At 70.1% G+C, this 115343-nt stretch carries 96 protein-coding genes and 3 pseudogenes (1 of these 99 running past the window's edge); 54 read left to right on the plus strand and 45 right to left on the minus strand.

The window, feature by feature from the left end:
* Positions 1-191: 191 nt before the first annotated feature.
* Positions 192-1010 (minus strand): SAM-dependent methyltransferase, encoded by an 819-nt coding sequence (locus tag ACFQV6_RS27225; RefSeq protein WP_378030438.1) that lies wholly within the window; start codon positions 1008-1010, stop codon positions 192-194.
* A 248-nt stretch (positions 1011-1258) separates the two neighbouring features.
* On the opposite strand from ACFQV6_RS27225, the gene ACFQV6_RS27230 reads away from it, so the two are divergent.
* The gene (locus ACFQV6_RS27230) at positions 1259-1612 is read left to right on the plus strand and encodes a helix-turn-helix domain-containing protein (RefSeq protein ID WP_378030439.1); all 354 of its coding nucleotides are present in this window, start codon (positions 1259-1261) and stop codon (positions 1610-1612) included.
* Here ACFQV6_RS27230 and ACFQV6_RS27235 read toward each other — a convergent pair whose 3' ends face one another.
* From ACFQV6_RS27235 to ACFQV6_RS27245, 3 genes are all read right to left on the minus strand, one after another.
* Positions 1613-2227 carry a ClpP family protease gene (locus ACFQV6_RS27235; RefSeq protein WP_378030440.1) on the minus strand — a complete coding sequence of 205 codons (615 nt, stop codon included), beginning with the start codon at positions 2225-2227 and terminating at the stop codon, positions 1613-1615.
* On the minus strand, positions 2224-2850 hold the full coding sequence (locus ACFQV6_RS27240; protein ID WP_378030441.1) for a ClpP family protease: 627 nt from the start codon (positions 2848-2850) through the stop codon (positions 2224-2226). Before ACFQV6_RS27240 ends, ACFQV6_RS27235 begins: the two co-directional genes overlap by 4 nt.
* A gap of 132 nt (positions 2851-2982) precedes the next feature.
* On the minus strand, positions 2983-3624 hold the full coding sequence (locus tag ACFQV6_RS27245) for an AAA family ATPase (protein WP_378030442.1): 642 nt from the start codon (positions 3622-3624) through the stop codon (positions 2983-2985).
* 180 nt (positions 3625-3804) lie between these two features.
* On the opposite strand from ACFQV6_RS27245, the gene uidA reads away from it, so the two are divergent.
* Both uidA and ACFQV6_RS27255 read left to right on the plus strand, forming a co-directional pair.
* Positions 3805-5580, plus strand: coding sequence for a beta-glucuronidase (gene uidA / locus ACFQV6_RS27250; protein WP_378030443.1), 1776 nt, complete (start codon positions 3805-3807; stop codon positions 5578-5580).
* A gap of 4 nt (positions 5581-5584) precedes the next feature.
* Complete coding sequence (locus tag ACFQV6_RS27255; RefSeq protein WP_378030444.1) at positions 5585-6970, plus strand: glycoside-pentoside-hexuronide (GPH):cation symporter; 1386 nt, start codon at positions 5585-5587, stop codon at positions 6968-6970.
* 48 nt (positions 6971-7018) lie between these two features.
* Here the strand turns inward: ACFQV6_RS27255 and uxaC are convergent, their stop codons facing one another.
* Positions 7019-8455: a glucuronate isomerase gene (gene uxaC, locus ACFQV6_RS27260; protein ID WP_378030445.1), complete on the minus strand. Its 1437-nt coding sequence runs from the start codon at positions 8453-8455 to the stop codon at positions 7019-7021.
* 98 nt (positions 8456-8553) lie between these two features.
* Here uxaC and ACFQV6_RS27265 point away from each other — a divergent pair, with 98 nt between their 5' ends.
* The gene (locus tag ACFQV6_RS27265; RefSeq protein WP_378030446.1) at positions 8554-9801 is read left to right on the plus strand and encodes a lactate racemase domain-containing protein; all 1248 of its coding nucleotides are present in this window, start codon (positions 8554-8556) and stop codon (positions 9799-9801) included.
* Here the strand turns inward: ACFQV6_RS27265 and ACFQV6_RS27270 are convergent.
* Entirely contained in the window at positions 9702-10802 is a 1101-nt protein-coding gene (locus tag ACFQV6_RS27270) for a LacI family DNA-binding transcriptional regulator (protein ID WP_378030447.1), read from the minus strand. The genes ACFQV6_RS27265 and ACFQV6_RS27270 overlap by 100 nt on opposite strands.
* Before the next feature lie 104 nt (positions 10803-10906).
* On the opposite strand from ACFQV6_RS27270, the gene larE reads away from it, so the two are divergent.
* From larE to larC, 3 genes are read left to right on the plus strand one after another with little or no spacing between them, the layout of a single operon-like run.
* On the plus strand, positions 10907-11728 hold the full coding sequence (gene larE, locus ACFQV6_RS27275) for an ATP-dependent sacrificial sulfur transferase LarE (RefSeq protein WP_378030448.1): 822 nt from the start codon (positions 10907-10909) through the stop codon (positions 11726-11728).
* On the plus strand, positions 11721-12401 hold the full coding sequence (larB, locus tag ACFQV6_RS27280) for a nickel pincer cofactor biosynthesis protein LarB (RefSeq protein ID WP_378030449.1): 681 nt from the start codon (positions 11721-11723) through the stop codon (positions 12399-12401). The genes larE and larB overlap by 8 nt, the downstream gene beginning before the upstream one ends.
* Positions 12398-13648: a nickel pincer cofactor biosynthesis protein LarC gene (gene larC, locus ACFQV6_RS27285; RefSeq protein ID WP_378030450.1), complete on the plus strand. Its 1251-nt coding sequence runs from the start codon at positions 12398-12400 to the stop codon at positions 13646-13648. Before larB ends, larC begins: the two co-directional genes overlap by 4 nt.
* A gap of 38 nt (positions 13649-13686) precedes the next feature.
* On the opposite strand, the gene ygiD is transcribed toward larC, so the two are convergent.
* Together ygiD and ACFQV6_RS27295 are read right to left on the minus strand one after the other, a co-directional pair.
* A complete protein-coding gene (ygiD, locus tag ACFQV6_RS27290) occupies positions 13687-14568 on the minus strand; it encodes a 4,5-DOPA dioxygenase extradiol (RefSeq protein ID WP_378030451.1) in 882 nt (293 codons plus the stop codon).
* A gap of 326 nt (positions 14569-14894) precedes the next feature.
* Complete coding sequence (locus ACFQV6_RS27295; RefSeq protein ID WP_378030452.1) at positions 14895-17033, minus strand: beta-glucosidase; 2139 nt, start codon at positions 17031-17033, stop codon at positions 14895-14897.
* 259 nt (positions 17034-17292) lie between these two features.
* Here ACFQV6_RS27295 and ACFQV6_RS27300 point away from each other — a divergent pair, with 259 nt between their 5' ends.
* Together ACFQV6_RS27300 and ACFQV6_RS27305 are read left to right on the plus strand one after the other, a co-directional pair.
* Positions 17293-18630, plus strand: a complete 1338-nt coding sequence (locus ACFQV6_RS27300) for a mannitol dehydrogenase family protein (protein ID WP_378030453.1) — start codon at positions 17293-17295, stop codon at positions 18628-18630.
* Positions 18631-18734: 104 nt separating this feature from the next.
* A complete protein-coding gene (locus ACFQV6_RS27305) occupies positions 18735-19661 on the plus strand; it encodes an NADP-dependent oxidoreductase (protein ID WP_378030454.1) in 927 nt (308 codons plus the stop codon).
* A gap of 27 nt (positions 19662-19688) precedes the next feature.
* On the opposite strand, the gene ACFQV6_RS27310 is transcribed toward ACFQV6_RS27305, so the two are convergent.
* Entirely contained in the window at positions 19689-20645 is a 957-nt protein-coding gene (locus ACFQV6_RS27310) for a diguanylate cyclase domain-containing protein (RefSeq protein ID WP_378030455.1), read from the minus strand.
* A 317-nt stretch (positions 20646-20962) separates the two neighbouring features.
* Between ACFQV6_RS27310 and ACFQV6_RS27315 the strand changes: the two genes are divergently transcribed.
* The gene (locus ACFQV6_RS27315) at positions 20963-21169 is read left to right on the plus strand and encodes a DUF397 domain-containing protein (RefSeq protein WP_378030456.1); all 207 of its coding nucleotides are present in this window, start codon (positions 20963-20965) and stop codon (positions 21167-21169) included.
* 54 nt (positions 21170-21223) lie between these two features.
* Here ACFQV6_RS27315 and ACFQV6_RS27320 read toward each other — a convergent pair whose 3' ends face one another.
* Positions 21224-22054: a helix-turn-helix domain-containing protein gene (locus tag ACFQV6_RS27320; RefSeq protein ID WP_378030457.1), complete on the minus strand. Its 831-nt coding sequence runs from the start codon at positions 22052-22054 to the stop codon at positions 21224-21226.
* Between the two features lie 431 nt (positions 22055-22485).
* Between ACFQV6_RS27320 and ACFQV6_RS27325 the strand changes: the two genes are divergently transcribed.
* Positions 22486-22857 (plus strand): DUF732 domain-containing protein, encoded by a 372-nt coding sequence (locus tag ACFQV6_RS27325; RefSeq protein WP_378030458.1) that lies wholly within the window; start codon positions 22486-22488, stop codon positions 22855-22857.
* Here ACFQV6_RS27325 and ACFQV6_RS27330 read toward each other — a convergent pair whose 3' ends face one another.
* Positions 22858-23931, minus strand: coding sequence for a DUF418 domain-containing protein (locus tag ACFQV6_RS27330; RefSeq protein ID WP_378030459.1), 1074 nt, complete (start codon positions 23929-23931; stop codon positions 22858-22860). It lies immediately after the preceding gene.
* Positions 23932-24077: 146 nt separating this feature from the next.
* Here ACFQV6_RS27330 and ACFQV6_RS27335 point away from each other — a divergent pair, with 146 nt between their 5' ends.
* Positions 24078-25223, plus strand: a complete 1146-nt coding sequence (locus ACFQV6_RS27335) for a sensor histidine kinase (protein ID WP_378030460.1) — start codon at positions 24078-24080, stop codon at positions 25221-25223.
* Positions 25220-25876 carry a response regulator gene (locus ACFQV6_RS27340; RefSeq protein ID WP_378030461.1) on the plus strand — a complete coding sequence of 219 codons (657 nt, stop codon included), beginning with the start codon at positions 25220-25222 and terminating at the stop codon, positions 25874-25876. Before ACFQV6_RS27335 ends, ACFQV6_RS27340 begins: the two co-directional genes overlap by 4 nt.
* A gap of 67 nt (positions 25877-25943) precedes the next feature.
* On the opposite strand, the gene ACFQV6_RS27345 is transcribed toward ACFQV6_RS27340, so the two are convergent.
* Together ACFQV6_RS27345 and ACFQV6_RS27350 are read right to left on the minus strand one after the other, a co-directional pair.
* On the minus strand, positions 25944-26141 hold the full coding sequence (locus tag ACFQV6_RS27345; RefSeq protein WP_378030462.1) for a hypothetical protein: 198 nt from the start codon (positions 26139-26141) through the stop codon (positions 25944-25946).
* Positions 26142-26218: 77 nt separating this feature from the next.
* On the minus strand, positions 26219-29584 hold the full coding sequence (locus ACFQV6_RS27350) for a TIR domain-containing protein (protein WP_378030463.1): 3366 nt from the start codon (positions 29582-29584) through the stop codon (positions 26219-26221).
* Positions 29585-29831: 247 nt separating this feature from the next.
* Between ACFQV6_RS27350 and ACFQV6_RS27355 the strand changes: the two genes are divergently transcribed.
* Both ACFQV6_RS27355 and ACFQV6_RS27360 read left to right on the plus strand, forming a co-directional pair.
* A complete protein-coding gene (locus tag ACFQV6_RS27355) occupies positions 29832-30572 on the plus strand; it encodes an esterase family protein (protein WP_378030464.1) in 741 nt (246 codons plus the stop codon).
* Between the two features lie 392 nt (positions 30573-30964).
* A complete protein-coding gene (locus tag ACFQV6_RS27360) occupies positions 30965-32416 on the plus strand; it encodes an endo-1,4-beta-xylanase (RefSeq protein ID WP_378030465.1) in 1452 nt (483 codons plus the stop codon).
* 138 nt (positions 32417-32554) lie between these two features.
* Here the strand turns inward: ACFQV6_RS27360 and ACFQV6_RS27365 are convergent, their stop codons facing one another.
* Positions 32555-33223 carry a hypothetical protein gene (locus tag ACFQV6_RS27365; protein ID WP_378030466.1) on the minus strand — a complete coding sequence of 223 codons (669 nt, stop codon included), beginning with the start codon at positions 33221-33223 and terminating at the stop codon, positions 32555-32557.
* A gap of 96 nt (positions 33224-33319) precedes the next feature.
* Positions 33320-36964: a hypothetical protein gene (locus ACFQV6_RS27370; RefSeq protein ID WP_378030467.1), complete on the minus strand. Its 3645-nt coding sequence runs from the start codon at positions 36962-36964 to the stop codon at positions 33320-33322.
* 306 nt (positions 36965-37270) lie between these two features.
* On the opposite strand from ACFQV6_RS27370, the gene ACFQV6_RS27375 reads away from it, so the two are divergent.
* Both ACFQV6_RS27375 and ACFQV6_RS27380 read left to right on the plus strand, forming a co-directional pair.
* Positions 37271-40057 carry a DNRLRE domain-containing protein gene (locus tag ACFQV6_RS27375; protein WP_378030468.1) on the plus strand — a complete coding sequence of 929 codons (2787 nt, stop codon included), beginning with the start codon at positions 37271-37273 and terminating at the stop codon, positions 40055-40057.
* 269 nt (positions 40058-40326) lie between these two features.
* Positions 40327-43458 (plus strand): NACHT domain-containing protein, encoded by a 3132-nt coding sequence (locus ACFQV6_RS27380; RefSeq protein WP_378030469.1) that lies wholly within the window; start codon positions 40327-40329, stop codon positions 43456-43458.
* A 41-nt stretch (positions 43459-43499) separates the two neighbouring features.
* Here ACFQV6_RS27380 and ACFQV6_RS27385 read toward each other — a convergent pair whose 3' ends face one another.
* Both ACFQV6_RS27385 and ACFQV6_RS27390 read right to left on the minus strand, forming a co-directional pair.
* Positions 43500-44222 carry a DinB family protein gene (locus ACFQV6_RS27385; RefSeq protein ID WP_378030470.1) on the minus strand — a complete coding sequence of 241 codons (723 nt, stop codon included), beginning with the start codon at positions 44220-44222 and terminating at the stop codon, positions 43500-43502.
* A gap of 45 nt (positions 44223-44267) precedes the next feature.
* A complete protein-coding gene (locus tag ACFQV6_RS27390; protein WP_378030471.1) occupies positions 44268-45299 on the minus strand; it encodes a hypothetical protein in 1032 nt (343 codons plus the stop codon).
* Between the two features lie 724 nt (positions 45300-46023).
* Between ACFQV6_RS27390 and ACFQV6_RS27395 the strand changes: the two genes are divergently transcribed.
* Positions 46024-46743, plus strand: a complete 720-nt coding sequence (locus ACFQV6_RS27395) for a pectate lyase (RefSeq protein WP_378030472.1) — start codon at positions 46024-46026, stop codon at positions 46741-46743.
* Positions 46744-46875: 132 nt separating this feature from the next.
* Here ACFQV6_RS27395 and ACFQV6_RS27400 read toward each other — a convergent pair whose 3' ends face one another.
* On the minus strand, positions 46876-47616 hold the full coding sequence (locus ACFQV6_RS27400) for an HD domain-containing protein (protein ID WP_378030473.1): 741 nt from the start codon (positions 47614-47616) through the stop codon (positions 46876-46878).
* 69 nt (positions 47617-47685) lie between these two features.
* On the opposite strand from ACFQV6_RS27400, the gene ACFQV6_RS27405 reads away from it, so the two are divergent.
* Together ACFQV6_RS27405 and ACFQV6_RS27410 are read left to right on the plus strand one after the other, a co-directional pair.
* Positions 47686-48612, plus strand: coding sequence for a LysR family transcriptional regulator (locus ACFQV6_RS27405; RefSeq protein ID WP_378030474.1), 927 nt, complete (start codon positions 47686-47688; stop codon positions 48610-48612).
* A gap of 67 nt (positions 48613-48679) precedes the next feature.
* Positions 48680-48886, plus strand: a complete 207-nt coding sequence (locus ACFQV6_RS27410) for a helix-turn-helix transcriptional regulator (RefSeq protein ID WP_378030475.1) — start codon at positions 48680-48682, stop codon at positions 48884-48886.
* 621 nt (positions 48887-49507) lie between these two features.
* Here ACFQV6_RS27410 and ACFQV6_RS27415 read toward each other — a convergent pair.
* The 7 genes from ACFQV6_RS27415 to ACFQV6_RS27445 form a co-directional block, all read right to left on the minus strand.
* Complete coding sequence (locus tag ACFQV6_RS27415) at positions 49508-51358, minus strand: NACHT domain-containing protein (RefSeq protein ID WP_378030476.1); 1851 nt, start codon at positions 51356-51358, stop codon at positions 49508-49510.
* 151 nt (positions 51359-51509) lie between these two features.
* Entirely contained in the window at positions 51510-53255 is a 1746-nt protein-coding gene (locus ACFQV6_RS27420) for a M16 family metallopeptidase (protein WP_378030477.1), read from the minus strand.
* Positions 53256-53268: 13 nt separating this feature from the next.
* Positions 53269-54267 (minus strand): hypothetical protein, encoded by a 999-nt coding sequence (locus ACFQV6_RS27425; RefSeq protein ID WP_378030478.1) that lies wholly within the window; start codon positions 54265-54267, stop codon positions 53269-53271.
* Positions 54268-54421: 154 nt separating this feature from the next.
* On the minus strand, positions 54422-55441 hold the full coding sequence (locus ACFQV6_RS27430; protein ID WP_378030479.1) for an NADPH:quinone reductase: 1020 nt from the start codon (positions 55439-55441) through the stop codon (positions 54422-54424).
* 60 nt (positions 55442-55501) lie between these two features.
* Complete coding sequence (locus ACFQV6_RS27435; protein WP_378030480.1) at positions 55502-56134, minus strand: DUF4352 domain-containing protein; 633 nt, start codon at positions 56132-56134, stop codon at positions 55502-55504.
* 135 nt (positions 56135-56269) lie between these two features.
* Positions 56270-56509 carry a hypothetical protein gene (locus ACFQV6_RS27440; protein ID WP_378030481.1) on the minus strand — a complete coding sequence of 80 codons (240 nt, stop codon included), beginning with the start codon at positions 56507-56509 and terminating at the stop codon, positions 56270-56272.
* A 32-nt stretch (positions 56510-56541) separates the two neighbouring features.
* The gene (locus ACFQV6_RS27445) at positions 56542-57336 is read right to left on the minus strand and encodes an SDR family NAD(P)-dependent oxidoreductase (protein WP_378030482.1); all 795 of its coding nucleotides are present in this window, start codon (positions 57334-57336) and stop codon (positions 56542-56544) included.
* Positions 57337-57462: 126 nt separating this feature from the next.
* On the opposite strand from ACFQV6_RS27445, the gene ACFQV6_RS27450 reads away from it, so the two are divergent.
* Both ACFQV6_RS27450 and ACFQV6_RS27455 read left to right on the plus strand, forming a co-directional pair.
* Positions 57463-58752 carry a serine hydrolase domain-containing protein gene (locus tag ACFQV6_RS27450; protein ID WP_378030483.1) on the plus strand — a complete coding sequence of 430 codons (1290 nt, stop codon included), beginning with the start codon at positions 57463-57465 and terminating at the stop codon, positions 58750-58752.
* A gap of 349 nt (positions 58753-59101) precedes the next feature.
* Positions 59102-60667, plus strand: coding sequence for a carboxypeptidase regulatory-like domain-containing protein (locus ACFQV6_RS27455; protein ID WP_378030484.1), 1566 nt, complete (start codon positions 59102-59104; stop codon positions 60665-60667).
* On the opposite strand, the gene ACFQV6_RS27460 is transcribed toward ACFQV6_RS27455, so the two are convergent.
* Positions 60654-61172, minus strand: coding sequence for a cupin domain-containing protein (locus ACFQV6_RS27460; protein WP_378030485.1), 519 nt, complete (start codon positions 61170-61172; stop codon positions 60654-60656). The genes ACFQV6_RS27455 and ACFQV6_RS27460 overlap by 14 nt on opposite strands.
* Before the next feature lie 390 nt (positions 61173-61562).
* Here ACFQV6_RS27460 and ACFQV6_RS27465 point away from each other — a divergent pair, with 390 nt between their 5' ends.
* From ACFQV6_RS27465 to ACFQV6_RS27490, 6 genes and pseudogenes are all read left to right on the plus strand, one after another.
* Positions 61563-62585, plus strand: a complete 1023-nt coding sequence (locus ACFQV6_RS27465) for a multicopper oxidase domain-containing protein (RefSeq protein WP_378030486.1) — start codon at positions 61563-61565, stop codon at positions 62583-62585.
* A gap of 140 nt (positions 62586-62725) precedes the next feature.
* Positions 62726-66592: a ThuA domain-containing protein gene (locus ACFQV6_RS27470; RefSeq protein WP_378030487.1), complete on the plus strand. Its 3867-nt coding sequence runs from the start codon at positions 62726-62728 to the stop codon at positions 66590-66592.
* Positions 66589-68028: an OmpL47-type beta-barrel domain-containing protein gene (locus tag ACFQV6_RS27475; protein WP_378030488.1), complete on the plus strand. Its 1440-nt coding sequence runs from the start codon at positions 66589-66591 to the stop codon at positions 68026-68028. Before ACFQV6_RS27470 ends, ACFQV6_RS27475 begins: the two co-directional genes overlap by 4 nt.
* A gap of 11 nt (positions 68029-68039) precedes the next feature.
* Positions 68040-69041 carry a hypothetical protein gene (locus ACFQV6_RS27480; RefSeq protein ID WP_378030489.1) on the plus strand — a complete coding sequence of 334 codons (1002 nt, stop codon included), beginning with the start codon at positions 68040-68042 and terminating at the stop codon, positions 69039-69041.
* Between the two features lie 602 nt (positions 69042-69643).
* Positions 69644-70300: pseudogene (locus ACFQV6_RS27485) on the plus strand (PA domain-containing protein); the annotation flags it as partial.
* 117 nt (positions 70301-70417) lie between these two features.
* Positions 70418-71092: pseudogene (locus tag ACFQV6_RS27490) on the plus strand (M28 family metallopeptidase); the annotation flags it as partial.
* A gap of 427 nt (positions 71093-71519) precedes the next feature.
* Here ACFQV6_RS27490 and ACFQV6_RS27495 read toward each other — a convergent pair.
* Positions 71520-71735, minus strand: coding sequence for a hypothetical protein (locus ACFQV6_RS27495; RefSeq protein WP_378030490.1), 216 nt, complete (start codon positions 71733-71735; stop codon positions 71520-71522).
* Here ACFQV6_RS27495 and ACFQV6_RS27500 point away from each other — a divergent pair.
* From ACFQV6_RS27500 to ACFQV6_RS27510, 3 genes are all read left to right on the plus strand, one after another.
* On the plus strand, positions 71725-72651 hold the full coding sequence (locus ACFQV6_RS27500) for a polysaccharide deacetylase family protein (RefSeq protein ID WP_378030491.1): 927 nt from the start codon (positions 71725-71727) through the stop codon (positions 72649-72651). The two genes, ACFQV6_RS27495 and ACFQV6_RS27500, sit on opposite strands and share 11 nt — an antisense overlap.
* 204 nt (positions 72652-72855) lie before the next feature.
* Positions 72856-73440, plus strand: a complete 585-nt coding sequence (locus ACFQV6_RS27505) for an RNA polymerase sigma factor (RefSeq protein WP_378030492.1) — start codon at positions 72856-72858, stop codon at positions 73438-73440.
* Between the two features lie 4 nt (positions 73441-73444).
* The gene (locus ACFQV6_RS27510; RefSeq protein ID WP_378030493.1) at positions 73445-74263 is read left to right on the plus strand and encodes a hypothetical protein; all 819 of its coding nucleotides are present in this window, start codon (positions 73445-73447) and stop codon (positions 74261-74263) included.
* Between the two features lie 19 nt (positions 74264-74282).
* Here the strand turns inward: ACFQV6_RS27510 and ACFQV6_RS27515 are convergent, their stop codons facing one another.
* The 6 genes from ACFQV6_RS27515 to ACFQV6_RS27540 form a co-directional block, all read right to left on the minus strand.
* Positions 74283-74783 carry an STAS domain-containing protein gene (locus ACFQV6_RS27515; protein WP_378030494.1) on the minus strand — a complete coding sequence of 167 codons (501 nt, stop codon included), beginning with the start codon at positions 74781-74783 and terminating at the stop codon, positions 74283-74285.
* A gap of 536 nt (positions 74784-75319) precedes the next feature.
* Complete coding sequence (locus tag ACFQV6_RS27520; protein ID WP_378030495.1) at positions 75320-76834, minus strand: hypothetical protein; 1515 nt, start codon at positions 76832-76834, stop codon at positions 75320-75322.
* Between the two features lie 110 nt (positions 76835-76944).
* Positions 76945-77703, minus strand: a complete 759-nt coding sequence (locus ACFQV6_RS27525; RefSeq protein ID WP_378030496.1) for a glutathione S-transferase C-terminal domain-containing protein — start codon at positions 77701-77703, stop codon at positions 76945-76947.
* 21 nt (positions 77704-77724) lie between these two features.
* Positions 77725-79128, minus strand: a complete 1404-nt coding sequence (locus ACFQV6_RS27530) for a Dyp-type peroxidase (protein WP_378030497.1) — start codon at positions 79126-79128, stop codon at positions 77725-77727.
* A 17-nt stretch (positions 79129-79145) separates the two neighbouring features.
* Positions 79146-80510, minus strand: a complete 1365-nt coding sequence (locus tag ACFQV6_RS27535; RefSeq protein ID WP_378030498.1) for a hypothetical protein — start codon at positions 80508-80510, stop codon at positions 79146-79148.
* Between the two features lie 11 nt (positions 80511-80521).
* On the minus strand, positions 80522-81718 hold the full coding sequence (locus ACFQV6_RS27540) for a cytochrome P450 (RefSeq protein ID WP_378030499.1): 1197 nt from the start codon (positions 81716-81718) through the stop codon (positions 80522-80524).
* Positions 81719-82012: 294 nt separating this feature from the next.
* Between ACFQV6_RS27540 and ACFQV6_RS27545 the strand changes: the two genes are divergently transcribed.
* Positions 82013-82258 (plus strand): hypothetical protein, encoded by a 246-nt coding sequence (locus ACFQV6_RS27545; protein ID WP_378030500.1) that lies wholly within the window; start codon positions 82013-82015, stop codon positions 82256-82258.
* Between the two features lie 74 nt (positions 82259-82332).
* Here ACFQV6_RS27545 and ACFQV6_RS27550 read toward each other — a convergent pair whose 3' ends face one another.
* From ACFQV6_RS27550 to ACFQV6_RS27560, 3 genes are all read right to left on the minus strand, one after another.
* A complete protein-coding gene (locus tag ACFQV6_RS27550) occupies positions 82333-82635 on the minus strand; it encodes a hypothetical protein (protein WP_378030501.1) in 303 nt (100 codons plus the stop codon).
* A 31-nt stretch (positions 82636-82666) separates the two neighbouring features.
* Positions 82667-83107 carry a hypothetical protein gene (locus ACFQV6_RS27555; protein ID WP_378030502.1) on the minus strand — a complete coding sequence of 147 codons (441 nt, stop codon included), beginning with the start codon at positions 83105-83107 and terminating at the stop codon, positions 82667-82669.
* Between the two features lie 168 nt (positions 83108-83275).
* Positions 83276-83599 carry a hypothetical protein gene (locus tag ACFQV6_RS27560; protein WP_378030503.1) on the minus strand — a complete coding sequence of 108 codons (324 nt, stop codon included), beginning with the start codon at positions 83597-83599 and terminating at the stop codon, positions 83276-83278.
* Positions 83600-83755: 156 nt separating this feature from the next.
* On the opposite strand from ACFQV6_RS27560, the gene ACFQV6_RS27565 reads away from it, so the two are divergent.
* Positions 83756-84124, plus strand: coding sequence for a PLAT/LH2 domain-containing protein (locus ACFQV6_RS27565; protein WP_378030504.1), 369 nt, complete (start codon positions 83756-83758; stop codon positions 84122-84124).
* Positions 84125-84289: 165 nt separating this feature from the next.
* On the plus strand, positions 84290-85774 hold the full coding sequence (locus ACFQV6_RS27570; protein WP_378030505.1) for a LuxR C-terminal-related transcriptional regulator: 1485 nt from the start codon (positions 84290-84292) through the stop codon (positions 85772-85774).
* A 125-nt stretch (positions 85775-85899) separates the two neighbouring features.
* Here the strand turns inward: ACFQV6_RS27570 and ACFQV6_RS27575 are convergent.
* Positions 85900-86076 (minus strand): annotated as a pseudogene (locus tag ACFQV6_RS27575) (hypothetical protein); the annotation flags it as partial.
* Positions 86077-86122: 46 nt separating this feature from the next.
* On the minus strand, positions 86123-86776 hold the full coding sequence (locus ACFQV6_RS27580) for a class I SAM-dependent DNA methyltransferase (protein WP_378030506.1): 654 nt from the start codon (positions 86774-86776) through the stop codon (positions 86123-86125).
* 468 nt (positions 86777-87244) lie between these two features.
* Here ACFQV6_RS27580 and ACFQV6_RS27585 point away from each other — a divergent pair, with 468 nt between their 5' ends.
* The 7 genes from ACFQV6_RS27585 (at position 87245) to ACFQV6_RS27615 (ending at position 97090) form a co-directional block, all read left to right on the plus strand.
* Positions 87245-89404: a sensor histidine kinase gene (locus tag ACFQV6_RS27585; RefSeq protein ID WP_378030507.1), complete on the plus strand. Its 2160-nt coding sequence runs from the start codon at positions 87245-87247 to the stop codon at positions 89402-89404.
* A complete protein-coding gene (locus tag ACFQV6_RS27590; RefSeq protein WP_378030508.1) occupies positions 89394-90077 on the plus strand; it encodes a response regulator in 684 nt (227 codons plus the stop codon). Before ACFQV6_RS27585 ends, ACFQV6_RS27590 begins: the two co-directional genes overlap by 11 nt.
* Positions 90074-91558, plus strand: a complete 1485-nt coding sequence (locus ACFQV6_RS27595; RefSeq protein ID WP_378030509.1) for a membrane dipeptidase — start codon at positions 90074-90076, stop codon at positions 91556-91558. The genes ACFQV6_RS27590 and ACFQV6_RS27595 overlap by 4 nt, the downstream gene beginning before the upstream one ends.
* Positions 91555-93792 (plus strand): ATP-binding protein, encoded by a 2238-nt coding sequence (locus tag ACFQV6_RS27600; RefSeq protein WP_378030510.1) that lies wholly within the window; start codon positions 91555-91557, stop codon positions 93790-93792. Before ACFQV6_RS27595 ends, ACFQV6_RS27600 begins: the two co-directional genes overlap by 4 nt.
* 49 nt (positions 93793-93841) lie before the next feature.
* The gene (locus tag ACFQV6_RS27605; RefSeq protein WP_378030511.1) at positions 93842-95596 is read left to right on the plus strand and encodes a hypothetical protein; all 1755 of its coding nucleotides are present in this window, start codon (positions 93842-93844) and stop codon (positions 95594-95596) included.
* Positions 95597-95662: 66 nt separating this feature from the next.
* Positions 95663-96445 carry a phytanoyl-CoA dioxygenase family protein gene (locus tag ACFQV6_RS27610; protein ID WP_378030512.1) on the plus strand — a complete coding sequence of 261 codons (783 nt, stop codon included), beginning with the start codon at positions 95663-95665 and terminating at the stop codon, positions 96443-96445.
* A gap of 144 nt (positions 96446-96589) precedes the next feature.
* The gene (locus ACFQV6_RS27615) at positions 96590-97090 is read left to right on the plus strand and encodes a MarR family winged helix-turn-helix transcriptional regulator (protein ID WP_378030513.1); all 501 of its coding nucleotides are present in this window, start codon (positions 96590-96592) and stop codon (positions 97088-97090) included.
* A gap of 157 nt (positions 97091-97247) precedes the next feature.
* On the opposite strand, the gene ACFQV6_RS27620 is transcribed toward ACFQV6_RS27615, so the two are convergent.
* Positions 97248-97745, minus strand: coding sequence for a VOC family protein (locus ACFQV6_RS27620; protein WP_378030514.1), 498 nt, complete (start codon positions 97743-97745; stop codon positions 97248-97250).
* A 109-nt stretch (positions 97746-97854) separates the two neighbouring features.
* On the opposite strand from ACFQV6_RS27620, the gene ACFQV6_RS27625 reads away from it, so the two are divergent.
* Both ACFQV6_RS27625 and ACFQV6_RS27630 read left to right on the plus strand, forming a co-directional pair.
* Positions 97855-98430: an NADPH-dependent F420 reductase gene (locus ACFQV6_RS27625; RefSeq protein WP_378030515.1), complete on the plus strand. Its 576-nt coding sequence runs from the start codon at positions 97855-97857 to the stop codon at positions 98428-98430.
* Positions 98431-98531: 101 nt separating this feature from the next.
* The gene (locus ACFQV6_RS27630; protein ID WP_378030516.1) at positions 98532-98723 is read left to right on the plus strand and encodes a hypothetical protein; all 192 of its coding nucleotides are present in this window, start codon (positions 98532-98534) and stop codon (positions 98721-98723) included.
* 221 nt (positions 98724-98944) lie between these two features.
* On the opposite strand, the gene ACFQV6_RS27635 is transcribed toward ACFQV6_RS27630, so the two are convergent.
* On the minus strand, positions 98945-99811 hold the full coding sequence (locus tag ACFQV6_RS27635; RefSeq protein ID WP_378030517.1) for a LysR family transcriptional regulator: 867 nt from the start codon (positions 99809-99811) through the stop codon (positions 98945-98947).
* A gap of 232 nt (positions 99812-100043) precedes the next feature.
* Here ACFQV6_RS27635 and ACFQV6_RS27640 point away from each other — a divergent pair, with 232 nt between their 5' ends.
* On the plus strand, positions 100044-100655 hold the full coding sequence (locus ACFQV6_RS27640) for a dihydrofolate reductase family protein (RefSeq protein ID WP_378030518.1): 612 nt from the start codon (positions 100044-100046) through the stop codon (positions 100653-100655).
* Between the two features lie 54 nt (positions 100656-100709).
* Positions 100710-101681, plus strand: a complete 972-nt coding sequence (locus tag ACFQV6_RS27645) for a hypothetical protein (protein ID WP_378030519.1) — start codon at positions 100710-100712, stop codon at positions 101679-101681.
* An 18-nt stretch (positions 101682-101699) separates the two neighbouring features.
* Here ACFQV6_RS27645 and ACFQV6_RS27650 read toward each other — a convergent pair whose 3' ends face one another.
* Entirely contained in the window at positions 101700-102290 is a 591-nt protein-coding gene (locus tag ACFQV6_RS27650) for a hypothetical protein (RefSeq protein ID WP_378030520.1), read from the minus strand.
* 102 nt (positions 102291-102392) lie between these two features.
* Here ACFQV6_RS27650 and ACFQV6_RS27655 point away from each other — a divergent pair, with 102 nt between their 5' ends.
* From ACFQV6_RS27655 to ACFQV6_RS27670, 4 genes are all read left to right on the plus strand, one after another.
* Positions 102393-102809: a hypothetical protein gene (locus ACFQV6_RS27655; RefSeq protein WP_378030521.1), complete on the plus strand. Its 417-nt coding sequence runs from the start codon at positions 102393-102395 to the stop codon at positions 102807-102809.
* A 74-nt stretch (positions 102810-102883) separates the two neighbouring features.
* Positions 102884-103855, plus strand: a complete 972-nt coding sequence (locus tag ACFQV6_RS27660) for an aldo/keto reductase (protein WP_378030522.1) — start codon at positions 102884-102886, stop codon at positions 103853-103855.
* Between the two features lie 162 nt (positions 103856-104017).
* Positions 104018-104848: an alpha/beta fold hydrolase gene (locus ACFQV6_RS27665; protein WP_378030523.1), complete on the plus strand. Its 831-nt coding sequence runs from the start codon at positions 104018-104020 to the stop codon at positions 104846-104848.
* Entirely contained in the window at positions 104841-105455 is a 615-nt protein-coding gene (locus ACFQV6_RS27670; RefSeq protein ID WP_378030524.1) for a TetR/AcrR family transcriptional regulator, read from the plus strand. The genes ACFQV6_RS27665 and ACFQV6_RS27670 overlap by 8 nt, the downstream gene beginning before the upstream one ends.
* A 66-nt stretch (positions 105456-105521) precedes the next feature.
* Here ACFQV6_RS27670 and ACFQV6_RS27675 read toward each other — a convergent pair whose 3' ends face one another.
* Positions 105522-107720: an MMPL family transporter gene (locus ACFQV6_RS27675; protein ID WP_378030568.1), complete on the minus strand. Its 2199-nt coding sequence runs from the start codon at positions 107718-107720 to the stop codon at positions 105522-105524.
* A 173-nt stretch (positions 107721-107893) separates the two neighbouring features.
* Between ACFQV6_RS27675 and ACFQV6_RS27680 the strand changes: the two genes are divergently transcribed.
* From ACFQV6_RS27680 to ACFQV6_RS27690, 3 genes are read left to right on the plus strand one after another with little or no spacing between them, the layout of a single operon-like run.
* Positions 107894-109156, plus strand: coding sequence for a sensor histidine kinase (locus ACFQV6_RS27680; RefSeq protein ID WP_378030525.1), 1263 nt, complete (start codon positions 107894-107896; stop codon positions 109154-109156).
* Entirely contained in the window at positions 109153-109827 is a 675-nt protein-coding gene (locus tag ACFQV6_RS27685; protein WP_378030526.1) for a response regulator, read from the plus strand. Before ACFQV6_RS27680 ends, ACFQV6_RS27685 begins: the two co-directional genes overlap by 4 nt.
* A 43-nt stretch (positions 109828-109870) precedes the next feature.
* Positions 109871-110458 (plus strand): TetR/AcrR family transcriptional regulator, encoded by a 588-nt coding sequence (locus ACFQV6_RS27690; RefSeq protein ID WP_378030527.1) that lies wholly within the window; start codon positions 109871-109873, stop codon positions 110456-110458.
* A gap of 8 nt (positions 110459-110466) precedes the next feature.
* Here the strand turns inward: ACFQV6_RS27690 and ACFQV6_RS27695 are convergent, their stop codons facing one another.
* Genes ACFQV6_RS27695 through ACFQV6_RS27705 form a run of 3 tightly spaced genes read right to left on the minus strand, consistent with a single transcriptional unit; the run spans position 110467 to position 112806 of the window.
* The gene (locus ACFQV6_RS27695) at positions 110467-110766 is read right to left on the minus strand and encodes a hypothetical protein (RefSeq protein WP_378030528.1); all 300 of its coding nucleotides are present in this window, start codon (positions 110764-110766) and stop codon (positions 110467-110469) included.
* Positions 110767-110822: 56 nt separating this feature from the next.
* Complete coding sequence (locus ACFQV6_RS27700; RefSeq protein ID WP_378030529.1) at positions 110823-112247, minus strand: dihydrolipoyl dehydrogenase family protein; 1425 nt, start codon at positions 112245-112247, stop codon at positions 110823-110825.
* 1 nt (position 112248) lies between these two features.
* Positions 112249-112806 (minus strand): hypothetical protein, encoded by a 558-nt coding sequence (locus tag ACFQV6_RS27705; RefSeq protein WP_378030530.1) that lies wholly within the window; start codon positions 112804-112806, stop codon positions 112249-112251.
* Between the two features lie 97 nt (positions 112807-112903).
* Here ACFQV6_RS27705 and ACFQV6_RS27710 point away from each other — a divergent pair, with 97 nt between their 5' ends.
* Together ACFQV6_RS27710 and ACFQV6_RS27715 are read left to right on the plus strand one after the other, a co-directional pair.
* A complete protein-coding gene (locus ACFQV6_RS27710) occupies positions 112904-114109 on the plus strand; it encodes a cysteine desulfurase-like protein (protein WP_378030531.1) in 1206 nt (401 codons plus the stop codon).
* A gap of 164 nt (positions 114110-114273) precedes the next feature.
* Positions 114274-115343: the 5' portion of a sensor histidine kinase gene (locus ACFQV6_RS27715; protein ID WP_378030532.1), read on the plus strand. Its footprint extends 4 nt past the window's final position; 1070 of the gene's 1074 nt are visible here — the first part of the coding sequence; its start codon is at positions 114274-114276; the stop codon falls past the right edge of the window.

Raw genomic sequence — 115343 nt, forward strand, 5'->3', positions numbered from 1 at the left:
ATCACCGAAGGCCGCCTTGCTGTCCAATCACGACAGCAAGAAACGGCAGCCCAGCCACCTGAAGGTTAAAAATCAAGATAGTGCGCTGGCGTCATCTTCGCGCGACTGCAATTCATTTGCCCGCCGCCGTCCAGGCGATCCGCGACGAAGGCGCCACGGTCCTCACCCGCCCCCTGCCAGGCCTCTATGTCTCAATCACCCAGCACGGCCACGCCGCCGAACTCGTCGACCGCCGGTGTCGTCTCGTCGAGCGCGCCCGGCCGCCACTGCGAGCAGGACACTACGCCGGGCTCGAGTACCGTCCAGCCGGCGAAGAAACGAGCGATCTCGTCCGGTGACCGCAGCGTGATCTTGGGCTTGCCGAACTGGTTCCAATGGCGTACACCCTCATCGCTGGCCTCGCCGTAGACCGCGTTCGTGGCGTGGTTGATCACCAGGTAGCTGCCCGGCGCGAGGGCGCTCTTCAGTCGCTCGACGATCACGTACGCCTTGCTGGTGTCGGCGACATGATGCAGCACGCCCATCAGCATCAGCGCGACCGGCTGACTGAGATCCAGCGTGCGGGCCGCCTCGCGCAGAATCCTCTCCGGCTCCTCCAGATCGGCCTGGACATAGTCGGTGACCCCCTCCGGGGCGCTGGTCAGCAGCGCGCGAGCGTGCACCAGAACCAGCGGATCGTTGTCGACGTAGCAGATCCGCGATGACGGGGCCACCCGCTGGGCGACCTCGTGCGTGTTGTCGGCGGTGGGCAGGCCGGTTCCGATATCGAGGAACTGCCGAAGGCCCCGCTCTCCCGCGAGGTGGCTGACGGCCCGGCCGAGGAACGCCCGGTCGGCACGGGCCTGCTCGACGATGCTCGGAAGCATCTGCAGAACCTGCTCACCGACCTGCCGGTCCACGGCGAAGTTGTCCTTGCCGCCGAGCCAGTAGTTCCAGACCCGCGCCGAATGCGGCGCGGTGGTGTCCAGCTCGGCGAGAAGTTCTTCCCGAGACCGCGGATGCTGCGTCATGGCGCGACCCTAGTCCATTTAGGACCCGTTTCGCTGCGCGGAAGCGGGTTTGGCTCGACTTCGATGGCGCGTGCCGACGCTGTCATCGTCGCTGCTGTGCCCCCGCACGGATGTTGCTGTCCGACCTTCACCGCGAGCCGCGCTCATCCTCGGACAGCAGATGTCGCGAGCCCGGCAACTCCTACGCTGCTGGCAGAACGGGGCGCGATCGGGTGTCGGCGACGGCGACGGCTCACTACCGTCGGCGCATGGGAGACGTGACGTACCAACCTCGGCCTCTGTTGCGCACCCTGCTCGGCGAGGTGCTGCGGCGCCGCCGGCTGGAGCAGGAGCGGACCCTCGCCGAGGTCGCCCGGGACGCGTGCGTCTCGGTGCAGTACCTCTCTGAGGTGGAGCGCGGCCGCAAGGAGGCGAGTTCGGAAATCGTGGCCGCTGTCTGCGACTCGCTGGGAATCGGGCTGGCCGACCTGCTGGCCGAGGTGGGGCGCGACCTCACGGCGCATCGCGCCCCGGTCCTTCGGCTGGAGACGGCTCGGTTGCGCCGCGCGGCACAGGCGCCGCGCGGCTCCCGGTCCGGAGATGTCGTTCTGCTGGCCGCCTGATCAGGCGGCGTTCAGCCGGTAGGCGCCCGGCTGGCGCCGGGTGATGACCCGGTCGGCGAGGCCGTAGGCGACGGCGTCGGGGGCCGCCAGGGTCATCCGGCGGTCGGTGTCCTCCCGGATCTTGGCGATCGAATGACCGGTGTGCTCGGCCAGGATCTGGTCCATCTCGGCCCGGACCTTGGCCACCTCCTTGGCCTCCACGGCCAGGTCCGGCAGCGTGCCGCGGGCATTGCCGGACGGCTGGTGGAGGGTGACTTTCGCGTGCCGCAGCACCGACCGTTTGCCCGGGGTGCCGGCCGCCAGCAGTGCCGCGGACGCCGACGCGGCCTGGCCGACGCAGGTGGTGGCGATGTCGCACCGGATGAAGTGCATGGTGTCGTAGATCGCGGTCAGTGCGCTGAAGGATCCGCCCGGGGAGTTGATGTACAGGCCGATCTCCTGTTCCCCGGTGGATTCCAGGTGGATCAGCTGGGCGATCACCACGTTGGCGACCCCGTCGTCGATCTCGGTGCCGAGGAAGATGATCCGGTCCGCGAGCAGCCGGGAGTAGATGTCGAAGGCGCGTTCGCCGCTCGGTGTCTTCTCCACGACGGTCGGGATGGTGTAGTGGCTCATGCGCCCAGTCCCATCGGCTGGCGGGCTGTCGCGGGGCGTACGTCGTCGACGCTGTCGAGGACCCGGTCGATGAGGCCGTACTCGAGTGCCTCGTCGGCGGTGAACCAGCGATCACGCCGGCTGTCGCGTTCGACTGTGTCGATCGGCTGCCCGGTGTGCTCGGCGGTCAGGCGCAGCAGCGTCTGGCCGAGCCGCTCCAGCTGGTTGGCGTAGATCTCCACGTCCGCCGCGGTGCCGCCGAACCCGGCCGAGCCCTGGTGCATCAGGACCTGGGCGTGCGGCAGCGCGTACCGCTTGCCGGGGGTGCCGGCGGTGAGCAGGAACTGCCCCATGCTCCCGGCGAGCCCGAGGGCCAGCGTGCTGACGTCGTTGGGGATCAGCCGCATGGTGTCGTAGATCGCCAGCCCGGCGGTGACCGAACCGCCCGGTGAGTTGATGTACAGGTTGATGGTGCTCAGCGGGTCCTCCGCGGACAACAGCAGCAGCTGCCCGCAGATCCGGTTGGCGATCGGGTCGTCGACCTCGGTCCCGAGCACGATGATGCGCTGGTGCAGCAGCTGCACGGACAACTGGTCGTCGACGGACCCAGCTCCGCCCGGCGTCGCGGCAGTCAATGGATGCATGGTTTCTCCTCCGGCTCGGCCCTACGTGCCGTCTCCACCTTCGAGGCGATGGCGCTCGCCGGACAAGCTGATCTGCGGTCAGCAGATGAGATGACATGCATCGGCCGCTCACGGCCGCTGGGTTGAACCTGATCAGACGGTCGGTACGGACCGTGCCGCCTTCATCCGGCCGGCGTGAACGATGATGTCGGTACAGGCTTGCAGGTCCAGGGTGCCGGTGTTCAGCACGAGGTCGTACCTGCTGGGGTCGCGCGGGTCCCAGCCGTACAGCCGGATCGACATGTCCGCCCGTAGCTCGTCCTCGCGGCGCTGGCGCCTGGCGGCCCGCTCCGGGCTGATCCCGCTGACGCGGGCCGCCCTTTCGACCCGCTGCTGCAGCGGCGCGACGAGCAGCACATGAAGTGCTCCCGGCCAGGCGGCCAGAATGAACGCCCCGTTACGGCCGGTGATCACCGCGCCGGCGCGGGCGGTGCCGGTGACCCAGCGGGTGTTTTCCAGCACGAGTTCATGGTCGTCTCGCTGCGCCATCGCCACAGCGGGCCCTTCCAGGGCCGCGTACGACCCGCCCATCGCGGTGAAGACGCGCGACAGCAGGCTGTCGTGCTGCTCCGAGGACTGGTCCAGCTGATCGGACGAGAACGCCTGGGCGTGGAACTCCACCCCGAGCGCCCCGGCGACGAGCGGACCGACCTCCTCCGCGCCGGAGCCGTAGGACTCGAAGATGGTCACGACAGGCCGGATCGCCTGGTCCGGCTGAGGCGTTGACGTCGGCACGGGACCTCCCACCCTGAACGGCACATGGTCCCTGACCATCGTGCGCCGCACCGGAGCCGACAGCAAGCACGGAGCTGCCGACCGGCGTCAGGCAAGGGATGGCAATCCGTTGACCTCGATATCTGCGGGCGCGCCCAATGGAGAGAACAGATTGAACGAAGCAGACCATGGAGGGCCACCGTGCTACGACCTCAGGACAGCGCCACGCGTGAGCGCAAGCGCCTCGACGGGATCTGGAGCTTCGCGCTCGATCCGGCAGGTGAGGGCCGTGACCGGCGGTGGTTCGCCGGCCCGCTCGCCGACGCCCGCGACATGGCGGTACCAGCCAGCTTCAACGACATCGCGGCAGACCCGCGGGTGCGCGACTTCTTCGGTGACGTCTGGTACCAGACCGAGGTACGGGTGCCCCACGGCTGGGACGGCCGCCGGATCGTGCTGCATTTCGAGTCGGCCACCCACCGGGCCACCGTCTGGGCCGGCGACGTCGAGGTCGTATCGCACGAGGGCGGCTACACGCCGTTCGAGGCGGACATCACCGCCCACGTGCACGCCGGCGATCTGGTGCGCGTCACGCTCGTGGTCAACAACACGCTCAGTTTCCAGTCGATCCCGCCGGGCGTCATCGAGGAGACCGCGGCCGGTCCGCGGCAGCGCTACTGGCACGACTTCTTCAACTACGCCGGGATCCACCGGTCGGTGTGGCTCTGTCAGACTCCCCGGGTCCACCTGACCGACGTGACAGTGGTGACCGACCTGGACGGGGCGGACGGCATCGTCGAGTACGCGGTCGTGGCCGGCGGCACTGCCGGCACCCGTGTGGTGCTCCGCGACCAGGAAGGCCGGCAGGTCGCCGAGGGCAACGGTGCGAACGGCACCCTCACGGTGCCGAACGTGCACCGATGGGGCCCCGGCGACGGCTACCTCTACGACCTGGAGGTGCAGCTCACCGGCGAGGACGGAACCGTCCTGGACAGCTACCACCAGAGTGTCGGCATCCGCACCGTCAAGGTCAGCGGCAACCGGTTCCTGATCAACGGGGAGCCGTTCTACTTCACCGGCTTCGGCAAGCACGAGGATCTGGCGGTGATCGGCAAGGGGCACAACGACGCGTTCATGGTGCACGACTTCGCGCTGCTCAAGTGGATCGGCGCGAACTCGTTCCGCACCTCGCACTACCCCTACTCCGAGGAGGTCCTCGACTACGCGGACCGCCACGGCATCGTGATCATCGACGAGACGGCGGCGGTCGGGCTCAACATGGGCCTGGGCGGCGGCATCTTCGGCTCCCAGGGCTACACCACCTTCAGCCCGGACACCGTCAACGACGCCACCCGCGAGGTCCACGCCCAGGCCATCCGGGAACTGGTCGCCCGGGACAAGAACCACCCGAGCGTCGTGCTGTGGTCGATCGCCAACGAGCCCGAGAGTGACACCGAGGGTGCGGAGGACTACTTCCGGCCGCTGTTCGATCTCACCCGGGAACTGGATCCCAGCCGTCCGGTGGGGTTTGTGAACGTCATGCTCGCCCCGTACGGCAAGTGCCGGGTGTCGCAGTTCGCCGACGTGCTGATGCTCAACCGCTACTACGGCTGGTACGTCAACACCGGCGACCTGCCCGCCGCCGAGCAGGCCTGGGAGGAGGAACTGCGGGGCTGGGCCGGCGAGAACAAGCCGATCATCATCACCGAGTACGGCGCCGACACCTACCCCGGCCTGCACTCGATCGCCGGCGAACCGTGGACCGAGGAATACCAGGTCGCGTACCTCGACATGAACCACCGGGTTTTCGACCGCATCGACGCCGTCATCGGTGAACAGGTCTGGAACTTCGCGGACTTCGCCACCACCTCCGGCATCATGCGCGTCGGCGGCAACAAGAAGGGCGTCTTCACCCGCGACCGGCAGCCCAAGGCCGCCGCACACGCACTGCGGCGCCGCTGGCGCAAGGGCGACTGACGCCATGACGACCTCCACCGTCGCGCCGGCCGTCACCGGCCGCAAGCTCGGCGCACTTCAACTGCTCGGGTACGCCGCCGGTGACGCGGCGAACAACCTCGCGTTCTCGATGACGTCGTTCTTCCTGCTGATCTACTACACCGACGTGGTCGGGATCAGCGCGGCGACAGCGGGGACCCTGTTCCTGCTGATCCGGGTATGGGACGGCTTCGCCGACATCTTCGCCGGCCGGCTCGTCGACCGGACGATGACCCGGTGGGGCAAGTTCCGCCCGTTCTTCCTCTTCGGTGGCCTGCCGGTGCTGCTGCTCAGCGTGGCCACGTTCACCCTGCCGGGGCTGGTCGACGGCAGCGGCACCAAGCTGCTGGTCGCGTACCTGACCTACGGGCTGCTCGGGCTGGCGTACAGCCTGGTCAACATCCCGTACGGCTCGCTGGCCGCGGCGATGACGCAACTGCCCGGCGAGCGCGCGAAGCTGGCGAGTTTCCGGATGATCGGCACGGCGGTCACGACCATCATGCTGGCCTTCGTCGTCGCTCCCCAGATCCAGCAGTACAAGGGCGATCCGGACGGCTTCCAGCGCTCTCTTCTGATCACCACCGTGGTCTTCGCGATCGTCGGTTTCGGTCTGTACCTGTTCCTGTTCTTCACCGCCCGTGAGTCGGTTCAGCGCGACGTCGCGCATGTCAGCGCCCGGCAGAGCTTCACCACCCTCAAGGGCAACAAACCGCTGATCATGCTGTGCCTGTCGTCGCTGGCGTTCCTGACGGCGCTGTTCTCGCTGCAGACGGTGCAGGTTTATTACGCCCGTGACGTGCTGGGCAACGCCAACCTGCTCACCGCGCTGACCGTGCTGAGCGTGGGCGCGATCTTCGTGGTGGCACCGCTGGTGCCGCGGCTGGTCAGGGCCATCGGCAAGAAAAAAGCATTCCTGGCCTTCGGTACGGTCGGTCTGGTGGCCGGCATCGGCATCTCGCTGTCACCGCCGTCAGCGCCGTGGGTGTCGATGACGTTCTTCGGAATCATGGGCATCTCCACGGCCGGGGTCAACACGCTGATGTGGGCGCTGGAAGCGGACACCGTCGAGTACGGCGAGTGGAAGACCGGCGTCCGCACGGAGGGCATCACGTACGCCCTGTTCTCCTTCACCCGCAAGCTGGGCCAGGCGGTCGGCGGTGCGGTCGCCGCGTACGCGATCGGGTTCGGTGGTTATGTCGGTGGCGCCGCCATCCAGGACCAGAGCGCGCTCGACGCCATCCGGTACGCCTCCGGCTTCATCCCGGTTCTGTTCATCGCGGTCGGGATGCTGATCTTCTTCCGGTACCCGCTGAACGAGCAGACGTTCGCCACGATGGTGGCCGAGACGCAGGCACGGCGCCTGCCGCGCTGACCGTCCTGTGCCGGCGATGTGATGTGGCCCGCCGCGAGGCGGGCCTGATCACGTGCCGAGGGTGGACAGTTTGAATACCTTGCGGGGCTGTTCGGTGACCAGGCCGGTCAGGGTTTCGGCGGCCTCGTCCTCGTCGAGGCGGTGCTCGGCGACGAGCCGGGCGAGGAATCCGGCGTCCAGGCGGCGCGACATGTCGTGCCGGGCCGGGATCGAGCAGAACGCCCGGGTGTCGTCGATGAAGCCGGACAGCCGGCTGAAACCGGCGATCTCGGTCACCGCACCGTGGAATTCGCGAATGGCCGCCGGATTGTCCAGGAACCACCACGGAACTCCGGCGTACACCGTCGGGTAGAAGCCGGCCAGCGGGCCGATCTCACGGCTGAACACGTCGGCGTCCACGGTGAACAGCACGAGGTGCAGGTTCGGATGGGTCCCGTAGCGTTGCAGCAGCGGCTGCAGGGCGCGGGTGAACTCGACCGCGACGGGAATGTCATGGCCGGTGTCCGCGCCGTACCGGGCCAGCGTCGGCGGGTGGTGGTTGCGGTGAATGCCGGGGTGCAGCGTCATGACCAGGCCGTCCTCGCATGACATGCGCGCCATCTCGAGGGTCATGTTGCGCCGGAACGCCGTGGCCTCCGCCACGCTGACCTGCCCGGCCAGGGCCTGGGTGTAGATACGAGCGGCCACGGCCGGGTCCAGGGGTGCCGCCACCGCGTCGGCATGGCCGTGGTCGGCGGAGACAGCGCCGTGCGCGACGAAATGCCGGCGGCGGCGCTCGAGCGCTTCGAGGTAGCCCGCGTAGGAGCCGACATCGGTGTCGGCGACGGCGCCCAGACGCTTGACGGCGTCCGTCCATCCCGGCGCGGCCGGCTCCAGATAGCGGTCCGGGCGAAACGTCGGCGCCACCCGGGTCCCGATCGTGGGATCGGCGGCGAGAGCGGCATGGACGGCCAGGTCGTCGGCCGGGTCGTCGGTGGTGGCCAGGAAGTCGATGCTGAATCTGCGCAGCAACGCCCGGGGCCGGTAATCGGCGTCCTGCAGGACCGCGGCGATCTGATCGTAGAGAGCGTCGGCGTTCGCCGCGTTCGGTCGTTGCGTCACCGCGAAGATCTCGGCCAGTTCCGCCTCGAGCCAGAACCGCACCGGGGTGCCGGCCAGCACGTGCCAGTGGCTGCACAGGTGCCGCCAGGCGCTGCGGGCCCGGGTCTCCGGTAGCGGCCCCTCGCCGACGCCCAGGTCCCGCAGGGACACGCCTGCGGCGTGCAGCAGCCGAGTGATGTAGTGGTCGGGCTGCAGCAGCAGGCTCGCCGGGTCGGCGAACGGTTCGTCGGCGAGCAGCATCTTCGGGTCGACGTGCCCGTGTGGCGACACGATCGGCAGGTCGTGGACGGCGGCGTAGAGGCGCCGTGCGATCGGCCGCACGGCCGGGTCGGGCGGCAGCAGCCGGTCGGGGTGCAAAACCAGGGGTGCGTTCACAGACACCATGGCTCCAGCGTCGTCCTGGACACCGGCCGCGGCAATCGCTTGCCAGGTCTTGCCTGTGATCCTTGCACCTCGCCCCCGTTCAGGCGGAGGGTGCAGGTATGACCGAGATGTTGCACGGTGCGGACCGCATCGGCGGCCCTGACGGGGTCCTCGACGCCGCTCGGGTCCGCGAGTTCGTCGTCCGATCGCTGGCCGGGGAGGATCTCGACGGCCGCAGTGTCTGCGTCATCGTTCCCGACGCCACCCGCACCTGCCCGTTGCCGCTGCTGCTCAGCGCGGTCCAGGACGCGCTCCACGGCCGGGCCACCAGGGTGACGGTGCTGGTCGCGCTCGGTACGCACGCCGAGATGAGCCAGGCGCATCTGGACGTCCACCTGGGCGGCCCCTATCCGGGCTTCACGGTGCTCAACCACGTCTGGTGGAAGCCGGAGACGTTCGTGAGCCTGGGCGAGATCGATGCGGACCGCGTCGCTGAACTGTCCGAGGGCCGCCTGAAGCAACCTGTGCGGGTAGCGCTGAACCGGGCCGTGGTCGAGCACGACGTGTGCCTGGTGATCGGCCCGGTCTTCCCGCACGAGGTGGTCGGCTTCTCCGGCGGCAACAAGTACTTCTTCCCGGGTGTCGGCGGTCAGGAGATCATCGACTTCTCGCACTGGCTGGGCGCGCTGATCACCAGCGCCGACATCATCGGCACCCGGGGGATCACGCCGGTCCGGGCCCTCATCGACCAGGCCGCGTCGATGATCCCCAGCCGCCGCCTCGCGCTGTGCCTGGTCGTCAGATCGGGTACCGGCGACCTGCACGCCGCATCGTTCGGATCCCCTGAGGCGGCGTGGGCCGCGTGTGCCGACGTGTCCGCGCAGACGCACGTGCGTTACCTGGACGCCCCCGTTCGCCGGGTCGTGTCGGTCGTACCGGTCAAGTACGACGACATGTGGACCGGTGCCAAGGGCTTCTACAAGGTCGAGCCCGTGGTCGCCGACGGCGGCCAGGTCATCGTGTATGCCCCGCACATCACCCGGATCGCCGCCATGCACCCGGAGATCGAGGAGATCGGCTATCACTGCCGCGATTACTTCTTGAAGCAGTGGGACCGGTTCTCGCACCACCATTGGGGGGTTCTCGCCCACTCCACGCACCTGCGCGGTGCCGGCACGTACGACCCGGTCGAGGGTGAGCGCGGCCGGGTGACCGTCACCCTGGCGACCGGGATCCCGGAGGAGGTGGTGCGGGCGGCGAACCTGGACTACCTCGACCCGGCGTCGGTCGACCTGGATCTGCTGGCCGCCGACCCCGGCACGCTGGTGGTGGCCCAGGCCGGTGAGGTTCTGTACCGCCTGCGGTGAGCGGTCGACTGGCGTACCACGAGCTGGCAGGGCAGGGTCACCGGTGCCGGTGCCCGCGGTCGTGCTCCCCGCACGATGGCGAGCAGGTTCTTGACCGCTGTGTGGCCCATGGCGGCCAGCGGCGCGGCGACGGTGGTCAGCGGCGGTGTGACCAGCTCCGCGGCAAAGATGTTGTCGAAGCCGACGACGCTGACGTCACGCGGAACGCAGGCACCCCTCGACGTCAGCGCCCGGATCGCGCCGATGGCCATCAGGTCGTTGTAGGCGATCACCGCGGACGTCGGGTTCGTGGCGAACACCGCGGCCGCGCGGGCACCTCCCGCGACCGTCGGCGGGAACGGCCCGATCCGGCGCACCTGCAGTTCCAGCTCCATCGCCGCCTCACGCAGCGACCGCCACCGCATGCCGTCGGCCCAGGACGTCTCCGGCCCCGCCAGATAGGTGATGTGATCATGGCCCAGCTCGGTCAGGTGCTCCACCGCGCGGCGCACACCGCGCGGGTTGTCGGTGATGACGCAGGGCACGTCGCTGACAGCCCGGTTGAGGACGATGACGGGTCGCTGCTTGGCTGTCATCCGGATCGCCGAATCGGACATGCGGGTGGTGGCCAGGACGATCCCCTCGACCATCGCGGCGGCCCGTTCCAGCGCCGTCCGCTCGGCGGCGCCGGACTCCTGGGTATCGGCGAGCAGGATGGTGTATCCGGCTTCGGACGCGGCCGTCTGGGCGCCCCGGATGATGCCGTTGTAGAACGGATTGGTGACGTCCGAGACAGCCAGGGCGATCATCGAGGTCCGCTCGGACGGCAGCGCGCGGGCCAGCGTCGTGGTGCGGTACCCCAGCTCGGCGGCGACCCGGTGGATGCGTTCGCTGGTCTCGAAACTGACCCGCCCGGGCCGGGAGAAGGCACGGGACACCGTCGACGACGCGACTCCGGCAGCTTTCGCGACGTCGTCGATGGTGGGCCGCCGACGCTCGTTGACCTGCCCGGCTTCCACCACGCCGTACCTCCCGAGCCCGATCCGACCTCATCTGACGCTAGTGACCGGGACACGTGCGGGCAACCGCTCGCCGGCGGTACCGGCATCGCACCGAAGGGACAATCATGATTGACACGGCAGGCGTGACGAACCAGTTCACCGGGATCGGCCGGCTCGGCGTCGCCTTCTCCGGCGGGGTCGATTCCTCGGTGCTGCTGGCGCTGGCCACCCGTACGCTCGGACCCGGCCGGGTCGTGGCGATCCTCGGCGTCTCCCCCAGCCTGGCAGCCCTCGAAAGAACCGCGGCACACCAGGTCGCCCAGCATATCGGTGTCGCCGTCGTGGAGGTGGCCACTCGCGAGGAGGAGCGGGCCGCATACCGGGCCAACGGGCCGGATCGCTGTTTCCACTGCAAGGACGAGCTCTTCACCCGGATCAGCGACGAGGTCGTCTCGGCTCACCGGCTCGACGCGGTCGCGTACGGGGAGAACGCCGACGACGCCCGCCGCCCGGACCGGCCGGGTGCCCGTGCCGCCGTCGCGCACCGGGTGCTGCGGCCGCTGGCGGATGCCGGGCTCGGCAAGGCGGCGGTACGCGACATCGCCCGCGCCCTCGCGCTGCCGTGCGCGGAGAAACCGGCCGCGCCGTGCCTCGCGTCTCGCATCCCGCATTTCACCGATGTCACTCCGGAGAAGCTGCGGCAGATCGAGCTGGCCGAAGCGGGCCTGTTCCGGCTGGGCTTCACCGACCTGCGGGTTCGTCACCACGGTGACATCGCCCGCATCGAGTTGCCGCCGGAGGAGCTGGTGCGGGCCGTCACCGAACCCGTGCGGGGCGCCGTGCGTGACGCCGTGCTGGCGGCCGGGTTCCGGTTCGTCACCGTCGACCTGGCCGGGGTGCAGTCGGGCGCCTTCACCCTCCCACTGGTCGGGGTCGCCGGTGTCTGACGACCTGGCCGACTTCGCCGACCTCGACCTGGAGCGCACCGCACGGCGCGGCTACCCCGAGGCGGTGTACTGCGCGGGCAAGACACCCGAGCAGGTCGCCGCCATCGCCGCCGCGGTCCGGGCCCGGCCGGACATCGTCACGCTGTTCACCCGGGCCACCTCGGAACACGCCGCAGCGGTCCTGAGCGAACTGCCCGACGCCCGCCATGACGTCGGCGCGGCTCTGCTGGCGTGGCCACCCGAACCACCCGAACCGGCCGGCGGGCTGGTGGTCGTGGTGGCCGCCGGTACCTCTGACCTGCGCTTCGCTCGTGAGGCGCTGCTGACGGCACGCTACCTCGGCCGCCGTACCGAATTGATCGTCGATGTGGGGGTGGCCGGCTTGCACCGGGTGCTCGCCCGGCTCGACGTGCTGCGGCGCGCCCGCGTAGTAGTGGTCGCCGCGGGAATGGACGGCGCCCTGCCCAGCGTCGTGGCGGGCCTGGTGGCCGTGCCGGTGGTGGCGCTGCCGACGTCGGTGGGATACGGGGCGGCGTTCGGTGGCGTGGCCGCACTGCTGTCCATGCTGAACGCCTGTGCGCCGGGCGTTGCGGTCGTCAACATCGACAACGGTTACGGGGCCGGGCATCTCGCCGCGCAGATCGCCGCCCCGCCGGCGGAGGACCGCACATGAGCGAGCATGAACACGTCTGGATCGACGCGTCCGCGGGGGTCGCCGGCGACATGCTGCTCGGCGCCCTGATCGATGCGGGCGCCGACCTGCGGGCGGTTCAGCGCGCCGTGGACGCGGTCGTCCCGGACACCGTCCGCATCTCCTGCGCCGAGGTCACCCGGGCCGGACTGCATGCCGTTCACGTCAACGTGGAGCCGCTGGCCGCCGACGTTCCCGGGCGCACCTGGCTCACCATCCGGGAGCTGCTGGCCGGGGCGGAGCTCAGCGAGCGTGTCCGGGAGCGGGCCATCGCCGTCTTCGCCCGGCTCGCCGACGCCGAGGCACGCGTGCACGGGGTTCCTCCGGACGATGTGCACTTCCACGAGGTGGGCGCCTGGGACTCGATCGCCGATGTCGTCGGGGTCTGCGCCGCCCTGGAGGACCTGGGCGTCACCACGCTCAGCGCGGGTGAGGTCTCCGTCGGGTCCGGCCGGGTACGGACCGCGCACGGTGATCTACCGGTCCCGGTTCCGGCGGTGGCGCAGCTCGCCCTCGGCTGGCGGATACACGCCGGCGGAACCGGTGAGCTGGCCACGCCGACGGGAATGGCGTTGATCCGCGCGCTCGCCGCCCGCTGCGAGGACCTGCCGTCGATGCGGGTTTCGGCGGTCGGGGCCGGCGCCGGCAGCCGCGACACCCCTGGGCGGGCCAACGTGGTACGGGTGATCCTCGGTACCGGCGCACCCGCCGTGGGCGAGGATCAGCGAACCGAACCGGCCATCCTGCTCGAGGCGAACGTCGACGACCTCGACCCGCGCCTGTGGCCCGGCGTCCTTGCCGGCCTGCTGCGATGTGGTGCCGCCGACGCCTGGCTGGTGCCGATCGTGATGAAGAAGGGCCGCCCGGCGCACACCCTCAGCGTGCTGTGCCACCCCGGCCTGGCGGAGATCCTGCGGGAGCGCATCTTCCGTGACACCAGCACGCTCGGCGTCCGCGACACCGCGATGGGCAAGTTCGCGCTGGCCCGCGCGTTCGTCGACGTTCGCGTGGCCGGCGGCACGGTCGCGGTCAAGGTGGGCCACCACCGGGGCGTCATCGTCCAGGTCATGCCCGAGTTCGACGATGTCGCCGAGCTGGCCGGCGAGCTCGACCTCCCGCAACGACAGGTGCTCGCCGAGGCGGCGGTTGCCGCGGCCGCCGCCGGGTTGACCGTGGGTGCCCCGTTGCCCGCGACGGCTGCTTCGCCGCCCGGCCGGAGCCGAAGCTGACGTACTGTCGGCCGTTTCGGTGCGGCGCTGTGCGCCGGTCAGATGTTGGACGTGTCGGGCGGCAGGTCCGCGGGAGGCTGCGGCGATCCGCCGACTCCCGCGGTGTGCGGGCAGGACAGCCCGAGCGTGTACGCGGTCATCGACAGTGAGCCGTAGGCGTAGCCGTCGACGAGGACCTCGGTGTCGGCGGTGCCGGACGCCGAGGCCAGGCCGGCCAGATACAGAGCCGGGATGAAGTGGTCCGGCGTCGGCACGGCGTGCCGGTAGTCCTGGTGGGCGTCCAGCGCCGCGAACTCGCCCGGATCGGTCAGCATCCGGGTCTTGGCGTCCTCGTCGAACCGCTGGGCCCAGTCGTAGCCGTCGTCGGCCAGGCCCCAGTCCATGCCGCGCAGATTGTGAACGACGTTGCCACTGGCGACGATGAGCACACCGCGCTCGCGCAACGGGGCCAGCTGCGCACCGAGCTTGAGGTGGTAGTCCAAGGGCTTGTCCGCGTTGATGCTGAGCTGAACGACGGGGATCGAGGCGTCGGGAAACGCGTGCGTCAGCACCGACCAGGTGCCGTGGTCGATGCCCCAGCTGTCGACGTCGGCACCGACCCAGGTCGGGTGGACGACATCGCTGATCTCAGCTGCCAGCTCGGGTAGCCCAGGCGCCGGATACTGCACCTCGAACAGCGGCTGCGGGAACCCGTAGAAGTCGTGGATCGTGCGCGGCTTCGGCATCGCGGTGACCGCTGTGGCATTGATGTACCAGTGGGCGCTGACGACGAGGATGGCACGCGGGCGGGGCACGGCCGCGCCGAAGGCCTTCCACGCCGTGGTGTAGCGGTTGACGTCCAGGGCGTTCATCGGGTTGCCGTGTCCGAGGAAAGCCGCCGGCATCAGGGTTTCCGACGTGCCGGAGGGGGCTGCGCTCACGATGGTGACCTCTCCTCGCGGTGTAGGCGCCAGTCTAGTGGTGCTGGTGGTGCCATGGCCGGTTCGCCCGCAGCGCCTCCGTTGCCGGGGCCGGCAATGTCGGTGCCCCCGAATGGCTGGTGCCGGCTCTGCACGTTCGCTACCGGGCCGGTGGACGCTTCAGTGAGGACGGTGGTGACAGGAGCCGGCCGGCTGCGCGCTGCCACGAGCAAGGCAGCACCGATCAGGGCCGGGATCGCGTACAGTCCGCTGCTCAGCACGCCGGGCACCTGGCCCGGCTTTCCGGAAGAAGGGGCCCAGTGCCATCGTCGCCCCCGGCTCCGCGGTCAGCGTACGGTGAGCGTCGCCGTGTGCGGAGTGTCGTCGGCACAGGTGCCCACATGAACGGTGTACTGGCCAGGCTTGGTCTGGAAGCTGCGGGTGCAGTAATCCCAGACGGCGAACGGGTGGTTCGTCGCTGCCGGGTCGACGATGATCGTCACCTGCTGCGACTCCCCCGGTTGCACCAGTACTTTCTGGAATCCGACGAGCCGTTTGGGTGGTTGTCCCGGCACGGGCACCCCGAGGTAGACCTGTACCACCTCGGCGCCGGGTACCGCCCCGGTGTTGGTCACCGTCGCGGTCACGGCCATCGGCGCATGCCCCGCATCGGCCGCGTCCACCGTCACGCCGGAAACGTCGAACGTGGTGTACGACAGCCCGTACCCGAATCCGAACAGCGGCTGGATGCCCTGCGCCTGGAACCAGCGGTATCCGACTTCCAGGCCTTCGGAGTAACGGATCACCGGGTAGCCGTCACCCTCGTCGGTTCCCGGGTACCGCTCCGGCCGGCCCGCGTACAGGGTGTCGTCCTCGGATCTGGGATAGGACGTGGGCACCTTGCCGGACGGATTGACCACGCCGAAAAGCAGGTCGGCGACGACGTGCCCGTCCTCGGCGCCCTGGTTCCACACCTCCAGCACCGCGGGAGCCTTGTCGAGCCACGGCATCAGGACGGGGTTGCTGTCCTTGAGCACCACAACCGTGGCCGGGTTGACGCCCAGCAGTTCGCCGAGCATCCGGTTCTGGTCATGGAGCATGTTGGCGTCGGTCTGGTCGGCGCCCTCGGTGGCGACCAGACCGGCCATCAGCACCACCACACCGGCCTCCCGCGCCGCCGTCCTGGCCTCGTCGAGGTTGGAAAGGTCATCGGCCACGGTGACCTTGCTGACCGTGGCCGATGAGCCGAGGTCGCGGAGAACGTCGCGGATGCCGTCCAGTGGTGGCACCGTGTACAACGGCAGAACCTTGGACGAGCCTCCCCCGCCCAGGCAGGCCTGATCCACGAACGCGGACTGGCCGATGACGACGATGGAACCGGCGTCGAGGTTCAACGGCAGCAAACCACCGTCGTTCTTGAGCAGGACGGCGATCTGCGAGCCGATGCTCCGTGCGGTCGCGCCGTGAGCCTGAGCGTCGATCTCGCCGGGCTCGTAGGTACGCTCGAAATGCCCGAAACGGAACATCTGGGTGTAACGGCGTACCAGTGCACGGTTCACCGTCTCGATCTCCAGGCTGGTGTCCTGCAGGGCGGCCTTGACGTTGGTCTCGTTGAGCCACTTGGCGTCCGGCATCTCGTGATCCATGCCGGCGTTGAGGGCTGGGGCAGCCGAGCGGCACGACCAGAAGTCGGACTGGATATAACCTTCAAAACCCCATTCGGTACGCAGGACGTCGGTCAGCGTGTGCCGGTACTCGGTGGCGTAAACCCCGCGGATGCGGTTGTAGGCGCTCATGATCGCGGCAAGCCCGGCGTCCTTGACCAGCATCTCGAACGGCAGCAGGTAAAGCTCGCGCAGAACGTGCTCGTCCACCTCGACGCTGGCCCGGAATCGTTCGTACTCCTGATCGTTGACCACGTAGTGCTTGCCCATGGCGATCACGTCGTGCGCCTGGATGGCTTTGGTGACCGCGACTCCCATCACCCCGGTCAGGTAGGGATCCTCCGAGAAGTATTCGAAGTTGCGACCGGCGATCGTGGTGCGGTGCAGGCACACGCCGGGGCCTTCCAGAACGTGCTGGCCCAGCGTGGCTGTCTCGGAGCCGATGATGTCGCCGTAGGAGTGCGCGAGCGCGGGGTCGAACCCGGCGGCGAGGCCGATGGTCATCGGCAGTGAGGTTGCCGGCGGACTCGGCGTGCCGTCGCCCATGCCGACCCCGACCGGGCCGTTGGTGATCCGGAACCTGGGGATGCCGAGTTCCTCCATCGCGGGGACGTGCCGCTCGACCCGGATCTGGGCGGCGAGCTGGTCCATGTCCGTTCCCGCCTCCGCGGCCTGAGCGCTCATGGCGTAGATGTCGATGGTTTCCATGGCGCCGTGCAACTGGGCGATCTTCTGCTCCAGCGTCATGGCCCCGACCAGTTCCTCGGCACGTTCACGAGGAGGAAGGGACGTGTTGCGCCAGGCGGCTTTGTTCCCGGACAAGGTAGACCCCTTTATCCGAACGGCGTGGGCGATGCTGTAGACACAGGCTCCTCGTTCAGCATGCCAGCGTTTCGCCACGGGCTGTACCCGATGTGCCCACGCGGCTCCTATCGCTCACCGCGAATACTCCGGCACGAACATCGGGCAAGACATGGCAAGCGGTTGCTGCCCGCCTCCTCACTGGGCAAGGCTGGAAGACATGACGTCCGGTAGCGCACCTCACCCGGACCGGCACCTGAGGCCGAAAGGTGTTCAAGCCATGAGCGGTGAACCGCTGACCCGTACCGAGCCGGCGCCGCCGGTGCGCATCGTCCATCTCGGGCTCGGCAACTTCTTCCGCGCACACCAGGCCTGGTACACCGCCTCCGCGCCGGATGCCGCCGACTGGGGAATCGCCGCCTTCACCGGCCGCTCCAGCACCCTTGCCGACGCGCTGTCCGCTCAGGAAGGGCTCTACACGCTGGTCACCCGGGCGGCCGACGGGGACACCTGCACGGTCGTCGGCAGTCTCGCCGCCGCGCACCCCGGCACCGACCTGGACGCCTGGCGCGGCTACCTGGCCCGGTCGGACGTGCGCATCGTGACGATGACGGTCACCGAGGCCGCGTACCTCGACAGCGACCACCCGGACGTGCGCGCGGATCTCACCGCGTTGCGCGCCGACCCGCAGGCATCGGTGACCACAGTGCCGGCCCGCCTGGTCGCCGGCCTCGCCGCGCGGCGCGCAGCCGGCGCCGGCGCGCTCACCGTGGTCTCCTGTGACAACCTGCCGGACAACGGTACGGTCGCCGCCCGCGTCGTGACCGGATCCGCCGCCGAGCTCGACCCCGAGCTGGCCGAATGGATCCGTGACACCGTCTCGTTCGCCACCACCATGGTCGACCGGATCACCCCGGCCACCACCGAGGACGACGTGCGATCAGTCGCCGAACAGACCGGCCGCGCCGATGCCGCGCCGGTGGTCACCGAGCCCTACGCGGAGTGGGTGCTCAGCGGCGAGTTCCCCGGCGGGCGCCCGGCCTGGGACACCGCCGGCGCCCGGTTCGTCGCCGACATCACCCCGTACGAGCAGCGCAAGCTGTGGCTTCTCAACGGCGGGCACTCGCTGCTCGCCTACGCCGGCAGCGCCCGCGGCCACCAGACCGTCGCCGAGGCCGTCTCCGACGGGCAGTGCCGGCGCTGGCTGGAGCAGTGGTGGGACGAGGCAGCCGGGCATCTGCCGCTGCCTGCCGGCGAAATCGCGGCGTACCGGTCGGCGCTGATCGAACGGTGGGCGAACCCGCGCATCCAGCACCGGCTGGCACAGATCGCCGCCGACGGTTCGGCGAAGCTGCCGGTGCGGATCCTGCCGGTGCTGCGCGCCGAGCGTGCCGCCGGCCGGATGCCGGCCGGAGCCGTCCGGGTGATCGCGGCCTGGCTGGCCCATTTGCGCGGCGCCGGCGCGCCGGTACGCGACGCCGCCGCCGACTCCCTGCGCGAGGCGGCCACCGGCTCACCTGCCGAGGCCACCCGCCGTGTCCTGACAGTGCTCGACCCGCAGCTTGCAGCGGACGACGCCCTGCTGGCCGAACTCGTCGCGGCGCTGGACGGGCGGTGATGCTGCTCGCTGAGGTCAGCACTGGCGCCGACGGCGGCACGACCGCCCCGCGGCGCCTCATTGGCGGGGCTATGAATCGGAGCACGAGGGTCTAGAGTGGACGCGTGCTGGGAGTCGTCGCGGCCGCGCTTGGCGGTCCTGAGGTGTTGCAGGTTACCGAGCTGGCCGAGCCCGAGGCGGGGCCCGGGCAGGTGGTGGTCCGGATCCGCGCGGTCTGTGTGCACCCGGCTGACGTCGCCGCCACCACCGGAGAGATTCCTCGCGGGCCGGTTCAGCCGCCGTTCTCGCCCGGGTGGGACATCGCCGGCGAGGTGGCCTCGGTCGGCCCCGGCACGGCGGATTTCGGGGTGGGTGACCGGGTCGTCGGGATGATTCCGTGGTATTTGACCCGGGGTACACCCGGTGGCTATGCCGAATTCGTGGCCGCCGACGCGGACTGGCTGGTGCGGCTGCCGGACGAGCTTGACTTCGTGTCCGCATCCACGGTGCCGCTCAACGCCCAGACCGCACACCAGGGGCTGTCACTGGTGTCATTGGCCATGCTGCCGGCCGGCAGCAGCATTCTGGTCACCGGTGCCAGCGGCGGTGTCGGCGGCTTCGCCGCCCAGCTCGCCCTTCAGGGCGGCTACCGTGTCGTGGCCCAGGCAAGCCACGGCGATGAGAAATGGGTGCACGATCTCGGCGCTCACGAGGTGGTTCCCCGTTCCGTCGACCTGGCCGAGGTAGGGCCGGTGGGCGCGGTGTTCGACGCGATCCCCCTCGGCGAGGCGGCGGCCGCTGCCGTCGAGGACAGGGGAATCGTGGTCGCGACCCGGCCCACGCCGGCCATCGTTCCGGCACGTGGCGTGCGCCAGGAGCTGCAACTCATCCGGCTCGACCGCGAACTGCTGGCCGACTTGGTGGTGCAGGTTGCGGCCGGACAGCTGCGCACCCGCGTGGCGGACACGATGCCGTTGACCGAAGCGGCCGACGCACACCGGCGGGTGCTGGCCGGTGGCCTGCGCGGAAAGCTCGTGCTGACGGTGGGCTGACGCGGCGGCGGCCGTCAGCTCACGCCATCACCTGGAGGCGGAGGACTTCCGGTCCAGGTACGGATCGGCTTCGGCTCGGATCGTGAGACAGTTCGTGGGGATCGTGTCGACCATCGTGCCGGCGCCGTTCAGGCATCGGTAGCGGACCAGGGCCGCCCATTCGCAGGCGCTCTCGACCACTCCCGCACGACGAGCGCCATTGCGGTGCACCCATACCCGGTCGCCCGGCCGGCACGCCACTGCGGGTCCCGAGGCGGTCAGACCCGGCGCGGACACGGGGATGGCGGCCGGCTCGTACGTCTCGATGTGATCGCCGGTCTCGGTGGCCACGACCCAGGTGATGCCGGCCTTGTCGGTGGTGTTCGCGTGCCGCTTGGCGCTGAACATCGCCTGGTCCGCGCGGCGCAGCAGGTCGGGTAGGTCGGCGGAGCGGCCAGCCGGTACGACGCCGATCGAGGCGGTGACCGACAGCGTGTGGCCCTGCACATCCATCGGGGGCGCGATCGCAGCGCTCAGCGAGCCGGCCGCCTCATGCCACCACGCCTCCGGGACGTTGGCGCGCGGGGCGCGCGGCAGCGCGGCGAACTCATCACCGCCGAACCGGGCCACCAGATGGTCGCCGAGGCAGGCGGCCATGCGCCGGGCGACCATGCGGAGGACCTCGTCGCCGGCATCGTGCCCGTAGGTGTCGTTGATCGGCTTGAAACCGTTGAGGTCGAGGATCAGGACGGCCGACGAGTGATCGTCGCCGCGCAGCAGCCCCGGGGCGAGCGCGTGGAAAAGGCGGCGGTTGGCGAGCCCGGTGAGCTCGTCGTGGCCGGCCATCCATCGGAGCGAGGCTCGCTCCTGCTCCAGCTGCTGGACGTGCGCCGCGAGTTGATCGATGCGAGCTTGGAGGCGGGCGGTTTCGGGCTCGGTCCCCAGCTGAGCGTCATCGTGCGGTACACCGCCCGTGTCGGCGGCGGCAGGATCGAGGATCCGCATCGGCCGTCCTCTCAGAACTGCGGCGGACCAGCGTTAGCTGTCGAGTCGACGGCGAGGGATCACCAAGCGCCACAGTGGAATCATGACAGTCAGCCAGGACACGTGCAAGATTTCACGGGGACAACTGTCACGGTGACATAATGCGTCCGAAGTGGGTTTCGGCTACTCTAGGTACGTGCACTTTCGTGGTGAAAGAGCCGCCCATGGACGGAAGATCGTGATCCTGCACTTCGGGCGGACGTTGAGGGCCAAACCTGGCCACTCAATCGGTGGCAGGTCAATTACCCACAGTGAGCACTCCAGAAGGAGGGGCACTGATGAGTAGCGAAACCGGCTGGATCATCTCCAGCAGATCGACAGGCAACGGAGGCAGTTGCGTCGAGGCCCGCCGACAGGACGGCCTCATCGAGGTCCGCAACAGCAAGGCACGCGAGGCCGGCACCGTGGTGTTCACGATCGAGGAGTGGGACTCGTTCCTGTTCGGCGCCAAGCGCGGCGAGTTCGACCAGCTCCTGACCGACTGATCACGCCGGCCCGCTCAGGGCGGGCAGCCGTCGCCCACACGCGTCACGCCGTTCTCAGTTCGCCCACCGGAACTCGCCGACCGGTACGGAATCCTTGCTGATGAGATCGAAGATCCGCCGGTATTCGTCAACCTCGACCTGCTCCTCCAGGTAGAGCGCACCGACGTGGGATTCTAGGTAGACCACGTCGGGATCGTCCGGGTCGTCGAACTCCAGGATCCGGAAAGCACCAGCCATCGCCGCGTGCGCCCCGACCGAGAACGGCAGGACCCGGATGTCGACCGTGTCCTCTCGGGACAGCCGCCGTAGATGCTCGATCTGCCCCTTCATCACCTGTTCGCCGCCGACCGGCCGGGCCAATGTTCCCTCGCCGAGCACCGTCACGAGGCGGACCGGTGGGGTGCGGGCGAAGAGCGTCTTCTGCCGCTGCATGCGGAGATTGATGTGGCGCTCGGCGAGCTCCGTGTCGACCGGCTGCTCGGCGCCGAAGACAGCTCGTGCGTACTCCGGGGTCTGCAACTCGCCGGGAACGACCTCGCCCTCGTACCCGAACAGACGGGATGCGGACGCCTCCAGCCCGACGTACAGCTTGAACCACTCGGGGATCACCGGGCTGGCGTCCCACCACTCCTGCTGTGACGTGCCCAGCGCGAGGTCGGCAAGCGCGTCAGTGATGCCCTGGTCCGCACCGTAGAGCCAGCAGAGCGCGCGCACGTTGGCCCCGGTGACCGGCACCTTTCCCGTCTCGATGCGGTGCAGCGTCGGCTCCGAGATGCCCAGCCGCGCTTCCACCACATCACGTCGGCTCATCCCGCACGCCGTGCGTAGCCGCGTCAAACGCCGCCCCAACGCCCGTCGCACGACGCGTTGGCCTGTGACCGGCACGCCTTACCTCCGCCTTGCCAACCCGTGTGGACGGTGACGCCGACTACCGTACCCGCAACGCCGCGTTGTCAACAGGCAACCCGTCGTTGCGAACCGAACGTATTAGGGGGACCCAGCCGGTGGTCGCGGTGATGCACGCCGGCCCGGGGTTGCGGGATCGTCACCGCCCGGGATGTGGGGGCCACTTGCCGTCCCTGCCACCCGCCGACCGGCGTTGAACCGGAACGCAGGTAACAAGCCGCAGGTTCAAACCGGCCTGGCTGAGGCCGGTGGCCGCCGCTGGGTTGATCGCTGTGGTCAGGCGTGCGCCCGGCGCCGGACCGCCGACACCACGGCGATGGCCACCATGGTGACGCCGGCAGCGAGCGAAGGCCCGGCCGATAGTCTTCAGTGGACGCAACCGGCAACCGGAGCAGGGAGTGATCGATCACATGCGAGCGAGCCGGGTGTTGGCGTCCTTCGTGCTGGCGCTGGGCGCGCTGACCGGCTGCGGCACGGGCGAACCGGAGTCGCCGGCCCCACCCACCACGTCGGCGCCGGATCCGGCGTCCGCCTTCCTGGAACCCGGCCTGCGCTTCTCCGAGGAAGCACAGCAGGCTTACCTGGTTGCGCTCGAGCAGGTCGACGCGAAGCTGGCGCAGGATGACCAGGCCCTGGAACACGGCATGGCCATCTGTGTCGACGACGTCCGGGCAAAGACAGATGCCGAGATCATCAAGAACGCCGCGGCCCGGCTCGACGTCGACGACGCCACCGCGACGCAGATCGTGCAGGCGGCGAGAACCAGCCTCTGCCGGGTCTGATCACCCTCGATACGCAAGGCCACGCGCCGGGCTCTTCCGGCGGATCGGGGCGCGCCGCCACCAGGTCAGGCATCGCCACGCCCACTCCACCGGGCCGTACCGGAACCGCCGCAGCCACCACCGGCTCCACACCGCCTGGACCACGATGATGCCGGCGGTCAGGCCGGCAACGGCCGGCAGGTCGGCCACCTCGTTGATGCCGAGCAGCGGCCCGATGAGCAGGAACAGCACGGTGGCGCTCAGATAATTCGTCAGCGCCATCCGGCCCATCGGCGCCAGCACCGCGGAGAGCGCGGACCCGGCGGGGGTGCGCAGCACCAGAAGCAGGCCGCAGCAGTAGGCCAAACCGGTGACGATGCCGGCCAGCGGGTCGAGCAGGCTGACCCCGCCACCGGGCCCGCCGATCACATTGACGAACGGTAGATCGACGTCACGCACCACGAGCACGATCCAGACGGCCCCCAGGGTGGCGAGGACGGCGAACGCGATCGCCACCCGCCCGGTGCGCCGCTCCAGCCCGGCCGGCACGTCCAGCATGGCCAGCGCATACCCGAGCGCGAGCAGCCCCGGAATCGGACCGTACCCGACCACCAGCTGAGCGCCGGCGAACAGCAGCACGAGCGCGACGACCAACGCCGCTCTCCCGCCGACGTAGCTCAACGGCAAAAGAACGATCAAACCCCCGATTGCGTACGCCGTGAGCGCTTCACCCGGATGGACCAGGAAGTGGATCGCCCCGATGACCAGCAGCACCACCAGCCGCCGGGCCAGCACCAGGCGGGGCCGATCGGTGCGCGACCTCGCCCGGCGCAGGAAGATGCCGAACCCGATGCCGAACAGGATGGAGAAGATCGGGTAGAACCGCTCGTAGAACAGCACCTGCACCGGGAGCGGCAGCTGCGTGGCCGTCCCGGCGGCCGCACCGCGGAACACCACCTGCTGGTAGATGTTGATGATCAGAATGCCGCACAGGGCGAAGCCGCGCAGCGTGTCGAGAGCATGGATGCGCGGGCCCGCGGTGGACAGGTCGTCGAGTCCTGGGTCCACGCCGGCGTTGCGCGTCACTCGGGTCATGCCTCGATCCCAGCGCGCCGGAACCCTGTCGTACCAGCGGGGAACGTCGCGCCCGGACCCTACTTTCGTCGCAGGGCCGTGGTCGGTTCGTCGCGACCGTGCTCGCACGGCGAGCCCTTCACCGTCGCCTCGACTAACCTGCCAGCATGCGCCGCGGTCGAGCACTGACGGTCGCCGTCGACCTGGTGGTGGCCGGTGTCGCGGCGGTCATCGGCGGCGGGCTCGAGCTGGCCGACCCGGACCACGCCACCAAACACCTCACTGCGCCGGCGTGGGTCTACGTTGCCGCGCAGGTGGCCGCCGCGGCGATGCTGCTGGCACGCCGCCGGCGCCCGTACTCCGCGGCTCTGACGATCGCGGCGATCAGCCTGTTCGCTCCGGCGTGGGCCGCCGTGCTCGTGCCGTACTCGGTCACCGCCTACGGCGCCGCGCCGCGATGGCGGCCATGGGCGGTGATCGCGGTGCTGACCGCGGCCTTCCTGACCGGAGCGCAGGCGTGGGCGATCGAGGACCCGTTCACCGCACCCGTGGTCATCCTGTTCTCGGCGCTGCTCGGCCTCTACTTCCGGGCCCGGCGCGGCCTGGTGGCCGAGTTGACCGACCGGGCCGAACGGGCCGAACGGGAACGCCTGCTGCTCGCCGAACAGGCCCGTGCCGACGAGCGCATCCGGCTGGCCGGTGAGATGCACGACGTCGTCACCCATCGCATCAACCTGATGGTGCTCCAGGCCGGTGCCCTGCGGGTCAGCACCACCGACCCGGACACCAGGGTCGCGGCCGAGGAGTTGAGGGCCGCCGGATGCCAGGCCCTGGCCGAACTGCGTGACCTGGTCGGCGTGCTACGCACCGGGGACCGGCCGCCGGCCCGCGCCACCGATGCGCTCGACGAGCCGTTGCTGTCGGCGCTGATCGACGACTCGCGTACGGCCGGCCTCACGGTCCGGCTCAGCGAACACGGTGACCGGAGCGTCGCGGCCCCGGCGGTACGCCGCACCCTGTTCCGCGTCGTCCAGGAGTCGCTGACGAACGTACACAAGCATGCGCCTGGGGCAGACGCGGCCGTGACCGTTCGTTATGAAGCCCGGGGCATCGACGCCCGCATCGTCAACACGTGTCCTCGCCGGAGCCCCGACGCCGACCTCACCGCGGCCGGTGGTGGCAACGGCCTGCACGGGCTGCGGCACCGGGTGCAGATCGTGGGCGGAACGCTGACCGCGCGGGCCACCCCGGACGGCGGCTTCACCGTCCACGCCACCCTGCCCGCCTACGTGCCGACGGCGGCCTCCCGATGATCCGTGTCCTGGTCGTCGATGACGAACGCATGGTCTGCGCCCACCTGCGAACCATCCTGTCCGCGGCACCCGGCCTCGAGGTGGCGGGTGAGGCCTACGACGGCGCCGAAGCGTTGGAGGCCACCGTGCGCCTGCGCCCCGACGTGGTGCTGATGGACCTGCGGATGCCCGGCGTGGACGGCCTGACCGCGATCGAAAGCATCGTCACCCTGCCGCGACCACCGAAAGTCGTCGCCCTCACCACGTTCGACCTCGACGAATACGTGCTGCGCGCGCTGACGGCGGGCGCCGTCGGATTCCTGCTGAAATCGACATCCCCGGAGGACCTGGTCGACCTGGTACGGGTGGCCGCGGCCGGGCACACCGTGCTGTCCCCGGTGGCGGCGCAGCGCCTGCTCGGCGCCACCACCGGCGGCCCCGCGGCCCGCGACCTGACCGCCGCGCTGACCGAGCGGGAGGCACAGGTGCTGACGGGTCTCGGCGCGGGCCGCTCGAACCAGCAGATCGCCCGGCAGCTGCACCTGTCCGAGGCAACCGTGAAGGGTTACGTCTCGCGGCTGCTGGTCAAACTGGGCTGCGACAACCGTACCGAGGCCGCGTTGCTCGCCCACCGGGCCGGGCTGCTTCCCCGTGAGCTGCCCCGGGACACGTGACGATCCGACCGCCGAAGGAAGGGTTCACCGGCCGCAGCGGACCATGCGCGACCCACAGCCGGGGACTTCAGTCTTGGATGTAGCCGCGCCGGGTCGTCGACCGGTGCTGGTCGGGCCATACCGCACCCGGGCGCCCGCGTTCTGCCATCTGGCGGCGCAGCGCCCGGACCGCGTCCGCACCTGACGCTTCATCAATCAAAGCTCGGGTGTCCGAACGGTTCGGGTCACGCCTGTTCCACTGCTCCAGCAGGTCCCTCAGGCTCATAGCTCCACGATAGCGGCAAGCTCACGCCATGCGCGCGAGCGAGTGAGCAGTTGGTTGCTTCTGTGGCTGGCCTTCCGCTACCCCGTGCACGTCGGCTGGTACGCCACCTCCGGGATGTAGGCGGCCCACTCGTCGGCCGTGAAACCGCCACCCGCTGCCCCGCAGGCGACCGCTGCCGGCTCGTCCCGCAGCGCGATCAGCGACGAGTAGTCCCACAGCACTGCGCGCCGGCCCCCGGCCTCCGCGCCGCCGGCCGTCAGGGTCCGCCCGTCCGGATGCGGCAGCAACGACTTCGATCCCAGCGAGGCGCGCCGCATCGACGCCATCCGGATCGGCCCGGACAGCTCTCCCACGTCCCAGAACGCCACCGAGCCGTCCTTGGCTCCGGTGGTGAGCGTCCGCCCGTCCGGCCCGAACGCCACCGACCACACCGCGGCCTTGGTGCCGGTCAGGATCGCCTGCCGGCGAGCCCGGCCGGTGATGTTCCAGACCGCCGACGTCCGGTCCGCGCTGCCGGTCGCCAGCGTGCGCCCGTCCGGGCTGAACGCGGCGGCGAGTACGGCGTCGGAGTGTCCCTTGAGCGTCGCGAGTCGCACCGGCTTCGTCCGGTCGGTCACGTCCCAGAGGACGACCGACCGTCCTTCGCCCACCGCGACGGTGTGCCCGTCCGGGCTGAAGGTGATGGCCTCGACCCAGTCCTCGCCGTCCAGGAGGCCTACCGGGGAAGGCCGGTGCGGTTCGGTGATGTCCCAGAGCATGATGGTGTACGCCCCGATGTCGAGAGCGAGCGTGCGCCCGTCCGGGCTGAACGTCATCCGCCCGTCCGGTTCGCCGCCGGGCACCCCACCGATTGATTTCGGCGCGCTGGGGTCGCTGACGTCGGTGAGTGTCACCCGCGCGCCGTCCGTCAGCCCGCCCGCGGCGATCACGTCGCCGGCCGGGCTTACGGCCGCCATGCCGATGTCACCGTCACGGACGCGCACGGTGGCGCGCTCGACCGGGCGGGCCCGGTCCGAGACGTCCCACACTGTCGCCGTCCCGTCGGCGTGCACGGTGGTCAGCCGCCGCCCGTCCGGGGTGAGCGCCGCCGTCACCGTCCGCCCGAAGGTGCCGTCCGCCTGGCCGACGGCCGTCGGCTCACCGTGTGCCGCGGCGTTCCACAGGCTCAGCGTGCGGAGGCTGCCGACCACGGCCAGCGTTCGGCCGTCCGGGCTGAACGACATCGATCGCGGGGAATCACCGTGGTCGTTGAGTTCGAGCATGGGTACCGGCGTGTCGGTCAGGTCCCAGAGCCGTGCCGTCCCGTTGTCGTCGCTGCTGGCCATCGTCCGGCCGTCCGGGCTGAACGCCACGGCATGGGACCGGACCGGCGCGGTGTCGCCCCGCTGCGGCTTCGCCGGGTCGTCCAGGTGCCAGAACGCCAGATTCCCCTCCTCGTCGTTGGTGGCCAGCAGGGGCCGGAGTGGGTGGACGGCGACCCGCGCCCACCTGCCGGGCAGCGTGCCCACCTCCGCGGGACGGGTGCGGTCGGTGATGTCCCAGACGGTTCCGGGCGCGCCGGCGGTCACCACGCTGCGGCCGTCCGGGCTGAACCCCAGCGGCGCCGGATATCCCTTGGTCTGCCGGGTGAGCAGGGCGGGATTGGCGGGGTCGGCCACATTCCACAGCGACCACACGCCGTCGAAGTCGACGACGCCGAGCATCTGGCCGTCCGGGCTGAAACTGGTCCACTTGCCCATCTGCTCGGGCACGATGCCGACCAGGACCGGATGTGCCGGATCGGACACGTCGAAGAGATGCGGCGCGAGCTCATAGCCGCCGGAGATCGCGAGCATCCGGCCGTCCCGGCTGAAGGCGGGCTGGGCGGTGAAGAGGAAGCCGTCGAGCGGAGCGAGCCGGACCGGGTTCGCCCGGTCGGACACGCTCCACAACGCGGCCGTGAAATCGGACTCGACGACGGCGATGACGTCGCCGGGCCCGTGCTCGGCGTACCAGGTGTCGTTCATCGTCCCGGCCCGGCGGGTGGAGGCGACGATTCCCGCCAACTCCGTGCGGGCCTCGGTGCCCGGCTGGATCCGCTGTGCGGCGATTCCCAGCCGCAGCGCCGTCACCGGGTCGTTGTCGATCGTCGCTTTCGCCTGGTTGATCAGGCGCCGCCCGGTGGTGACCTTCTTCTGCTCCTCGGCGTTGGCCTCCTGCCGGCGGGCCTCCTCGGCGGCCTCTTCTGCCTTCCGCTCGTTCTGCTCGGCGATGGCCTTCTGCCTGCGGGCTTCCGCCGCGGCCTCGTCGGCCCTGCGCTCGTTCTGCTCGGCGAGCGCCTTCTGCCGGCGGGCCTCCGCCGCGGCCTCGTCGGCCATCCGCTGCTGTTGCTGGGCGTTGCGCCGCTGCCGTTCGGTCTCCGCGGCGGCCTCCTCGGCGAGACGCTGCTGCTGCTCCGCGATGATCCGCTGGCCGGTCGCCTCCCGCGACGACTGCTGCGCCAGCTCGTGTTGTTCCCGGGCCACCGCCTTCTGCTCGCGCGCCAGCGCCTGGGCGCGTTTCGCCAGCTCCTGCTGGCGGCGTGCGGTCTTCTCCTGCCGTTGCGCCTCGGCCGCCGCCTGCTGCGCCGCGGCTTGCTGTTCCCGGGCGCGCTTCTCCTGCTGCTGGCGTTCGGTGGTGGCGGCGTGTGCCCGGGCCTCCTGCGTTTGTGCGTTCTCCTGCTGGCGGCGGGCCTGTTCGGCGTACCGCTCGGCCTCGCCACGCTGGTGTGAGGCGTCCTGCTGCTGGCGCTGAGCCTCCACCGCCGCGGCCGTGGCCCGGTCGGCGTTGTGGTCCGCGAGCACGGCGGTCCCGGACGCCACCACGGTCAGCAGGGCTACGGCCGCCACCGCCAACCGGCGCAGCCGGCGGCCCTGCCGGTGGTGCCGGAGATCCTCGCTCTCCAGCTCGTCCTTGCTGACCCCGTGCATGGGTGCGGCCAGCTCCGCGATCGCGTCCCGGAAGCGGGCGTCGCGCAGGTTCAGCTTCCGGTCGTCGTGCGCCCAGCGCAGGTCGAGGAAGAGCGGCTCCTCGGCGAACACGCCACGCAGCGCGTCCGGCACGGCCGTCGAATCCGCGGACAGGTCGCCGAGCTCCGGGTCCCACCGCCACTCCCCGTCGGTCACCACCGGCAGGATCCGGCCGGCCGATTTCGTCGCGATCCAGTACTCGATCTCCCGATTCACCCACGGCGACCGGGCCGCCGCCGGCGAGGCGAGCAGCACGAACCACTCCGAGCCATCCAGCGCCTTCTGGATCGACGACCACAGCCCGGGCGTCACCGACAGGCCGGTCTGGTCGCGGAAGATCCACAACGCCCGGCGGCGATGCCAGGGCTTCGCAAGCCGGTGCAGTCCACGCTGGACCGCCGGGGCCAGCTTTCCGTCCGCGGCGTGGCTGTACGAGATGAAGCCGTTGAAGCTCATGCCCGGTCCCTGTCGTCAGTCGTCAACGCCGACCGATTGTGCACGCCGGGGGTCCATCGGCGGAATCAGGTACGCGGTCCCGCCGCCGGATCGCCTCGGCGGTCTCGTGTTCCGGTCTCGTGTTCCGGTCTCAGGCGAGCGGAAGTGACGCACCACGTACTGCCGGCCCTGAACCGTCGGGGCGCGCGGAACAGGTTCCGTGCCAGGCAGACCTGTTCCGGGTTTCCGCCCTGTCAATATGGGCGGCATGCGCCACTACACCGCAGACCTGCTCTCCCCGGCCGGTGCCCACGGCACCCTCGCCGCCTACGGGCACTACGGCCGGCCGATGCTGGTGTTTCCCAGCGAGGGCGGGTATGCGGGCGAGTTCGCCGACCGGGGCATGGTGGCGGCGGTCGGCGACCTGATCGAGGCGGGCCGGGTGAAGCTGTACTGCGCCGACTCGTTCGACGGTGGCACCTGGTCAAACGCCGGCCTGCCGATCGAGGAACGTGCGCTGCGGCACGGGGCGTACGAGTCGTGGATCCTCGACGCGGTGGTTCCGCACATCCGGGCGGACTGCGGCGGCGAGGCTGAGATCATGACGGCCGGCTGCTCGCTGGGCGCGTTCCACGCGCTCAACTTCGCCTTCAAGCGGGCCGACCTGTTCCCGGTGGCACTCTGTTTCTCCGGCAACTACGACCCGGCGACCTGGCCCGGGTGGGGCGAGCCGGGCGAGGCCACCTACTTCAACAACCCCGCCGCGTACGTCGCGAACCTGCACGGCGACCACCTCGACTGGCTGCGCTCGCGGCTGTCGATCCTGCTCGTCTGCGGCCAGGGTCAGTGGGAGGACACCACCGGGTCGCTGGAGTCGACGCGGCGGATGTCCGAACTGCTGGCGGCGAAGGGCGTACGCCATGAATGTGATCTTTGGGGTTTCGACGTCCCGCACGACTGGTCGTCCTGGCGCGCCCAGCTCGCCCACCATCTGCCTCGATTCTGCTGATCGCGGAGGTCACTTGTTCCGCCTCGGCGGAATGCGCTCGATCCCAGAATTTTTGGCGGAAGTGTTATACGAGACGCCCCTCAACAGTCGCACGATAGATGCCCCCGAAAAACCTATCGAAAGTTTCGGAAATTGCGCCGCTGGTGGGTTCCCGTGTTACCGCACAGAGAACCCAGGTGAATAGATTGCACTGCCCATGAGAGCGGTATCAGCAGGTAGATGAGGGGTTGCGGACCGGAATGGCGGTCACGGCCTTCGCTGATAGTTCCGAAGGAGTACCGGAAGATATTGTTTCCGGCGCGTTGCCATGCCAGCATGACTTTGGCATTGAAGTCCATCGCTTTTAGCCCGGCTCATGCGCTCCCCCGACAGAGCCGCGAAGGGAAGCTCTTGTGGCAACCAGATCCTTTTCGGTACGAGTTCGAACTCTGCTCGCCGGCGCCGTCGCCGCGGTCGGTGCGCTCACGGTCCTGACGGTGATGCCGGATGCGAACGCCGCGGAGAACACGCTGGGGGCCGCGGCCGCGCAGTCCGGCCGGTATTTCGGTACGGCGATCGCCGCCGGCCGGCTCAGCAACTCGGCGTACACCACGATCGCCGCGCGGGAGTTCAACATGATCACCGCCGAGAACGAGATGAAGCCGGACGCTCTGCAGCCCAACCGGGGCCAGTTCAACTTCAGCTCCGGCGACCAGATCTACAACTGGGCGACCCAGCGCGGCTTGAAGGTCCGCGGGCACACGCTCGCCTGGCACGCCCAGCAGCCGGGCTGGATGCAGAGCCTCGGCGGCAGCAGCCTGCGCCAGGCGATGATCGATCACATCAACGGCGTCATGGCGCACTACAAGGGCAAGCTCGCCGCCTGGGACGTCGTCAACGAGGCGTTCAACGAGGACGGCAGCCGGCGCGGCTCCAACCTGCAGGGCACCGGCAACGACTGGATCGAGGTGGCGTTCCGGACCGCCCGCAACGCCGACCCCGCGGTCAAGCTCTGCTACAACGACTACAACATCGAGAACTGGTCGTACGGGAAGACGCAGGGCGTCTACAACATGATCCGGGACTTCAAGTCCCGGGGTGTGCCGATCGACTGCGTAGGCCTGCAGACCCACTTCACCGGCGGCAGTTCGCTGCCCGGAAACTTCCAGACCACGCTGCAGAACTTCGCCGCACTCGGCGTGGACGTGGCCCTGACCGAGGTCGACGTCACCAACTCGTCCACCTCGCAGTACGCCGGACTGACCCAGGCCTGCCTCAACGTGCCGCGGTGCATCGGCATCACGGTGTGGGGCGTGCGGGACAGCGACTCGTGGCGCTCCAGCGAGAACCCGCTGCTGTTCGACGGCAACGGCAACAAGAAGGCCGCGTACACCTCGGTGCTCAACGCCCTCAACTCGGCCGGCCCGAACCCGTCGTCACCGGCACCGAGCGGCAGCAGCGGATCCCCGTCACCCTCGGCCCCGCCGGCCGGGTCGGGACGGATCGTCGGCGTCCAGTCCGGCCGGTGCCTCGACGTGCCGGGCTCAACCCAGAACAACGGCACCCGGGTCCAGCTCTACGACTGCAACAGCCAGAGCAATCAGGCGTGGACGCTCACGTCGAGCCGGCAGCTGACCGTGTACGGCACCAGGTGCCTGGATGCCGCCGGTTCCGGCAACGGCTCGGCCGTGCAGATCTACAGCTGCAACGGGCAGGCCAACCAGCAGTGGAACGTCAACGCGAACGGGACCATCACCGGTGCGCAGTCCGGGCGCTGCCTGGACGTGTGGGGCACGGGCAACGGTCAGCAGGTGCAGATCTACGACTGCAACGGGCAGGCCAACCAGCGATTCAGCCTGAGCTGAGCCGATCGTGGCGAAGCGGTGCGGCGGCGTCTTCCGCCTCCGCGCCGCTTCGCCGGTGAGCGCCTGGGCCAGCCGATGTAGTCCTCCGTGGAGGAGTCACTCGAGCGGCGATCGGCCGCCGGCGCCGTCACCCGGTGATCAGCCGGCGGAGCCGGTCGTGCCCGCCATGGAAGGGTGGAAGCAAGCGGTGATGGAGAAGACGGGGTCCCAGCCGACTCCCGTCGCCTGCTGGGCGTAGGCGCCCGGCATCCACCACAGTTCACCGCTGTTGAACTCCAGGAGGGGCTGGGTGCCGCGTGTCTGGTTGTTGATCCACGAGCCCTGGCCGGTCCACGGGATGTATCGCTCCACCCAGCACTCCTCCTGGTGGATCCAGTCACCGGTGAAGCGCGGCCCGCTGTACGCGCAGAAGTAGTAGTACGGGCACCCCGGCGCCCGCTGCGCCGACCCGGGCACGGTCAGGTGGAGTTTCGCGCCCTTGAGTTGAATCACGTCGGGCGTCACCTGGGTGGCCGGTTCGCCGAGCTGCGCCAGGTACCGGTCGGCCTTCACCTGCAACGCGTCGGCCTGCGCCGCGGTGAGCCCGGCCGCCCGCGAGCGAGCGGTGAGGTCGGGACGACTGGGCACGCCGGTCCGCGCGCCGGCGTCCGGATCGAACTTGCGCGGCGACCGGACCGGGTCGTCCGCGGCCGCGTACGCCGGCGGGTGAGCCGACGTTGCGGCGGCCGCGCCCAGGGCCGGTTGCGCCGCCGGCAGCGTCACGGCGAGCACGACCGCCACCGCGCCGATGATCTTGCTTCTCGTCATCAGATTCCCCGTTTCCCGATAGCGACAGGATCGCCTCTCAGCGCACACGGCGGCGGCGTTGTTCAGTAGCCCCCGTGAGTGGTGAACAACCGCATTTCACCGAACGGGAAGGACGAACGCGTCGCGTTCGGAGGCGGTGAGGGCCCTGGTGCTGAGAGCGCCCGCCCGTTGCCGGACCTCGCTGATCGGTCCGCAGACCCCGCAATCCCAGATCCGTACGGTGCCGTCGCCGTGCGCGGTGACGAGCCGGCCGTCGGCCAGGAACCCGGCCTGTTCGGTCGAGGCGCCGAGGCCGCGCACGGTGACCAGCTCCCGGCCGGTGCCGGCCTGCCAGATGCGTACGCCGTCGCCGTCCTGGCCACTGCTGGCGAGGAGCCGGCCGTCCGCACTCCAGCCGACGCTCCAGACGACGTCGCGGTGACCGTTCAGGGAGATCGGCGGTCCCTGGCCGTCGCTGGGCCGGATCCGTACGGCGCCGTCCTGACCGCTGACGGCCAGGCGCTTGCCGTCCGGGCTGAACGCGACGGCCCAGACCTGACGGCCGGAGGGCTGATCCGGAATCACCGTGGGCGTCCCCGTACCGTCGGCGCGCCAGACGCGGACCGTGCCGTCGGCGCCCGCGCTGGCCACGCGCTGCCCGTCCGGGCCGAAGGCGACGGTACGGACACCGTCCTCGTGCCCTCGCAGCACCAGCGGTGCGCCGCCGGTCAGCGACCAGACGCGTACGGTGCCATCCTTGGCCCCGCTGGCCACGCGCTGCCCGTCGGGGCTGAAGGCGACGCCGAACACGGGTTTCGTGTGCCCGCGCAGGACCGCCTTCGCAGCGCCCGTCCGCGCGTCCCAGACACGTACGGTTTGATCCCGCCCACCGCTGGCCACCCACCGGCCGTCCGCGCTGACCGCGACCGCGAGCACCTCGCCCTGGTTGCCCCGCAGCGCCACCGGGGCGGCGCGCCACGGGTGCCGCCAGAGGCGCACCGCGGCGTCGACTCCGCCACTGGCCAGCAGCCGGCCGTCGGCGCTCGCGGCGACGGTCCACACCTCGCCGCGATGGCCGCGCAGCACCAGCGGGCTCCCGGCGACGCCGGGATCCCAGAACCGGACCGTGCCGTCGGTGCTCGCGCTGGCCAGCCGCTGCCCATCGGGGCTGAACGCGACGCTCCAGACCGCTCCGTCGTGCCCGCGCAGCACCACCGGGTCCAGCTCGCCGGTGGTGCTCCACACCCGGATGGTGTTGCTGCCGCTGTGGCTGCTGGCCACTCGGCGGCCGTCGGGGCTGAACGCCACGGACTCGACGTAGGAGTCGTTGCCTCGCAGGATCACCGGCGCCGGCGGGCCCGAGGTGGGCCAGATGCGCACCGTACCGTCGGAGCCGGCGCTGGCCAGGTGGCGCCCGTCCGGGCTGAACGCCACGTCCTTGACCGTCCATTCGTGGCCGGAGAGCAGCGTCGGCGTACCCCTGCCGGTGGCGTCCCAGATGCGGATCGGGCCCATGCCACCGACCGCGAGGCGCCGCCCGTCCGGGCTGAAGGCCACGCACAGCGGCGGGCCCTCGACCGGCAGGACCACCGGCGGCCGGCGCCCCGCGGCGTCCCAGATCCGGACGGTGCCGTCGTCGGCGGCGCTCGCCACCCGCTGCCCGTCGGGGCTGAACGCCACGGAGCTGACCTTGGCGCGGTGCCCTCGCAGCACCACCGGCTTGCCGCCGCCCACGTCCCACACGGTGACCCCGTTACTGAAGTCGGCGACGGCGAGACGGCGGCCGTCCGGGCTGAACACCGGGCTCTGCGTGGCCGTGGCGGCCACTTGCAGAATCCGCGGGCCGGGCGACACGGTGTCGGGACCGGTTCGCTGCCACAGCCGGACGGTGCCGTCGTCGCCGGTGGTGGCCAGCAGGCGGCCGTCCGGGCTGTACGCCACGCCGAGCGCCTGGCCGTGGCCGGCGTGCAGCGTCGCGCGTACCCGGGAGTCGGCGACGCTCTGGCGCAGAACCGCCTGCGCCTGCTCGGTGGGCCGGGTGTCGTACGCCTGGACGGCGAGCAGCAGGGCGACCTCCTGATCGACCTGCAACTGGGCACGGGCGTTGGCCACCAGCTGGCTGGAGCGCGCAAGGTCACGCTGTTCGTTCGCCCGGTACGCCTGGACGCCCGCGACGACGGCCAGCACGCTCATCACCACCACGCCTGCCGTCAACCCGGTCAGCGCGAGCCGGACGCGGCGGCGCCGGGCGTTCGCCTCCTGGGCCTGCCGCTCGCGGCTGGCTGTCAGAAACGCGCGTTCCAGGGAGTTGAGGTCCCGCATGCTGCGCCCGTCCCATGCGGCCAGCGGCGCGCCGCGGTAGAGCGCGCCGCTGTCGTGGTCGTGCGAGCGCCACGTGAGGCTCGCCTCGGTGAGCCGGCGGTGCCGTCGCAACTCGTCCCGGCCGGCGTGCAGCCAGTCGTCCAGCCGGGGCCACGCCCTGATCAGCGCCTCGTGGGCGATCTCGGCAGTGTCCGCGCCCAGAACCAGCAGACGGGCGTCGGCCAGCTCAGCGAGTACCGCGGTCGCCTCGGGCTGGTCCAGCTCGTCGCGCCGCACCCGTCGGCGGGTGTCGGGCACCCCCTCCCCCAGTGCCACCAGCCGGGTCAGCACCTGCCGGACCGCGTCCCGGCCGGACGGATCCAGGCCCTGGTACACCGATTCCGCGGTCTGGGCGATCGCCCCGCTCATGCCGCCGGCGGCCTCGTATCCGGCGACGGTGAGGATGTCGCCGCGGCGATGCCGCCACGTCTCCAGCAGCGCGTGCGAGAGCAGTGGCAAGACGCCCGGCTGTCCCTCGGCCTCCGCCACGATCTTGGTCACCAGCGCCCGCTCGACCGTCAGACCGGCGTACCGGGCCGGCTCGGAGACCACTTCGCTCAGCTCGTCCGGGGCGAGCGGGCCCACCGGGACGTTGGCGCCGGCGAGCAGCCGGGCCAGCGGCGCCGACTCCGCGCAGCGCGCGTAGAAGTCGGCGCGGACCCCGATCACGATCCGGATCCGCGGCTCGGCGTCCTCCGCCGCCTCCACCTCCGCCTCCGCCGCCTCCGCCAGCCTGGAGATGAAGGCGGCCCGTTCGGCCGGGTCGTGGCAGAGCGTGAACAACTCCTCGAACTGGTCCACGACCAGCAGCACCGCGGCGCCGGCCGGAGCCCGCTCCAGCGCCTCCCGCAACGCCGTGCACGGCTCGGCGCCCGGCGTGAGCAACGAGGCGTGGCCGCAGCCCCGCCACGCCGGGATCAGGCCGGCCCTCAGCAGCGAGGACTTGCCGCTGCCGGACGCGCCGAACACCGCGACGAAACGGTGCTCACCGAGCATCCGCACCAGCCGCTCCAGGATCCGCCGCCGGCCGAAGAAACGGTCCGCGTCGTCCACGCCGAAGCCGATCAGGCCCACGTAGGGCGCCCTCGCGTCCCCTGCCGGAAGCTGACGGCGTGCGCCGTTGCCCTGCGACGCCACCCACTCGGCCGACGCCTGCCGCCACCGCCGTTCCCAGACCGACGGGTCACCACCGCACGCCCGGACGAACGCCAGCGTCACCGGCAGGCTCGGCAGGCTCCGGCCGCCGGCGGCGTTGGCCAGCGCCGCGACCGAAAAGCCCGCCTCGGCGGCGAGCTCCCGATACCCCGGGTTGCCCACCCGCCTGCGCAGGTCACGAAGCTCCGCGGCCAGCATCTGCACCGGGCCGGCAGTGGGGTCCAGCGGACGTTCCGGACGCGGCATCAGACCCGCCCCCATTCACATGAGTCAATGCTCCTGAAATCAGCATCGCGTGCGGCACGTCGAGAGCGCCGATGCAGTCGGATTGCCGCCAGCACGGTTGTTTAGTGCGCCTGCCCGCTACTGAACAACCGCACGGCTTGCTGCGATGAGGGCGCCTCAACCCTGGGGCACGACAGAGAAATCGATCACGGGGGAACAATGTCTGTTCGATGGCGCGTGCACATATTCACCCGGCTCGGCTCGGGGCGAGCCGGGAAGAACAGGAAGGTGATGGCGTCCGCCGGTGCCGCCGTCCTGCTTCTGACAATGGCTGATCAGGTCGTGCCGGCGCCCGGTACGGCAGCGGCGAAGCCCGCCTGCGTGGCGGGGCGGCAGGACCCACTGGCCGCCGGGATGGCAGCGAGGGCGTGCGGCGGCCGGGTGGAGGTGCTCTCCCAGCGGACCGAGACCACCCAGGTGTGGGCACGTCCGGAGGGCGGCTTCAGCACCGAGATCTACGCCGGCCCGGTTCGCTTCAACGAGGGCGGCACCTGGCAGGCGGTGGACCTGACCCTGCGGCCGGCCGGCGGCGCGATCGAGCCGGTCGGGCATCCCCGCGGCCTGCGCTTCTCCGGCGCCACGACCGGCTCGGGCGAACACGTGCTCGCCCGGGTGGAAACCGGCAAGGATGCGATCAGCATGCTGTGGACCGGCCCGCTGCCCGCCCCGGTGCTCGCCGCCGAAACGGCGACCTACCCGGAGGTCCGGCCCGGCGTCGACCTGCTGCTGACGGCGACCCGGCTCGGCTTCGAGCAGTCGCTCGTGGTCAAGAACGCGGCGGCGGCCGCCCTGGTGGCGACCATGACCGTGCCGCTGCGCTCCGATGACCTGCGGTTCGTCGCCGAAGGCCGGGGCTCGTTCGCGATCCGTGACGCCTCCGGAGCCACCGTAGGCCGGGTGCCGGCGCCGATGATGTGGGACTCCTCGGTCGGCGCGGCCGGCGAACGGACCAGGGAGAAGGCTCTCACCGTCCAGGCCGGGCCGCGCGGATCGGCGAAGTCCGCGGCGGCATCGGCCAAGGGCACGGACGCGGCAGGCGGCACCGGCGCGGTCGACCTGCGGCTCGCCGCCGACCAGGCCTGGCTGCAAGACCCGAAGACCAAGTACCCGGTCACGCTGGACCCGCAGGTTCAGCTGGGCGCGGCCTCCGACACCATCGTGCGCAACGACGAGCTGTCCACCAGCGGCAAGGCCGACCACTCCGGTGCCGACTACCTCGCGTACGGCAAGGCGACCAGCTACCTCGCGCGGTCCTTCATGCAGTGGCCCGCGGCGCAGTTCGCGGGGATGCGGATCACCGGCGCCACGCTGAACCTGTGGAACTGGTACTCGGGCAGCTGCGCGCAGACCGGCTGGCTGGTCTGGAGCACTACGCCCTATACCAACCCCATCTGGTGGGACACCGCGCCGAAGCTGCTGAGCAACGACGGCTACTCGACCCAGACCGCCGGCTTCAGCTCGGCCTGTAACGACGCGTGGGTGAGCGCCGGCGTGGTACCGCTCTTCCAGCGGGCGGCCAACACCAGCGCGCCGACCGTTCACATGGGGCTGACGTCATACAACGAGACCAACCCGAGCCTCAGCTGGAAGCAGGTCCGGTCGCTGCAGGCCCCGAACACGTCGCAGGTCCCCTTCGTACGGATCGATTACGAGAACCCGCGCTACGAGTACGGCGTGAACTATCCGTACGGCCTGGGTGCCGTCGACTACGCCTACTCATCGCCCGACGGCCTGTGGAAGAACCTCGACGGTATGCGGTACGGGCCCAACTACTACAACCAGTTCCTCATCCCGGAGGAGGTGGTGAAGTACGAGCCGGTGCCGCACGAGTTCAACCGGGAGTCGCTCCAAGATCTGGCGGGAAGGCCCGAGTCCCGCTACACGGCCCTGGACAAGAACTATCACCTGCTGTACGACTTCGACCGGGACAAGGTTCTCGACCTGGCTCCCACCGGGTTCGCCTTCCACGAGCACGAAGGCAGGGGTGTGAACGGGGAGAAGCCCGTCCCGGACCAGCGGCCGTTCCACCAGTTCTGGTTCGACGACAACTGGCTGTCCCAATACATGGCCAAGGCCTACGGCCGGACCCCGCCCACCGGCCTGAGCGACCACGGCTACCCCGGCCACGTCCGCTGGCGGATCATCTCCGGCGACACCAACTGGAAGCCCCACGACCAGGAGCCCACCACCGGGAACAACACCGTGGACCGGCTCGCGCTCGACGGCCTCTACTACCTGGCCGCGGGCCCGCAGTCGACCGCCCTGACCAAATGGGACGCGATCCGGGCCAAGACCGGATTCACCTTCAACACCACCACCCGGCTGTACGACTATCCGAAGCTGGAGCACTTCATCAAGGACGTGGATCTGGCCGAGAACTACCACATCGGGCTGGCCAAGCTGCTCATCGACCAGATCCTCGTCCATCACACCGGGCTGACCTCCGTTCAGCGTGGTGACCTGGTGCTGCACTCGGTCTCCCTCCGGGCGCTGATCATCAAAAATCAGCAGCGCAAGACCGGCACCGGGCAACTTCTCGGGTGGACGTCGAGCGCGGACCTGAACGCCGAACCCCACTCGCTGATGAACACCGAGTCGCTCGCGGTGAACGCGCTGGCTCTCGGCGCCGGGGCCAAGCAGGTCTACAGCCCGGGCCAGGCGCCCCTGCAGACCCCGGCCGCGGGCAACTACAACCGGACGAGCACGGGCCTGCTCCAGGCCGTCCCGGGCACCAGCACCCCGGGCCACATCACATTCGGGCCGAACCAGACCTTCGCTCCCGGGTCCTACAACGCGGAGTTCGTGATGCGGTCGAACAACCCGGCCGCCGGCACCGAGGTGGCCAACATCGAGGTGTACGACGCCCGGACCGGCACCTCGGTCACCCAACCGCAGATCCTGACCGCCGGCAGCTTCGCCGTCGACGGCACCTACGACCGGTTCATCCGGTTCACCGTCCCGTTCACGGTCAGCTCGGCCGGCAACAGCCTGGAGTTCCGGGTCTGGTGGTACGGCGGCAGCCCGCTCGACATCGCCGAGATCCGGGTCCGATGATCGCGACGACCTGACAGCCGGCCCTGGTCCGCCCGGACCGGGGCCGGCGAGGTGGCGCGTCTTGATCAGCGCGCTGACGTTGTCCCACGGGAGTTCGTCACCAACGGGTGAACGGCCCGGACTGTCGCCACGCTCAGCCGGAGGCTGCGTGCCGGCGAGGTGTGTGCCGGGTCGCTGACCGGGGTCCAGCGCAAGTCGTCACCGATCGGACAGCACCTCACTCGTCTGTGCGAGAACGCAGTAGTATGCCCACCTTCGGAGGTGGCGTAGTGCAGCGACTACTGCTGGTGATCTTGGTGGTTTCGGCGCTGACTGCTGCTGCCATCGGGCTGGTCACGAACTACGCCTCGGAGAAGGTTCCGCTGTTCTTCTCCGCGGACCCGTGGCGAGTCTGGTTCGTCCTCGGTCTGCTCGTGCAGACCTCGATCATTCTGGTGCTGGTCGGCACGCGAGTCAGCACTGCTCCACCGGTGGGCGACACCGGCCGCCGCCCGGCTTCCCGGGCGGCCGGGCGCCGTAGATTGTTCGCGCGGGATCTCCAGCGAGCCTTGCTGAAGGCCGGGGCGGGGTGGAACGACGACCACTTCACGGAACTCGAGGCGGAGATCGAGGTAGGTATCAAGGCGCGAACCCGGATGGCCCGGCTGCGCCGGCCTCAGTCGGTGCGCCGTGTGCCGTCGCTTACCGACGCGCTCCGCACGAGCGACGAACGCCTTACCGTCTTGGAGGGTGAACCCGGCTCGGGCAAGAGCGTCGCGTTGCGGCACCTTGCTCTCCGGATGGCTGAGCACGCCGGGCAGCGCCCCAGCGAGGACACCGAACTGCCGATCTACGTCAACCTGAAGAATTTCGTCGTTCCCCCGAACGCTCCGGTCTCCTCGGCGCATGTGGAGCAATTCGTCCTGGACAGTCTGAGCCCGCGCCCCAGCAGAGACGTCGACAGGTACCTGCTCGAGAACTTCGAAACCGACCGCGAGCGCGGCCGGCTGTTGTTCCTGTTCGACTCGTTCGACGAGATCCCGGCGATTCTTGCCGAAGCCGAGGCCGGCCCGGTCATCGACGAATACGTCGAGGCAATCGCACGTTTCGTCGGCTTCGGGCACAGCCGCGCCATCGTGGCCAGTCGCGAATTCCGTGGTCCGAGCCGGACGGGGCTGCCCCGGTTCCGGGTGATGCCACTGAGCAGGGAAAGACGCGAGCAGTTCGTCCAGCGTGCTGACCTCGGCACCCCCGAGGAGCAGACTCTGCTCGACGGCATGGACAGCATGGAACTCCACCTTCAGCAGCTCACCGACAACCCCCTCTTCCTGAGCCTGCTCTGCGAATACGTACGCAGTCGTCGAACGATGCCGCGAAACTCACACGAGGTGGTCGAAGACTACGTGCTCCGGCGGCTCACCCTCGACCAGAATCGCATCGCGACCCGGTTCAACGTCGACGTGACCGCGACCAGGGAGTTCGCGGAAGAGATGGCATTCGCCATGCTCGTGGAGCCGGATCTCGGCCTGTCCGCCGACCGCGACCGGATCGAAGAACGGCTCGAACACCCGGAACGAACGGCGAACGCGTCCATCGACGCGCTGATCTACTGCGGACTGCTCCGTACGGAAAACGACGTGCTCGTCACCTTCTCCCACCGGCGCGTCCAGGAGTACTTCGCAACATGCTCGGTGATCCGCGGCCGGGGCAACGTGACACGCACGGAACTCCTCACCGATGGCCGCTGGAGGGAGACCGCGGTGGTGATGCTGCAAACGCAGTCCGGCACGCAATCCGCCGAGATGCTGAATGCGATCGCCGAGCGGCTCCGGTCCTCGTCATCAGCGCCGTTGTGGCCGGCCGGTTCGCTCTACCTCCTGGACCTGATGGCAAGCGCGTTGACGCCCGCCGCCATCGCGCGGCACCCAGTTGCGGAAGCGGCTGACAATCTGGTCGAGCGGGCCTGGTCGGAAGGCGGTCGGATGGACCGCAAATGGGCGGTGGAACTGTGCGCCGCGACCGGCAGCGACAAAGCCGTCGCCCACCTGGACCGAGCGTTCGACAGCGACAGCATGTGGCTGCGCGACGAGGCATTCCGCCAGGTGCGCCGGGCCGTTCCGGCCGCCGCCCACCTCGAACCGCAGATCCGCCAGATGCTCATAGACCTGTCGGCCGATGGTCAATTGCGACGGGAACGCCGGTCGTTGCGCGTCCAGATGCAGCGGCTGCAGGCCACCAAGAAATTGCCCGGGTACATCGACCTGTTGTTGGCCGTTCCTATCGTCACGATCATCGCTTTCCCGCTAGGGGCTGCGCTGATGACGCCGTTCATCCCGGCTGCCGACATGCCTCTGTTCTGGGGGGCCGGCCTCCTTGGCATGGTGTCCTTGTGGTTACTCGCCTGGAGCATGCGGTGGCGAACCGCAAGCCAAAGTTGTTGGGAGAGATACGCCCGCCGCAAGGGGTGGAGAAGGTCCTCTACCAAGGGTATGCCGATCGCAGTCGTGACGGCGTTGATCATGTTATTCCCGGTGGGCCTGTTAGCGGTGGTCCAACTGTTGACGATCCTGACGAGCGGCGTGTCGTCGCTGGCGAAGATCGCAGCAATGATTCTTGCCGCGATCGGGCTGTGGATCGGGCTGTGGCCCTTCGCTGCGCTGCAGGCGGTCAAAGACGGTGCGGTCCTGGCGCGCAGCCGCTGGCCCCTGCTCACCGCAACCTTTGTCGCGGACAAATTCTTCGCGTTCTGGGATGGGGTTCAGGACTTCGCATCCCTTTTCAGTGGGATCCTGGAGATACCACGACACTTCCTTGCGTGGCGCAGGCGGCTCACCCTCCGCAAAGTGGTCGAGCGAGCTTCCGTCGACTCCCGCATCACACGGAGGTTTACTCTGTACCTGTTGATGCTGACGGCCGCAACCGTTGCGGTGTTCGTTCCGTCGCTAGGATCTGTTGGCGTCGTGGCTCAAGTTGTCTTGGCTTTTCTAATCTTCTTCCCGGATCTCAACGAGTCGATCGGCTCTGCGTGGCTCCGGCGACGCGATCGTCAATTGACAGCGGCTTTTTTCCGAGAGCACCGAGCGGCCGACGTCGTCGCTCTGCAGCATGCTCTTGCTCGATTCCGGACTAATTACGGAACTGACATTTTCCTGACCGAGGTCCATCGCCATGAGTTTCACCGCGATCCTGAGACGAACGCGTTCCTGGAATTCCTGAGCATAATGGCTGAGCACCGGCAACGGATTGCCTGGAAGCAGTTCGATGCGGAGGACCGACTACGGCCTGACTGGCTTGAGTGGTGGAACGGGCACATCGATGGCAAGGAATCACCACTTCTAGCGCTGTCTTCCGAAACGGTGGACGGGCTCGGACAAATGCTGGAAGAAACTCGCCGCGAAGGCGCATTCCGAGAGCCGGTCTAGAGGCTCACGACGAAGGACATGCCGGGATCCGTGCGCCGCACCTACGGAGCCCTCCGGCGCGACAGCTTGTCCAGGTCGCGAACGCAGAAACCGTGGTGTTCCCATTCCTCGTTGAGCACAGTGCTGAGGCATTGCCGCACGCTCCGGCCCTTGGCATACGGAGGCCATCTGTCGTCGTCGGGCACCGGCGCGGGCTCGGCGAGCTGCTCGGGTGCGACCTCGGCCAGCCACGCCTCCACCTCCGACGCCTGCCGCTCGCGCACGGTCAGCACTTCGCCGAGACCCGGCCGGGCGGACCTGTCCAGCCCCAGCCCCTCCTGATCCGGCACGAGCGGAACCGCCAGTCCCATCGCCGTGAACGGCTCGGTCAGCCCGAGTACGCAGCGCCGAAACCACGAATCGTGCACGAAGACCAGATGACGCAGAGTCTCGACCATCGACCACTCGCCGTCGACGCCGACATCCTCGCTGCCCTCGGCCATCGATCTGGCCCGCTCGATGGTCGTCGCCCATGCCTCCCGCAGCTGTCGCCAGGCCTCGCGCAGGTCGGCCGGTTCATCGGAACGGATCAGCAGCCGCACCGGGTGGCGGCGGTCCAGTTCCGCCTCGACGTACGACGTCACCTCCACGCCGTTGACCACCATGTTGGTGACCAGACCGTCGATCTCAACGTCCTGCATGACCACACCGGCCAACCGCGCCCTGCTCAGGTCACACTCGCGGAACTCCGCGCCGGTGAGGTCTTCGTCGTTGAAGCGTCGCATGCGAAAAAGACTAATTCACACCGTACGCACAGCCGGGGCAGGTTTTCACTCGGTGCTCAACAGCACGTCGATCAGCAACAGCAACTTCTCTCCCGGAGTGCGCCTCAGCCGGGGCACCGGTAATGGCACCATCGCTTCCACCAGAGGCAGGGCGAGGGTGACCGGCACCCGGCGCCGTGCCGCTGGGGCACCCAGCCGGGCACTCCACCGCTCGGCGGCGCCGTCCAGCTCCACGAAGATCTCGTCCGCCCCGGCCGCGTCCCCGGCCTGCAGGCGCCCCACGAGTTCCGTCATACCGGCGCGGTAGGACACGACCTCCGGCTGCTCACGCAACCACGTGACGGCCCGGCCGAGGCTCCATCCCCGCTCCTGCGCCACCGACGAGACGTACCGGCTGAGTGCCGGAACGGGCAGCTCGGGGACCGACTCCCCCAGCCACCGGCGCCGGCGCTGCGCGTACCGGGCGCGAACCTCGCCGGTGAAGTTCTCCATGATGGACGACGTGAACCCGTACCGGGGAACGTCCTGATCCGGGGCCTTCTGACGGTCGAGGAGCAGGTTGGCACCCACCGTCTGCTGGAGCGCCAGGTAGTGGAAAAGGCGCATCAACGTCGCCAAGGTGGTCAACTGCGCCACTCGGTAGGCACGCCCGTGGACCCGGTTCTTGATCTCCGACAGCACCGGCCCGCTCTCGGGATACCGGTCCAGCTCGGCGATCACCATCGTCCACGGGTACGAGGGCATGTCGTCTCCACCGAGTTCGGAGACCGGCAGCAATTCCGCCCCCGGCCGGATCTCGCTGTCCGCGACGCTCTCGAACATCTCCGCGATTCTGCGGTACAGCCGGGCCCTCTCGGCCGCGTCCGGGGTGAAGATCTCGACTCCGTCGTCGAGGTCGGCGGTCCAGTTGAGAAACTGCCGGTTGTACGCGACGGACGGGCCGTCGAGGATCACCCAGTCGTAGAGGACCAGGCTCTCGATGACGAAGGAGTCCCGGGGAAGCTCGTCCTCGGGCAGCTCCCACCGCTCCAACTGCAGGCGCAGCAACGTCGCCGTATCGATCAGAAGCGGTGTCATGGCACTGTCCGGCATTGCAGCCCTCCCGCTCGGTTTCCCCTATGAGCACTATGCTCAGCGCGACATCGCCGCTTCTTCTGCAAGGCCTCCTCGACTCCTGACCGGCCGGTCAGCGATGTGCCAGGAGCTGGGCTGCGGTCAGGCCGAGCGCGACCACCGCTGCGATGACGGTGACGAGGATCGACTGGGTCAAGACGTAGGCGCCGGCCACGCTGCTGGTCGACGCTGTGCACAGGGCGACGGACGCACTGACATTTTGGTTTTCCGGATGCTGACTTGATTTCACCGTGGTACCCGCCTTCTCAGATCGATCAGCCTCGACTTCGCCTGACGTCTGATAAGGGTCACCCCACTCCCGAATCGTGCAAGATCACTGAGGCCCCGGCATCCGGTGGCGGGCGCAGCTCCATCGCGTGACGGCCGGCCAGGCACTTGGACCAGTCGGCCACCGCATCGCTGAACATCTTCTCCTCATCGAGCAACCTCCGGCGGCCACCGACCCACTACAGGTTGCCAGCGGTGTAGAGAGCATGCAATCACCACAATCCTGCAACAAAGCTGCAAACGATACTCATTGACTCGTATCAATCGCTGGTGTCATGTTGGAGATGTCCGTTTCTCAAGACCCACCGGCGTCATCCCCACGAAGTCACACGCTGCTGTGACGACAGCCGGTTCCGCCCACCTTCTCGTCGAAGGCGGGCCTCCCCCAAGGAAGGTCCACATGAAAAGACCGCGCTTTCTCATCGGTGCCGCCGTTCTGGCCACAGCCCTGGCCGGTTCGATCGCGACGGTGAACCTGGCGTCAGCCGCCACCGACGTGAAGGTCACCGCGTCGATCAAGGTGACCGGCACCTTCGACGGCGGCGGGAATCGCTACATCGGCTCCGGCAACCTCGGTAGCGGTGGCCAGAACGAGGGCCAGGACCCGATCTTCGACCTGGCCGCCGGCGCAACCCTGAAGAACGTCATCCTGGGCGCCCCGTCCGCCGACGGTGTCCACTGCGCCGGCAGCTGCAAACTGACGAACGTCGTCTGGCAGGACGTCGGTGAGGACGCCGCCACCTTCCGCGGCAACAACGCCACCGTCGTGATCGATGGCGGCAGCGCGGCGAGCGCGTCGGACAAGGTGTTCCAGGACAACCGCGGCTCCGGCGGGTCGGTGACCATCAAGAACTTCAAGGTCTCCAACTTCGGCAAGCTCTACCGCTCCTGCGGCAACTGCTCCACCCAGGCCGCTCGCAAGGTGACCATCCAGAACGTCACCGCCACCAGCGGCAAGGTGATCGCCGGCGTCAACACCAACTACGGCGACGTCGCGACGCTGAAGGGCAACAACATCGGCAGCATCCCGACCTGCTGGCTTTACACCGGCAACAACACGGGCGCCGAGCCCAAGAAGACCGGCACCGGCGCAAACGGCAAGAACTGCATCGTTTCCTAGCGCAACTCAGTCGGCAAAAAGGCGGAAGCCGTCCGAATGAACGTCGCTCGGACGGCTTCCGTTGGGCTTCCCGCGCGCCTGACCCGCCCGGCGTGTGGATCGACAGGCCGATGTCAGCGACAACGGCTCACCTCACGCCGCGAGGATGGCCGTGAATCGGTGCCGGGCCAGGTCCAGCTGGCTGCGGATGTGGTCCTTCACGTCTGCGTCCAGGGGCGTGTCCGCCCGGTCGAGGAAGTCGCGGAGCACGGGTACGGCTGGGTCGTATTTGCGGGCGGAGCGGGTGACGAGGGGTCCGGCGGAGTGGATGATGCCGACGCCGTTGTCGGTGAAGTCGGACAGTTTGATCACGCGGGCCCACGGGTCGTCCAGTGCCGGCCGCAGGTGGTCGAGATAGTGCGCGATGCGGTCGGTGCCGGGCGGGCAGGCGGGCGTGGTCACGGCGGCAACCAAGCCGGCCACCCGCCGGTTGAACCTGGACGCGATCGCCGCGAGTGCCTGTTCGATGGGCGGCGGTCCGTGCTCGGCGATTCCGGCTACCGCCGACGGCTGGTCTTCGACCGTGTCGTGCAGGAGCGCGGCGATCAGTACGTCGGGGTCGGTGACCCGGTAGTGGCACAGGATCCGCAGGGTCACCCGTAGAGGGTGGTTGATGTAGGGCTCCCGGGTGCGGTGCTGTCCGGCGTGCACCTGGGTGGCCCAGGCGGCCGCGTCGGCGAGGGTTCGCCGGTGTGGTGGGGCGAGCCGGTCCGATTCGACGGCGAGGCGGCGTTGCAGTCCGGCTTCGCCGTACACCTCTGTGACCGCGTGCAGCGGCATGATCCGTAATTGGGTGGCCGGTATCCGAGCGGGTTGATCGTCCCGTGTGGTCATGCATTGATGATCGGCGGGCGCGGTCTAGGACAGAACTATGATCTGCCGAGACTGCTATAGGCTCGTTCTATGACTGGAATGCGGGTGACCTCCGACGCGCTGGCCGCTTTCGCGGTCTTCGCCGACCACCTGAACATGACCCGGGCCGCCCGGCAGCTGCACATCAGCCAGCCGTCGCTGCATTCCAAACTGGCCACCCTCTCCCGCGAGCTCGGCCGCCCCCTCTACGAACGGGCCGGCAACCAGCTGCAGCTGACACCGGACGGGCAGTTGGTCGCCCGGTTCGCCCGCGAACACCAGGAACGCCTGCAGGTGTTCCTCGACGAACTACGCGGGGTCCCGACCAACCGCCCCCTGGTGCTCGCCTCAGCACACACCGCCTACCTGTACCTGCTCGGTGGCACGATCCGCCGCATGCTGGCCGAACGGCCCGGCAGCGTGCGGCCACTGCACACCAACCGGCAGCAGATGCACGCAGCCGTACGGACCGGCCGCGCCCATCTCGGCGTATTCACCCTCCACGTGCCACCCGCCGACCTGATCGCCACCCCGATCGCCGCCTACCCACAGGTCCTGATCATGCCGCACGACCATGCCCTCGCCCACCGGCCTGACCTGCGGCTACGCGACCTCACCGGCACCGAGCTGATCGTCCCGCCCGCCACCCGGCCACACCGGGTCAACCTGGAACGCGCCCTCCAGGAAGCCGGCGCCGACTGGACGGTCGCCGTCGAAGCCGAAGGCCTGCCGATGACACTGGACTTCGCCGCACTCGGCGTCGGCCTCGCCATCGTCGCCGGCTGCGTCCAACCCGCACCCGGCCTGGTCACCCGCCCCGTCACCGACCTCCCCCACGTCACCTTCTACGCGATCCACCGGCCCGGCGCCCTCACCGATCCCCGCCTGGCCGACCTGCTCGACCGTATTCGAGCCGACATCCCCGCAACCGCCAAACCCGACTCGCGACAGTCGGCGCCCGGCGGCCACTCCGCCTGAATACGCCTCGCAGACCACTGACCAACCGCCCACCACCCCGGAGTTGACGCACGCCTATACTGGTCACATGACTAGGAAAACGTTGCGGCTGATCGGTGCTCACGAGATCCGCGTCCAACTCGGTGGAATCAGTCGGCAACGCGTCTACTCGATCACCGGCCAAGAGCACTTCCCGAAGCCCGTAGCCGAACTGGCAGCAGGCAAAGTGTGGCTGGCCGAAGAGGTCGAGGCGTGGATCAAACTGCGCCGCCCAACCTTGAGGAACTCTAAGTAGATCCCTAGTCGTGGCATGTGAGTTCGTCGCCTCATCGGCATATGCCTTTGGTTGGTGATGCCGACAGCAGCGTGGTCGAATGCAGCCATGCCAGCCGCCGAATCGCACCGGGAACTCATTCGGCGCTGGTTGCACGGCGAGACGGTGAACGGCCACGTGGGCGTGCGGTTGCGCGGCAGACCCGGGGACGGAAGAACCAAGATTGTGCAGCTGGACAACCAGGAAAGGCCTCCAGACCGATTACGGGTACGGCGTGGCGGCGGGAGGTGGCACGTTTACTCGCTGACCGCCGAGGCGACCGAGCCGTCAACGTGGATCTACCTCTACAGCGGCGAAGACGGACTCTCCGTCTCGCCCGGTGCTCTCCAGACTGGCCATCGGGGTGCCGTCAAGGATCGCGGAGGCGATCCAAGTGTCGCCGATACGCAGGTGGGCCAGGGCGAGCAAGGCTTGACGGCGGGCTCGAGACGCCGCTATCCGATCGCCGCTGCTCGCGATGGCGGCGGATGGGGGCTCACGAAGTGGCTCAGGCTCCGCAGCGCCGCGTGCACCGTTTCGGCGCCGGGCCGGTAGATCCGAGGGTTTCAACAAGGCGGCTATGTGGCGCGGCGAACGTACCGTCTACCGGCGGCCGGCTAGATGATGCTGCAGATGCAGGTGCCTGAACTGGTAGGTGGCGCCGGTCTTACGGAGGACACCACGCCGGTAGGCGTCCTCCAGGAAGGTCATCAGACGGAGTGGGCCTCGCCGGCGGACGGCGAGCGAGACGCAACCGCGGAGATAGGTAACCCACCGTGATCTCGACAGGAGCAGATAGAGAACCAACCCCACCACACCGCCGCCCAACGGGTAGAACCCTGTGCAGCCGAGCGTCACAACGCCGAATACCGCGAGCGCGACCCGGCGATCAGCCTTCAAAGTGGCGATCGGATCGTCCAGCTCGCTGTCGGCAGCAGGCCTCCGGATCGACAGTAACAACGCCAACGGCAGCCCGAGAAAAGCTCCCCAAATGCCGAAAAGGAGCGTTCCGACGTGGTCGATTTCTGGCGAGGCGTTGAGGGCAACCGCCATGATCAGAAGAGGAAGGAGCATCAGCACGGCGAAGAACCGAGTCGGCCGAAACGTCAGCCGCGACGGCACAACGGATTTCGGCGGGTGGCTCGGTAACCCCTTCTGCCGCCGGACCGGACGCACGCCGGCCAGATGGCTGATCTGCCACCAAGCGATCTCCGTCCCACCGACGTCGGTAAGGCGACTGGCCAGGAATGCGAGCCACCGCTCCGCGTTCGGGGCAGAATAGCTACGCAGCGAGGATGATGCCTCTCCATCAATATGCTGTTGCCGCTCACGATAGGCAGCCGGCACGAAGCCGCAGGTCAGGTGATCGGCGAGACGATCAGCATCGGCATAACCTGCGAGCACACCCGGATCGGCCGAGGAGGCGGTGTACTGCGTTCGAGCGAGGAAGGCAAAAAGCGGCTTCGACAAGGTGGAGGCAACCGCACCGCCCGGGTGGGTGACAAGTTTCTCGAGCACCGGCGCCCACCGCCGCTCGCCATCGACCTGACCGGCAGCCAGATAGTGACCGACCTGGGCGATGGTCAACGGCCTGAGCTCCACAACTGCCGCACGAGCCAGCGGTGTTCCGGTCTCGCCGATCGTCGCCTCATACTCGTCGGCGCGGCACGTCACCACCACGGGCCGATCTCCGCCGACCGCGTCGCTCAGTTCCATCACGGCCCGTCTGCGGAGGTCTGCCGGCATCTCGTCGAGGCCGTCGAGCACCGGCAGGACTTCCCCTCGCGCTACCAGATCGGTCGCCGCCTCCGCCAGGAACGAGTACTCGGCACGCAAGCTACGCACCAGCCAACGGTCGAAGTCGTTGCCCGGTCGCCATCCGGCCAGATTGAGGAGAACCGGCACCGGTTCACCGTGCGTGCGGCCTTGAAGCAGGTCGCGCACCAGCAGCACCGCGAGTGACGTCTTCCCCGAGCCGGGCGCACCGATGACCACCAGTTGGCGGCGTGGGAGCCGCCGGAACGCGGCGGCGATCTCGGTGACGTCGCCGTGCAGCTTGAGCCGGATGATCCGTCCCGCCACAGGTGCGGCGATCTCTCCCGGCGCCGGGGCGACGGGCCGCTCGGTCGTCGACCAACACACCTTGATCGGTTCGGGTTTGAGCAGCCCGCGTGCGCTGCCCTCACGCGTCCACTGTTGCAGTACCGCCCGGGCAAGCCTCTCCAGCACAGGCGCCCGATCGAACGGTTGCTGCCGCCACGCCACTACCAGCGAAGCGATGCTGATCGGCAGGGTCAGCACAGTTACAGTTCCGCCCACCACGCTCGCGACTTTGTCGCCCGTATCGAGTGGAAAGGACGGCTGCATCAGTGCCGTCGACAGGGCGCCGACGACGGCCATCGCACCGCCAACGATCGCGAACCACCACGCATTGCAGCGCCACCAGATCAGCACCCCGTCAATGGTTCCGCTGCCGAGCCGCCGAAGGCATCCTTCAGTGCGCACACCGCCGCGATTCCACTCGATCGAGAGCACACGGCTGGGCGCCGCGGGATAGCGGATCAGGCCGCCTCCCGCGACGCCATACGAGGCACGGGCGTGAGGTTCAGCGGCGGTGGTAGAGGCGCAGTAGTCCGCGGAGGGCCCAGATGCCGCGGGCGGCCAGCAGAGCCAGGACGAGGAGCAGCACCGGAAGGTTGTCGATCGGGTGGGAGCCGGACACGGACCGCAGCTCGGCGGGGTCGATGGCGCCGGAGGTCAGGCCGACGACGGCCACGAGGCAGATGAGCAGGTTGAAGAGGTAGCCCTGCCAGGTCCCGCGGGACGCGGGCGGGCCGAGGCGGGCTGGGGTGCGCAACGGCCCGAGGGGCTGCGCCGACGGTTTGATGGTGGGCAGCCACAGCCGGGGCTGGGGAATGGTCTGCGGGTCGCGGGGGGCCATTTCGGCTCGCTGGCCGGCCGGGACGTGCTGGTCGAGAGCGGGGATCGCGGCGGCCAGGCCGTGGAACATGGTTGGTTCCAGGTGGACCTGGATGCCGTCGGTGCCGATCAGGTGACGGGCGCCGTCGGGCCAGGCGAGGACGGCGGCGCAGGCGTCGAACCGTACGGTCGCGAGCTTCTCGCCCTTGACGAGGCTGGCGCCTTCGTCACCGAGGATGACCCGGCTGCGGGCCGGGTTGGCCAGCGACGGGTACGCCTGCCCGGTGACCTGGCCGCCGGAGGTGACCGGGGCGGCGGTGTAGCCGGCGTCGTCGGCTGTCGTGTCGCCGGGTGTCTGCAGCAGGCCGGCGGCGAACGCGGTCTGCGCCACCCGGGCCACGTCGGCCCGGGTGACCGCCCGGGTCTGCGCCAACTGGTCGTCGAGGTCGGCCGGTGTGCGGTCGAGCAGCAGGCCGGCCGCCTGCCACAGCACCCGGCCGCCGTGTTGTCCGGCGTGTGTCAGATCGTCGCAGCGTTGCTTGACGACCGCGGTGAACTCGGCGTCGTCGAATTCACCACGGCGCATCCGCTCCAGTACGTCGATCACGCCGGCGAGGGCTGCGTCCTGCTTGTCGGGCAGGGCGTCGGCGAGTGCGGTGATCGCAGTGGTGCCGTCGGCACGCGGTGAGTGGTCAGCCGTGGCGGTGTAGGAGAGGCCGCCCTCCTGGCGCAGTGTGCGGCGCAGCTCGCGGCTCAGCAGGCCGGTGAACACGATGGCGGCAGTGTCGCGGGGCACGACGGTGTCCCAGACGACGACGCCGGCCGGACCGCGGAAGTATGCGGGCGTGACCGGCAGCGCCGACGACGCGGGCGGTGGGGCCTGGCGTTCGCCGTCAGGCAGGTCGAGCCGGAGATCGTCCGGCAGTTGCGGGCCGGTGACCCACAACGCGGCGTTTCCTCGTACGAAATAGTGGTTTGCCCATGTTTGGAGCTCGTCGGCAGTGAGGCTGGTCAGACCGAACTGGGGGTAGGCGGTGAGGCCGTAACCTCGGGCGCCATGCCGCCAGATCGGCATCAGGTTGGTCGCGTCGCTGCGGTGCGACGCCGCCTCGGTGCGCAGGAGCTCCTTCTCCATCGGCAGCCGGTCGATCGGCAGATCGCGCAGTGAGGCGCAGACCTCGGCCAGGAACGACCGGACGTCGTCCGCCGAGCCCTGGGTGCGGAACTCCGTGAACTCCGGCGCGGTGACGCCGTGGTGGTGATCGGTCACACCCGCGCTGTGCAGCGCCAGATGTTCGAGCAGGTGGGTGATGCCACGGCGGGCGAGCGGCTCATCGACCTGGCCGACCCGGAAGACCAGGCCGACCCGCAGTGGCCCGCTCGATGCGGCGAACAGACCGGGTACGCCGTCCACCTCGAACTGAATACTCATGCGCCCCTCCGGCCTAGTTCGTGACGTAGCGGATCAGCGGGGCGGCCGCCACCAGCAGGACGTCCGCGGCGCCGGTCAGCCCGCCGGAGAGGCCGTAGGCACGCGCCCGCGAGCGGCGGAACACGGTCGGGACGTCGCCCGACTGGTACACCCACGGCGACTCGGACGCGTACGGGCCGAGCATGGCGAACATCTGTTTCGCGGCGGCACGGTCGCCGGTCAGGCTGAATGCCATCGCGAAGGAGTTGACCACCCCGACCCAGCCGACCGTGCGCCGGAACGCCGGGTGGCGTACCGAACGGTCGGCAGCCTCCTCGAGGTCGGCGCGGACCGGTGCGCTCCGCAGGTCCTTGGTGCGCTGCTGGTCGAGCCACTTCTCCAGGTGGTAGTCGACGATGAGCACCGCGTTGTGGGCGCCGTCCGGCGCGGCGCGCATGGCGGTCCGGGCGAACTCGTCCGCCTCGGGCCAGTTGCCGCCCCACTTCGGGCACAGCTGCTGCAGCAGCTGGGACTGGCCGGGCACGTGATGCGGGTCGAAGGCGGCCAGGCATTCGTACCGGTACCGGGCGTGGTCGAGGCCCATCTGCAGACCGCGGCTGGTGGTCAAGCCGGCCGTCCACAGACCCGTGTCGTATGCCGATCGGGTGAGCCCGGCATGCACCACCTGCTCCGCCTCGGCCAGGTAGCGGTGGAACACCTCGAATTTACGGTTGGCCACATTCCGGGCCCGGCCGTCACCGCGGACCTGCCAACCCTGGTCGATCAGCTGGAACGCCCGCGTCGCCGCAGCGGTGGCATCCTCCGGATCCGCGTCCATGGCCCGCACCGCGAGGTCACCGAGCCGGTCATGCTCACCGAGCAGCCGGATCAGTCGCGTACGCACCTGCGGCTCGGCGACGTCGACGACCCCGCGGCAGCCGGCCCAATCGCCGGCCGCGGCGGCCTTGAACAGGGCGCGGGCCTCCGGATAGGGCGCGGACGGGGAGAGCCGCACAGCAAGACGATCAAGCACGAGCGCAGAGCATAGGTGGTCGTCGAAGGACGGCGCTCGCGAGACCCCGATCGCGCCGCGGGCCCTCCACCCGTCGAGGCGCACCGCGATCCGAACGCTCACCTGAGGTCAGACCCTTTCAGGTACGCGGACGCGCGGGAGAGGGTCAGCGGTGTCAGGCGGTGATGTCGACCAGGACCTTGCCGACGGCGCCGTTCTCCACTGCCTGATGGGCGTCGGCGGTGCGCTCGAGCGGGAAGCGGACCAGTGGCAGGCCGTGGTCCGCGCCGACCGGCAGCACGCCGGCCCCGACCGCGGCGGACACGTCCTCGGCGGCTGCGGCGAGGGCCTGCGGGCCGACGGTGTAGAGCACCAGGAACTGGAAACGGGTGTTCAGCATCATGTTCTGCCGCACGTCCAGCTCCACCGGTTTGCCACCATCGTTCGCGTACGTCGAGATCGTGCCCCGGGTCCGGAGAACGGCAAGATCGAGTGCGAGGTTCGCACCGAGCGCGACCTCCACGATCTGGTCGACGCCGTCCGGGGCGATCGCGCGGATCTCCGCGGCGGGATCGCCGTCGCGATAGTTGATCGTGTGGTGGGCGCCCGCGGCCACGGCCAGGCGAGCCTTCTCCGGGCCGCTGATGGTGCTGATCACCGTGGCGCCGGCCCACCGGGCGAGCTGGATCGCCGCGTGCCCGACGGCTCCGGCGCCGCCCGCGACGAGCACGACCTTGCCGTCCAGGGCGCCGGGCCCGAGCCGCCGGGGGCCGTCCTCGGCGACGGTCAGTGCCCGGTGCGCGGTGAGCGCGGGCACGCCGAGTGAGGCGCCGAGGTCGAAGCCCGCGGCGTCGGGCAGCGGCACGGCCTGCTCGGCCGGTATGACGGTGAACTCGGCGGCCGTCCCGGTCGCCCGGCCGGCCGCCGCCATGAACACCCAGACGCGCTCGCCGACCCGGTCCGGATCGACGCCGTCGCCGGCCGCGTCGATCGTGCCGGCGCCGTCGAGATGCGGGACGACCTCGGCGAACTGCTTCGGGTTGGTCGCACCGGACCGGGTCTTCCAGTCCGTCGGGTTGACGCCCGACACGGCGACGCGGACGCGCACCTCGCCGGGGCCGGGCTCCGGAACCTCGCGGTCGACAAGTTCAAGAACGTCGGTACCGCCGTTGTCGCGGTAGATGATGGCCTTCATCCTCCGCACGTTAACCGTTCCGGCGGCGAGTATGCCGCCGCCTGCAACAGGGAAGGGCGCTCAGAGGGTGACGGTCACACCGCCGGAGAGCGGGAAGTCGTGCAGCTCCAGGGTGGCGAGCCGGACATCCGCCGGGATGTCGAAGACCAGCTTGCCGGTCACCCGATCGCCGGGGTCCAGCTTCTCCAGGAACGTGTGGGTGTCCCGGTTGGCATAGATACCGGCGATCTCGTCGAAGCCGTAGCTGGTGCCGTTCGCGTCCTTCGCCCTCTGCGCGAGGCCGAGAAAGTACTTGGGCTTGCCGGCGATGTTGCGCACCGACAGGCTGACCACGCAGTACCGGCCCTCGGCAGTGCGTTTGAGCTGTTCGATGCCGAAGCTGGTGCGCGAGCAGTCCACCCGGGAGACCACGAACTCGAACTTGCCGTCACGCACCGGATCACCGATCCCCGGCGGCTTGACGGCCTTGTCCGATTCGGCTGTCTGTTTCCCGGCCCTGGCCGGCGTGCCGGCGGCGGCGACCGGCTCCTTACGGTTGACCCGTTCCGCGACGATCCCGGCCGCGAACAGTGCGATCACCACGACCACCGAGCCGACGAGCGCCATCACCACCTTGAGCGGCGCAGGCGTTCTCGGTACGGGGCGACGGGCAGCCGGATCCGGGCGGCGCTGCGAACCAGGTGCGTACGACATCGGGCCACTCCACGGGGACCGCCGGCTTGCCTCTCCTCCCCTGACTGTGAGCCATCGTCATTCGCTGAGCTACCGATATCGCCTGATCAGCTGCATACTCCACCTGATCGGACAAGTCGTGGTCTTTCGGTGCGATCAGGCCGGCTGCCGGAGGATGTCCGCGAGCAGGGCCAGGAACATCGAGGCCAGCGTGATCCAGACGGTGGTCTTGATGACGACCCGGCCGATCCGGGCCATCCGGCTGAGCCCGGTGCCCTCGGCCAGCCGGCCCATCATCTCCGTCTGCGCCTCGACCGTCCACGGGCTGCCACCGGTGTTGTCATAGCTGCGCTTCAGCCAGTCGCGGTCGGGATTCGGATCTTGAATGGTGCCCACGCCCACAGTGTGCGCAGCCCGCGCAACCGCGATCAGGTCGTCACGTTGAGCCAGCCGCCGTCGATGTAGTAGGTCGAGCCCACGGCGTACGCCGCTCGGGGTGAGCAGAGGAAGACGAAGAGGTCGGCGATCTCCTCCGGCAAGGCGAACCGCCCGATCGGCGCCTTCTCCTCCGCGATCCGCTGCAGGTACTCCTCCCAGCTCTGTTCGGTGCCGGCGGTCAGCTGCTGCGCGGTCTTCACCCAGTCGCCGGTCATCACCAGGCCCGGGTTCACCGCGTTGACCCGGATGTTGTCGGCGATCAGCTCGTTCGCCAGGCATTTCGAGAACATCACCAGCGCGGCCTTCGTGACGTTGTAGATCGGCTCGTACCCGAGCGGCTGGGTGGCGCAGATCGACGCGTTGTGCAGGATGACCCCGCCGCCGCGGGCTTTCATGCCGGGGGCGAGCGCCCGGGCGAGCCGGACGGCCGCCATCACGTGCAGATCCCAGTACGCCTGCCAGCGCTCGTCCGGCGCGGTGAGGATCTTCTCCTCGCTGCCGGTGCCGGCGTTGTTGATCAGGAGGTCGGCGCCACCGTATTCGTGTGCCACGGCGGCGGCGAGCTCGGCCGCGCCCTCGGGGACTGTCAGGTCGGCGGGGACGGCGATTGCCCGTACCCCGAAGTCGGTTTTGATCTGGTCGGTGGCCGCCTCGAGGCGCGCCGCATCGCGGGCGCACAACGCGACGTGCGTGCCTTCGGCCGCCAGGCCGCGAGCGATCGCCAGGCCGATTCCGGCGCTTCCACCGGTGACGACGGCGACCTTGCCGGTGAGCTGCAGGTCCATGCGGCGGGTATATCACGCATCGCTGCCCGGTGCGGCCGGCCACATCTGCCGTCGCCGGACCGATGAGTTCGCGTTGCGACGGTGGTCTCCACAGTCATGAACCAACACAACGGACGGAGACGTGCGATGCGAAGGCGGACGATGTTGGCCGGTGCCGGTGCAGCCGGTGTGTCGGCGATGACGAGCGGTGCGGTGCCGGGTGGACCGGCGTCGGCGTCGGGCGGCGGGCCGCGGCGGGACGGTCTCGCCGAGTTGCGCGCGGCGATGGCGGCGCGCGTCGAGCGTGGTGAGCTGGTCGGCATGGTGTATCTGGTCGCGCAGCGCGGACGGGTGCACATCGAGACGATCGGGACGCTTGCGCTCGGCGGAGACAGGCCGATGCGCAGGGGTACGCCGTTCCGGCTCGCCTCGCTGACCAAGCCGGTGATCGCGGCGGCCACGATGATGCTGGTGCAGGACGGCCGGCTGGCTCTGGACGAGCCGGTCGACCGGCTGCTGCCCGAGTTGGCGAGCCGGCGTGTGCTGACCCGCCTCGACGGCCCGCTCGACGAGAGTGTCCCGGCGGAACGGCCGATCACGGTCGAGGACCTGCTGACCTTCCGCATGGGTCACGGCCTGGTCTTCGAACCTAGCTTCCAGCCGCCGTACCCGATCATCACCGCGGCCGACGAGATGCAATTGGCGATGGCGCAGCCGGACCCGCGGACGCCGCACAGCCCGGACGAGTGGATCCGGCGGTTCGGGACACTGCCGCTGATGTACCAGCCGGGGCAGCGCTGGCAGTACAACACCGGTGCTCTCGTGCTCGGAGTGCTGATCGAGCGCGCCGCCGGGCGGCCGCTCGCGGAGTTCCTGCGGCGACGGTTGTTCGGGCCGCTCGGCATGCGGCACACCGGGTTCTCCCTGCCGCGCTCCGAAGCCGCACGGCTGCCCGGGCTGTACGCGGCGAACCCGCAGACCGGACAACTGGAGCTGCAGCCCGGGTCGACGCCGGCGGAGTGGGCCCGGCCGCCCGCGTTCCCGTCCGGCGCTGCCGGCCTGGCCTCGACGGTGGACGATTACTTCGCGTTCAGCCGGTTCCTGCTCAACCATGGCGTTCACCGTGGGCGGCGGCTGCTGTCCGCCGAGTCGGTCCGGCGGTTGACGACCAACCATCTCACCCCGCAGCAGATCGCCGACGCGGGGCCGTTTCCGCTCGGCGGGCACGGCTGGGGGTACGGGATGGCGGTGAGCGTCACCCCGGACGAGGTTTCCGGGCCGGGCCGCTATGGCTGGGACGGTGGGTATGGGACGACCTGGTTCAACGACCCGGATCGGGATCTGACCGCGATCGCGCTGACCCAGACGGTCGATTTCCTGTTCAACGGTGCTCGTGAGGAGTTTCAGCGCCTGGCGGCTGCCGCGATCGAGAGTTGAGTCGGACGCCATTCCTAGCCGGGCGCATGACGCCTTGCCGCTTGTGACCGCTCACCGCGCGCGGGCTTTCGCGGGCTTTCGCGGGCTTTCGCGGGCTGGGCGGGCGGCAGGCGGCAGGCGGCAGGCGGCAGGCGGCAGGGGCGGCGTAAGCGACAGTAGGCGCGCACGCAACGCAACCGTGCGCTTCTACCCACGCCGGAGCAACAACCAGCTCTCACACAACCTCACCGTGCGCGCCTGCTGCGCACTGGTTCAGGGCCCGTGGGTCGCGCGATCCGGCACCGACAGGGCATAGTGGCCCGCGGCGTCATCGACCGGTGTTGCCTGTCCCCGGAGAAGGTGGTTGGAAGTGACGACGCGCTTACGTGCCGGATGGGCCCGAGCCGCCGCATTGATCGCGCTGACCGGGGGGACGCTGGCGGTGGCCGCGCCACCCGTGGCGGCCGCACCGGCGCCCATCCGGATCCTGAGCGTGTCGGCGGAGAACGTGAGCCCCGGCGACAAGGTGCGCGTGCAGTTCCGCGTCACGAACACCGGTAGCGGGGCCGAAACGGCCATCGTGGTGGTCGGTGGCGGCCTGCCGTGCAGCACCGGATGCCGGGCCGAGCCGAACCTCGGAGCCGGCAAGAGCAAGGACTTCGAGGCCACGGTCGTCGCGCCCAAGGCCTTCCCCGGTGAGATCAGCGGGCTCAACATCTCGGTCGCCGTACGGCTCGGCGGGCAGAACAGCTTCGACTACAAGATGGTGTACGTCCACGGAGCGGGCACCTCGACACCCGGCACGGGCACCTCGACACCCGCGGACAAACCGCCGTCCGGCGTGACCCGGGTCTCCGGCCGGGTCCGCGACGCCGACGGAAAGGCGGTCGGCGGTGTGGCCCTGACCGTCCGGGACAGCGCCGGGCACGAATACCGGACGACCAGCAACGGCAGCGGCCGGTTCTCGGTCAAGTCGAGCGCCGCCAAGCCGATAACCAAGGGCCAGATCACTGTCGTCGCGGCCATGGACGGCTATCGCACCACTCGCAAGACCGTTCAGGGCACCGCCGGTGACGCCGCGAGCGTGCAGCTGACCCTGGCCGCCGTGGCCGCGCCCACCACGACTTCGCCGTCACCTGAGGCGACGGCGAGCCCTCTCGCGGCAGCGGACGAGGCAAGCGAGCCGGAATCCAGCGTCGCCGCGGCTGCGGGCCCCGACCTCGATACCGTCAGTGACGAGGGCGGCAGTTCGCTGCTGTTCACCATCCTGGGCGGCCTGCTCGTCGCCGTGGGCCTGGGCGCGCTGGCGCGGGTGATGATCCGCCGCCGGAAGACCGGGGGCGAACCGGCGACGCCGATGATGGCGCCGGCCGCGGCAGGTATGGGCGACGCCCCGACCGCGCTGCTGCGCACGGTGCCGCCGGCCGACGGGTTCCCCGGCCGGTATGGAGCGGCCCCGCAGGGCGGCGGCGTTCAGCAGGTCAGCCACGACCTGGGGCGGGCCGACCCGCTAGACACCTTTCGGGGTCGAGGTCCACGGTGGACCGAGTCCCCATATGCTGGTGCTCAGTGGTGCTTTTCTGGCCGGATCGTCCCACTGGTGGCCAGCTGGTTGTCTCGGCTGGCGCTCAGTGGTGCTTTTCGGGCCGGAATGCCCCACTGGTGGCCAGCTGGCCGTCCCGGCTGGCGCTCAGTGGTGCTTTTCGGGCCGGAATGCCCCACTGGCGGCCAGCTGGTTGTCCCGGCTGGCGCTCAGTGGTGCTTTTCGGGCCGGGACACCCCACTGGCGGCCAGCTGGCCGTCCCGGCTGGCGCTCAGTGGTGTTTCGGGGGTAGGGACAGACATTCGCTGCAAGTGGTGTCTAGAACCAGTGGGTTCGCCGACGAGGACGACGACCGGGGCGCCGTGCCGCGGGGCCGGTCTCAGGAGGCGTTGAGTCCGAAGCGGCGGACCACGTCGGCCAGCCACGGGGTGTCGACGAACTGGAGCCCGTGCTCGGCGGCGAGGGCCGCACCACGCTCTGGGTCAGGGTCGCCGGCCTCGATCATGTCGGCGACGGCGCGGAAGAACAGCTCGAAGCCGGCCGGACTGATCACCTCGATCATGCGGGCGGGCTCGGCGCCGGCGTTCCACATGGCGTGCGCCTCGCCGCGCGGCTTGGTGATGTAGCCGCCCGCGCCGAGCACCGCCTCCCGGTCTCCGGAACGGAAGCCGATCCGGCCGGCGGTCACGATCGAGTACTCGTCCTCGAGCGTATGGATGTGTGGCGGCACCAGGGCACCCGGCGGGAACTCGTGCTCGACGATCGCCAGGGCACCGCCGGTGTCGGCGCCCCAGACTTTGAAGTCGACGGTGATGGCGCCGAGATCGCCCAGGCGGCCCTCGCCCGGGTGGACGACCCGCGCGCGTGAACGCTGTGGATCGTCGTCGTTCTCGATCATGACCGGCCTCCGTACGTCGTCCACCGTGTGGCACCCAAGGCTCGCTTTGAGCAAACAGGCTGTCAATCGAAATTCGGATCGCCGGCCGCGTACGGAAGGCTGTGCGCTGTATATGCATTCGCCTGCGCCAATGCGCGCGGCTGAAAAATGGGCGCGCTCCCACGACGGACTTCCTTAAGCAAACCTTTACTTCCATCGATGGGAGTCATAGATTCGTCACATCAGACCGAACTTTTGATTTTCCCGAGGAAAGTCGAGATCACGCCCGGCGAAGGCGGCAACCGGGCGTGGGCAGCGCCGTGGCCGAGAGCCGGCGCCTGCCGAGAGCCGCATGCATCGAACCTCACCACGATAGACGCCCCGGCCCCGGCCAGGGACGCCGGAGGCCGTATGAACGACAACGTTGTCATCGGGGACGAGCAGCAGGTTCGAAGGAGATCTCTGCTCGCCGCAGCGGGAGCGCTCGGGCTGACCGGAAGCGCGGTCGCGCTCACCAGGGGTGAGCCGGCGCGGGCCGCGGCGGGCGTCACCAAGAAGATAACCATCTATGCCGAGGCGCTGCCGGGTGGCCTGATCGGCTACGGGCTGACTCGCGGCGGCGCGACCGTACCGGGGCCGGTGCTCGAGATGTACGAAGGGGACACCCTCGAGATAACCCTGGTCAACACCACCACGCAGCGACTCTCGATCCACCCGCACGGCGTCGACTACAGCACCGACTCGGACGGCTCCCCCTTCAACGACAGCTTCAACCAGCCCGGCGAGACCCGGACCTACGTCTGGCGCTCGCACGAGATGACGGCAGCCGCCGGGCGCAGATTCATGCCGGGCAGCGCCGGCTACTGGCACTACCACGACCATGCCCTCGGAACCGAGCACGGCACGGGCGGGCTCGCGAAAGGCCTGTACGGCGCCCTGATCGTCCGGCGGCGCGGCGACCTCCTGCCGGACAAACAATTCACCGTCGTGTTCAACGACATGCTCGTCAACAACAAGAGCGCGCCCGACACCCCGATGTTCCAGGCCGATCTCGGCCAGCGGGTGGAATGGATCGCCATCGGGCACGGCAACCTGTTCCACACCTTTCACCTGCACGCACACCGGTGGGCCGACAACCGCACCGGAATGCTCGAAGGGCCGTCCGACCCCAGCCAGGTGATCGACAACAAGGACCTCAACCCGGGCAGTTCGTTCGGCTTCCAGGTGCTCGCCGGCGAGGCCGTCGGGCCGGGCGCGTGGATGTACCACTGCCACGTCCAGATGCATTCGGACACCGGGATGGCCGGGATCTTCCTGGTCCGTAATGCCGACGGGAGCATGCCGGCCGGCGCTCAGGAGGCGATCGACAGGTTCCACGGCCACCAGCACGCAGCGGCCGCGGCACAAGCGCACGCACACGGAGGGACGAGATGATGAGGCTCCGGTGGCTATCCGGCCGGGATCCCGGCGTTGTCCACAATCCCGCCCTGTCCACAGGGCAGGCACCGAAGATCCGCAAAACCCGGCAGAATGATCGGCGGGGGATCCCCCTGGGGAGGGTGGGCTCTGCGGGGGTGGCGGCGATCTTGGCGATCGGCGTAGCACCGCTCCACCAGGCCACCGCGGCCACCGCGGCCCCCAGCGACAACAAGCCCGGCATCCTCATCTTCTCCGGGACGGCCACCGCCCAGCAGGACCCGGTAACCCGCGCCGCCGCCACCATCAAGGACCTGGCCGCCGCCCAGGGCCTCGAAACAACCACGACCACCGACCCCACTGTCTTCACGGCAAACACGCTTTCCGCGTACCGGTCAATCGTCTTTCTCTCAGCCGACGGCGTCTCCCTCACCGCAACCCAGGAGGCCGCGCTGAAAGCGCACCTCAACGCCGGCGGCGGCTTCCTCGGCATCGGCGACGCAGCACGCGCCCAACTGGACTCCACCTGGTTCACCGGCCTGATCGGCGCACGCCCGGCCGGAGCCATCCCGGTGGCGCACCCCATCGCAACCGTCACCGCAAGCGGCGAGAACCCGCCCAACGAAACCCGGGCCAAACTCACCGACGGCGACGCCAACACCAAATGGCTGGTGCGCACCCCCACCGCCTGGATCGGCTACGAGCTGTCAACACCGACAACAATCACCGGGTACGGGCTGACCTCCGCCAACGACTCCCCCGGGCGCGACCCGAAGGACTGGACGTTGCAGGGATCCGCCGACGGGCAGACCTGGTCCGACCTGGACCGCCGCACCGCGCAGACGTTCCCGGACAGGTTCCAGAGCCGCCGCTTCACCGTCGCGAACCCGGCGGACTTCAAGTTCTATCGGTTGTCCATCACGGCGAACGGCGGCGAACCGCTGATCCAGCTGGCCGACCTGCGCCTGTTCACCGGCAGCACCGAGACGCCCGCGCCGCCCGGCGTGAACCGGGCCGTCGTCGACATCCTGGACCGGCAGCACCCGGCCACCGAGGAACTGCCGCTGACCGTCACGCGCGAGGACCGCTGGTACAACTGGGAACCGAACCCGGCCGGGACCGTGCACACGCTCGCGCAGGTCGAGGAGCGCCACTACAACCCCGGCCTGGGCGCGAACGGCCCGTTCCACCCGATCTCGTGGTGCCGCGACTACGACGGCGGGCGCTCCTTCTACACCGGCATGGGCCACACCGAGGCCGGGTACGGCGAGGAGGCGTTCCGCAAGCACCTGACCGGCGCGCTCGGCTGGACCAGCGGCATCGTGCGCGGTGACTGCCAGGCCACGATCGCCGCCAACTACAAGGTGGAGCGGCTGACCGCGGCGAACAAGACCGGTGAGCTCGACCAGATCGGCGAACCGCACGGGTTGACGACCGCGCCCGATGGCACGGTCTTCTACGTCGGCAAGGCGGCCTGCCCGACCGGGCCGGTGGTCAGCTGGGACAATCCGAACGTCGGCCTGGGCTGCGGCACCATCCATGCCTGGGATCCGGGCAGCAAGCAGGTCAAGCTGCTCACCACACTGCCGGTGATGGGCAACCGGGGCAGCGGCACCGAGCTGGTGAAGAACGAGGAGGGCCTGCTCGGTATCGTCCCGGACCCCGGGTTCGCCGACAACGGGTGGCTCTACGTCTACTGGATGCCGCACGCGTCCATCGACCGGGAGAAGCGTATCGGCCGGCGTACGGTCTCCCGGTTCACCTACGACCGCGAGGCGCGCACGATCGACCAGGGCACCCGAAAGGACCTGCTGCAGTGGCCGGTGCAGATCCACAGCTGCTGTCACGCGGGCGGCGGCATGGCCTTCGACGGCGACGGCAACCTGTACGTCGGCTCGGGTGACAGCAACTCGTCGCAGGGTTCGAGCGGCTACTCCGGCAACAACTGGACCGCCGAGTTCGCCGGCACCTCGTTCCAGGACGCGCGGCGTACCGCCGGGAACACCAACGACCTCAACGGGAAGATCATCCGCATTCACCCGGAGGCGGACGGCACGTACACCGTCCCGCCGGGCAACCTCTTCCCGCCGGGCACCGGCAAGACCCGGCCGGAGATCTACGTGATGGGCGTACGCAACATCTCCCGCCTGCAGATCGACCCCAAGACGCAGTGGCTGACCGCGGGCTGGGTGGGCCCGGACGCGGCAGCGCCGAGCCCGGACCTGGGACCGGCCAAGTACGAGACCGCCACGATCATCACCGAGGCCGGCAACCACGGCTGGCCCTACTGCATGGGCAACCGCCAGCCGTACCGCGACCGCAGCACCACCGACGCCGCGGTGCTCACCGGCTGGTACGACTGCGACCAGCCGAAGAACGAGTCGCCGCGCAACACCGGCCTGGTCGACCTGCCACCGATCAAGGACAACATGATCTGGTACGCCCCGGACGGCGGCGGCCCGATCTTCCCGAAGCGGCCCGGCAGCGACATCCCGACGTACAAGGCCGCCGACGCCACCTACACCCAGCCGTACCTGCGTGGTGGCGGGCAGGCCGTGATGTCCGGACCGACCTACCACCGCGACCTGGCCGACCCGGCCAGCACGGTCGCGTGGCCGTCGTACTGGAACGACAAGTGGTTCCTCGGCGACCAGTCGAACGCGTCGAACCGGGTCGCGGTCACCGTCGACCAGCCGGGCAAGCCGCCGGCCTTCGCCGAGTCGCTGCGCACGATCATCCCGGCGGGCGGCGGCGCGACGCAGCTCCAGTCCTGGATGGACGCCAAGTTCGGGCCGGACGGCGCGCTCTACCTGCTCGACTACGGCGGCGGCTTCTTCACCCTGCACGCGAACCAGAAGCTGATCCGGATCACCTATCAGGGCGGTGCGCCGACGCCGGTACCGGCCGCGAGGGCGGTGGCGGTGCAGGACAAGCCGCTCACGGTGGCCTTCAACGGTTCGCGCTCCGGCGGCGTGTCGTGGCAGTGGAACTTCGGCGACGGCACGACCTCGGCCGAGGCAGACCCGCGGCACACGTACGCCAAGGTCGGCATTTATACAGCCACGCTGACGGTGACCTACGCCGACGGGACGACAGCTGTCACCCGCACCGCGGTCACGGCAGGCTGCGTCGTGGCCGATCCGGCGGCCACCGTACGCCTGGACGCCTCCGACACCGGAGTAGCCAACCGGGTCGCCGGGCAGGGCTGCACGATCGACGACCTGATCGACGACGAAAGCACGTGGCCCACCCACGACGCGTTCGTCCGGCACGTCGACCTCGTCGCGGGACGGCTGCGGTCCGACGGCGTGATCAACGGCCGGGAGGCGGGCGCGCTGACCCGGACCGCCGCGGCCTCACCGATCGGCCGGGCCGGCCACACCGGCTACGAGTCGCTGTTCAACGGCACACCGGAGTCCCTGCGCGACTGGGCGCAGGCACCGGCCGGGCAGTTCACCCTCCAGCCGGACGGATCACTGCGGCCCAGCGGCGGCCTGGGCATGCTCTACCACACCGAACCCGTCAAGGATTTCTCGCTCACGCTGCAGTTCCGCGACGTCGCGCCGGGCACCACCCGCGGCAACAGCGGGGTCTTCATCCGCTTCCCCGACCCACGGATCCCGCTCGATCAGCGGCCCGAGGGTTGCAGCACCACCGGATCGGCGCGCACCTCGCAGGCCTGGGTGGCGATCTACTGCGGCCACGAGATCCAGATCTACGACGGTACGACCGGAGAGCCGCAGAAGACCGGATCCGTCTACAACTTCGACCCGGTCAGCACGGTCGCCGTCACCGAGAAGAACGTCTGGAACACGTACGAGATCAAGGCCGTCGGACAGCACTACACGATCATCCGCAACGGCACGGTGATCAACGAGTTCGACAACACCCCCGGCAAGCAGTCCTCGCGGGCCGGGGACCCGCCCACCGACCTGCGGCAGTTCGCCGAGGGCCTGATCGGCCTGCAGAACCACGGCGACGCCGACCTGGTCGAGTTCCGCGACATCAGGGTGCGTGCGCTGTGAGGAAACTGCTGCTGATCCTGGCCGCACTGCTGCTGCTGGCGCCCGCGGCACCGGCCGCCGCGGCGCAGACGCTGACCTGGACCGCCGACAACGACGTGACGCGCTACAAGTCGGTGCCGGCCACGGCCGCCGCCGGGGCCACCACCATCGTGTTCGAGAACAGCGAGGCGACCGGCAACACCACCGGCATGCCGCACACGCTGACCTTCGACACCTCGGCCGAGGGCTACAACCACGACGTCACGCTGAACATCCTGGCCAACCCCTTCGACGCCACCGGCGGGCGGCACGAGGCCACCGTCACGCTGACCCCGGGCAGATACCGCTACTTCTGCGCGATTCCGGGGCACGGCACGATGGCCGGCGAGTTCACCGTCACCGGTGGCGAGCCGGACACCACCCCGCCGGTCGCCGCCGCCGAGGTGACCGGTGAGAACACCGGCACGGCGACCGTCACCGTGACCTCATCCGAGCCCGGCGTCATCGAGTACGCACTGGACGCCGGCGCCTGGACCCGCTACACCGCCCCGGTCGTGGTGACCGCTGCCGGCGAGCACACCGTCCGTTACCGGGCGACGGACAACGCGGGCAACACCTCGGCGGTGGGCTCGCTGGCCTTCGAGGTGGTCGAACCGGAGCCGGAGGAGGACACCACGCCGCCGACGGCGCGGATCCAGCTCGCCGGCAACCGGGATGGCTCGGAGGCGTACATCGGGTCGGTCACCGCGACCGTCACCGCCGGCGACACCGGTTCGGGTGTGGCGCGCATCGAGTACCAGCTCGACGGCGGGGCCTGGTCGGCGTACACAAATCCGGTCTTGATCGATGTTCTTGGCCAGCACATGCTGCACTTCCGGGCGACCGACAACGCCGGCAACACCTCTGCCGAGCAGATGTCGCACTTCACCGTGGTCGCGGCGCCGGAGCCCGACACCATCCCGCCGGTCACCGCCGCCGAGGTGACCGGCGCTGACACCGCCACGGTGACAGTCACCGTGACCTCATCCGAGCCCGGCGTCATCGAGTACGCGCTGGACGCCGGCGCCTGGACCCGCTACACCGCGCCGGTCGTGGTCACCGCCGCCGGCCAGCACACCGTCCGGTACCGGGCCACGGACGCCGCCGGCAACGTCGCACCCGAGAAGTCGGTGACCTTCACGGTGGCCGGGACGGGCGAGGACGCCTGCCCCGGATCGGACCTCCGCGAGACGGTGATCATCGACGGCTACGACACCGGCGTCCCCAGCGAGGACACCGGCGACGGCTGCACCGTCAACGACCTGGTCGCCGAGCACGGCGACTACGCCGGCCACGCCGCGTTCGTCCGGCACGTCGAAACCGTCACCGCCGCACTGGTCGCCCGCGGCGCGCTCACCAAACGGCAGCAGGGCGCGATCCTCCGCGCCGCCGCCCGATCGAACATCGGCTCACTTTAGGGAGTTTCGCCATGCTCAAACGGACCGCCACCCTGGCCGCCCTCTCGTTCGCCAGCCTGTTCGTCGCCGCGCCGGCCGCCAGCGCCGCGCTGGTCACCCACTGCGTCGGCACCGGCGGCGCGGTGACCGTGCCCAACGACCTCTACGTCCCGGCCGGCGAGTCGTGCGCGCTCACCGGCACGATCGTCACCGGCAACGTCAGCGTCGCCGCCGGCGGCAACCTGGTCGTCACCGGCGGCACGTTCGCCGGCGACGTCCGGGTCGCCGGCAACGGCTACTTCGACGCCTCCGGCACCGATGTCTCCGGTCCGGTCGTGCTGGCCGCCGGGGGCTACGGCGTGTTCCTCAAGGACGTCACGAGCGGCGCGGTGACCGTACGCCCCAAGGGCTCGACGACCGTCGACAGCTTCCTGTACGCCGAGGACAGCACGATCGCCGGCACGGTGAACGTCCAGGCCGGCGAGGTGCAGGTGGACCGCACGTCGGTCGAGGGCAACCTCAGCAGCACCGGCACGTACTACACGGACGTGCACGACTCCTTCGTCGACGGCACGCTCTCGGTGCTCAACAGCGCCACCGGCAGCGTCGTCTGCGGCAGCTCGGTACGCGGCAAGGCAACGTTCGCCGGGAACCTGGGCGGGGTGCAGCTCGGCCCGAACGGCGCGCTCGACTCGTGCGCGTCCGGCGGCTTCTGGGGCCGCGACGTCAGCGTCACCAGCACCACCGGCGGCGTCACCGTCGACGACAACATCATCGACGGCACGCTGACCGCCACCGGCAACACTCCGGCCGCTCAGATCGCCCCCACCAACCGCATCCGCCGGGGCGTCGTCACCGACCCGGCCCCTGCCGCACCGGCCCGCGCCGCGGTTGCCCCCGCCGCGGCCCGCCTGCAGGCCACCCACGACGCAGACCGGCCGCAGGCCACCCGCGACGACGACACTGCCAAAGCCGACATCCGCCGTGCCGAGGCCGTGCAGGAGGCCAGGGTCGCCGGTCCCGCCGACCTCTGACCTCCCCGCCGTCGGCCTACCGCCCCCCGCGGCGGGCCGGCGGCGACACGGCTTCCCACGGTCGCGGCTCGGGCACGCGAGTCGCCGGCCTTCACGGTGGAGGCACCCCCCTCACGCCCAGCCGACCGGCTCGGCTGGCGCTCAGCGGTGCATTTCAGCCCAGAACACCCCACCCACGCCCAGCCGACCGGCTCGGCTGGCGCTCAGCCGTGCCTTTCAGCCCAGAACACCCCACCCACGCCCAGCCGACCGGCTCGGCTGGCGCTCAGCGGTGCTTTTTAGGCCGGAACACCCCACTCACGCCCCGCTGACCGTCTTCGCGGCACCGTGTCCGATGGAGATGATGGGGATCGCCGTGACTCGGTGCGGGTGTGCGCAATACCCGCCGCACTGGTCCTATGGAGCGCTCGTGACCTGCGGTGGTGTCATTTTGCCGGTGGCTCCAGCACTTCACGCCCATGACCGTTGGTCCAGGCGATGGTGTAGCGACCGGCCTTGCCGGACGACCTGATCGGACAATGCCCCGGCATCGATGGCGCGCGTTACATTCCGGGCGACGCGCTTCACGGGGCATCTATCGATCAATTCACCCGGGGGGAACCATGCGCACCTATCTTCGCAAGGGGGCTGTCGGCGTCGTTTCTGTTGCCGCGACCCTCGCTCTACTACTCGCCCAGCCGGCACCGGCCGCCGCTGGATCGGTCGATGACGTGTTCGCCAAAATCCTGGTCAAACAGGTCACCGGCGCGCATGCCAAGGAACACCTTGCCGCTCTGCAGGCGATCGCCGACGCCAACGGAGGCACCCGTGCGGCCGGGACGCCCGGCTACAACGCCTCGCGTGACTACGTCGCCGGCAAGCTGCGGCGGGCCGGTTACAAGGTCACGCTGGATCCGATCAACTTTGTTCAGGCCTGGGCGGAGAACAGTCCACCCACGCTGGATCTGACCGCACCGAGTAGCAAGGTCTACGTACCCAACCAGGACTTCTACACCTTCCAGCCCTCTCCGGCCGGCGATGTGACCGCGCAGGTGCAGGGTGTCGACCTGACGCTGCCGCCGACACCGACGCCGACCTCGACGAGCGGATGTGAAACCGCCGACTTCGACGGTTTCGTCGCCGGCCGGATCGCGCTCATCCAGCGCGGCACGTGCGCATTCGCCACCAAGGTGCGCAACGCGGGATTCGCCGGTGCCTCCGGGATCATCGTTTTCAACGAGGGACAACCCGGGCGCACCGACGCCTTCCCGCTCGACATCGGGGAGTGGCGGGCCGGGATCCCCATGGTCTTCGCCGGCTTCGCCGTCGGCAGCGAGCTCGCCGCCACCCCCGGAGCCACCGTCCGGCTCAAGGTCGACGCCACCCTGACGCTGGGCACCACCCACAACGTGATCGCCGAGACCCGGGTGGGCAACCCGAGGAACGTCGTGATGGTCGGCGCCCACCTCGACAGCGTGACGGCCGGTCCCGGCATCAACGACAACGGCTCGGGCACTGCCACGATCCTCGAGACCGCCCTGCAGATGCGGCACTTCCCGGTGCGTAACAAGGTTCGCTTCGCGTTCTGGGCCGCCGAGGAGATCGGGTTGCTCGGCTCCGATCAGTACGTCGAGGGCCTGTCCGCCGCCGAGCGGGACCGGATCAGGCTGTATCTGAACTTCGACATGGTGGCCTCACCCAACTACGCCTACAAGCTGTACGACGGTGACGACTCCGACGCGGTGGGCTCGCCGGCCGGTCCGCCCGGCTCCGCGCAGATCGAGAAGCAGTTGGAGGCGTTCTTCGACCGCCGCGGTCTCGGCCACGTCGGCACCGACTTCGACGGCCGCTCCGACTACGGCCCGTTCATCGCTGTGGGTATCCCCGCCGGTGGGATCTTCACCGGCGCCGAGGGCATCAAGACGCCGGCCGAGCAGGCCCTGTTCGGCGGCACCGCAGGCGTCGCCTACGACATCTGTTACCACCAGGCCTGCGACACCCTCGCCAACATCAACATGACGGCGCTCGACGTCAACGCCGACGCCATCGCCGACTCAGTGGCCCGATTCGCCTTCAACACCACAGCCATTCCCTGACAACCCCAGTCGACGAGCCTCCGGTCACCGCTTCACGACCGGAGGCTCGTCACTGTTTGCCTTCCCGAGGACACTCCGAAACTTTCGGATTCGGCCGACCTCCTAGTAGGTTGCGTGAAGAGTTAATCCCGCTGCATACAGGGATTGAACAGCACCTCATTAGGCATGGAGTTCCGGAACAACATCGGAACTTGTTGACTTCGCCGCCACGCTGTCCGACAGTAAGACATCGACAACGGCGAACGTCTTCGGACCGGGCCCACCGGCCGTGATCCGATCCGCCGGTCGCGACCCCGCACGGCCCGCTCATCCCCAGCGATGCGACACGACGCCGTCCGCCAGTGGCACCACCAGCCGCTCGCGGGCCGGCTCGTACCGCGCTGCCTGGTTTCCCCGCCAGGCCTCACCAGGAGGTAGAACGCATGCACGACGCTCCCAGCGGCGCGACAAGCAGCACGCGAAGCAGCACGCGAAGCAGCACGCGAAGCAGCACGACAAACAGCACGACAAACAGCGCGAAAAGCAGCACGAGAGACAGAAGGCGCGGCCGTCTGCGGCTACTCACCGGCGCCGTGGCCACCGCGGCCATGGCCATCGGAGGAACAGCGATGGCCGTCACCGCCCACGCCGCCGTCAACCAGCCGAACCTGGCCGCCGCGGCCGCCAGCTGCTCGGCCGGCTACGTCGCACTGACCTTCGACGACGGGCCGAACACCGGCACCACCAACCAGCTCATCAGCGCGCTGCGCTCCGCCGGCGCGACCGCCACCGTCTTCCCCACCGGGCAGAACGCGTCGAACAACCCCTCGCTGATGCAGGCGTACAAGAACGCCGGTCTGCAGATCGGCAACCACAGCTGGGATCACCCGCACCTGATCACCATGAGCCAGAGCCAGATCCAGTCCCAGCTGTCGCGGACCCAGCAGGCGATCCAGCAGACGGCCGGCGTGACGCCGAACCTCTTCCGCCCGCCGTACGGCGAGACCAACGCGACCCTCAAGTCGGTGGAATCGTCGCTCGGGCTGCGCGAGATCATCTGGGACGTCGACTCCCAGGACTGGAACAACGCCAGTTCCAGCCAGATCCGTCAGGCCGCGAGCCGCCTGACGAACGGGCAGATCATCCTCATGCACGACTGGCCCGCCGCGACGATCCAGGCCATTCCGGGCATCCTGCAGGACCTTCAGACGCGCAATCTCTGCGCCGGTCACATTTCATCGAGTACGGGACGCGCCGTCGCCCCGTCCGGATCCAACCCGGGCGGGGGTACGGGCAGCTGCACCGTCTCCGTCAGCCGCGGCAGTGACTGGACCGACCGGTTCAACGTGAACCTCTCCGTCAGCGGCAGCAACACCTGGGTCGTACGGATCGCGCTGGGCAGCGGCCAGAGCCTGCAGAGCAGCTGGAACGCCTCCGTCACCGGCAGCACCGGCACGCTGACGGCGCGGCCCAGCGGTGCGGGCAACAACTTCGGGATCACGGTCTACAAGAACGGCAACAACAACACGCCCACCGCCAGCTGTGCGCTGAGCTGAGCTGAGCTGAAGCGCGGGACCGAGCGGTACGCCACCGCCGGTCCCGCGTAGGCGTACGTCAAAAGACCGATTCTGATCGGGCGACCACCGCGAATGCCTCGCCGCAGGCGGTGTGGTCGCCGTCCGGTGAAGCGCGACCCACCTCCCGCGGGTCTCCGCCCGGACCGGCAGGTAGCGTGCTGCCCGGTAGTAGAGGGAGCCCACTTGCCGACGGACGACGAACTCGCCGATGCGCTCAGCGCCGCACGCGACGGTGACGAGCGCGGCTTCACCGTTCTCTGGCGTGCGCTGCATCCCGCGGTTCTGCGCTATCTGCGAGTGCTCACCGGCGAGGCGGCCGAGGATGTGGCGTCGGAGACCTGGCTGCAGGCCGCGCGTGATCTCGACCGGTTCACCGGCGCACCTACCGCCTTCCCCGCCTGGCTGTTCAGCATCGCCCGGCACCGTGGCATCGACGAACTCCGCCGGGCGAGCCGGCGCCTCGAGGATCCGGCGGAGACGGTGGACGCCGGCGCGGCGGGTCCGGATGCCGCCGCCGAGGTGATCGAGGACACCGAGACCGCCTGGGCGCTGAGCCGGGTCGCGGCCCTGCCCGTTGATCAGGCGGAAGCGGTGATGTTGCGCGTGGTGGCGGGCCTCGATGTCGCGGCCACCGCCCGGGTGCTCGGCAAAGGCCGCGGTGCCGTGCGCGTCGCGACCATGCGCGGGCTACGCCGGCTGGCCACCGACCCGCAGGTACGCGATCGTGCCGCGCAGGTTCTCCGTGACCAAGCGACCGAGGGGGTGTAGCCGCATGCGACTCCGCGAAACTCTGCTCCGTGTCATCCGGGCCCGCCGGGCCGACAGCATCGCCCTCGACGAGGCCGACCGCCTGGTCACGGGCGATCCGGCCGGACCGGACGACCCCGCGCTGGGTCACCTTCTCGACGCGGTGCGGGCCCCGGCCACCGCCGGGGAACTGAGCGGCGAGCGGGCCACCATCGCCGCCCTCGCCGCCGAACGCCGCCGTGCCGCGGCGACCAGGGAGCCTTCCGTTCCGGTGGTCGCAGCACCGAGGCCCGCGCGGACGATCATCGTGACCGCTGTGGCGGCGCTTGCTGTACTGAGCGCCGGTGGAACCGCGGTAGCGGCACGGACCGGCAATCTTCCCGACGGCATTCAGCAGAACGCGCACCGACTGTTCTCCGGGCTCGGGGTTCCGGCGCCGAGCACCAGCCCGGCAAAGCCCGAACCTTCGCCTTCGCCCAGCACCAGGCCCGCACGGCCGGCGCCGGCGCCGAGCAGATCCGCGGCCGGGAACACGCCAACAGCCACGACCACGCCCTCCGTCGCCGTCGCGCCCGGAGACGACATGCGGGCTCGATGGTGCGCGGCGTGGCTGACGGCCGATGCCGGCGGTCATCCGATGAACGGCCGCGAACGGCGCGAACTCTTCGCTGCCGCCGGCGGCGAGGAGAACGTCGCGGAGTACTGCGGCACTGTGATCGCCTCGCCCTCACCGTCCGGTTCCGCCGGCACGCCCGGCCCCAGCAAGAGCGTCAAGAGCAAGAAGCCGAAGCCTCCGCGACCGGGAAAGGATCCGCTGCCGACACCGAGTGTCGCTGAGCGCTGACGAAGCGCGAGGGCGCTGCCTATCCGGCGAGGAGTGTCAGGGCTCCGGTGAGGTCGAGGATGTGGCGGATGTGCCTGGCGGCGCCTCGGACGACGAGCCGTTGACCCTGGGTTCGCGCGGCATGGTGTGCGTCGATCAGCACGCCGATGGTGCAGCAGTCGAGGAAGGTGACATAGGTCAGGTCGACCTGGACGGTCGTGGCGCTGTCGTGGCCGGCCGCGACGGCCAGCAGATCGGCGAGGTCGTCGCCGATGGCCATGTCGAGCTCTCCGGAGAGGGTCACCGTGCAGACGTTCGCGGCGTATTCGACCCGGTGCTGCCACTGCGGGATGATCAGCTCGACCTCCTCGGTCAGCCTTCTCCGGTCACCCGTACGGGCTGTCCCGGGCCACGCCGCGCACCGTGGTCGCGGACGGTCGGGGTCGCTGACGCGGGTGGCCGTTCTGCCGGGAGCAGCCCGGCGTCCCGTACGGGCGCGGCGACTGCCGCACGCTGTTCGGCTGCCCCGGAGTGGCCGCATCGTTTTCTCCCCGCACCCCACCGGCCGCGAGCAGACAGGCCTCGACGGCACCTGTCTCCCCTGTGATCGGCTCCAGGTTAAGAAGCGAACTGAAACACAACAACGCGGCGGGCGGAAATCGCGCAGTGAGCAATATCAACCGCCGGGCACGGCCCGCCGAGTAACAGAATCGGCTGCCGAAACGCCCTTCGAATTGCCCGCTCGGCGCGCGAGGAAGAAATCGAGTGGCGCGAGAGCTATCGCCGGGACACGATCGAGGGGTGCTGATGATTCTCACGCCGCCGCTACGGGAGTATCGCCGTCCGGGGACAGTGGTCTTTCGTGGCGGGCCCCCGCCCCGCTATGAGCCGCCCCGCGAGCCGGAACCGTTCCGGCGCCGCCGCCGGATCCAGCGATATCTGCCGGGCCAGGCGCGATTCACCAGGCGCACGCAGCACGTCCGGCGCCCACTGCGCCGGCGAGGCTGACACCCGGCCTGCTTTCATACCGTCATGGGTGCCGTCGCGGAGGTTCCCGCGACGGCACCCGTGACGCGCCTATGCGCCTCTCTCGTTGATGATGATCCTCACCTGCACATAGTTCGGGCTCGGGTTCGGGAAGCTGGCCGCCACGCTGTAATGCACGCTGATGCGGCAGTCACTCGGATTCGCCGGATCGGACCAGCCCAGATAGGTCGCGGTGGCCGGCCCCCGCGTGTCGATGACAACGACCTGGGCGGTGGTGTGCACATATCCCGGACTGCAGTCCCCGCCGTACTGGGTGTCCAGTCCGTAGCCGCCGATGTACTTGCCGTAGGTCGTCGACGGGATCTGCGGGAATCCCGGCAGGTCACGCTCGGGCGCCGGCACCGCGGGCGGGTCGGCCACCACCAGCGGGACGTTCTTCGCATCGTCGCCGTTGCTCAGTGAAACGGTGGAGCTGATCGTGCCACCGCGGGTGTAGACGAAGCCGGGGAACGACACGTCGGCCGACTCGCCCGGGTTGAGCGGTGCACGGGTGACGGAAAGGATGCGGGGGTCGATCGGGTCCGGTTTCCAGTACACCTGGAAGGTTCCGCTCCGCGTACCACCCTCGTTCTTGACCGCCACCTTGAGGATGACCGAGTCCTTGGTGGCGGTCGGAGCCGGCGGAGTAAACGTGGGACCGGCGATCCGCAGCGCCGCCGGCCGGTTCAGGATGAGGTTGACCGTGTTCGGGTCCTCCTGATCGGGCCACCGGAACACCAGCCGCGACCCCGCCTGGGCACCCTTGAAGTCCTCGCTCGAGAAGTCCAGGTTGACCTGGTAGCGCGTCACGTACGCTGATTTGAGGTTCGCGTTCCGGATGTTCTGCCCGGCGGCGTTCTGAAGCTCCAGCACGGGCAGCGCGTCCGGCCGGAAGTTGTATCCGAACAGGCGCACGACGTTCTTGTCGCTCATGTTGCTGGAGTCGATCAGCCAGCCGTCCCCGTTGGGGTAGAGCGAGAGCACGGTCGGGTTGATCCAGCAGACCGAGTGAATCGGCTTCGCGTTGAGATGCGACTTGGTCTTCTTCCAGAACTTCAGGTCGTCGACGAGATGCTGCAGCTGGGACACCACTCCGGATTTGACGAAGCCGGCGTTGCAGCGGAACTCGACACCGGCCTGCGCGACGAGGTCCTGCGCTTTGGCGTCGCTGAGCTGGATGGCCTGGTTCGCGACGTCCTGGACCTGATTGGTGGCGTCCGACACGACGGTCTTGGCGTCGGCGGCGACCTGGTTCTCCAGGCCCTTCAACTCCGCCGCCAGCTTCGGCAGCTCGTCGCGCCAGCTCGACGAGATGCTCTCCACCGTGCTCCTGGTCTTGTCGATTTCGTTGATGGCCTTGTCGATGTCGTCCGAGACGCCGCATCCGCCGAGCCCTGCCGCAGCCAGGAGAAGAACGACCAGGACGGCACCCGTCCTCCTGGGTGCGGAACCCGTCGCGCCCCGAGTTCGCCGGCGGCCCGGCGGAGCCGGCGTGGTGGAGTGGAGTACACCGCTGGACGCTTTGCGTGGTGAGCGCCGCAACGGCGCCTTGAGGGAGATGGACATCGCTGTAACCCGCTTTCGTCGCGTTCGCCGGCCGGACGTCGGCCCTGGTCGAAGCTTCGGCGGTCCGGCCGCCCAGGTAGCAGGGAGTGCGGTCCCAGCCGATCCGGGAATTACGTGCGGGAGGCCGGCTGGGCCACGCGCCGGGTCCGGAACACGGACAGGGCATGCCGGCCCGACGGCCGCTGCCGTGACTCGTCGATCAGCGCGCGCAGCGGCGGCGGGGTGTCGGCCAGGTCGGGAACGGCACCGCCGTACTCGCCGGGCCAGACGACCGGTGCGGCGGCGACCGCGAACGCCATGTCGGCCAGGGTGAACCGGTCACCGGTGAGGTAGGGGCGGCCGTCGGCGAGGCGCCGGTCCAGGTCGTCCAGGACGGAACGGATGGTGAGCCGGGCGGCCCGTTCCCGAGCGTCGGTCAGCCGCAGCAGCAGCCGCAGGGCGGTCGCGAACGCCGGGTAGGCGCGCCGGACGGCGGCGGCCTCGCGGGCCGGTGTGCCCGCGCTGAGCGGCCCGACCATCACGCTGCGTTCGGGCAGCAGATGGTAGTAGGCGAACACGGTGGTGGCGCCGCCGAGCGTGCCGTGGAAAAGCTTCCAGTCGGCGCCGAAGCCGGCACCGTCGAGCAGGCGGCGCTCGGGTGCACAGCGGGCGTCGAAGTGCTCGACGATCTTCTCGACCGTGTTGAGCCTCAGCGTCGCGCCGTACACCAGCGGGAAGCGCACCGTGTGGCCGTGCCGCAGGGTGACCAGGCTCGAATACCCGAGGGTGTGCCGCCGCTCCTCGTGAGCGACGCCGTAATGGGTCAGCAGGAACCGGCTGAACTCGCTGTCCAGACTCGGCGGGAACGTGATCAGTCGCAGGTCGGGCATGGTGGACTCCGATCGGATCGGTCATCGGCTCAGCCGGCCGAGGCGGCGCACCGCGTCGATGCCGGGCAGGAAGAAGTAGGCGCCGCCCCGGGTGGTGACGACGCTCGGGATGCTGTGCACCCGGCCGGCGAACGGTTCCTCCGGGACGGTGAAGGTGCCACCCCGCGGTGACGGGGTGCCCAGCAGCGGGTCCTGCTCGTCGTAGAGGCCGCCGAAGTGCCGGTTGTTCAGCCAGGTGTGGTGGATGAACTCGAACTGGCGGTCGATGTTCGCGTTGACGCAGATGAAGATCAGGCCGCGGTCCTGGCCGTCGTCGGTGAACGGGTCGTCCGGGGCCGGGCCGTACACCCGCCCGCGCCGCACGATGCGGTGCAGGTTGGCGAGTTCGACCGATCGGCGCGGATCGGCGCCGAGGCCGTCGCGCGGGTTGGCCCGGCGGGTGTGCGCGCCGATCGGGCAGCGCTCACCGTACGGATCCACCTCGGCGAAACCGAACCCGTTGTCCTCGGCCAGGTCCACGTCGTCGCGGTGCGGTGAACGGACCAGCGACGTGCCGCTGCGCCACCGGCCGACCAGCTTGGCGGCCAGCCGCTCGATCGCCGCGTCCCGGCGGATGCCGGTGCCGTCGTCGGTCGCCTCGGCCAGGAAGCGGTTGAAGCCCGCCACGTCCTGCGCGAGCTGCCGGACGACGAGATAGGTGCCGTTGCGCCCGAAGTCACCGCCCCGCACCTTCGGCGACGGCGTCACCTTGCCGTACCCGTTGGCGTACCCCAGCACGAACTCACCTGCCGCGACCACCTGCCGGCGCGCCTCGTCGCCGCCCAGCCGGGTCTCCTGGCCGGTTCCGGCGATCACCGGCTGCGACATCCCGTCGGCGAAGCCGAAGTGCTCGACCCCGAACTTCTTCCCGAGGGACTGCGTGCCCGGCAGCGGTTCGGGACTCAGCGTGTGGAGAACCTCGAAGGCCCCGCCCGCGGTCAGGCGACCGACCTCGTCATCCTCGAGAGCGAGGACGGCGGGCTCGTCACCGGCGTACAGCAGCAGCAACATGTGCAGCCGGCCGGCGCTCGGACCGGTCGTGCCCGGATGGCCCCACCGCCAGCCGGCCGGATCGCTGGGGCCGGTGTCGCCGAGGACACGCTGCCGGTACCGGGTGATCATGCCTTCGCGGAACGGCGGGGCGAACGTGTCCAGCTCGTCGGCGCTCAGCCCGAGCGCCGCCAGGCCGGTGCCGGTGAACGCGACGTTCACGCAGCCGGGCCGCTCGGCCCGCTCCGCGCTGGTCAGCCGGTCGGCCAGTTCGCCGAGCCGCCGCCGGGCCTCGGCCGGGGCGTTCACCCGCAGCATCACGTAGCGGGCGGAGTGCATCTGGGCGTACCCGCTCACCACCAGGCCCTGCACGTCAGCCATTTCCAGTGTCGTCATCTGCGTTGCCTTTCGATCTAGAGTCGCCGCAGCCACGCCCGGGCCTGCTCGGGGCCGAGGGTGGAACCGAGAGCGCGCCGGATGGCCATGTTGTTGGCGATGTTCGGCACGGACAGGTGGGGATAGGCGCTGTACCAGACCGGGGTGCGCACCATCCCGTACCGGGCGAAGGCCTTGAAGCGCGCCTCGTCGCGCGCGCCGTCGCCGATCAGCCACCTGGTGGCGGGGAACCCGACGGCGTTGCCGGTGTTTGTCCACACGGCGGTGAGACCGCCGGCCGCTAGGTCGATGAACTCGTTGAGGTAGCTCTCCCAGCTGCCGTCGTAGTTGCTGAGGAAGATCAGCCGGCGCCCGTCCGGGGTGATCACCCAGCGGGCGAAGTGGATGGAGGAGATGCCGGCGAGGCTGCCGCGGTTGTCCGTCAGGCGGGCCCTGGCCTCGATGACGGCCAGCACCGCGCGCAACGTGGTACGCCGGAACCGGCCCGGTTTGATCTCCGCCACGCTGGCCAGGTGGTTCTGGCCGCTCATGTCCTCGGACTCGCGGACGTCGGACGCCCGGCTGCTGAAGGCGGCGTAGGTCGCCTGCCAGTCCCGCGCCCGGTTCCGGTCCTGCTCGTCGTCACGGTTCTCGCCGGACCGCAGCCGGGCGGCCGCGACCGCCGCTCCGGCGGCACCGGCCAGCAGGACCAGGCGGGCACCGCGCCGGCCCGGGCCCTGGCGGTGGGCCTTGCCGATCAGGGAGAGCAGGCCCAGCGCTGCCGGCGCCGCGGCCAGTCCGGCGATCCAGCGTCCGTACCCGACCAGCAGGGGCACCGGCGCGGGATCGAGCGCCCAGGCCAGGTCGCGATGGCCGCGCACGTATGCGGCGATCGCCGCGTGCACCGCCTGCGGCGACTGCCCGCGCAGGGCGGCACCGTCCGGGCCGTCGAGGAATTCCCTGATCCGGGTACGCAGGCGGTCCTCACGCCGTACCTCGCTGACCGAATGACCGGGCCGGGCGATGTAGAACACGTCCGTGCCGATGTCATGTGCCGTGAGGTACCGCACCAGATCGAAGGAGCCGTCGCCGGCCTCGCCGGGATGCCCCGCACAGTGCCGGTAGAGCTCGTCGGCCGTGTCACCGGCGATATCCCGCATCTGCCCCAGGAACCGGGACCGTGAGCCGTCGATGTTGCCTTCGAACACCAGCGAAGCGCGATCGTGATCCGGGCCCGCGGTGGCCGGCAGGATGCTCAGGCCGGCGTAATGGACGGTGCCCAGGCGGTCGAAACCCAGCAGGTCCCGGCCGGGGTCCGCGCCGATCTTGTCGAGCAGTCTGCTGACGGCGTCGACGTGGCCCGGCTTGATGTCGGTGAGGATCGTGAAAGCGGACTGTCGCATGCTGCCCACCCCTATCTGAGTTCGACGAGGAGACGGTCCGGGAAGGGGCCGTCGTAGCGGATGCGGCCCTGCCGTCCGGGCACCGGGCGCAGGGCCTTCGAGCGCAGCAGAGCGGCGAGCAGCTCGGTCACCTGGACGTCGTTGACGTACCGGCCGAAGCAGCTGTGCAGTCCGTGCCCGTAGGACAGGTACCGCGACGTGGGGCGGTCGCCGCGCAGGTCGCCCGGGTCGGGGAAGGCGGCCGGGTCGAACATCGCCGGGAGCAGGGCGGCGTACACCGTGCGGCCTGCGGGGATCCGCTGCTCACGGAGCGTACCGGCGGCCAGCACGGTGTCGCGGGCGGTGTGGCGGACCAGCGCGGCGGTGAGGGGGTTGAAGCGCTGGGCCTCGAGGGCGTACCGCCGCACCAGGTCCGTGTCGCCGCCGCGCGCCGCGTCGCGCGCCCGGCGCAGCGCGGCACCGTGCCGCAGCAGCCGTTCCACCGCCTGCGCGGTGACCTTCGACGTCGTCTCGACCGCACCGACCACCACCCCGCCGAGAGCACGCCGGATGCCCTCGTCGCTGAGCCGGGTCCGCGAGTCGTCGCGCAGACGGATCAGCCGGGTGAGGAAGTCGTCCGGCGCCGGGGCACCGGCGGACAGTGCCGACAGTCGCGTGGCGATCAGTTCATCGGCGTACGCGTGGAACTCCGCCGCCGCGACCCGGGCCGCCCGGCGGACGTGCCGGTCACCGCCGGTGTTCAGGAACGCCTCGTGGAACAGCGCGCGCATCCACCGCATCATGGTCACCGGATCCGGCCCCGGTACGCCGAAGTACTCGCCGGCCAGCCGGACAGCCGCAGGGCGAGCGAAGTCCCGCACCACGTCCAACCGGCCGCCGGGCCGCGCCGCAAGCAGCTCCGCCGCGGTCTCCCGCACCACGGAGCGGATCCGATCCGGGTCCTGCGGCCGCACACAGCGCTGCAGGATCGACCGTTCCCGCACGTAGTGCGCGGACCGGTCCATGCCGAGGACGAACGGGCCGTTGATCCGGTCCATCGTGGCGCTGTTGATCTCAGCGATGGTGAAGTCCTCGTCCCGGTCCAGCACCTCGCGGACGTCGTCGTACCTGGTCACCACCACGATCCCGCCCACCGAGAGGATGGGCTTGAAGCGGCGCAGCGGCCGCCCGATCGCGCGGATCAGTGTCGCGTTGGTGGCAAGTGCCATGGTGCGCTCCTTCAGCTGCGGCTCCGGCTGCATTCCGGCAGCGTCACCCGCCCGGCGACCCGGCCGGCAGGGACCCGTGCCCCAGTTCCGGCTGTGACCCTGGCCGGGCCCGCGCACGCCCGCGGGTCCCGGACCGGACTGGGGCCGTGCTCCCCGCGAGGACGTCCCAGTGCGAGGACTCCCGGCCGGCGCAGGTCCGGGAGTTCGCTCCCTACTGCCTGGGGTGGCAGCCCGCCGATGCTGAGGTCGACCGCCGGCAATTGACCGGGCGGCGACAGCCGAAGGAGCGGCGACATGTTCATCGAGATCGGCATGATGGCGGTCAAGGGGGCGACCACCGCCTACCGCGTCTACCGGGGGCTGAGCCACGGCGACACCTCACCGACCGATGCGGACCAGGTCCTGCGGGCCGCCAACCACCGCGGCGACGCACAGGAGATGGCCCAGCAGGACTATTCACCGGCCGACACCGGCGGGGCCGACGACGACGGCGGATTCCTCGACGCGATCGGCGAGTTCTTCGAGGACCTTTTCGGGTGACGATCTGAATCAGTTCGGACGAAACAGAGGGGACGAAGGCATCGCCTTCGTCCCCTCCCCGTGTGAGCTGTTGATCAGAGCACCCGCACACACCAGCAGACACTGTCGGAATAGCCGCACACGTAGACCGGGCGCATTCTGGTCCGCACCGGCTGTTCGGATCCGGCGATCCATCGCCTTTCGCTGGAGAGCCAGATGCTGTCACTGAGGCTGATCGTGAAATGGCCGACCTCGTGACCCAGCTTGCGCATGGTGCCGACCGGGTCTCGCATCAGTTCCTGGAACTCGTCCTCGGTGAACTCCACCAGGAATGCGGGGAAGTTCTCGACGGACTCGGACGCGCTGCGCCCGGACAGGGTTTTCATCGACAGGGACATGTGAATACCTTTCTTGATGCGATGGGCGGGTTCAGCCGGAGACCGAACAGCTGCCGGCAGTCGTGGTGACGAAGGTCAGGCCGGCTTTCAGGTCGGCCTCGCACACACCGCTGGCCACGCCGGCCGCCACGCCGAGCCGCCAGCGGCCCGGGCGCAGATCGGTGAAGCGGTATTGCAGCTGGCAGCGGCCGCCGCTCGGGAAGAACTCGGAACTCGGCTGCGTGGTGGTGACCGGCTGACCGTTACCGGGCCCGGCCGGCACGGTGATCGGCGCGGCGGACCAGTCGATGGGCCCGGCCGTACATTTCGGCGCGCCCAGTGAGGCGAACGACGTGGTGAAGGTGGCGCTGGCGGTGGTCGGCGCCGGCGGTGCCGTCCCGCCGCCGCCCGGTTGGCAGGCGCCGGCAGCGAGCGTCAGCGCGGCAGCGGTCACCGTGGCGATGGTCAGCGTCCGGATCCGGTTCAGGTGCATGGCGGTCCTTCCAGGTTGCGGGCCGCGTCGGCGCGGCCGGTTCCGTCACCGTCCGCCGGGGGCTGTCCCAGCCGGAAGGGAGCATCATCCGGGTACGAGCGGGAGCTGACTCCCGGCCGGATCCGCCGCAAAAGGCCGCAGGCGGGCACCGGCGAGTGAGGGCCGTGGTCAGCCCGGTACGTCGGGGCCGAACCGGCACGGCGGTGCGGTCCAGGCGCCGATGCACCAGCCCCACCGCTCGGTGTATTCCGTGCCGTCGTTGCAGCAGAACTTCAGCACCTGGATGAATCCGAAGCATTTCGTTCCGGCGAACCAGCATCCGGATTTCGGCGGCGGCATGTCGCTGCGGGCGCGGAACGGCACCATTCTGTCCAGGGTTTGCGCGCGCCTTTCGCAGCCGCCGCAGGCGCGGAGGCCGAAACGGGCGAACACTTTCTTGAGCAACCCGCCGAGACCGATCTCGAGAGGGCGGGGCCTTTCCTTGGCGGTCATCGTCGACTCCTCATCCGGTAATCCGTGGTGTCTTCACGATGTCGCCGACGCGATCCGCCCGCGCCGGGGATTTCCCCGGGGCGCGGGAACGGTGTTCACGCCACGCTCGGTGGGAACGGCGCGATCGGCGCGCCGATCAGCCGAAGGGAAATCGACATGGCGACCTACCGCGTGAACGTCTACACGGGCAACCTCAGCCCCGCCGCCGGGGCCGGAACCGACGCGAACGTCTACCTGACCCTGTACGGGGAGCTGGCCAGCAGCGACGAGCTGAGCCTCGACAACGCGGGGAACAACTTCGAGCAGGGTGCGGTGGACACCTTCCGGCTGCGGCTGCGTGACCTCGGTCAGCTGAAGCAGGTCCGGATCCGGCACGACAACAAGTTCCCCCTTCCTGGCTGGTACCTCGACCGCATCTTCATCCGCAACGAGGACACCGACCAGGAGTGGGAGTTCCCGTGCAACCGGTGGCTGGCGCAGGACGAGGACGACGGCGAGATCGAGCGGGTGCTCGACACCGCCTGATCCGGCGCACCGGTGCCTGACGGCGGGCGCTGACGGCGGGCGCGTGGTCGATGGGACCGTGCTCCCGCCGTCGTTTTCCCGGCTCGTCCGGGACCTGGATTCCTGGTGCCCGGGACAGCCGCCCGGCGAGGCTCGGACCAGCTTCGCAACGGGAGGGACGAGCCGATGCACTCACCAGCAAGCACGGTCCACAACGCCGAGGACCTCGCGTGCGCCCTGGAGACGATGGCGGTCGGGGCGCGCGGGCGATCCGGCTCCGCCGCCGCGACGGCCGCACTGGAATGGGCCGCTTCGTTGAGCACCTGCGACTCCGCGCGGGTGCGCCGGCTGTACGCGGCGGCGGGCGACGCGGCGATCGCCGGTGAGCACGCCCGCGCCCGGGAGCTGCTGGCCGAGGCGGACCGGCTGCCCACCGCCGAGCCCGCGGCGGAGACGGCAGCGGAGACGGCCATCGCCGCCGCGCTCGCCGGCCTTCCCGAGGTGGCCATCACGCACGCACGCGGGACAACCGGCGCGGACGATCTGGCGCGGGGGCTGGCCCTGCTGCAGACAGGCGGCGTACGCGAAGGCACCGCGCTGATCCGCTCGGGCGTGGCGGCGGCGCACCGGCCGAGCCTGCGCGCCCGCATCGCCACCGGTCTCGGGCTGACCCTCATCGGTGAGCACCGGGCGGCGCTGCACACACTGTCGGCAGCCATCGAGGACGTCTGGCGTACGGGTGCGATCCGGCTGCTGCCCGCGGCGCTGTGCGGCAAGGCACACGCCATGGCAGCCGTGGAGCCGATCGGGCTCGCGTTGTCCGCCGCCGATGAGGCGACAGCGGTCGCAAGGCTCACCGAGGACAGTTTCTGGTTGCGGCGCGCCACAGCGGTCACGGCAGTGCTGCACGCCGTCCGTGGCGACCCGGACCTCTGCCACGCCGCGATCGAACTGGCGGCGCCGCAGGACGACGCGGTGACGCGTGGCTGGGTGACGGACGCGATCGATCTGCTCGACCTGGGTCTCGGCCGCAGCGGCGACCCCGGTCACCGGACGCCCGCTGTGGATGGCCCGGACCCGCGGCTCGACGCCGTCGAGGCTCAGCTGCGCACCGGCCGGCACCCGTCCGCGCGGGTGATGGGCGCCGTCGAACGGATCAGCCGGGACGCGGACTCTCCGCTGCCGGCCGCGCGGGCCTGGCGGATCCGGGGGCTGCTCGCCGCACCGGCCGAATTCCCGTCGTGCTTCGTCACCGCCCTTCACCTGCACCGTTCGGCCGAGCAGCCGTTCGAGACCGCCCGGACCCTGCTCGCGTACGGTGAACGGCTGCGCCGCACCGGACGCCGCGCCGGCGCACGCCGGCCGCTCCGGGAGGCCCTGGAGGTCTTCGAGCGACTCGGCGCCCGCCCGTGGGCCGCACGCGCCGCCGCCGAACTGGCGGCGACCGGCGAGCACCTGCCCCGCCACGAGGTGGCGGCCGGGAGCACGCACGCTCTCACCACACAGGAGTTGCAGGTGACCCGCGCCGTCGCCGCCGGCCTCACCAACCGGGAGGTGGCGCAGACCCTGTTCCTCAGCCACAAGACAGTCGAGTTCCACCTCGGCAACATCTTCCGCAAACTGGGCGTGCGCCGCCGCGCACAACTGGTGCACCACTTCCTGCACGAGTGAGCCCTGCACGCCGTGGCGGCCGAAGCAAGACGTGGAGGTCGAAGCAAGACAAATTGGCTTCGGTCGTGGCAACGGGGCCCCGATGAGCGCCTGTCTTGGACCCACGACGGCCCGGCCTTGGCCATCAGCCGTTCGTGCCGGGCAACGTCGGTTCGGTCGTCGTAGACGACCAGGTGGGAGGCGTGCAGGTGGACGCGGACCTGACGGCCGACCAGCCGGACTGGCAGCGAGTAGCTCTCCAATCGTGTGAGCCCGGGTGCCGATGCGCCGGGCGTCATCGGCCGTGTCCCAGGCATCACCATGGCGTTGAGCTGCTCGAACGAGTCGACCTCGGGGACCTTCTCTGAACTACCCGCGGAGCTTGTGACGCGCGAAGAGGACCGCTTGTGAGACTTCCCCGTCTGGGTTGTTGAGCAGGAGCTGGGCCTCGACCTCGAATCCGGTGTCACGCAGCCAGGCGGCAACCTTGTCCGGCCGGCGACGATGAACGTAAACCTTCATCGGGTGGCCGCCGTAGCCTTCGGTCTTCAGTCGTGACCTGTCCCCCGTGTGAAACAGAAGCTGCAGCAGACCGTCTGGACGCAAGGCTCGATGAAAGTGCTCGAAGACGGCCGGTACCTCTTCGTCGGGTATGTGGATCAACGATTGCCATGCGAGCAGACCGGCCAGTGAGGCGGTCTGGAGGCTGAGGTTCGTCATCGAGCCCACCGCGAACCGGAGTTGAGGGTGATCGCGCCGGGCGACGGCGATCATCCCCGGGGATAGGTCGACACCGAAGGCATCGACACCGAGTTCGTTCAGGTAGGCGGTGATGTGTCCGGGTCCGCAGCCGATGTCTGCTACTGGCCCGTCGCCTGCAGCACGCACGCTGTCGGCGAACAATGTCAGGGCCGCGCGTAGGTACTGGAGCTCGGAGAGGGCGTTGCGGACTTGGTCGGCATAGTTGGCGGCGACCGTGTCGTAGGAGGTTCGGGTGTCCGCCAACCAGTTGTCCGCGCTCATGACCGGCCACGGTAATCGATGATCACGTTGTGACGGTGCGTGCCACGACGTTGGGGAAGGTAGGCATACCGAGTTCAACGGCTGCGGCCCGGCGTTGAGGTGTCACGTCGGTTTGGGCCAGTTTTTCCTTGGCGGCCACGAGACTGACGCGGAGTCCCTCGGCTTCGCCGGACCAGCCCTCGCGCTCCGCCGCAGATTCGGTCGAAAAGCTTGGGAACTGCTTCGACCTGTATCGGGAGTTTCAGCCGCCGGCCGGCGCCGTCGCGCGGTAGACGCACTCCCATCAGCCAGATCAGGACGCGGCCGTGGTCCGCGAAACCTGCGGGCCGATGCCGGGACCCAAACTCCCGGCTGAACGGGACCGCTACTCACGCTCAAAACCAACAAATGGAGTGACACAGCCGGGCGCCGGGGAGCACGCTGGTGTCGTCGAGCGAACGCCCCTCCCGGATCCGAGCGAGAGCACAGATGGCTCACCGTCTCACCGCGGCGACAAGTGTGGTCCTCATCCTGCTGCTGGGATGGTCGGCCTGGACGCGGCTGTCCCCCGTTTCCGACGGCACCGTCGTGCAGGTGTCCAATGCGGTCTGGCAGCAGCAGCGGATCCCGGTCGGCCTCCAGCTGTGCGCCTGCAACGATCTGCGCGCCGGGGACGAGGTCGTGGCGGTCACCGGCCCGCCCGGTGGCCCGTACGTGTATGCGGTGGTCCACGACGGGGTGCGCCGCGACGTCGCCGTCCAGGAGGGGACCGTCTCCTGGGCCACGCTCGCCCGCCTCCTGTGGAGCCCGCTGCTGACCGTGGTGCTCCTGCTCCTGGTCGGCTGGTTCGTCTTCGCGCACCGCCCCGCGGATCCGGCCGCCCGGACACTGCTGCTCGCCGCCTCACTGTTCGGCTTCGGCACCACCACATGGCTGCTGGGCGACACCGCGCTGCGGCTGGCCACCGGCGGGCCGCGGCTGAGCACCGTACTCGGTGAGACCGCGCTGGCGCTGGCCTGGGGCGCCGCGGCGCACTTCGCCGTGGTGATGCCCGGCTCGGCCCTGCGGGTGCGCACCGGCATGATCGCCACCCTGTACGCCCTGCCGTTCGCGTTGCACGGCCTGTACCTGGCGGTCGTGCTGCCGCGGGCCGAGGGCCGGCTCGAAGTGCTGGGACGGCTCGCGCAGGTCTCCCTCGTTCCCAGCGTCGTCATGCCCGCGGTCGCCGCCTGCCTGATGCTGCTGGGCTATCTGACGACCCGCGACCTCACCGCGCGGCGGCGGTTGCGGTGGGTGCTGATCAGCTTCCTCGCCTCCGCAGTGCTCCTGCTGTCGCTGTGGGCCGTGCCGATGCTGTCCGGCGACCCGGTCCTGCAGGTGACCCTCCTGCCGACCGCCCTGCTGCCGCCGGTGATCGCGCTCGCCGCGGCGATCCTGCGGTACCGCCTGTTCGACATCGAGATCATCCTGCGGCGATCCCTGGTCTACGGCGCACTGACCGCCTGTGTGCTGGCCATCTACCTGTCCGCGGGCCTGGTCTTCGGCCACCTGGTCGGCGCCGGGCAGGGTCTCGCCGCGGTCCTGGCCACCTGCTTGGTCGCGTTCGCCGTCCAGCCGATCCGGGACTGGCTGCAGGCCCGCGTCGGCGGGCTGATCTACGGCGAACGCGACAACCCGTACAGCCTGGTCACCCGGCTCAGCCGGGTCGACGTCGCGGTGGAGCCGCAGGACGCGCTGGCCGAGGTGGCCCGGTCCCTGGCCCGGGCGCTGCGGCTCGCCCACGTGGAGATCGAGCTGTACACCGGCACCGGCCGGACCGCCGTGCGGGCGAGCTGGGGTACGCCGAGCGGGCCACCCCGCACCATCCCGCTGCGCCGGGGCCTTGTGCCGGTCGGCCTCCTGCTGCTCGACGTCGGCCCCGCCCAGGAACCGTTCGGCCCGGCCGACCGCCGGCTCCTCGACGCCCTGACCCGGCACATCGGCAACATCGCCGCTGTCGTGCTGCTCAACGCCGACCTGCGCGAGTCGCGCCACCGCCTCGTCCTGGCCCGCGAGGAGGAGCGCAGGCGCATCGCACACGCTCTTCGCCACGGCCTCGAGGCGGCGCTGGTGACCCACATCGCCGACCTGCGCAAGGCGCGCGCCCTGATCGCCACGGACCCCGCACGGGCCGCCGCCCTGCTGGACGACACGATCGTGAGCACCCGCACCCTGGTCCGGGACATCCGCGCGCTGGTGGCCGACATGCGCCCACCGGCGCTGGACCAGCTGGGCCTGGTCGACGCCATCCGCGAACGGGTGCGGCGCCTGCGCGAGGACTCCGGCACGGCGACACCGGACTTCGACGTCGTGACCGAGAACGGGCTGGGCCCGCTGCCGGCCGCGGTCGAGGTGGCCGCGTTCTGGATCACCGTCGAAGCCGCCCGGCACGCCCGGTGCGAGAGCCCGGCGTCCCGGTCACGCGCCGTTCTGGCACGGCGCGGCGATCTGTACGTCGAGGTGCGCAACAACGACGGATTCGACACCGGACCGCGGCTGACCGACGCGACGCGATGGGCCGGCGAGCTGGGCGGCACGACCACCACCACGGCGACCGCGGTACGCGCGCGGCTGCCGATCCGCGAAGGGACGTACAGCGATGGCGACTGAACCGATCCGGGTCCTCGTGGCCGACGACCACCCCACCGTCCGCGCCGGCGTCCGGGCCCTGCTCGAGATGGTGGACGGCATCCGCGTCATCGGCGAGGTCGACACCAGCGACGACGCGATCCGGGTGGCGGCGCGGGAGCAGCCGGACGTGGTGATGATGGACCTGCGCATGCCCGGTGCCGGCGGTGTGGAGGCCACCCGGACGATCGCGCGGGACCACCCGGGCATCGCGGTGCTGGTGTTCACCATGGTCGCCGACAGTGACGCGGTCTGGGCCGCCATCCGCGCCGGCGCCCGGGGCTACCTGCTCAAGGAGTCCGGATCCGCCGAGCTCGCCCGCGCCGTGCAGGCGGTGGCCCAGGGCGAGTTCATCACCAGCCCCGCCATCGCGACGCGGATCTCCGCCTTCTTCACCACCTCCGACCGGCTGAGCCGGGCACCGGAGGCGTTCCCGGTGCTCACCACGCGCGAACGCGAGATCCTGGACCTCATCGCGCAGGGCCGCAACAACGCCTACCTGGCCCACCACCTGCGGCTGAGCCCCAAGACCGTGCGCAACCACATCTCCAACGTCTTCGCCAAGCTGCACGTCGCGGACCGCGCCGAAGCGATCGTCCGCGCCCGGGAAGCGGGCCTGGGCGGCGCCACCGAGACCGCCCGGGGCCCGCGATGAGCCCGGTCAGCGGCTTCGCCGACACGCACAACCACCAGTTCGCCAGGTTCGCCTTCGGCGGCCGGGTGCTGTGGGGCTCCGCGGCGGCCGCCGACGCGGAGCTGGGTTCCTGCCGGCCCGAGCACGGCCCGCACGGCCTGTTCGACCTGCCCGGCAACCTCAGCAGGATCCTGCTGCGGACCGGGTCGATCACCTCCCTGCTGGGCCACCGGACGGACGGCGCGCCGGACTTCCCGGCGTGGCCGCGCTGGCACGACCTCACCCACCAGGCGGTGCCGCGGTCCGCCCTGAAACGGGCCGTCGACGGCGGCCTGCGGCTGCTCGTCATGCCGGCGGTCAACAACGAGCTGCTGGGACGGCTCACCCGCGGTGCCCACTACCACGACATGGCAGCTGCCGACCTGCAACTGCGGGCCGCCAAACAGTTCGAGGCGATGATCGACGCCGAGGCCGGCGGGCCGGGCCGCGGCTGGTACCGGATCGTCTACACACCGGAGCAGGCGCGCCGGACCATTGGCGAGGGCAAACTCGCCGTGATGCTCAGCATCGAGGTCGACGGCCTGTTCGGCGACGTCATCGGGCCGCACTCCACCGCCGGGGAGCTGGAGGCACAGGTCGACCGCTACCACGCCATGGGGGTACGGCACGTCTTCCCGATCCATCTGAAGAACTGCGCGTACGGCGGCACCGCCCTCGCCACGAGCCTGCACTGGTCACGTAACAGCGGCCCGGTGTCGAAGGCCAACCCGCCGCTGTCGCTGCCGGTCTACCGGATGACCACCGTCGCGCGTACGGCCGACGGCTACGACTACCGCGGCGGCCACTGCAACGCCGACGGGCTCACGCCGCTCGGTGAGACCCTCATCCGGCTGCTCATGGAGCGCGGCATGGTCATCGAAGTCGACCACATGGGTGCCCGATCGCGGGCGGACGTGCTGCGCCTGACCGGCGCGGCCGGCTACCCGGTCGTGGCGGGTCACGCCGAGCTGCTCAGCCTCGCCGGGCGCGGCGAGCGCAGCGAGTTCCTGCTGACCGACGCCGAGGTCACGGCGATCGGCCGGCAAGGCGGCGTTGTGGCGCCCAAGCTGCGGCAGTTGTCGGTCGCGGCACCCGGCGGCCTCAGGGGCACCGCGGCGACCTTCCTGACCGCGTACCGCCGGGTGCGAGAACTGCTGCCGGACGCGCCGATCCCGTTCGGCACCGACCTCAACGGCTTCGCCGGGATGCCCCGCCCGCGTCCCGGCGAGGTGCCACTGGACTATCCGTTCACCTCACCGGTGACCGGCGCCGCCCTCGACCGCGGCCGGCTCGGCTCCCGCGAGTTCGACATCAACGCCGACGGCGTGGCGCACGTGGGCATGCTTCCGGACTTCGTCTCGCTGCTGCTGCGGCACGGCCTGTCCGAGGAGGACGCCCGGCCGATGCTCGACTCGGCGCTCGGCTATGTCCGCGCCTGGGAGCGGGCCGTCGAGGCCCGATGAGAGCCAGGACCGTCGCCGCGCTCGCCGCTCTGCTGATCCTGCTCACCTGCGCGCTGATCGCGGAGCGGGCGACCACGCCGTCGGACGGCAGCGTGGTGCAGCTGTCGAACGCGCCGTGGCGGCAGGACAAGATGATCATCGGGTTCGTCTTCGAGGACGGCACCGCCCTGCGCGCCCGGGACGTGGTGATCGGGATCGATGGACGGCCACTGCCCGCGGCCTGGCGGTCGGCGCCGGCCCGCTCGGGGGAGGTGCACATCTACCATGTCCGGCGCGATGGGCGCACTATCTCCGTACCCATTGCATTGCATGATTTTTCTCTTCGAGGTGTCGCCACCCGCAACCTGGCGACGGTGCTGTTCCTGATCGCGCTGCTCGCGATGGCCCTGTTCGTCTTCGCCCACCGCCCCCGCGACCCGGCCGCGCAGGTCCTGTTGATCATCGCCGCACTCACCTGTTGCGGTACGACGGCCTGGCTGCTCGGTGCCGACCCGATGGCGCTCGCCACGACCGGGCCCACCGCGCTGCAGATCCTCGGCGAGATCGCGCTCGCCATGGTCTGGGGTGCGACCCTGCACTTCGCGCTGATCCTGCCCGGCTCGACCCTGCGCCCCGGCCGGCGCCTGGTCACCGCCCTGTACGCCACCCCCCTGCTGCTGCACGCCGCCTACCTGACGGTGGCCCTGCCCCTCGCCGCCGGCACCCCGGAAGTGGTGGGCCGCCTGGCCCAGGTGTCGCTGGCCGGCAGCACGCTGCTCCCGGCCGCCGGTGTCGTCCTGACGATCCTCGCCTACCGCTCCATGCCCACCGACTCACGACGGCGCACCCGCTGGGTCCTCATCCCCTTCTACGGCGCGGTGACCGCCTTCGTCGCGGTGTGGACGATCCCCAACGCCCTCGGGCTGCCCGTCCCGCCGGAGCACCTCATACCCGTGCTGTTCCTGCCGTGGGCGCTGGCCATCGGCGCGGCCGTCCTGCGATATCGCTGGTTCGATCTCGAGCTGATCGTGCGCCGGTCGCTGCTCTACGGCGGCCTCACCGCCAGCGTCCTGGCGATCTTCCTGACCACGACCTGGGCGCTGAGCTCGATCGTCGGCCGGCAGCCGGGCCTGGCCGCGCTCGTCGCCAGCGGTGTCGTCGCACTCACCGCCCAGCCGCTGCGCCGCTTCATCCACCGCCAGGTCGGGCGCCTGGTGTACGGCGACCGCGACGACCCCTACGAGGTGCTGGCCAGGCTCGGCACCATCGACGCCGCGGCCGCACCGCACCAGGTGCTGCAGCAGGTCGTGGAGACCCTCACGCAGACGCTGCGACTGCGGTACGCCGCCATCCACCTGGGCGAGATCGAAGCCTCCTCCGGGCACCCGCTCGGCAACGCGACCACCTGGGAGCTGGCACAGGGACACGAGGTGCTGGGCCGGCTCGTCCTCGAGATGGGACCGGGCCGCGAGCCGATCGGCCGCGCCGACCAGCAACTGCTGGACACCCTGATGCGGCAGATCAGCGGCACCGCGTCGGCGGTCCTGCTCGGCACCCGGCTGCAGGCGTCCCGCGAGCAGCTGGTGCTGGCCCGCGAGGAGGAACGCCGCCGGCTGCACCACCGGCTGCACGACGGCCTCGGCCCGACGCTGGCCGCCAACGCCATGCAGATGGAGATCGCCCGGGCGCAGGCGTACGCCGACCCCGCAGCCGCCGACGCGACACTGCGAACACTCATCGGCAGGCTGCGCGAACTCGGCACCGAGGCACACGCCCTGGTCAACGACCAGCGGCCGACCGCACTCGACGAGCTCGGCCTCGCCGGCGCCGTCCGGGAACGCGCCGCCGGCCGCATCGACGTGACGACAACAGTCGCCGGCGACCTGGCCGGCCTGCCACCGGCGGTGGAGGTCGCCGCGTACTGGATCGCTGTGGAGGCGGTGCACAACGCCGCCCGGCACGGCCACGCCCGGCACTGTCACGTCCGGCTGACCCGCGGCGACCACCTGTCCGTCGAGATCGTCGACGACGGCCGCGGACTGCCCGAGCCGCTGCGGCCCGGCGGCGGCTTCCTGTCCATGCAGGAGCGCGCCGAGGAACTCGGCGGGCGATGGTCCGCCGGACCGCAACCCGGCGGCGGAACCCGCGTCTTCGTCGTGCTGCCGATCGACGCCGAGTCCGGCTCCCACGCAACCCTGGGACCAGGTTCTGGGACACAGGTCCCTTCCGCCCGCGCGGCGGCCGAGCCACCGTGAAGGTCCGAGCACGAGGTCACGAGGTTTCGGCCGAGGGGAGACGACTGCCATGGTCAGGTGGGATCGGCGACGCTGGAGCAACTGGGCCGGCGACGTGATAGTCGAGCGACCCGAACGACGCTACTACCCCGGCACCCGGGAAGATCTGATCGCGATCATCGGTGACGCCGAACGCCAGCAGCCGCCGCAACGCGTCCGCGCCAGCGGCAGCCACTGGTCGTTCTCGGACATCGCGGTGAGCCCGGACTGGTTCGTCGAGACCCACGACCTGCGCGCCACCCTCTACGACGTGATCCCCGCCGCGCTCACCGCCCGGGCCCGCCAGGAACTGCTGGACCAGGACGGGGCGGAACCCGTCCACAGCTACTACCACGTCGAGGCCGGCATCACGATCCACGACCTCAACCTGCGCCTCGACCGCCGGGACCTGCCCAAGGCCGACCGCGAGTGGGCGCGCATGCCGGTGGACGCGATCACCGGCCCGTGGCCCGGCGCGAACAAACGCTGGGCCCTGCCGACCATGGGCGGCGCCGCCGGTCAGACGCTCGCCGGGGCGATCTCCACCGGCGTCCACGGCGGCGACCACGACCTGCCGCCGATGGCCGACATGATCGTGGCCGTCCACCTCATCGGGACCGGCGGGCAACAGTGGTGGATCGAGCGGGACACCGCGATCACCGACCCGGGCCACGTCCGCAGGCTGCTGCCCGGCGTCGAGTACCGCGCCTGCACCGAGCTGTTCGACGCGGTCCTGGTCTCCGCCGGCCGGATGGGCATCGTCTACGCCTACGTCGTGCGCGTCGTCGAACAGTTCGGGATGGAACAGACCACCCGGGCGTCGACGTGGGAGGACGAAGCCGCCGGCCTGCGGCCGCCGTTCGGGGCATTCCAGGACACTCGGTTCCTGGAGGCGCTTCTTGTTCCGTACGCGGATCGGCACGGCCGGCACACCTGCCACCTGACGACACGCCGGACGATCCCCGTACCCGAGAAGGGCACCGGCCCCCACGGGCCGGACTTCTTCGGGCTGCTCTGCCGGCACTCCACCATCACACCCGTCGTCCTGGTGCTGATCGCCGTGACCGTCCTGGCCATGGCGGTGTCCTGGCTGATACCGGTCATCGGCCCGATCCTGGTCAGCCTGGAGGGCCTGATCCTGCTCGGACTGCTCGGGCTGCTGATCTTCGCGAGGGGATCGCTGGGTGATCTCGTCGCCCGCGCCTGCAACCTGGCGAACCGGCTCGGCCGCTCCGCCCTGGTACGCCGGGCCATCGAGACGGTGTTCAACCGGTTCCGCCCGTCGGTGACACAGAGCGACGTGGGATACGAACTGATGGACCTCTCCGAGACCGGCGGCGATTGTTACCGGGCCGATCCGATGGAGGTGTTCTTCGACGCCGCCACCGGTGCACACGCCGACTTCCTCGAACAGGACGTGTTCCCCGCCTTCGTCCGCTCCGCCAAGGCCGGCCGCACCGTCGCGGGATACGTCTCGCTGCGCTTCACGCGACGGTCCTCGGCACTGCTCGCCATGCAGCAGGGCGACCCCACCGCCTCCATCGAGATCGCCCTGCTCAAGGGGGTCGAGGGCAACACCGAGATCCTGCACGCCCTGCAGGCCGCGGCACTACGGCGCGGCGCGACGATCCACTGGGGCCAGCGCAACACGATCGATGCCGCCGCCGTCGCCGCCGGCTATCCCCGGCTGGGACTCTGGCGCAAACGCCTCGCCGAGGTCATCGGCGACGGCAATCCGGGCACCTTCGACAACGCGTACTGCGCGGCCCGCGGCCTGGAACCGTAACCTCCCCGATAGAAGCAGCGCAGCAACTGTCGGGTGGCCCGAACCGATGTCGCCCACGATGGGCGCATGGATGACACGACCCTGGTATCCCGCTTCCTGCGCGACGGCTTCGTGAAGCTGGAGGGCGCGGTCGCGCCGCGGGTGGCCGCGGACTGCGCGCGGCTGCTGTGGCGCGAGACGGGCTGCGACCCCGACGACCCAGCGACGTGGACCAAGCCCGTGCACTGGGTGGCCGGCATGGCGCAGGGGCCGTTCGCCGCCGCACCCAACTCCCCGTTCCTGCACCACGCGTACGACCTGCTCGTCGGCGCGGGACGCTGGCAGCCGCGCTACTCGCTGGGCAGCTTCCCGCTGCGCTTCCCCCACGAGGAGGAGCCGGACGACGCGGGCTGGCACATCGAGGGCAGCTACCTGCCGGACGGCGAGAGCTGGTACTTCACCAACCTGCGTTCCCGGGACCGGGCCCTGCTGATGCTGTTCCTGTTCAGCGAGGTCGGTGCGGACGACGCCCCGACCAGGATCCGGGTCGGCTCACACCTCGACGTGCCGAAGGTGCTGGAAAAGTACGGCGAGGACGGAGCGAGCGGGCTGACCCTTGCGCCCGGCCTGGTGGTCGCGTCGGAGCATCGGCCGCTCGCTCTCGCCACCGGGTCGCCGGGCGATGTCTTCCTGTGCCATCCCTTTCTGGTGCACGCGGCGCAGCCGCACCATGGGGTGCGGCCCCGTTTCATGGCTCAGCCGCCGCTGATGCCGGCCGAGCCCTACGAACTGGAGCGGGCCGACGGCGCGTACTCACCCGTGGAGATCGCGATCCGCCGCGGCCTCAGGCAGGAACCGTCCGCGACGTGATCCATTCGGTCGGTCTTCGCGCGCTGGACCCTGATGGACGGGAGGCCTGGACCAGCAGGCGCGCACGGTGAGGTTGTGTGCGAGCCGGCTGTCGTTGGGGGCGCGTTGTCGCTACAACCAACGGCGGCGAGGAATGATATGACCATGGACGCGCCCTGGCTGACCGAACAGCAACTCGCGGCCTGGGTACGCCTCGTCGCCCTCGTCGAGCTGCTGCCCGGCACGCTCGACTCCCAGCTGCGCCGCGACGCCGGCCTCACCTCGTTCGACTACTTCGTGCTGGCCATGCTCTCCGAAGCACCGAGCCGCACCCTGCGGATGACCGACCTGGCCCGCCAGACCAACGCCACCCTGCCCCGGCTGTCCCACGTCGTGCAGCGGCTCGAGACCCGCGGCCTCATCGAACGCTTCCCCTGCCCGCAGGACCGGCGAGCGACGAACGCCCGGCTCACCCCGGCCGGCTGGACGAAGGTCACCGAGACCGCACCGGGCCACGCCGCCACCGTCCGCGACCACGTCATCGACGCACTCACGCCGGAGCAGATCGCCCAGCTCACCACCATCGCCGACGCCATCCTGCAACGCCTCGACCCGGACGCGGCGATGAGCGGCACCTACAACCGCTACGACCGCCCGCCGGAGTAACCCGCTGTTCTCCAGCTCTGATCGGGGAGCCCGGCCGGCACTCCCAGCAGCTCCTCCAGCCACCCGGCGACCGCCCGCAGCGCGGGAGCCGCCAGCCCATGGTGACCAGGTCGCGGCGCGCCGCTGGCCGAACCCGCGGTGGCGACGACAGCCGGGTTCACCCGATCGTCCCGGCGGTGGCGACGCCGGACCAGCGGCTGATCTCGGCGGCGAGGTCGAGGCGGTCGACCGGGGCGGTGTTCTCGAACTCGCCCCACTGCTCACGCGGCAGCATCCACATGATCTCGAACTCGTTGCCGTCCGGGTCGGCCCCGTAGACGCTCTTGGTCGCGCCGTGGCTGGACTCGCCGGTGAGTGCGCCCGCCTCCGCGAGGATCCTGCGAGCCTGTTCCAGTTCGTTGATGGTGTCGACCTGCCAGGCCAGGTGGTAGAGCCCGATGCCGCCGCGCTGCCTGGGCGGAGCGGCCGGGCCGACGCCGAACAGGCCCAGGTCGTGGTGGTTGCCGGAACGAGGCAGGCGCAGGAAGGCCGCCCTCGCCCGCGGCTCACGGACGGTGACGACCATGCCCATGACCTCGGTGTAGAAGTGCTCCGCACGCTCCAGGTCGGCGACGAACAGGACCGCGTGGTTGAGCCGTACCGGTCCGATACCCATGATCGACCTCCTTTAGTTGACGAGTCAACGATACCAGGGAAATGGTTGTTGCTTCAACTGATTTCCTGTGCGATAGTTGTAGCAACAACCAAATCGTGAGGAGCACATCGTGAGCCACATCAGCATTCTCGGTACCGGCAACATGGGCCAGGCCATCTCCACCCTCGCCACCAAGGCGGGCCACACCGTCGAGCTGTTCAACAGCCACGACACCGCCAAGCCCGTCACCGGCGACATCGTGGTGCTCGCCGTCCCCTACCCCGCGGTCGCCACCGTCCTCGCCGAGCGCGCCGGCCAGTTCACCGGCAAGGTCGTCGTCGACATCACCAACCCGCTGAACTTCGCCACCTTCGACTCCCTCACCGTGCCCGCCGACAGCTCCGCCGCCGCCGAGATCGCCGCCGCGCTGCCCGCCTCCCGCGTCGTCAAGGCCTTCAACACCACCTTCGCCGCCACTCTCACCAGCGGCACGGTCGGCCCGAACCCCACCACCGTGCTCATCGCCGGCGACGACACCGATGCCAAGACCCAGATCGCCGGCCTGGTCACCGGCGCCGGCCTCAACGCCATCGACGCCGGCGCGCTGACCCGCGCCCGCGAACTCGAAGCCCTCGCCTTCCTCCAGATCACCCTCGCCGCCGGCGAGAAGATCAGCTGGACCGGCGGCTTCGGCATCGCCGCCTGAAACCTCGGCGCACAGCACTCGGCCTGGAGTCAGCAGTTCTTCGTTCTCAAATCCGACGCGCACAGCTACGAGAAAGGTGTGCGGACAGCTTCCTGCAGCCGGTGGGGCAGAACCTCGTGGCGTCACCGCACACCCTCACCGGCAACGACCTCTTCGAATGGCGCGGTGGCAACCCCGACTACGGGCTGTTGCACGCCGAGTCGGGGCGTTTCCTGACCGCGGACAACGCCGGTCTCGTCAAACTCCGACCGACCAATCTCGGCTGGGGCCAAGCACTACGCCGGCTGTCGTGACGCCCTCGCCAACCTCCTGATTCCGGCCGGCCGTCGTGCCGGCCCGGACACTTCGCGGTTCCGGCGGCGCTCGAAGCGTCCCGCCTGCCCTCCTCCGCCGCGGCAGTGAGGGCAGCCGGCACGCCAGCCTCAGCCCGCCTCCGCCGCGGCGGTCAGGGCAGCCGGCACGCCAGCCTCAGCCCGCCTCCGCCGCGGCGGTCAGGGCAGCCGGCACGCCGGCCTCAGCCTTCCTCCGCCGCGGCGGTGAGGGCAGCCAGCACGGCGGCGACGGCCGGCGGGTCGGGTGGCTCACCGTAGGTGGCGGCGCAGATCTGGCGGCGGAGGCCGAGCTCGGTGGCGTGAACGCCGGACCGGCGATGGGCCCGCAGGGCCAGGCCGGGCAGGGTGGTGACGCCGAGGCCGGCGGCGACCAGAGACTGCACGACGACCATGTCGTCACTCAGCGAGCCGATCCGGGGAGTGAAGCCGGCGCGCCGGCACACGGCGAACAGTTCCGCCTGGCACCGCTCGCAGCCCCCGATCCACGGTGACTCGCGGTGGTTCTCGAGGGAGTCACCGGGCTGCCGGCTGATGAGGTAGAGCGGGTCCTCGCCGAGCGGCAGGAGGCGGAACTCCTGGTCCTCCAACGGTGCGTCGACGTGCCGGAACACGAGAGCGACGTCGATCTCCCCGTGGCGCAGCATCTGCAACGACTCGTTCGGATGCCGCTCGACCAGGCTGAGCTCGATGCCCGGATGCGCCTGCGACAGCGTCGCCACCGCCTCGGGCACGAGCGTGCTGAGCACCGAGGCGTTGGCAGCCACCCGGACCCGCCCGGACTGCAGGCCGACCTGGGCCGCGAGCTCGTTCGTCGCCGCGTCGAGCCGGCCCAGAATTTCGGCGGCCCGGCCGGCCAGCAGCCGTCCCTCGGGCGTCAACCGCATGCCGCGGCCGACCCGCTGAACGAGCCGGACGCCGGTGGCGGCCTCCAGCCGGGACAGGTGGTGGCTCACCGACGGCTGCGAGTAGTGCAGCTCGCGCGCGGCCTGAGTCACGGATCCGTGGCGGGCCACCGTGGCGAGGACCTTGAGGTGGATCAGGCTCAGCATTCATCAATTCTATTAATGCAATACGCTCGATTTCGGCATTGGACGTCATGTCAGATGCTCGACATGCTCAGGTGACGGCGGCCAGTAGGGCCCGCCCCAGCGTCTCGACCCCGTCGGCGGGGGCGGGGCGTCACGGCGCGGCCCTGGTAACGACCGCCCAGGCGGTGGCGCGGCGATGCAGCCGGCGGCACGAACCGAAGTCAGTCACGCGAAGACATGTGAGGACAACACCATGACCGGCAAGGTGATCTGCAACATCACGGTCTCGGCCGACGGCTACGTGGCCGGGCCCGGCCAGAGCGAGGAACGGCCCTTCGGCGCGGACGGCGGTGACGGGTTCGGGGACCGGTTGCACGCCTGGATGTTCGCCGATCCGGAGGAGAACCGGGCCGAGGTCGAGGAGATGGCCGCCTACCGCGCGGTGATCATGGGCCGGAACATGTTCGGCCCGGTACGCGGCGCGTGGGACCGCCAGTGGAACGGCTGGTGGGGTGACGACCCGGTGTTCCACTGCCCGGTGTTCGTGCTCACCCACCACAAGCGTGAGCCCCAGCCGATGGACGGCGGCACCACCTACCACTTCGTCAGCGACGGCATCGAGGCGGCACTGGTCCGGGCGCGCGAGGCGGCCGGCGACGGCGACGTCGCGATCCTGGGCGGCGCGGACACCATCAACCAGTACCTCGCCGCCGGCCTGGTCGACGAACTGCGGCTGCACATCGTCCCGCTCATCCTCGGCGGCGGCGCACGGCTGTTCGACGGCGTACCGCCCTCGGCTCTCGAACAGGTCAAGTCCCGGGCAGCCACCGCGGTCACCCACCTGACGTACCGCGTGGCGAGCTGAACCAGGAGTCTCCGGGGCTGCTGATCGGGGGTCGCCGGATTAGGGTCCTTCACCATGATCACCCCGCCGTGGCCGGATCCGGTACTGCAGCATGCCGCCGACCACCTCGCCGCCGGCCGCCCCGAACCCGCTTACGCCTGTCTCGGTGAGGCTGTGCCCGACGCCAACCGCCGCGAGTTCTACGCCGACGTGCTCGGCAAGGTCGGCGAACGACATGTCCGGATGCTGGAGGCCAACGCGTACGCGGCCCATGAGGACGCTCCCCGATGGCTGCTGGCGGGCGCGGCCCTGTGTTACGCGGCCTGGTCGGCGCGCGGCGCGAACCGGATGCAGTACACATCGGACGACCAGGTCCGGGGCATGAGGCAGTTCTCCCAGCAGGGACGGTTCCTGCTCCAGCGGGCCGCGGAGCTGGCGCCCGGCGACCCGGTGCCCTGGACGCTCCTGCAGAGCGTCGCCAAAGCCTCTCCGATCAGCCGCACCGAGGTTGCGGAAGTGTGGGACCGGCTGCACGCACTCGCGCCGGACTCGTACGCCGGCAATTTTCAGCGGCTGACCGTCCTGTGCCGCAAGTGGTACGGCAGCACCGACGAGATGCTGCGGTTAACCCAGGAGCAGAGTGGCCGCCAGCCGGACGGTCACCCGCTGTGGTCCCTGGTTCCCAAGGCCTGGATCGAGGTCTACTGCGACAGCTGGATGTTCGGCAACATGGTGAAACGCGCCTACTGCATCATCAGCAAGTCCGCCCTCAAGTCCCGGACCGCGCGCAGCCAGGTGGACGCGGCGTCCGAGCGCATCCTGGCGACCGACGCCTATGCCGGCCACCCGTGGTTCGAGGCGGCTCATCAGGTGTTCGGTGCGTACTACGTGAACGCGGGACAGACCGGCCGGGCCCGGCCCCACCTGGAGCGCGGCGGGACCCGGGCGGCAGTGTGGGCGTGGAACATCTTCGCCAACGACGACGACGGCGAGCAGGCCGAGCTGGTCAAGGCCCGGCAAGCGGTCGGACTCGCCGACCGCACCTGATCCCGGCGGGCCGGGTGACTATCGCGGGCTCACGCCCTTGACCACCGCAGACTCCGGTAAGCCGAGCGCCTCACGCAGGTGACTCGTCAGGGAACTGGTCACCGGCACCTCCCGCGCGGCCGCGAGATATTCGGCGACGGTGCCGGCCGCGGCGACACGCTGGTATCCGGCCGCACGCTCCTGGAGGTGTTCATCCAGGGCACCGACGATGGGCTGGACCTCAGCGGGCCAGTGGTGCTTCCGGAGCCCTTCGGAGAAGGCGACGGTGGCGTCGGCCGCACCGGCAGCGAGCTTCTTGTGCTTGGCCAGATTCGACTTGGTCGGCTTGGGGGCGGCCATCCATTTCTCCCGAGCGGCATTCGAAGCGGCGCTGAGCTTCGCGTACGCCTCCCCGGCCCCCTCGATCGTCAGGACCGGTTCGGGTGCTGCCGAATCGGCCGAACCTGTGCTCGCGGGCGGCGACGCCTGGACGTCCTGGGAAGTGCAGCCGGTGAGACCCACCAGAGACAGGCACACCGCAGCGGTGATGCCCACGAGCTCGCGCTTCATGAAACGGCCGGCCTTCCGTCGGTCCAAAACTCGCTGGGGACCATCGGCAGGGCGCTGCACCCATGAAGGTAAAACGGGCCCGAATCTCAGCCGGACAGGTTCCTCAACCGGGATCCCGCTCTGCCGCAATCAGGGGGTACAGCCGACAAAGGGAGCTCGAAAATGCGCAGGATCCTCGCCGCCGCCGTCCTGTTCTCCGCCGCTCTCCCCGCCGCGGTGACCATCGCTTCGCCCGCCCAAGCGGCGACCAAGCACAGCATCCTGGCCGGCATGACCGCCACGCAGACCGACGGCACCAGGTGCGGCGACAACGCGACCATTCAGAGCACGGTCAAGCTTCGTAAACGGCATATCGCCGTAGCCCTGATGGTGGATGTGTACATCGGCAAGCGCTACGTCACCACGCGCACCAACGACGTGGACATCGACGGTAGGACGAAGGTCTCCTTCACGACCTGCGTCCCCTTCAAGTACCTGTTCGACGCCGACGGCAACTACTACCCGACGAAGCTCAGGGTCGCCACGATGCCGCGCAGCCGTGACGTGATGACCGTGACCATCAAGCAGTTCATGTGCTGACGACTGATCAGCGACCTCGCACGGCCGTGGCCGGGCCTCCGCCGCGTCGCCCGGTGCGGTCGTAGATTGGGACCATGGATTACACGCGTCTGGGGAGCTCAGGACTCAAGATCAGCCGGATCACGCTCGGGTGCATGAGCTTCGGCGAAGCGGGCCGCGGCGCCGATCAGTGGTCCCTCGACGACGAGGCGGCCGAGCCGATCTTCCGGCAGGCGGTCGAGCTGGGGATCACGTTCTGGGACACCGCGAACGTCTACAGCCTCGGCTCCTCGGAGGAGGTCGTCGGCCGGGCCATCCGCAAGTACGCCGACCGCGACTCGATCGTGCTCGCCACCAAGGTGTTCTTCCCGGTGCACCAGGGCCCGGGCGGCTCCGGGCTGTCCCGCAAGGCGATCCTGGAGAACATCGACGCCTCGCTGTCCCGGCTCGGCACCGACTACGTCGACCTCTATCAGATCCACCGCTTCGATCCCGACGCCCCGGTCGAGGAGACCATGGAGGCGCTGCACGACGTGATCCGCGCCGGCAAGGTCCGCTACATCGGGGCGTCGTCGATGTGGGCGTGGCAGTTCGCGAAACTGCAGCACGCGGCCGACCTCGGCGGCTGGACCAGGTTCGTGTCGATGCAGAACCAGTACAACCTGCTCCAGCGCGAGGAGGAGCGGGAGATGTTCGGCCAGCTCGCCGACCAGGGCGTCGGCTCGCTGCTGTGGAGCCCGCTCGCCAAGGGACGGCTGGCCCGGCCGTGGGAGGACATGACGACCCGCCGCGCCGAGGTCGATCCGCTGCACGCTCGCTACGCCGTGGAGGAGAACCGCGGCATCGTGGACGCGGTCCGGCGGGTCGCCGAGGCGCGAGGCGTACCGATGGCGCAGGTCGCACTCGCCTGGGTCCTGCACAACCCGGTCGTCGACGCCCCGATCGTCGGCCCCACCAAACCCCACCACCTGACCGACGCGGCGGCTGCCCTCCAGCTGGAGCTGACCGACGACGAGATCACCGCCCTCGAGGAGCACTACACACCACGCCTCCCTTCGGGCTACTGACCGCGCGCTACCCGCGCCGGCGGAACCGGCAGGCGCACAGGCAACGCGACCCTGCGCCCCGCGGCCGCGCGATCCCCCGGCCTTGCCCGCATTAGCTAATGCTGCTAGCTTAAAGCTATTGCAGCTAGCTAAGCCGCATGGACCACCCCTCTGGAGACAGTGATGACTGAATACCTGACCGTCGGCGCCGGAACGATCGCCTACGAGGTGACCGGCCACGGTCCGCTGGTGGTGCTCGCCCCCGGCATGGGCAACAGCCGCCACGCGTACCGCTTCATCACGCCGAGGCTGGTGGCCGCCGGCTACCGCGTCGCCACCGTCGACCTGCGCGGTGCGGGCGAGTCGAGCGCGCAGTGGCCGTCCTACACCCGCACCGACATCGCCGGCGACCTGCTCGCGGTGGTCCGGCACCTCGGCGGCCCGGCGGTGCTTGTCGGTCACTCGATCTCCGGGGGTGCCGCCACCATCGCCGCCGCACAGGCTCCCGAGATGATCACCGGCATCGTCGAGCTGGCCCCGTTCACCCGTAAGCAGGCGGTCAAGCTGGGCGACCTGACCAACGCCGGCTACCGCAAGGGGGCAGTGCGGCTGGCCGGCACCATGATGGGCAGCCTGTCGTCGTGGAAGAAGTACCTCGACCTCGCCTACCCGGGCCGCAAACCCGCCGACTGGGACGCCGACCTGGCCGCCACCGAAGCCATGCTGCGCGAGCCGGGACGCATGAAGGCGCTGCAGGCAATGATGAAGTCCACGCCCGCCGACGCCGGCGCCCAGCTGGGCAACGTACGCTGCCCGGCCCTGATCATCGAGGGATCGCTCGACCCCGACTGGGCCGACCCGCGCGCCGAGGGCGAGGCGATCGTGGCCGCCATCCCGGCCGGAGCGGCCCGGCTCGAGGTGATCACCGGAGCCGGTCATTACCCGCACGTGCAATACCCTGACGAGGTGGCGAACCTGATGCTGACCTTCCTCCAGGCGAACGCTCGTGCCTAGAGCGGGCCTCGCCCCGGCCACCGTCGTCGCGGCCGGGGCGGCACTCGCCGATGAGGTCGGCCTGGCGGGCCTCACCATGGGCCTGCTCGCCGAGCGGGTCGGCGTGAAAACGCCGTCGCTCTACAAACACGTCGCCTCGCTGGAGGCCCTCCAGCGCGGCATCTCCCTGCAGGCCAAACGCGAACTCGGTGACGCCCTGGCCCGGGCCGCGGCCGGCAAGTCCGGTCCCGACGCCCTGCGGGCCTACGCCGCGACCTGGCGCCGCTGGGCCCTCGATCACCCGGGCCGCTACGCCGCCACCGTCCGCGCACCCTCCGATCAGGACGACGACGAGCAGGACCGGCTGGTGGCCAACGAGGGCTTACAGATCATGTACGCAGTCCTCGCCGGCTTCGGGCTGAGCGGCACCCGCAGCGTGGATGCCGCCCGCGTCATGCGATCGTCGCTGCACGGCTTCGCCACCATCGAGAGCGCCGGCGGCTTCGGACTGCCCCGCGACGTGGACCGCAGCTTCACCTTCCTCCTCGACACCCTGATCGCCGGCCTGCGGGCCGACCACCCGGTGCCGCCGGACGACCCGCACGACGATCAGCCACTGACACACTGACCCCGACCGCGGCGCCGGGCCGAGCGCCACCCATGCGGGTCGCAACTCGGCCGGGCGCCGACGCGTCTAACGGCCGGCGCCCACCGGCTCGGGCAGGACCGGCGGCTCATCCGGCACCGCGTCGCGCAACCGCTCCCCCTCCACATCGACGTTCGGCAACAGCCGGTCCAGCCACCGGGGAATCGCCCAAGCGCGCCGCCCCAGCAACGCCATCACCGCCGGCACGATCGTCATCCGGACCACGAACGCGTCAAGCAGAATGGCCGCCGCCAGCGCGAACCCGATCGACTTGATCAGCGGATCCGGCGCCAGCACGAACCCCGCGAAGACGCTGATCATGATGATCGCCGCCGCGGTCACCACCCGGGCGCCGTGCGCGTAACCGACGATCACCGCCCGGGTCGGCGGCGCGCCGTGCACATGCTCCTCGCGCATCCGGCTGACCAGGAACACCTCGTAGTCCATCGCCAGTCCGAACACGATGCCGATCAGGATCACCGGCAGCAGGCTGACGATCGGCCCGGTCTGATCCACCCCGAACACCTCGGCCAGCCACCCCCACTGGAACACCGCCACCACAGCCCCGAACGTCGCCACCACCGACAGCAGGAACCCGCCGATCGCCTTCAGCGGCACCAGCACCGACCGGAACAGCACAGTCAGAAGCAGAAATGCCAGAAGAACAATGACACTGAGGTACGGCAGAAGCGCGCCACCCATCTTCGCCGCGATGTCGATGGTGACCGCCGTCGTCCCGGTCACCGACAGATCCGCACCGGTACGCGCCCGCAGCCCCGCGTCGGCGTCCCGGATCGCGTGCACCAGATCCGTGGTCTCACTGCTGTCCGGCGCACTGGCCGGAACCACCTGCAGCATCGCGGTGTCCCCGGCCTGGTTGAACGTCGGCGGGCTGACCGACACCACACCGGGCAGCCCGGTGATCGTGTCAGCCGCCGCACTCGCCGCCGCCTTCGGATCCGCACTCCCCGCGGCGTCCAGAACCACCAGCAGCGGCCCGTTGTATCCGGCACCGAACCCCTCGGTCATCAGGTCGTACGCCTTGCGCTGGGTGGTGTCCGGCGCGGCCATGTTGTCGCCGGGCAGCCCCAGCCTCAGACTCAGCGCCGGCACCGCGATCAGCCCCAGCGCGGCAACCGCGATCACCACCGTCAGCACCGGCCGCCGGGTGATCGCCCGGGCCCACCGCAGACTCAGCGCCGGGCGCTCACCGTCCGCCTCGATGTCGCGGGCCTGACCGCCGCGCCCGGTGATCCGCCGCCCGGCGAAGCCGACCAGCGCCGGCAGCAGCGTCAGCGCGATCAGCACGGCCACCGCGACCGCGCCCGCCGCGGCCAGGCCCATCTCGGTCAGCACCGGGATGTTCACCACCGCCAGCGCGGTCAGCGCGACCAGCACGGTGAGCCCGGCGAACGTGACAGCCGATCCGGCGGTGCCGACCGCGCGCCCGGCCGCCTCCGCCCCGGTCCGGCCCAGGGCCAGCTCGTGCCGGTAGCGCGACACGATGAACAGCGCGTAGTCGATGCTGACCGCGATGCCGAGCATCAGCGCCAGCGTCGACGTGCTGCTGCTCAGGTCGAAGAAGCCGGACGCCAGCTGGATGCCGGCCATCGTGGTGGCCACGCCCAGGAACGCGGTGAGCAGCGGCAGCCCGGCCGCGACGAGGGACCCGAAGGTGATGGTCAGGACGATGGCGGCGACACCGAAGCCGATCACCTCGCTGAGCCCCTGCTCCGGTTCGGTCTGCAGGGCGTCGCCACCGGCTTCGACGGTCAGCCCGCCGTCCCGGCCGGTCTGCGCGGCGGCCAGCAGCGCCTCCCGGTCGGCCTCCCGCACCTCGGGCGCCGGGACCCGGAAAGCCACTTGTGCGTACGCGATGGTGCCCTCGGTGTTGATCGTGCCGCGCAGCGGATCGCTCACCTCGGCCACCCGCGGGCCGGCACGAAGGGCTGCGACAGTACGGTCGACAACCGCCCGATTCGCCGGATCGGTGAGTTTCCCGCCCGGCGGCGCGGCGAACACCACCCGGGCCGCGGCGCCACCCGCCGGCGACTCACCGAAGCGCTCCCCCAGCAGGTCCTGGGCCTGCTGCGCCTCGGTGCCCGGAATGGTGAAGTCGCCGGAGGTCGGACCGGAAAGGGTGGCGGCACCCACGCCGAGCAGCCCCAGGACCGCGAGCCAGATCGCGAGAACCAGCTTTCGCCGATGAAAGCTGAGCCGGCCGAGCCGGTAGAGATAGGTAGCCATCGGGTCCCCCGAGCTGGTGGTGTCGTTGACCGCTCCACCGTCGCGAACCGCACGCCGGAAGTCGTCGTCCAGGCAGAGGCAGCCGGATACCACGTCTGCGGTATCCGCCGTCGCTGCCGGTACCACCACGGGACGACGCCACCAGGTCACAGCCCCGCGTAGGGTCGCCAGTGATGGACACGACCGAGGGGCACCTGATCGGGCGCTGGCGGGTGGTCGCCGAGCGTCCCCTGCTGCTGGACTTCTTTCTCGCCCTGGTGCTGGCCGCCGCGGTGTTCAAGGCGGCACTGCCGGAGTCCACCCACCGGCCGACCGGCTGGGACGTGCTGATCGCGGTGGTGGCGTTCGTGGCGGTGCTGAGCCGCCGCCGCCGGCCGATGCTCGCGCTCACGATCGCCACCACGGCCACCGCCGCCGCGGTGGTGCAGGAGGTCCGCAACCCGGGTCTGATCGTGGCGCTGGGTGTCATCACCTACTCGATCGCCGCGCACACCGACCGGCGCCGGGCCTGGACGTGTGCGGCGGCCGCGTCGTCGGTCGTCTACCTGACCGTGGTGCTGCTCAACCGGGACGTCTGGTGGCGCGCCGACGTGATCGGCGTGTTCGCGTGGGTGTTCCTGGCCGCCGCGGTCGGCGACGCGGCCCGCTCACACCGGGCCTATGTGCGGGAGGTGGAGGAACGCGCCCGCCGCGCCGAGCACAGCCGCGAGGAGGAGGCGCGCCGCCGGGTCACCGAGGAACGGCTGCGCATCGCCCGCGAGCTGCACGACGTGGTGGCGCACCACATCGCGGTGATCAACGTGCAGGCCGGTGCGGCGGCGCACCTCCTCGAACGCCGTCCCGGCCAGGTGGCGCCCGCGCTGCACCACATCCGGGAGGCGTCGAACAGCGTGCTCGCCGAGATCCAGTCCGTGGTGGGCGTGCTGCGCAGCCCGGACGAGCCCGCCGAGCCGGCCGACACTGAACCGCTGCCCGGTCTCGATCAGCTGCCCGACCTGCTGACCGGGCTGGCCGCCGCCGGTTTTCCGGTGGAGTTCCGGCAGGTCGGCGATCCGGGGGAACTGCCGGCGGTGGCCGATCTGGCGGCGTACCGGATCGCGCAGGAGGCGCTGACGAACGCGTACAAGCACGGTGGCGGCACCGCCCGGCTCACCGTGCGGCACACCCCGGCCGCCGTCGAGATCGAGGTGGTCAACACGCTGCCGCCGGGCGCGTCCGCTTCGGGTACGGGCTACGGGCTGCTCGGCATGCGCGAGCGCGCCGCGTCCGCGGGCGGCACGCTCACCACGGGCCTGGCCGGAGCCGGCTTCCGGGTGCACGCGGTGCTGCCGGCCGGGAAGCCGGCGGGGGTGCTGCCGGCCGGGAAGCCGGCGGGTCCGGTCGCGCCCGCGTGCGGACTCGGCGCCGGGTCGCGCGACCGGGTGCTGCCGGCGTGACCATCCGGGTGCTGCTCGCCGACGACCAGGCGCTGATCCGGGCCGGCTTCCGCATGATCATCGATGCGGAGCCGGGATTCGAGGTGGTCGCCGAGGCCGCCGACGGCCGTGAGGCGCTGGACCTGGCCCGCACGACCGGCGCGGACGTGATCCTGATGGACATCCGCATGCCACACATGGACGGCCTGGAGGCGACCCGGCGGATCGGCGCGGACGACGGCCTGGCCGGCGTCCGGGTGCTCGTGCTGACCACGTTCGAGAACGACGACAACGTGGTGCTGGCGCTGCGGGCCGGTGCGAGCGGGTTCCTCGGCAAGGGCGTCGCGCCGGAGGACCTGCTGAACGCCATCCGGGTGGTGGCCGACGGCGAGGCGCTGCTGTCGCCGCGGGCCACCCGGGCCCTGGTCGGCCGGTTCCTCGACCACCTCGGACCGGAGATCCCGCCGGCGCCGGCGCTGGACGAGCTCACCGAGCGGGAGCGGGAGGTCCTGGCCCTGGTCGCCCACGGACTCTCCAACACCGACATCGCCGGCCGCCTCCACATGTCGCCGCTGACCGCCAAGACCCACGTCAACCGGGCGATGACCAAGCTGGGCGTCCGGGACCGCGCCCAGCTCGTGGTCATCGCGTACCAGTGCGGTGTGGTCCGGCCGGGCGACCACCTGCCGTGAGAGCATTTGCAAGACCGAACGTTCTATTCGATAAGATAGGTTCATGACGTACGGCGAACCCGCGGCCCGGCCCTCCGAGGCGCGACTGCGGCTGCTCAGCACGGCGACCCGCATCTTCTACGCGGAGGGTGTCCACGCCGTCGGCGTCGACCGGATCATCGCCGAGGCGAAGGTGACCCGGGCCACCTTCTACCGTCACTTCCCCAGCAAGGACGATCTCGTCGTCACGTACCTGCGTGAGGTGCACCAAATGGATCGCGGCGCGGTCGACGCCGCCATCACCGCCGGCTCCGCACCGGCCGACACCGTCCTGGCCATCGCCGGCGCCATCGCCAAGAACATCCAGTCACCCGGGTTCCGCGGCTGCGCCTTCCTGAACGCCGCCGCGGAATATCCCCACCCCGGCCATCCCGTGCACCAGCAGATCATCGCCCACCGGCAGTGGTTCCTGGACACCCTGCGGGTACTGATGGCGCAGGTCGCCGAGGACTCGTCGGATCCGGCCGCACGCCACTTCGTGATGCTCCGCGACGGCGCCATGGCGGCCGGCTGCCTCTTCGAGCCCGCGCTGGTGGCCGACACGTTCCTGCGCGGAGTCGAAGGACTCGTCCGCATTCACGCCCAGCGCTAGACGGGCTGTTACTCGATGTCCGAGAAGAGGCCGGTGAACGTCACCTGCGCACCCTGGAGCGCGCCGAACACCGCACCCGCAGCCGGCGTGGCAACCGCCGCCGAGGCGTCCTCGTAGCTCGCGAAATACAGGTCGAGCGTCCGGTAGGCGGGCGTCGGCGTACCGTCCTCCTTCGGCCACACCTTGGCCGACTCCACCCGCTGGACCTTGGGGAACGTCTTCGCGGCCGCCAGCACCTCGGCGTAGGCCTTCTCGAATTCGTCGGCGTTCGCGGGGTTGTCGATGATCAGCGTGATCTTGGTGGTCATGACGTCTCCTTGCTCGATGGACTCAATCAGAGAACTCGATGGGCTCAATCAGAGAATCAGAAGCGGCCGTACGCCTCGAGCAGCCGCAGCCAAACCTCGCTCACGGTGGGAAAAGACGGCACGGCGTGCCACAGCCGATCGATCGGCACCTCACCGACGACAGCGATGGTCGCCGCGTGCAGCAGTTCCGCGACGTCCGGACCGGCGATGGTGAACCCGACGATCACCCTGCGATCCTCGTCGACGACCATCCGGGCCTGCCCCCGGTATTCCTCGACGTGCAGCGCGGACCCGGCGACAGCTCCCAGGTCGTAGTCGACCACCCGGGTCCGCAGCCCAGCCGCCTCAGCAGCCGCCGCGGTCAGCCCCACCGACGCGATCTCCGGCTCGGTGAAGACCACCTGCGGCACCGCCCGCTCGTCCGCGGTGGCGACATGCCGGCCCCAGCGACCGTCCTCGACCGTCTCACCCTTGGCGCGGGCCACGATCACATCACCGGTGGCACGCGCCTGGTACTTGCCCTGATGTGTCAGCAGAACCCGCCGGTTCACGTCGCCGGCCGCGTACAGCCACCCGCCGGCGTCGAGGACGCGCAGCGTGTTGTCGACCGTCAGCCACGCTCCGGGCGTCAACCCGATCCGGTCCAGGCCGATGTCCCGGGTGTTGGGCGTACGGCCGACGGCCACCAGAACCTCGTCGGCCTCCACCTGCCCACCGTCGGCGAGGGTCAGGTGCACCACGCCGGCACCGTCCCGGCTCACCGCCACCGCCTCGGCACCCAGCAGCACGGACACGCCGGCGTCCCGCAGTGACTTCGTGACCAGCTCACCGGCGAACGGCTCGGCCAGCGGCAGCACACCGTCACGGGCCAGCACCGTCACCGCCGATCCGAGGCTCGCGTACGCGGTCGCCATCTCGGTGGCCACCACCCCGGCACCGATGACAGCGAGCCGGCCGGGAACCTCGCTCGCGGCGGCCGCCTCCCGGCTGGTCCACGGCTTGGCCTCTCGCAGGCCCGGGATGTCCGGTACGAGCGCCCCGCTCCCGGTGGCGACGACAACCGCGTGCCGGGCGGTGAGCGTGGTCGTCGTGCCGTCCTCGCCGGTCACCTCGACGACCCGCTCGGCGCCGATCCGCCCCTGACCGCGGAACAGGGTGATCCCGGCCGAGTCCAGCCAGGAGACCTGCCCGTCGTCCTTCCAGTGCGAGGCGAACTCGTCCCGGCGCCGCAGCACCGCCGCCACGTCCAGGTCACCGGTCACCGCTTCGCGTGCTCCGGGCATCCGGCGCGCCGTACGCAACACGGCCGCGCTGCGCAGCAACGCCTTGGTCGGCATGCACGCCCAGTAGGAGCACTCGCCACCGACCAGTTCCCGCTCCACGATCGCGGCGGTCAGCCCGCCCCGCACGACCCGGTCGGCGACGTTCTCCCCCACCGGCCCGGCACCGATCACGATCACGTCGTACGTCGTGTCCCGCATGTCAGTTCCCCTTCGCCGTACGGCCCAGCCGGATCGCCGCGATCAGGAAGAAGACGGCGCCGGGAATCGCGTAACCGACCGCGTTGGCCAGCGCCGGCTCGGCCGCGGAGGCAGCCGCGACGAACGAGCCGCCGGCGAGCACCGACAGGCCACCGCTGAAGATCATCGGCCACTGCCCGCCCATCTTGCGGCGATTGACCGCCACGATCAGCTGGATCACGCCGGCCACCACCGCCCAGGCCCCCCACACCCGCAACACTGCCGGAATCCCCGACGCGCTCGCCACGGCCAGGCCGGCCGCGGCAAGCGAGCTCACCGCGACGTTCAGGTACAGCAGGGCCGGCGAACCGGTGCCGCGTGACGACCTGGCGTCCACGAGGGCGGCGGCCACGTCGAACAGCGGGTAGAGCACGAACAGCGCGCCGACCAGCGGGTTGAGCTCGTCGGCGATGGCCAGCATCACGCCGGCCCAGACGATGGCGAACGCGAAGCGCACGAAGTACAGCTGCCGCAGAGCAGCCGCCGTCGTCGAGATACCGGGAGCAGCAACGGTGGTCATGATCTTCCCTCGGGTAGAACGAACGTTCTGTCTCACATCAAGATGACGGCTCCGGCGATGCTTGTCAAGACCGAACGTTCTATCCGACAATGTGCTCATGGCCATCGACCTGACCGCCCTGCGGGCCCACTTCCCCTCCCTCGACAGCGGCCTCGCCTTCTTCGACGGACCCGGTGGGACCCAGACCCCGCGCCCCGTCGCCGACGCCATCACCGCCACGCTGACCGGCCCCCTCTCCAACCGGGGCTCGATCAGCAGCTCCGAGCTCAACGCGGAGCGCGCCGTCACGGAATTCCGGGCCGCCTGCGCCGATCTGCTCAACGTGCCGGCCGCCGGCATCGTCCACGGCCGCAGCGCCACCCAGCTCACCTACGACTTCTCCCGCCACCTCGCGAAGACCTGGAGACCCGGCGACGAGATCGTCCTCAGCCGCCTCGATCACGACTGCAACGTCCGCCCCTGGATCCAGGCAGCCGAGCACACCGGCGTCACCGTCCGCTGGATGGAGATCAACAGCCGAACCACAGAACTGGACCTTTTCTCGTACGAGGAAGCTCTGTCACCCCGGACCCGGATGGTCGCGGTCACGGCCGCCTCGAACGTGCTGGGCACCAAGCCACCCGTGCGCCGGATCGCCGACCTGGCACACGAGCACGGCGCCCTGGTCTACGTGGACGGCGTGCACTACGCCGCCCACAACCTGGTGGACGTGCCCGCGATGGGCGCGGACCTGTTCGTCTGCTCCCCCTACAAGTTCCTCGGCCCGCACTGCGGCGTGCTCGCGGGCGCACCCGAGCTCCTCGAGACCATCCGCCCGGACAAGCTGCTGCCCTCCTCCGACGCCGTGCCGGAGCGCTTCGAGTTCGGCACCCTGCCCTACGAGATCCTGGCCGGCGTCACCGCGGCGGTGGACTTCCTCGCCGCCATGGACCCGGGCCAGTCGCCCACCCGCAGGGAGCGGATCGCGAACTCCCTGGGCTCTCTGCACGACCACGAAAGAGCGCTTCGCGCACGGCTGGAAGAAGGGGTACGCGCCCTCGGCACCGCCGTCACCCTGCACTCCAGGGCGGCCGACCGCACACCGACCCTGCTGATGACCCTCGACGGCCGCGACGCCCGCCAGGCCCAGCTCCATCTGGCCGCCCGCGACGTCCTGGCCCCGGCCGGCTCCTTCTACGCCCACGAGCCCTTCGCCGCCCTGAAGCTGACGGACCCCGCGCTGCGGGCCGGACTGGCCCCGTACAACACCGCCGACGACGTGGACAGGTTCCTCGACGGCCTCTCCTCCTTCCTGCGCGGCTGAGGTCCCGGTCACGCACTCAGCGCCGGTTTCGCGTACCACCGCACACGCTGCGGCAGACATGGTGTCCGTCGCGGATGTCCGCCCGGTATGGCGTACTACCCGTAAGGGAATCATTACGTTATGAGTGCGGAGGATCAGATGCTTCCTCCTCAGGAGGATGGATAGTGCCCCTGTTTCGCTGGGGACGGCACCGCCGTCACGAGCCGAGTACACAGCAGGAGCAGGTCTCCGTACCCCGGCACGAGGCACCACAGGCGCCGCGGCCGTCGCCGCCGGTGGAGCCGTGGCGGCCGGTGGCCAGTGAGTTCGCCGAGCGTGTGCTGATGCTGACGTGGGCGGCGGTGTCACAGCTGGCCGACGTCGAGAGCACCGAGCAGGACCCGGAGCGGCTGCGCCGGCTCTACCACACCGACCACGCGCTCACCCGGATCCGGCGCATCGCCGAGAACATCCAGGTCCTCACCGGGGTGCAGATCGACGACCCGGGACGGCAGATCACCACGGTGCTCGACGTGATCCGGGCGGCCGCCTCCGCGGTCGAGCACTACCAGCGCATCCGGCTCGGCCGCGTCGTGGACCTCGCGATCGCGGAGATCGCCGCCGACGACGTGATCCGCATCCTCACCGAGCTCGTCGACAACGCGATCCGGTACTCGCCGCCCAGCGCACCGGTGACCGTCTCGGCGCACCTCACCGACGCCGGTCACGTGCTGGTACGGATCGAGGACAGCGGTATCGGCGTGAACCCGGCCGCACTGCCGCAGATCAACGCCCTGCTCGACGCGGGCGCATACCTGGCAACCGAAGCTCCGCAGGCGTCGCACCTCGGCCTGCCGGTGGTGGCCCGGCTGGTCCAGCGGCACAGTTCGCTGCGGGTGCAGCTGACACCACACCGGCCGGTCGGCACCACCGCCATGCTGCTCATCGGCGGCGAGCTGGTCTGCGAGGTCCCGCCGGCGGCAGCGCCCGCTCCGGTCGTACCGATGCATGGTGTGCCTTTGAAAGAGCAACCAGCGACCGGCAGCGAACCGGCCGTCGCCGTCCTGCTTCCCGCGCAGCGGTCGACCGGGACAGCCGCGCCGATGCCCCGGCGGGTGCCGGCCAGCGTCCGCCATGCCGCGCAGCAAGCGGCGCCGCCGCCCGCACCACCGCCCCCGCTGCCGGCCCACCACAGCACCTGGCACGACGACGCCGCCGACTTCAACGCCGGTGTGGACTCCGCCTTCCCGCCGGC

This window comes from Actinoplanes sp. GCM10030250 (assembly GCF_042666575.1).
In the GTDB taxonomy this organism is placed as follows: Bacteria; Actinomycetota; Actinomycetes; order Mycobacteriales; family Micromonosporaceae; genus Actinoplanes.

Excerpts from the sequence above, each read along its gene's own strand:
- ACFQV6_RS27605 (WP_378030511.1), top strand. The coding sequence starts at position 93,842 with ATGGTCAGGTGGGATCGGCGACGCTGGAGCAACTGGGCCGGCGACGTG.
- ACFQV6_RS27600 (WP_378030510.1), top strand. The coding sequence starts at position 91,555 with ATGAGAGCCAGGACCGTCGCCGCGCTCGCCGCTCTGCTGATCCTGCTC.
- ACFQV6_RS27460 (WP_378030485.1), bottom strand. The coding sequence starts at position 61,172 with ATGATCGAGAACGACGACGATCCACAGCGTTCACGCGCGCGGGTCGTC.
- ACFQV6_RS27540 (WP_378030499.1), bottom strand. The coding sequence starts at position 81,718 with ATGGCACTTGCCACCAACGCGACACTGATCCGCGCGATCGGGCGGCCG.
- ACFQV6_RS27330 (WP_378030459.1), bottom strand. The coding sequence starts at position 23,931 with ATGACCCGAGTGACGCGCAACGCCGGCGTGGACCCAGGACTCGACGAC.
- ACFQV6_RS27545 (WP_378030500.1), top strand. The coding sequence starts at position 82,013 with ATGTTCATCGAGATCGGCATGATGGCGGTCAAGGGGGCGACCACCGCC.
- ACFQV6_RS27585 (WP_378030507.1), top strand. The coding sequence starts at position 87,245 with ATGGCTCACCGTCTCACCGCGGCGACAAGTGTGGTCCTCATCCTGCTG.
- ACFQV6_RS27660 (WP_378030522.1), top strand. The coding sequence starts at position 102,884 with ATGGATTACACGCGTCTGGGGAGCTCAGGACTCAAGATCAGCCGGATC.
- ACFQV6_RS27395 (WP_378030472.1), top strand. The coding sequence starts at position 46,024 with ATGAAAAGACCGCGCTTTCTCATCGGTGCCGCCGTTCTGGCCACAGCC.
- ACFQV6_RS27325 (WP_378030458.1), top strand. The coding sequence starts at position 22,486 with ATGCGAGCGAGCCGGGTGTTGGCGTCCTTCGTGCTGGCGCTGGGCGCG.
- ACFQV6_RS27665 (WP_378030523.1), top strand. The coding sequence starts at position 104,018 with ATGACTGAATACCTGACCGTCGGCGCCGGAACGATCGCCTACGAGGTG.
- ACFQV6_RS27520 (WP_378030495.1), bottom strand. The coding sequence starts at position 76,834 with ATGTCCATCTCCCTCAAGGCGCCGTTGCGGCGCTCACCACGCAAAGCG.
- ACFQV6_RS27345 (WP_378030462.1), bottom strand. The coding sequence starts at position 26,141 with ATGAGCCTGAGGGACCTGCTGGAGCAGTGGAACAGGCGTGACCCGAAC.
- ACFQV6_RS27350 (WP_378030463.1), bottom strand. The coding sequence starts at position 29,584 with ATGAGCTTCAACGGCTTCATCTCGTACAGCCACGCCGCGGACGGAAAG.
- ACFQV6_RS27690 (WP_378030527.1), top strand. The coding sequence starts at position 109,871 with ATGACGTACGGCGAACCCGCGGCCCGGCCCTCCGAGGCGCGACTGCGG.
- ACFQV6_RS27265 (WP_378030446.1), top strand. The coding sequence starts at position 8,554 with ATGACCGAGATGTTGCACGGTGCGGACCGCATCGGCGGCCCTGACGGG.
- ACFQV6_RS27310 (WP_378030455.1), bottom strand. The coding sequence starts at position 20,645 with ATGCGGATCCTCGATCCTGCCGCCGCCGACACGGGCGGTGTACCGCAC.
- ACFQV6_RS27640 (WP_378030518.1), top strand. The coding sequence starts at position 100,044 with ATGACCGGCAAGGTGATCTGCAACATCACGGTCTCGGCCGACGGCTAC.
- ACFQV6_RS27335 (WP_378030460.1), top strand. The coding sequence starts at position 24,078 with ATGCGCCGCGGTCGAGCACTGACGGTCGCCGTCGACCTGGTGGTGGCC.
- ACFQV6_RS27580 (WP_378030506.1), bottom strand. The coding sequence starts at position 86,776 with ATGAGCGCGGACAACTGGTTGGCGGACACCCGAACCTCCTACGACACG.
- ACFQV6_RS27510 (WP_378030493.1), top strand. The coding sequence starts at position 73,445 with ATGCGACTCCGCGAAACTCTGCTCCGTGTCATCCGGGCCCGCCGGGCC.
- ACFQV6_RS27370 (WP_378030467.1), bottom strand. The coding sequence starts at position 36,964 with ATGCCGCGTCCGGAACGTCCGCTGGACCCCACTGCCGGCCCGGTGCAG.
- ACFQV6_RS27655 (WP_378030521.1), top strand. The coding sequence starts at position 102,393 with ATGCGCAGGATCCTCGCCGCCGCCGTCCTGTTCTCCGCCGCTCTCCCC.
- ACFQV6_RS27435 (WP_378030480.1), bottom strand. The coding sequence starts at position 56,134 with ATGTCGTACGCACCTGGTTCGCAGCGCCGCCCGGATCCGGCTGCCCGT.
- ACFQV6_RS27560 (WP_378030503.1), bottom strand. The coding sequence starts at position 83,599 with ATGACCGCCAAGGAAAGGCCCCGCCCTCTCGAGATCGGTCTCGGCGGG.
- ACFQV6_RS27610 (WP_378030512.1), top strand. The coding sequence starts at position 95,663 with ATGGATGACACGACCCTGGTATCCCGCTTCCTGCGCGACGGCTTCGTG.
- ACFQV6_RS27550 (WP_378030501.1), bottom strand. The coding sequence starts at position 82,635 with ATGTCCCTGTCGATGAAAACCCTGTCCGGGCGCAGCGCGTCCGAGTCC.
- ACFQV6_RS27410 (WP_378030475.1), top strand. The coding sequence starts at position 48,680 with ATGACTAGGAAAACGTTGCGGCTGATCGGTGCTCACGAGATCCGCGTC.
- larC (WP_378030450.1), top strand. The coding sequence starts at position 12,398 with ATGAGCGAGCATGAACACGTCTGGATCGACGCGTCCGCGGGGGTCGCC.
- ACFQV6_RS27535 (WP_378030498.1), bottom strand. The coding sequence starts at position 80,510 with ATGCGACAGTCCGCTTTCACGATCCTCACCGACATCAAGCCGGGCCAC.
- ACFQV6_RS27430 (WP_378030479.1), bottom strand. The coding sequence starts at position 55,441 with ATGAAGGCCATCATCTACCGCGACAACGGCGGTACCGACGTTCTTGAA.
- ACFQV6_RS27420 (WP_378030477.1), bottom strand. The coding sequence starts at position 53,255 with ATGAGTATTCAGTTCGAGGTGGACGGCGTACCCGGTCTGTTCGCCGCA.
- ACFQV6_RS27240 (WP_378030441.1), bottom strand. The coding sequence starts at position 2,850 with ATGCATCCATTGACTGCCGCGACGCCGGGCGGAGCTGGGTCCGTCGAC.
- ACFQV6_RS27695 (WP_378030528.1), bottom strand. The coding sequence starts at position 110,766 with ATGACCACCAAGATCACGCTGATCATCGACAACCCCGCGAACGCCGAC.
- ACFQV6_RS27235 (WP_378030440.1), bottom strand. The coding sequence starts at position 2,227 with ATGAGCCACTACACCATCCCGACCGTCGTGGAGAAGACACCGAGCGGC.
- ACFQV6_RS27400 (WP_378030473.1), bottom strand. The coding sequence starts at position 47,616 with ATGACCACACGGGACGATCAACCCGCTCGGATACCGGCCACCCAATTA.
- ACFQV6_RS27450 (WP_378030483.1), top strand. The coding sequence starts at position 57,463 with ATGCGAAGGCGGACGATGTTGGCCGGTGCCGGTGCAGCCGGTGTGTCG.
- ACFQV6_RS27700 (WP_378030529.1), bottom strand. The coding sequence starts at position 112,247 with ATGCGGGACACGACGTACGACGTGATCGTGATCGGTGCCGGGCCGGTG.
- ACFQV6_RS27340 (WP_378030461.1), top strand. The coding sequence starts at position 25,220 with ATGATCCGTGTCCTGGTCGTCGATGACGAACGCATGGTCTGCGCCCAC.
- ACFQV6_RS27225 (WP_378030438.1), bottom strand. The coding sequence starts at position 1,010 with ATGACGCAGCATCCGCGGTCTCGGGAAGAACTTCTCGCCGAGCTGGAC.
- ACFQV6_RS27595 (WP_378030509.1), top strand. The coding sequence starts at position 90,074 with ATGAGCCCGGTCAGCGGCTTCGCCGACACGCACAACCACCAGTTCGCC.
- ACFQV6_RS27675 (WP_378030568.1), bottom strand. The coding sequence starts at position 107,720 with ATGGCTACCTATCTCTACCGGCTCGGCCGGCTCAGCTTTCATCGGCGA.
- larE (WP_378030448.1), top strand. The coding sequence starts at position 10,907 with ATGATTGACACGGCAGGCGTGACGAACCAGTTCACCGGGATCGGCCGG.
- ACFQV6_RS27385 (WP_378030470.1), bottom strand. The coding sequence starts at position 44,222 with ATGCGACGCTTCAACGACGAAGACCTCACCGGCGCGGAGTTCCGCGAG.
- ACFQV6_RS27300 (WP_378030453.1), top strand. The coding sequence starts at position 17,293 with ATGAGCGGTGAACCGCTGACCCGTACCGAGCCGGCGCCGCCGGTGCGC.
- ACFQV6_RS27445 (WP_378030482.1), bottom strand. The coding sequence starts at position 57,336 with ATGGACCTGCAGCTCACCGGCAAGGTCGCCGTCGTCACCGGTGGAAGC.
- ACFQV6_RS27255 (WP_378030444.1), top strand. The coding sequence starts at position 5,585 with ATGACGACCTCCACCGTCGCGCCGGCCGTCACCGGCCGCAAGCTCGGC.
- ACFQV6_RS27315 (WP_378030456.1), top strand. The coding sequence starts at position 20,963 with ATGAGTAGCGAAACCGGCTGGATCATCTCCAGCAGATCGACAGGCAAC.
- ACFQV6_RS27590 (WP_378030508.1), top strand. The coding sequence starts at position 89,394 with ATGGCGACTGAACCGATCCGGGTCCTCGTGGCCGACGACCACCCCACC.
- ACFQV6_RS27570 (WP_378030505.1), top strand. The coding sequence starts at position 84,290 with ATGCACTCACCAGCAAGCACGGTCCACAACGCCGAGGACCTCGCGTGC.
- ACFQV6_RS27405 (WP_378030474.1), top strand. The coding sequence starts at position 47,686 with ATGACTGGAATGCGGGTGACCTCCGACGCGCTGGCCGCTTTCGCGGTC.
- ACFQV6_RS27615 (WP_378030513.1), top strand. The coding sequence starts at position 96,590 with ATGGACGCGCCCTGGCTGACCGAACAGCAACTCGCGGCCTGGGTACGC.
- ACFQV6_RS27525 (WP_378030496.1), bottom strand. The coding sequence starts at position 77,703 with ATGCCCGACCTGCGACTGATCACGTTCCCGCCGAGTCTGGACAGCGAG.
- uxaC (WP_378030445.1), bottom strand. The coding sequence starts at position 8,455 with ATGGTGTCTGTGAACGCACCCCTGGTTTTGCACCCCGACCGGCTGCTG.
- ACFQV6_RS27645 (WP_378030519.1), top strand. The coding sequence starts at position 100,710 with ATGATCACCCCGCCGTGGCCGGATCCGGTACTGCAGCATGCCGCCGAC.
- ACFQV6_RS27635 (WP_378030517.1), bottom strand. The coding sequence starts at position 99,811 with ATGCTGAGCCTGATCCACCTCAAGGTCCTCGCCACGGTGGCCCGCCAC.
- ACFQV6_RS27555 (WP_378030502.1), bottom strand. The coding sequence starts at position 83,107 with ATGCACCTGAACCGGATCCGGACGCTGACCATCGCCACGGTGACCGCT.
- ACFQV6_RS27530 (WP_378030497.1), bottom strand. The coding sequence starts at position 79,128 with ATGACGACACTGGAAATGGCTGACGTGCAGGGCCTGGTGGTGAGCGGG.
- ACFQV6_RS27480 (WP_378030489.1), top strand. The coding sequence starts at position 68,040 with ATGCTCAAACGGACCGCCACCCTGGCCGCCCTCTCGTTCGCCAGCCTG.
- ACFQV6_RS27465 (WP_378030486.1), top strand. The coding sequence starts at position 61,563 with ATGAACGACAACGTTGTCATCGGGGACGAGCAGCAGGTTCGAAGGAGA.
- ACFQV6_RS27565 (WP_378030504.1), top strand. The coding sequence starts at position 83,756 with ATGGCGACCTACCGCGTGAACGTCTACACGGGCAACCTCAGCCCCGCC.
- ACFQV6_RS27710 (WP_378030531.1), top strand. The coding sequence starts at position 112,904 with ATGGCCATCGACCTGACCGCCCTGCGGGCCCACTTCCCCTCCCTCGAC.
- ACFQV6_RS27620 (WP_378030514.1), bottom strand. The coding sequence starts at position 97,745 with ATGGGTATCGGACCGGTACGGCTCAACCACGCGGTCCTGTTCGTCGCC.
- ACFQV6_RS27355 (WP_378030464.1), top strand. The coding sequence starts at position 29,832 with ATGCGCCACTACACCGCAGACCTGCTCTCCCCGGCCGGTGCCCACGGC.
- ACFQV6_RS27500 (WP_378030491.1), top strand. The coding sequence starts at position 71,725 with ATGGCCGTCACCGCCCACGCCGCCGTCAACCAGCCGAACCTGGCCGCC.
- ACFQV6_RS27230 (WP_378030439.1), top strand. The coding sequence starts at position 1,259 with ATGGGAGACGTGACGTACCAACCTCGGCCTCTGTTGCGCACCCTGCTC.
- ACFQV6_RS27365 (WP_378030466.1), bottom strand. The coding sequence starts at position 33,223 with ATGACGAGAAGCAAGATCATCGGCGCGGTGGCGGTCGTGCTCGCCGTG.
- ACFQV6_RS27375 (WP_378030468.1), top strand. The coding sequence starts at position 37,271 with ATGGCTGATCAGGTCGTGCCGGCGCCCGGTACGGCAGCGGCGAAGCCC.
- ACFQV6_RS27515 (WP_378030494.1), bottom strand. The coding sequence starts at position 74,783 with ATGCGGCCACTCCGGGGCAGCCGAACAGCGTGCGGCAGTCGCCGCGCC.
- ACFQV6_RS27705 (WP_378030530.1), bottom strand. The coding sequence starts at position 112,806 with ATGACCACCGTTGCTGCTCCCGGTATCTCGACGACGGCGGCTGCTCTG.
- ACFQV6_RS27390 (WP_378030471.1), bottom strand. The coding sequence starts at position 45,299 with ATGACACCGCTTCTGATCGATACGGCGACGTTGCTGCGCCTGCAGTTG.
- ACFQV6_RS27680 (WP_378030525.1), top strand. The coding sequence starts at position 107,894 with ATGGACACGACCGAGGGGCACCTGATCGGGCGCTGGCGGGTGGTCGCC.